Genomic DNA, 111,340 nt, shown 5'->3' with positions numbered 1-111,340 from the left:
TTCCTCAAGCATCTGCGCGACCGCCTGGACGAGAGCGGTTTCCCGTGGCGGGACTACCGCATCCGCGGCATGGTCGGCGGCGAGGGCATGACCGAGGCGCTGCGCGACTACCTGGAGGAGCGCTTCGAGGAGGTCCGCTCCGGTTACGGCGCCAGCGACCTGACGATCGGGATGGGCGCGGAGAGCGGGTTCAGCGTGTGGCTGCGCAAGCGCCTGGCCACCGACCAGCGGCTGCGCGAGCTGTTACTCGGACCGGGGGAGCAGCGGCTGCCGATGATCTTCCACTACAACCCGCTGGAGACGTTCCTGGAGGTCAACGGCGAGGGCGAGCTGCTGTGCACCATCAACACCAAGAGCTGCCTGCAGCCCAAGCTGCGCTACAACGTCGGCGACGAGGCCAGGCTGCACACCCTCGCCGACGTCAGGCGGGCGCTCGGCGCCGACGAGTACGAGCGCGCGTGGACCGACGAGCGGATGAACCTGCCGCTGCTGTTCCTGTTCGGCCGCAAGGACTCGACGATCTCGTACATGGGGGCCAACCTGTATCCCCAGGACGTCGAGTACGGCCTCTACCAGGGCAATCCGTACGCGGCCGCGATCAACCGGTTCTGCCTGTCGCTGGAGGAGCTGCCGGGCCTGGAGTACCGCCCGGTGATCAACATTGAGCTGCGCGGCCCTGACGCCGCCGACCGCGACGAACTCGCCGAGATCTGCCGCAAGGGCGTGGTCGCCCACCTGAGCGCCGTCTCGCGTGACTTCGCCGAGTCGCTCAAGGAGGACCCGACGGCCGCCGACCTGCGCGTCAAGGTCTTCGACCCGGGCGAGGGGCCGTTCGCCGGCCTCACGAAGATGAAGAACGTCTACCTGGTGAAGGACGCATGAGGACCACGGACTTCAGCAAGGCCCCGGCGCAGGGGCGGGCGACGGCGATGTTCGTCGGCGCGACCCGCTACCGGGGGCCGCTGTCGATAGTCACGCTCACCCTGACCTGGTTCCGCATGGTGCGGGACATGAAGCGGATGCGCGGCTACTGCTGGCACAAGGTCTACTGGGAGTTCCCGTTCACGCTGGGCACGCTCGCGTTCTTCGAGGACCGCGACGCGCTGCTGCGCTTCGCCCGCAGCCGCCACCACCGCAAGCTCATGCAGTGGGTGACGGACGGGACCAGGAACGCCACCGGCGGCTACATCCGGCTCTACAACGCCGAGCCGGAGGGCTACAGCAACGGGGTCTGGCGCGCGGAGGGCGGGCCGATGGCGCACATCGAGATGTTCACCCCGCTGTCCGCCGAGGATGGCGAAGGTCCCCGGGTGAGGCGCGGGTGACGCTGCATCCCGTCGAGAGCCGCCGCGACCTGCGCGACTTCCTCGCGCTGACCGACCGCGTCTACGCGGGCGAGCCGCGCTTCATCCCGCCGCTGCACGCGCAGGTACGCACGTGGCACCGGCAGGGGGTACGGCTGTTCCTGCTCAGGCGGCGCGGGCGGGTGGTCGCGCGGACCACCCTGCACACCGACGCCGCGCTGGACGCCAAGCTGGGCCGGGCCACGCAGCTGTTCGGGCTGACCGAGTTCGCGGAGGAGGCGGCGGAGGAGCTGTTCGACGGCATCCTCGCGGCCGGGCGCGACGCCGGGAAGGAGGCGGTGTTCGGGCCGGTGTCGCTGCTGCCCAACCAGGCGGGCGGGGTCATCACCGCCGGTTTCGACGAGCGCGGCTTCATCGACAGCGCCTGGAACCACCCGTACTATCCGGTCGCGTACGAGGCGTGCGGCTTCGCCCGCCGCTTCGAGTCCGACACCTGGATCTGCCCGGTGCCGGAGGAGCCGGTGTTCGCGTTCGACGACGGGCGGATCGCGGCCGAGGGGCTGCGCGTGCACCGGGGCGACCGGCGGCGCGTGGCGGAGCAGCTGCCGATCCTGCGGGAGATGCTGAACGCCAGTTTCGCGCAGCTCGGCTACTACACGGAGATCTCGGCGGAGCAGCTCGCGGCGCAGACGGACGGGCTGGCGTACCTGCTGGACGAGTCGTTGCTGCTGTACCTGACGAAGGAGGAGCGGCCGATCGCGTTCGTGCTGTGCTTGCCCGACATTTCGCGATTTATCGCGAAAATTCGTGGCAATCTCCACCTCCTGAACCAGCTCCGCCTGCTGGCCACCCGGTCCCGCTACCGCAGCGAGGCCGTGCTCATCATCAAGGGCACGGTCCCCGGGGAGCAGGGCCACGGCTACATGCGGTTGCTGGCCCGGGAGTTGCACGACGGGCTGCGCCGGGGCGGCTACCGGGCACTGCGCAGCACGTACGTCGAGCGCACGAACCCCGGCTCCGCCGCCCAGTACACCGCGATGGGCGGCCGACCCCTGCACGGCTACACGTTCTACGAGAAGGGCCTGACGGCGTGAAAGACCGGCTGCGGCCGCTGGAGCCGGACTTCTGGCGTGCCCCCAGCGCCCACAACACCCAGCCCTGGACCCTCACCTACACGGCCGACGGGGCCGAGGTCGGCTGGGACCCGTCACGTGCCCTGCCCATCAGCGACCCCACGGGCCGCGACCTGCGCCTGAGCCTGGGCGCGTTCGTGGAGTGCTGCCTGATCGTCTGCGCCGACGCCGGCCTGCCGGTCGGCTTCCGTCCCGATCCGGGTCCGCACCGGGTGGGCGTCCTGTACGCCGCCGCGCAGCCGTACCGGACGCCCTTCACGACGGCGGACGTCCGGGCGCGCGGCGCCAACCGCGGCGAGTACCACCCGGGACGCCTGCCGGACCCGCTGGTCGCCGAGCTCACCGGGATGCGGCGGCTGGCCTGCCGCGACCTCGCGGACCTGCTGCACGCGGCCGACCTGCACCAGTTCGGCGACCAGGAGGTGACGCGGGAGCTGCGCGCCTGGCTGCGGCTCACCCGCCGCCACCGCCGCTACCTGCTCGACGGCCTCACCGACCGGGCCCTGTCCCTCAGCAGGGCGGAGGCCATCGGCCTGCGCGCCTCGCTGGCCCTCTACCCGGCCCTGCGTCCCCTGGGCCTCCCGAGGGTGCTGGCCGGGGCCTCGCGGGACCTGCTCGACTACGACGGGGACGTCCTGGTGCTGGTGGGGGCGGTCGAGGACGAGCTGGAGCTGGGGCGCGTGCTGATGCGGCACTGGCTCACCCTGTCCGCGCACGGCTATGCCACGCACCCGCTGAGCCAGATCATCGACTGCGAGCCGACCAGGCAGGTCCTCGCGAACCGGCTGGGCGTCGCGGACCCCCGGACCCTCCTCCACGTGGCCCGAGTCGGCCGCCCGACCTCCGCGGCCACCCCCTCCTCCCGCCTCAGACCCTGACCACCCCACCCCTCCGGCCTTCCGCGCCTCTGCCTTCCCCGCCCCTCCGGTCTCCCGGCCCTCCGGCCCTCAGCTGCCTCCTCGGCTGCCTCAGCCGTCTGCGGTTTGCCGCCTGCCCGCCTGTGGTGCGCAAGAGCGGCGGCCGGCCCGCGGGCGGGGCGAGCGGTGGGTCGGGTAGCGGCCCCTCGGATGGGCCGTGCGGTGGCGCTCAGCGGTAGGCGGTCAGGCCGTCCGCCAGTTCTTCGGCGTCGCCGTCCCGGTGGGCGTCGAGCGCCTGCTGCAGGGCGAACGTGCCGCGGATGGCGGCGATGCGGGCCGCCGTCTCGTCGTCGGCCCAGCCGCCCAGCGCGAGCACCCGGTCCAGGAACGCGTCGCCGTGGCCGGCCCCGATGGCGGCGAGGTCCTCGGCGGGGTCGCCGATGGTGGCCTCGTCCCAGTCGATCACGCCGCTGAGCCGGGGCCGCCCGCCGTCGATCTCCCACAGCACGTTCTCGGCGCCGAGGTCACCGTGCGCCACCGCCGTGGCGACGTGGGGGAGACCCGCGGCCGCGGCAAGCTCCCGCTCGGCCCGCCGGCGTCCGCCGTCCGACATGAGCCCGAACAACTCGGCGCGGACATCCGCCTCGAACCGCCGCCACCGATCCTCCGGCGTCCACGGCAGCGCCGCCCGCGCCCGCTCGTCGGCCCCCGCCCGGGCCAGCGCGGCCAGCAGCTCGGCGTACTGCTCCGCCGCCGCCCCGGCCACCGCCGGGTCGTCGAGCGCGCCGTCCTCCAGCGGCGCGCCGGGGACGCGGCTGAGCACCAGGTACGGCGCCTCGCCCGCGCCTTCGGACAGCGGCCGGGGGATGCGGAAGCCGAGACCGAGCCCGGCGAGCACGCGCAGTATGGCCGCCCGCTGGGGCAGCCGGGCAGCCGCCGCCTCGGTGCGGGGCAGGCACACGACCCGGTCCGAGCCCATCACGACCCGATGGAACTGCCCCTCGCGGACGGGGAGAGGTCCTGATCCGGCGTCCTGGGCCAACCAGCTCAGTGGATCATCCATCACCCCAGCATGGCGGCAACGTCCCCGGAACATCGAACCGGCCGGGGGAAGGCACGGCGGCGAGCGCCTGAACGCGCTTGTTCCGGCGGTGATGTCTGAACGGTGCCGGGGTCCTGAACGCGTTCGTCCCGGTGCCTGCGTGGTGGGCACCGGGACGAACGCGTGATGCGGGGCTTGATCAGTCGTCGTGGTGGAAGCCGTGGTCGGGCCAGGAGCCGGCCCAGTTGCCGTTGCCGCTGGTGGGCCAGTTGCGGTGATGCCAGTGGGGGTCCCACGACCAGTCCCAGCCGGCGCCGCCGTCGTCCTTGCAGGCCTTGGTCTTGCGGGTCCCGGCGAACACGCCGTGGTCGGTGACGTGGTGATAGGTAATGTCGTCGCCCACCCCGAGGCCGCAGTGCTTCGAGTTGTGGTGCTTCCCGTCGTCGTCGGCCGTGGCGGGCGTGGCGCTTCCGTACAGTGCGGTCGCGGCGAGTAGCGCACCGCCGACGGCGATGAGGCTATTCCTCATGATCTCCCCCTGTAATCACGAAGTGACATCGGAGATCACTATACGTAGCGATCTTGGGGGGCAGGTGCAGCGCCACACCCCGTTTTCGATCAACAGGCCGCCGTTGATCAGTAACTCGGATGTACAAGTGATCTACATTGTAAAGGCGCCGGCTCAGGAAGATCGCACGGCCGCCAGGTACGCGTGAATCGCGTCGCGGTTGCGGGAAAGGCACTCGATGCGCTGCTGGATGCGGTCGGCCTCGGCCTCCAGGAGGTCGGCCAGCTCCGGGGTGAGGCACTGCGGGTGCAGGTGGATCTCGTCGGGCTTGTTCAGGAACGGCAGGACACGGCGGATGATCTCCGTGGTGAGTCCGGAGTCGAGCAGGCCGCGGATCTGCTGAACCCGGTAGACGGCCGGCTCCGGATAATGGCGGTAGCCGTTGTCGGCGCGCTCCGGGTGGAGGAGGTCCTGCTCCTCGTAGTAGCGGAGCATGCGGGTCGGCACGCCCGTCAGTCGCGACAGTTCACCGATTCTCACGGCGGGGCCTCCCGGCTTGCCTTCACATTGATGTGAACGTTTCAGCATATTCGACATGTCTGGTGCGACGATCGCCGACGCCGTACGCGTCGGGAGAATGCCCTGGTCGGGGCTGCTGGCGCTGTTCTCGGCGGCGTTCACGGCGGTGATGACGGAGCTGCTTCCGGCGGGGCTGCTGCCGCAGCTCGGCGCGGCGCTGGGGGTGCCGGAGGGGCGGGCCGGGTTCCTGGTGACGGCGTACGCGGTGGCCTCGACCCTGTCGGCGATCCCGCTGACGGCGTTGCTGCGCGGGCTGCCGCGGCGGCCCGTACTGGTGGGGACGCTGGTGGGATTCGCCCTGTTCAACACGGTGACCGCGCTCTCGTCGTCCTATGCGGTGACCTTCGGGGCGCGGGTCCTGGCCGGCGTCATGGGCGGGATCCTGTGGGCGATGCTGGTCGGGTACGCGGCCCGGATGGTGCCGGTCGAGCGGCGGGGGCGGGCCATCGCGATCGTCTCGGCGGGGATCACGGTGGCGCTGTGCGCGGGGATTCCGGCGGGCGCGGCGCTGGCCTCGGCGTTCGGGTGGCGGACCGCTTTTCTGGGGCTGGCGGTCGTGGCGGTCGCGCTGGTGGGGTGGGTGCTGTGGAAGGTGCCGGACTTTCCCGGTGAGGCGGCCACGGTGCGGGTTCCGTTGCGGCGGGTGGCGGTGCTGCCCGGCGTCCGGACGATCCTGGGGGTGACGGTGCTGGTGCTGGTCGGGCATCAGGCGATGTACACGTACCTGGCGCCGTTCGTGGCCTTCGCCGGGTTGGGGCGGACGAGTGTCGTGCTGCTCGTGTTCGGGGTCGGGACGGTGGCGGGGATCTGGGTGACCGGGGTGGTGATCGACCGGTTCCCGCGGGTGACGCTCGTGGTGGTGCTGGCCGTGGTGGCGGGGGCCATGGCGGTGCTGGCCGTCTCCGGTGGGCCGGGCTGGGCGCCGCTGGGCGCGGTCGCGCTGTGGGGGGCGGCCTTCGGCGGGGTGCCGACGTTGCTGCAGTCGGCGCTGGTGGACGCCTCCGGGGCGGTGAACGCGGACGCGGCCACGTCCATGCAGACGACCGTGTACAACGCGGGGATCGCCGCGGGGTCGCTGGCCGGTGGGCTGGTGCTGGAGGGCGCCGGGGCGGGTGCGCTGCCGTGGACCTCGTTGCCGCTGGTGGCGGTGGCCCTGGCGGTCGTGGTCGCGGCGCGCCGTCGCGCGTTCCCCGCCCGCCGGGCCTAGAGGCCGTTCCTGGCCAGGGGCTCGACGAGTTCGCGCTCCTCGTACGACAGGTGGGACAGCAGGCTGTCGGTGAGCAGGTCCACGGTCTCGCGCAGGTGGCCGAGGCCGTCCGGGTCGCCGACGAACGAGACGAGGGCGCGGTCGACGCGTTCGATGATCTTGTGGATGGCGTGGTGCTCTTCCTGGAGGCGGTCGAGCACGGGCGCCAGGGCGGGCTCCGTGCGGCGGAGGTGCGGGAAGACCATGGCGTCCTCGGCGGTGTGGTGCATGGTGACGAGGCGGCAGTAGGACTCGCAGTAGGCGCCGAGGGTCCAGTTGTTCTGGCGCATGGTCATGGTGTTGACGTGCGAGCGGGCGGTGCCTGCGTCGATCGCTCCGGAGGCCACCTGGTCGACGAGGTCGCGGAGCTGGGCGAGTTCGGCGCGCAGGTGGTCGTGCACGTCGATGAGGTGCCGGCCGTTGGCCTGTTCGGCGGGGGTGTAGCGCCTGGTGGGGTCGGGGGCGGGGCCGGTGGGGCGGGTGGTCTCGTCCCAGACGCGTACGTCGGTGAGCCGTACACCGTCGTCGGGGGTCGGGGCGGCGCCCAAGGCGGCGGTCGGGCTTGCGGCTTTTGCCGCGGCGGTGGGTGGCGGCGGGGCGGCCTGGGTGCGTTCCGCGGCGACGAGTTCACGTACGGCCGGGGCGGTCTCCTGGGCGAAGCGCTGGAGACGGCCGGGGTCGTTGGCCGCGAGGATGAAGACGCTGACGCCGTACGTGAGGGCGATCTCGGCGAGTTGAGTGGCGGGCAGTTCCTCGCCGAGGTTGAGCAGGCGGCGGATGTCGCGGGGCGAGCGGCCCGCCTCGGCGGCGGCCTCGTCGATGACGGCGTTGCCCTCGCCGATCTTGCCGATGTCCTGGAGGTAGGGGAGGGAGGGGAGCCAGCCGTCCGCGAGGCGGCCGGTCACGCGGAGCATGCGCGGCTTGTACGCGCCGAGCCAGATGCCGATGTCGTGGGCCGGGCGCGGGCCGCGCGGGGCGGTGACCTGGTAGTGCTCGCCGTGGTGGTCGATGGCGCCGGGGGCATCGGTGTCCCAGGCGGCGCGGATGATCGGGATGGCCTCCTCGAGCGCGTCCACGGCCTGGCCGGGGGACAGGCGCGGGGCGCCCATGGAGGCGATGGCGTCCCAGTATCCGCCGGTGCCCAGGGCGAGCTCGAAGCGCCCGTGGCTGAGGATGTCGAGGCTGGCGGCGGCCTGCGCGAGCATGGCGGGCGGCCGGAGCGGCAGCGGATGCACGTTGCCGGCCAGCCGGATGCTCTCGGTGGCGGCCGCGACGTAGCCGAGCAGGGTCCAGGTGTCGAGGAAGGTGGGCTGGTACGGGTGGTCCGAGAAGGTGACGAGGTCGAGTCCGGCGCGCTCGGCGAGCTGGGAGAGGGCGACGACGGTGTCGGCCTGGTGGGCGGAGGGCGCGAAGCTGACGCTGAAGAGCAGCTCGTGGCCGTAGTCGGGCATGGGGGCTCCTTGGATGTGCCGTTCGCCGCCGGACTTTGGTTGGTAGTGCGAACAGTTGGTAATAAGAACTAAATTAGTTCGTATTGTGAACCATTGTCAACTAGACTCGATGCCGTGGTCGCGACGTTCACTACCGCCCTCGTACGTCTGGGGCACCTGGTGCAGCAGGTGTTCGGGGACGTCGGCAGGGACCAGGACCTTACGCCGCAGCAGGCGCAGCTGCTGTGCCTGCTGGTCGGCGGGCCGGTGGGGATGACGGAGCTGACGCGTACGCTGCACCTGGAGAAGTCGAGCCTGACGGGGCTCGTCGACCGGGCGGAGAAGCGGGGGCTCGTGGCCCGCACGCGTGATTCCCGGGATCGGCGGGCCTGGCTCGTCGAGCTGACCCCCGAAGGGGAGCGCGTCGGGGTGCTGGCGCACGACGGGGTCGAGGCGCGGCTGGAGGCGTTGACGGGGGAGCTGCCGGTGGAGCACCGGGAGCTGCTGGCGTCCGCCATCGACGGGATCCTCGCCGAGTACGCCTCCACGACCGGCCGCCCCCGCCCCCAGCCCGACCGCACCCCTGCTACACCGGCCTGACCCCCGCCCCCGCCATCCCCGGCCCGACTCCCGCCGTCACGGCTCTGACCCGCCTCGCCGTCACTGGCCTGGCCCCCGCCCCCCACCGTGACTGGCTGGACCTCCGCCCTCACCGTCACCGGCCTGGCGCCCCGGCTTCGCCCGCCTGACGTGCCCCGCCGGTCGCCGACCCGGTGACGCCCGCGCTCGCGATGCCGCGGTGGTCGAGAGGGGCCCGTTGAAGTGCGGTGGCGTCGATCGGGGCAGGGGAAGTGGCGCCTCTGGAAGGCTGGGGCGAGCTGGAAGCGGGGGCGTCGGGCCGGGGGCGTGGGTCAGGAGGCCAAGACGGTCGCGAGGAATGCCGTCAGGGCCTCGGTCACCTCCGTGGGGCGTTCGAGCGGCGGCAGGTGGCCCGTCTCGGGGAGGTCGATGCGGCGGGCGGCGGGGATGCCGGCGCTGAGCAGGTCGGACATCTGCTGGATGCCGGGCACGTCCGACAGGCCGTTGATCACCAGCGTGGGGGCGGTGATCTCGGGCAGGCGCGTCACGGCGGGCGGAGTCAGGTGGCGTTCCGTGGATCGGGGGCCGCTCCAGGAGCGCTCGAACACCAGGCCGCACATCTCCACCGCCGACTCCCACACCTCGTCGGAGAGCGCGTCGCGGCCACGGTCGGGCCCGGCGGTCTGCCAGAGCGTGTGGGCCTCCGCCATCGCGCGTACGTCGGCGGGATCCACGTGGTCGGCGGTGCCGGCGCGGTAGCGGGCCAGGCGGTCGGCGGGCACCGAGCCGTGGACGCGCTCGCGCGCCTGGTCCAGCATCTCCTGCGGCCATGGGTGGCCGGCCAGACCCGAGCTGATCAGGGCGAGCGCGGCCACCCGGGAAGGGGCGGCCAGGGCGACCTCGGTCGCGTACGCGCCGCCCATCGAGTTGCCGACCAGCGCCGCCCGCTCGACTCCCAGCGCGTCCATGACGGCGAGCAGGTCCTCGTGATGGCACACCTCGCCTTCGGCGTCGCCGGACCGGCCGCAGCCGCGCCAGTCGTAGCGGATCACGCGGTAGCGCTCCGAGAGGGCGCGGAACTGGTGCTCCCAGAGGCGCCTGTCGGTCGTCCCGCCGTGCACGAGCACGACGGTGCCCACGGGGGTCGCGGGGCCGGCCTCCTCGTACGCGATCTTGACGTCGTCGATGATCAGCATGCTCGGCACGCTACCGCCGCGCGGGGCCGGGAATCGGCCTGTTCGCCGGCGGCGCAGCCGCGCGGGCCGGAGGATCGGCCTGTTCGCCAGGGGCGCAGCCACACGGGCCGCATGAGTTCCGAGCACCGTCGAATCGCGAGCATCATTGACGCAGGCAAGCCACGTACGGACCACAGGTGAACCCATCCATGCTTCCAGAAGAACTCAGAGCCGCCCTGGACAAGGCCCTGTCCGGCTACGCGCCGCAGGAGTTGTCCGACTCCGTGGCGCGGCTCACCGAGCGTTACCGTACGAACGCCGCCACCGGCGGAGGCACCCACATCAGGTCCCAGGCCGACGTGGCGGCCTACGCCGCGTACCGGATGCCCGCCACCTACGCCGCCGCGGCCACGGCCATGCGCCAGGCGGCCGCCATGACCCCGGGCTTCCGGCCGGGGAGCCACCTCGACGTCGGCGGCGGCACGGGGGCGGCGATCTGGGCCGCGGGTGAGACCTGGTCGTCCATCGACCGGGTCACGGTCATCGAGCACGACCCGCAGATCATCGACCTGGGCAAACGCCTCGCCCGTACGTCCGGGGCCCTGCGCGGGGCCACCTGGCGGCAGGCGTCGGTGCGACCCGGCCTCGACCGGCCCGCGGCCGACCTGGTGACCATGTCGTACGCCCTGGGCGAGCTCCCCCAGGGCCAGCGCCGGGAGATCGTCCGCTGGCTGGCCGCGGACGCGGCCATGGTGATCGTCATCGAGCCCGGCACCCCGGCGGGTTACGCCACCGTCGCCGAGGCCAGAGAGGTCCTGGTCGACCAGGGGCTGAGCGTCGCAGCCCCCTGCCCCCACGACGGCCGCTGCCCGATCGAGCAGGGACGCGACTGGTGCCACTTCTCCGTCAGGCTGCCCAGGACATCCCTGCACCGCCGGATCAAGGCGGGCACGCTCAGCTTCGAGGACGAGAAGTTCTCCTACGTGGCCGCCACGACGGTCCCGGGGGAGCGGGCCGACGCCCGGATCCTGCGCCACCCGGTCAAACGCAAGGGCGTGGTGTCCCTGCGGCTGTGCGCCGGGGAGGAGGGGATCCGCGACGTGATCGTGTCCAAGCGGCAGGGCGACCTCTACCGCGCGGCCAGGGACGCCGACTGGGGGGACGGCTGGGGCGACGACGGTTTGCGGCTCGGTCACGGAAATGGGTAAGGGGGCGGTTCCGGTTCGGCGGGTGGGCCATCCTTGGAGGATGTGGACGACTGATCTTCTTCATTCCCTCTATGCCCGGCGGCTGCGCCGTCAGGCCACGGCGGGTCCGCTGCCCCGCCACGTCGGTTTGATCATGGACGGCAACCGGCGCTGGGCCAGGCAGCAGGGTCTGGCCAGCCCGAGCATCGGCCACAAGTACGGCGCCGAGCACATCGACCACGTGCTGTCGTGGTGTGAGGGGCTGGGGATCGAGCACGTGACGGTGTTCCTGTGCTCGACGGAGAACCTTCAGCGCCGCGGTGACGAGGAGGTCGCCTACCTGTTGCGGGTGATCGAGGAGATGGTCGCCGAGCGGCTGGACCGGCCTGACGCGCGCTGGCGCGTCCATGTGGCGGGCCTGCTCGACATGTTGCCCGACACCACGGCCCGCGCGCTCAAGAGCGCCGTCGAGGCCACCCGTACATGTGCCACCGGCTTCCACCTCACGCTGGCCATCGGGTACGGCGGCCGCCAGGAGGTGATCGACGCCCTGCGCGAGCTGCTGTACGAGCGGGCCGAGACCGGGCAGTCCATGGTGGAGCTGGCCTCGACGTTGAGCGTGGACGACATCGCGCCCCACCTCTACACGGCCGGTCAGCCCGACCCCGACCTGGTGATCCGCACCAGCGGCGAGCAGCGCCTGTCGAACTTCCTGCTCTGGCAGTCCGCCTACTCCGAGCTGTACTTCTGCGAGGCGTACTGGCCGGCCTTCCGTGAGATCGACTTCCTGCGGGCGCTGCGCAGCTTCGCGGCCCGGCAGCGACGGTTCGGGGGCTGAGATGCTGGAACTCTTCGACCGGCAGCTGCGCCAGGAGGCCCGCGCCGACGGGCCGGACGCCAAAGTGGAGCGGGCCGGCAACGTGGTGCGGCAGGTCGCGCCCGAGCACGGCTGGAACGGTGTGCTCTGGTCCGGCCTCGACGAGCGGAACGCGGACGCGGAGATCGCCGAGCAGGTGCGCTACTTCGGGGAGCTGGGGCGGCCCTTCGAGTGGAAGCTGTACGGCTACGACCGGCCCGGCGACCTCGACCGGCGCCTCCTGGCCGCCGGATTCACCCCGGAGCCCGCCGAGACGCTGATGATCGCCGAGATCCCGCGCCTGCCCCTCGGAGGGGAGCCGCCCGAGGGGGTGCGGCTGGTGCCGGTGACCGGTTCCGGCGGTGTGGAGCTGATGGCCGACGTCCACGAGAGCGCCTTCGGCACCCCTGACGCGCACTTCCGGGAGCGGCTGCTCGACCAGCTCGCCGGGGGCGAGGTCGTCGCCCTCCTCGCGATGGCCGGTGACGTGCCGGTGAGCGCGGCCCGCATGGACCTGCACCCGGGCACCCGGTTCGCGAGCCTGTGGGGCGGCGGCACCGTGCCGGAGTGGCGCGGGCGCGGCATCTACCGGGCGTTGGTCGCCTACCGGGCCCGCGAGGCGGTCGCCCGCGGCTACGACCATCTGCAGGTGGACGCCTCCAGCCAGAGCCGTCCGATCCTGCTGCGGCTGGGGTTCGAGGCGATCACCACGACGACGCCGTACGTCCACGAGTGAGTACCCTTGATGGCCTGACCGTATTCGCCGGAGGAGGCCCGCACGTTGCCTGGAACGAACCCGCGCGAGCTCGGCCTGGTGGCCGACTGTGAGAGCTGCTTCGGGCTCTGCTGCGTCGCGCTGCCGTTCGCGGCGTCGGCCGACTTCGCGGTGGACAAGAAGGCCGGGGAGCCCTGCCGCAACCTGCGTGACGACTTCCGTTGCTCCATTCACGCGGAGCTCAGGGAGCGCGGCTTTCCCGGTTGCACCGTGTACGACTGCTTCGGGGCGGGCCAGAAGGTCTCGCAGGTCACCTTCCAGGGCACGAGCTGGCGGCAGGCGCCGGGCACGGCCGGGGAGATGTTCGCGATCTTCCCCGTCGTGCGGCAGCTGCACGAGCTGCTGTGGTATCTGGCGGAGGCGCTGACGCTGGAGGCCGCCAGGCCCGTCCACGCCGAGCTGCAGGGCGCGTTCGACGCGACGGAGCGGCTCACCCGGGAAAGTCCGGACGCGCTGAAGAAGCTGGACCTGCCGGCGCACCGGGCCGAGGTCAACGTGCTGCTGCTGCGGACGAGTGAGCTGGTCCGGGCCGGGCGCAAGGGCAAGGAGCGCAGGGGAGCGGATCTGATCGGGGCCAAGCTGGCGGGCGCCGACCTGCGGGGTGCCAACCTTCGCGGGGCGTACCTGATCGGCGCCGATCTGCGGGGTGCGGACCTCCGGGAGTCCGATCTGATCGGGGCTGACCTGCGGGGGGCCGACCTGGCGGGCGCGGACCTGTCGGGTGCGCTCTTCCTCACCCAGCCCCAGCTCAACGCCGCCACCGGCGACGCCGCCACCCGCCTTCCGGCCGCGCTCACCCGTCCCGCCCACTGGCCCGCCACCCGCTACGAACGGCCGTCCCGCGGCACGGGCCCCCGCCGCGACCCCGGCTCCGCACGCGGCACGGCCTCCGCACGAGGGACCGGCTCCGATTCCAGCCGCGCTTCCGGCTCGGGGCGGCGTTCGGGCCGCGGCTCCGGCCGCCGGCGCCGCGGCTGAACACCGCGCCCGGCTGAACACCAGGAGCCGTTCCTGGCCGGCTCGGTGGGGCTGGCGCTGGCCGTGGCGCCGGGGTCGCTGAGGCCGGCGGAGCGGCCGGCGCTCGGCTGCACGGCATGCTCAGCGTGCCGTTCGAGGAGATCGGGCCGATCACGGGCCGTTACGCCAGACGCCGCGAAGGCAGCTCGCGCGCGCCGGGCCGCGCTCGGCCACCCCGAGCCCTTCGATCTGCGCCGGGCCGCGCACGAAGCCGGCATCCAGCGCGTGATCCAGGCGGGCAGCATCCCCAACTCCTTCTTCGGCATTCTCGGCGAATGGATCCGAGACTGGTCCGACCTCCGTTCCGACGCCGGGCGCGAGGTCGTGCCCTGGTACTGGGCGGAACTGGCCAAACTCGACCTGGGCTGAACCGGCCACGCGGCACCCGGACCCGGCCGCCGTCTGCCAGGTCCTCGTCGTCGGCTCCGGACGATCTGGACGCGCAGGAGACCGATGCGCCGGCCGGGTCCGTCCTCGCCCGCGCTCAGCCGCCGTGGACCCCTCGCCCCGCCGTCACGCCGCGAGGCGGCGAACGTCAAGGGCGTCAGGGCTTCAGTACGCGGTAGCGCAGGTGAGTCACGGACCCGGTTCCCGTGACGGGCTCCCCCTCCGGGATCAGCTCGGCCCGCTCCCCGGCGAACAGCGGCGTGCCCGCCCCCATCAGCAGGGGGACGAGGTGGAGCCACACCTCGTCGAGCAGGCCCGCCGTGAGCAACTGCCGGGCGACGTCCGCACCCAGCACCAGGACGTCCTTGTCCCCGGCGGCATCCTTGGCACGTCGGACTGCGGCCTCCAGCCCGTCGAAGGCGAACGTCCCGCCGTTGTCGCCGAGGAGGTCCTCCCTGGTCCGGTGGGTGACCACGAAGCTCGGGACGCCGGGCCACGGCGTGCCGCCCCACGGGACCACGCCGAGGTCGAAGGTGCGCCGTCCGATGACGACGGCTCCCACCGCCGCGTCCACCTGCCGGCGGATGCCCAGGTCGACCCCGCCGTCCGGCCCTTCCCCGGCCATCCACTCGTGCAGCCGTTCACCGCCGTCCCCCATGGGCTCCTCCTTCCGGACGTTCGGTCCCGCCGTGAACCCGTCCAGGGACATCGACACATCCAGCACTACCTTGCTCATCGCGCGCCTTCCTCCGATCCGGCGGCGCCGCCACCCGGTGCCGTCACGAGAAGGTCGGAGCCGATCCGGCCGTCTCGACATCACGACGGAAAGATCAGTGGGAAATGAACGTGAACGTGGACGACCAGGGTGGCTCTCGACCGGCAATGGTCATCGTGATCGATGACATCATCCAGCCGCCGAACTCCAGCTGACCGTCGCCCTCACCGAGCGGATCGGCGTTACGCCGCAACAGGCGAGAACGGCAGCACTGCCAGCGATGATTACCTATCAGGCAGGGGAGATTACAGTACGTAGGGATTGGTAGAGAAAAGATGTGATTTCTCCGGGGGAATGCTCACCCGCCAGCATCGCCTGTCCGAGTTCTTCGCGGCCCACAGCCGGGTGCGGCAGCACCGGCTGCGGATGCCCCACACCAGCCGCCGTCGGAATTCGGGGGGATCCGGCCCGCACCGGCAAACCGGCCCAGCAGGACCTTCTCGAACGGAAGATGACCGCACCGGTGATCGCGGCCCTGTCCACGCCCGGACCGCTCGGCCGCCGACTGGCCCACCTGTACGCCGACCCGTACCCCCTGAACGCCGGAGCATCCCTTGGCCGCACCCATCGACGACCCACCGCCCAACTCGTCCGCCGTACCCGCCGACCCCGGCACGGGCCACCCACCGCACGGCGAGATCCGGCCGAGCGGCCCGGCGGCGGCGGTTGACGAGGTCGCTCCTCTTCCCCGCGCGCCGGGAGCCTGGCCACTGCTGGGCCATGCCCCGGCCCTGCTTCGTGATCCGCTGAGGTTCCTCAGCTCGCTGCCCGCCCACGGAGACCTGGTGCGGATCACGCTCGGCCCCGTCGATGCGGTCGTGGTCTGCCGGCTGGATCTGGCCCGGCAGATGATCGGCGACGAACGCGTCTTCGACAAGGACGGCGCCCTGTGGCGGCGCGTACGAGAGGTCGAAGGCGACGGTGGGCTCGTGTGCGCACGCCGTGCCGAACACCGCCCCCTGCGCCGATTGGCCCAGCCCGCCTTTCAACGCACCCGCCTGCCCGGCTACGCGACCATCTTCGGGCGGTATCTGGCCCACGTCGCCGACTCCTGGCGCGACGGCCAGATCCTCGATGTCCCCACGGCAGCCCTTCAGATCAGCTGTGAGGCCATGACGCGAACCTTGTTCCCCGCCTCCACGAGCCGTCGATCCCTGGCTGAGATCCGCCAGGCGCTTCCGGCGATGGTGCGCGGCATCTTCCGCCGCATGATCACCCCGCCCCCGCTGGATCGGCTGCCCACCCCGGCCAATCGCGCCTATCACCGTACTGAGCGGCGGCTGCACGACATCACCACCCAAGCCGTACGTGACTACCGCAGCGCCGGCCTCAACCACGGCGACATGCTCTCGGTGCTGCTGGCCAACAGCCCCACCGTCGACTCGCCCACCCCGTCGGGCACGGGCCGGCCACGCACCGACAGGGAGCTGGGGGAACTCGTCGCCAGCCTGTTCCTCGCCGGCGCCGAGACCACCAGCGCCGCTCTGAGCTGGGCTCTGCACCTGCTGGCCGAGCACCTCGACGTACAGGACCGGGTGGCCGACGAGAGCCGGCGCGTCCTCGGCGGGCGCGCCGCCACCGGCGAGGATCTGCCGCAGTTGCGCTACGCCAGTGCTGTGGTCAGCGAAACCCTGCGGCTGTATCCACCGGCCTGGTTGCTCACCCGCCACACCACCGCCGACACCCACCTCGGCGGCCACCACCTGGCCGCGGGCACCACGATCATCTACAGCCCTTACCTGATCCACCGGCTGCCGGCCCACTATCCCGACCCCGACACCTTCCGCCCGGAACGCTTTCTCACCCCTTCCGGCGCCCCCAAGCCCCCATCGCCGAAGAACTTCCTCGCCTTCGGCGACGGCGCCCGCCGATGCATCGGCGACCAGTTCGCCACCATCGAACTCATCCTCGCCCTGGCCACCATCACCGGCCGCTGGCACCTGCACCCGGTCCCGGGACGGCAGGTCAGACCGCTGGCGCGCACCGCCTTGCATCCCCACCACCTGAGCCTGCGGCTGAGCCGCCGTGACGACCCGCTTCCCGCCCACCCCTGACGCCCACCATCCACCGCGAGGGACCCGCAATGGCCAACGCCGCCGATCCGGCCATCACCGTGCACCTGCCCCCGATGTACTTCCCGGCTCCCCTGCGCCGGCACCCGCAGATCGAGGTGATGCAGCGGCGCGGCCTGGACTGGATGGCCCGCCACGGCTTGTGCGACGACCCGACCCTGGCCCGCCGCATCACCGGCACCCGCACCGCGCACTTCTTCGGCTACCTGTGTCCCCAGGCCGACCCCGACCGCCTCCAGATCGCCGTCGACTGGGGCTATCTCATGTTCGTCTTCGACGACGTCCCCTGGGACGCCACCGCCGGGGCCGACTCTGGCTTCCTTGACATGGCCGTACGCATCATCCGCACCCTGGAAACCCCCGACGCGGGCCTGCTGCCGCCCGGGCACCCCATGACGGCACCCGTCACCGACCTCGCCCGCCGCATCCACCGCACAGCCGGCCCCGAACAGGTGCGCCGCCTCGCCGACAGCCACCTCAAATGGCTGCTCGGCGCCGCCTGCGAGCTCTGCGCCGCAGCCCGCGCCGCCCCGCTGAACGCGAACGAGTACCTCGCCCTGCGGCTGATGTACTCCGCCGCCGAACCCACCCTGCAGTTCTTCCAACTGGCCGAACCGGACACGATCAGCGAAGGCGAGATCACCAGCGCACGCGTACGGGCGCTGACCGAGATGGCCGGCATGGCCGCCGCCCTCGACAACGACCTCTACTCGCACGGCAAGGAGCAGTGGCTCGCCCAGCAGCGGACTCTCTCCAGCCGGCCCGTGATCAGCAACCTCATCGACCTCTACATGCGCGACCACACCCTGCCCCGCGACCGGGCGCTGCATGCCGCCGCCGTCCTCCGAGACCGGATCGTCGCCCGCTTCGTCGAGGTGCGAGACCAGGTCATGCCGTCCGCCTCACCCGCGCTGTACCGGTACCTGGACAACCTCACCTGCCTGTTACGCGGCAACTTCGAATGGGGCCTGATCGCCGAGCGCTACACCGATCCCGACGGCGACCACCCTGGCGCCGTCCGCACCGTGGCCACCGTCTCGGCCATCCCCGCCGCGACCGGCGCTCCCAGCGTTCCAGCGATCGACTGGTGGTGGCGGTGAGCGCTCCGGCCCGCACAGGCTGATGATCTTCGTAGGGGAACGAAAGGTCGGGTGCCTCATGGCGCGCGTGCTGGACGAGAACGATCCGATCGGGAACCAGACGCCATCAAGGCGCACCGGATGGAACCGCCGGCGCGAGTTCACAGAACCTCGCCCTCGAGCAGGGAGCCGACCCATGCGTCCACCCGGATTCCTCGGTGCAGAAGTCGCTTCCGGAGCGTGGCCTCCACGGTGAAGCCTGCCTTCTCCGCAACTCGGCGGGAAGCCCAGTTGCCTACCTCGGCGCGCCACTCGATCAGTTCCAGACCATGGGCGCGGAAGGCCCACCGACACACAGCTCGCACCGCATCGGTCGCAACGCCACGTCCGCGGGCTTTCGGATCAACCCAGTATCCGATCTCGGCCGTACCCGGTGCGCCCAACCACAGACCCACGCGGCCAAGGCGTTCTCTCGTGGACGCTTCCTCGGCGAGGAACTCCAGACGCTGTCCACTCTGCGCGCCGGCGATGGCCAACTGCTCCACGAAGAACGCCGCATCTTCCATGCGGTAGGGCGCCGGCAACTCCACGAAGTGCTGCAAGGCCGGATCCAGGGACACCTCATAGACCCACGGGATGTCCGCCGGTTTGAACGGCCGCAGGGCAAGCCAGCCTGCTTTGATCCCATTTCGTTCCATGGCGCGATCTTCGTCGGCCGGCCCACAGGCGCGCAATGCGATAACAGCCGAGCCCCGGGACAGGTGGGCGAGGCGCCTCACAGGCCGGTTCTGATGACGCCTCTGGTCAGGTGAGCGTGGTGGTGTCCCCGAGGGACTCCAGCAGGTCGCGCAGCGTGTGGGCGAGCTCGTCCCGGCGCTCCTTCGGCAGGGCCGAGAGCACGCGGTCCTCCGTCGCGACATGGTCCGGCAGGGCCCGGTCGATCAGGGCGTACCCCTCGTCGGTGAGCGTCACGTAGACCACCCGCCCGTCGGCCTCGCTGGGCGTGCGGGTCACCAGCCCCCTGGACTCCAGGCGGTCGAGCCGCTGCGTGATCGCCCCCGACGTGACCATGGAGGCCCGCATCAGCTCGGCCGGCGTCAGCCGGTGCGGCGGGTCGCTGCGGCGCAAGGTGGCCAGCACGTCGAAGGAGGCCCGGTCGAGCCCGTGCGCGGCGAACGTACGGCCCAGCTCCGCGTCGATCAGCCGGATCAGCCGCGACAGCCGGCCGATCACCGCCATCGGCGAGACGTCCAGGTCAGGGCGCTGGGCGTCCCATTGCTTGAGTATCAGGTCGACGTGATCAGCCACCACTCCAGCCTAACGATGCCTTAGCGGTGAGGTAAATCACCTCGCCAAGTAACTTAGCGCTGAGATACTTTGTCTTAGTGCTAAGAAATCAATCGGGAACCGTCCTGCTGACCGCGCTGACCCCCGCCATCTGGGGGACCACGTACCTCGTCACGACCGAACTGCTGCCGCCCGGCCGCCCCCTGCTGGCCGCCGTGATCCGCGCGCTGCCCGCCGGTCTCCTCCTGGTCGCCATCACCCGCCGCCTGCCCGCGGGCATCTGGTGGTGGCGCGCGCTGGTGCTCGGCGCGCTGAACATCGGGGTGTTCTTCGCGCTGCTGTTCGTGGGGGCGTACCGGCTGCCCGGAGGGGTGGCCGCCACCGTGGGCGCCATCCAGCCCCTGCTGGTCGCGTTGCTGTCGGCCGGGCTCCTGGGTGAACGCCTGTCCATGCGTACGACGCTGGCCGCCGTGGCGGGCGTGGCCGGGGTGAGCCTGCTCGTGCTGCGGGCCGACGCCCGGCTGGACGCGCTCGGCGTGGCCGCGGCGCTCGGCGGCGCCGTCGTGATGGCCTTGGGCGTGGTGCTGAGCAAGCGGTGGCAGTCGCCCGCGCCGCTGCTGGCCACCACCGGCTGGCAGCTCGTGGCCGGCGGCCTGCTGCTGCTCCCGGTGGCGTTCCTCGTCGAGGGCGCGCCGCCGGCCACCCTGACCAGCGCGAACCTCGCCGGGTACGCCTACCTCACGATCATCGGATCCGCGCTCGCCTACGTCCTGTGGTTCCGTGGCCTGCGGCTGCTGTCGGCGACCAAGGTCACGTTCCTGGGCCTGCTCAGCCCCGTGGTCGCCACCGCGCTCGGCTGGCTCGTCCTCGGCCAGGAGCTCACCGCGGCCCAGGCGCTCGGCGCGCTCGTCGTCCTGGCCGCCCTGGTCGTGGCCCAGCGCCAGCCTGCCCGCACGTTGACCGAGAAGCCCCGCGTCCTGGCCGGAAGGGCCGGAAGGGCCGGAAAGGAGTCCTGACATGCGCATCACCGTCTTCGGAGCCGCCGGAGCCGTGGGCGGCAGGGTCGTGGCCGAGGCGCTGGCGCGCGGCCACGAGGTCACCGCCGTCGTCCGCGACCCCGCCCGCTTCCCCCTGCTGCCTCCCGCCGCGCACGCCCGCACCGGCGACGCCTCGGACGTCGGGGACGTGGCCGCGCTCAGCGCCGGGCAGGACCTCGTCGTCAGCGCCACCCGGCCCGCGCCCGGCCACGAGGCCGACCTGGTCACGACCGCCAAGGCGCTGCTGGCCGGGGTGGCGAGGACCGGCGTACGGCTGCTGCTCGTCGGCGGCGCGGCCGGGCTGACCGTGCCGGGCACCGGCGGCCGCACCGTCGTCGAGACCCCGGACTTCCCGCCCTCGTGGCGGCCCATCGCGCTGGCCTGCAACGCCCAGCTTGAGGTCTGCCGGGCCGAGCCGGGCGTCGACTGGGCGTACCTGAGCCCGCCCGCCCTGCTGGAGCCGGGGGAGCGTACCGGACGCTACCGGCTCGGGGGCGACGAGCTGCTGGTGGACGCCGAGGGCAGGTCGGCGATCTCCATGGAGGACTTCGCCGTCGCGCTGCTCGACGAGGCCGAGCACCCCCGGCATCACCGTGCCAGGTTCACGATCGGCTACTGAACCGCCGTCTCACAGGGTCACGGGCAGCGACGTCAGGCGCCAGGTGCCGGGGTCGGGCATGTGCCGCACCTCGCCGGCGAGCGCCAGGCCGGGGAAGCGGCGCAGCAGGGCCCCGATCGCGATCCCGGCCTGTACGCGGGCCAGCGAGGCCCCGACGCAGAAGTGCGGCCCGTGCGCGAACCCGAGATGCCCCGACTCCTCGCGCCGCAGGTCGAACCGGTCCGGCTCGTCGAAGGCGCGCGGGTCGCGGTTCGCCGAGGCGATCGAGGCCGTGACCGGCACGCCCTTGGGAACGGTCACGCCGCCGAACTCGACGTCCTCCGCGGTGAAGCGGGGGATGGTCAGCAGCTGCGGCCCGCACCAGCGCATCAGCTCCTCCACCGCCCGCGGCATGAGGGCGGGGTCGGCGCGCAGCGCGGCGAGCTGGCCGGGGTGGGACAGCAGGGCGGCGACGGAGTTGGCGATGAGGTTCGTGGGCGTCTGGCCGGCCATGACGAGCGTCCAGACCATGGTGATCAGCTCGGTCTCGGAGAGCCGGTCGCCGTCCTCCTCCATGACGCGGGCCAGGTCGGAGATCAGGTCCTCGCCCGGCTCCGCCCGGCCCCTGGCGACCGCGGCGGTGGCACCCTCGAGGATCCGCGGGATGGCGTCACGGAAGCTCTCGCCGTGCCCGGCCACGATGGCGGCGCCGTACTCGCGCCACCGGGGACGGTCGGCGACGGGGATGCCGACCAGCTCGCAGATCACCTCGATCGGCAGCGGGCCGGCGAAGTGCGCCAGCAGATCCGGCTCCGCGGGCAGCTCGTCGAGCAGCCGCTCCACGATCGACTCGATGCGCGGCCCGAACTCGGCGGCCCTGCGCCGCGTGAACGCGGGCGCGACCAGCCGGCGCAGCCGGGCGTGCTCGGCGCCGTTCATCTCCGACATGGTCCGCAGGTACGGCAGGCAGTGCTCCGGCACGTCGGGCCGCTGGTAGCTGTGCTCGTTGGTCGTCAGCCTGGGGTCGCTCAGCATGGCCCTGGCCTCCTCATGCCGGGTCACCGCCCAGAACGGGCCGAACCCCGGCGCCACCAGCCGCGCCACGGGCGACCGCTCCCTGGCGCTCGTGTACGCGGTGAACGGGTCCGCCAGCACGGCGGGATCGGTCAGATCGACCTCGGGCACATCGGTCATATCGGCTCCCTTGAATGATGACATCATCTGGATGTTCACGGTATCTCGATCTGCGAGCGCCCGGCAACGCGAGGGACGAGGCAGCGACGTAGACTTCATCAAGTACGTGCTTTACGACGCTCACGGAGTTGGCAAGGTGGATCAGAAGGAGACCGAGTTCGTCGACCGGATGGGGCTCGTCATGGAGCGCATCGCCGGGGGCCGGACGATGGGCCGCCTGTACGCGTGGCTGCTGATCTGCGACCCGCCGGACCAGTCGCTCACCGATCTGGCCGCCGAACTCGGCGTCAGCAAGACCATGGTCAGCACGGTCGCCAGGCAGTTGGAGGCCGGCGGGATGGTCGAGCGCGTCCCCACGTCGGCTCGTGAGCACCGCTACCAGGTCGTTCGCGGAGGATGGGCCCAGATCATGCGGGGCCGGCTGGCCGGCGTCGAGCCGATCGCGGAGGCGCTGAGCCTCGGACTGTCGATCATCGGTGACGACCGCGCCGAGCAGCGGGCGCTGTTGCAGGACACCAGGGACTTCTTCGAGTTCCTCATGCGCGACGCGGACGAGTCGCTCCAGCGCTGGGAGGAGTATCGCAAACGGCTGAAAGACGACGATCAGGACTCCGGGTGAACATGATCGTCGAGGAGCACGTGCCGTTCACCGCAGGACCCCGGCACGACGCCACCGCGTCCCCTGCCGGGTCGTGCGATCCGCTCAACCGAACAATCATCCAACGATCAAGGGAGTGACGATGTCTGACATCGTCGAGCGGTACAACATCCCCGAACAGCACTTCTGGTTGCACGGCCCGCGGCCGGGCGGGCCGGTCGAGCACAACGCCGCCGCCGGAATGTGGAACGTCTACGGTTACCCCGAGACGCACGAGATCTTCGGCGACCCCGCGACGTACTCCTCCGACACCCTTCGCCTGGCCCCCGAGGACCAGAAGCCGGAAGGGCTGTCACTGGAGGGCTTCATCACCCAGATCGACCCGCCGGAGCACGGCAAGCTGCGCAAGCTGGTCAGCAGCGCCTTCACCCGCAAGGTCGTCGCGGACCTCGAGCCGAGGATCGCCGCCGTCACCAACGAACTGCTCGACGCGGCGCGCGAGCGCGGCGGGTTCGAGCTGGTGCGCGACCTGGCCTACCCGCTCCCGGTCATCGTCATCGCCGAACTGCTGGGCGTGCCCAGCAGCGATCGCGAGCTGTTCAAGCAGTGGGCCGACACGCTGTTCCGGCAGGACACCAAGGTCTCGTTCGACGACCTCTTCGAACGGCGGGAGCAGGACACGGAGACCACGATGAAGTCGTGGTGGGAGATGTCCGCCTACCTCGCCGGCCACGCCGCCGAACGCCGGCGCCGGCCGCGCGCCGACCTGCTCACGAAGCTGGTCGAGGCCGAGGTGGACGGCGAGCACCTGCCCGACGAGCAGGTGGTCAACTTCGCGATCGTCCTGCTGCTGGCCGGGCACGTCACCACGACGATGCTGCTCGGCAACACGGTGCTGGCCCTGGACGCCTTCCCCGAGCACCAGGACAGGGCGCGGGCCGACCGCGCGGCGATCCCGGCGATCATCGAGGAGTCCCTGCGCTTCTTCACCCCGTTCGCCCTGATCGCCCGCGGCACCACCCGCGAGACCGAGCTCGGCGGCGTGACGATACCGGCCGATCAGACGGTCCTGCTCTGGCTCGGGGCGGCCAACCGGGATGCCCGGCAGTTCGCCGACCCCGACGTCTTCGACCCCGACCGCGACCCCAACCCGCATCTCGCCTTCGGCCGCGGCATCCACTTCTGCCTGGGCGCCCCCCTGGCCCGGCTGGAGGGCCGGGTCGCCCTCAACATCCTGCTCGACCGGTTCGACCACCTGCGCACCGATCCGGAGGACCCCGTGGTGTTCATGCCCATGCCGACCATGACCGGCGTGCGGCGCCTGCCGCTGGTCTGACCCGACATGCGGGAGGCCGTGCGGCCTCCCGCCCTTCATGCGCTACTCGCCGCCTGCTACGTACCTGTCGAAGAAGGCGAACGTGCGCCGCCACGCGTCGTCCGCCGCCGCGCGGACGAGGCCGTGACGCAGCGGGAACAGCGCGAGCTTCGCGACCGGGTGATGGCCGTCGGTCATGAAGGAGTGCCCGGCGTCCGGATAGATCTCGACGTCGTGCTCGAGGCCGAGCGCCCGCATGTGCTCGCGCAGCCGCGTGCCGTGCCGCCCGAAGCCCTGGTCGCGGCCGCCGTAGGAGCCCACGACCGGGCACACCGACCGCAGCCGCTCCTGGTCGCGGGGGACCGCGCCGTAGTTGACCGACGCGGCCCGTACGCCGGGCGGCGCGCTCGCCGCGTACGCGAGGGCGAACCCGCCGCCCATGCAGAAGCCGATCACGCCGAGCCGGCCGCCGTCGACGTCGTCGCGGCCGGCCAGCCACTGCCGGGTGGCGTCGATGTCGGCGGCCGGCTGACCCGGCTTCTCCGTCACGAACTGGTGCATGGCCCGCGTCAGGCACCCGACCCTGGTGCCGTGGCTGTACAGGTCCGGTAAGACGGCCGCGTACCCGTGCTCGGCGAACAGGTCCACCACGTCCAGCATGTCCGGTTCGATGCCGTAGATCTCGTGCAGGACCACCACGCCCGGCCACCCGGCGGCGGGCGCCGTCCCCTGCGGCAGCGCCATCGTCGCCTCCAGCGAACCGCCGTCCGGCAGCGGTACGCGCACGTCCTGTCTCATCAGCAGTCCTCAACCGATCAAAGAGCAAGGAACGTAACGTAACACCTCAGGCGTCCCGCCTGACGAGGGCCGCCCAGCCGGCTCCGACGGACAGGCCGGCCCAGGCGATCAGCGTCAGCAGCCCGCCCGTGCGGTTCAGGGCGGTGGCCGGGTCCGCGGGCAGGCCGAGGAGGCTGAGGGCCGCCTCGTGGGGGAGGAGCCGCACCGCGTCCGGCATGCTGCCGCGCAGCGCCGGCGAGATGAGGACCGGCGTGACGAACAGCACGGCGAGCGGCGCCACGACGCCCCTCGCGACGACGGCGAAGCCGTATCCGATGAGGCTGAGCAGGAGATACACCGTCAGGAGGGCGGCCGGATCGGCGACCGGCTGGACGAGGTGGCCGGGCAGGACCGCGGGGCCCGCCGCGAGCAGGCAGGCCGCCGTGACCGCGGCGAGCTTGGCGGCGGCCAGCCGGTGCCGGCCGGGGACGGCGGCCAGGCTGACGCGCAGCTGCCCGGCGCGGTACTCGCTGCCCGCCGCGAAGACGGCGATCGCGACGAAGACGTAGACCGGCGCGACCATGAGGGTGCCCAGCTGCCCGATCGCGACCGGCCCGTCCGGCCCGGCGAGCCGTACGGAGTCCGTCGCCGCGAGGAGGCCGAGCACGGTGTTCGCGGCGGAGGCGACGCCCAGGGCGACCCAGGTCGCCGGGAGCGTGCGGGTCTTGGTGAGCTCCGCGCGCAGCAGATCCGCGAGCCGGATGGCGCTCATCGCGCATCCCTCCTGCCGAGCGTGATCCCGGCGGCCGCCGTCGTGACCCCCGCCCACGCGATCAGCACGAGGAGGGCGTGCCCGGGGCCGGCGGTGAGCCGGTTGATCCCGGGGTCGAGCAGCAGGTTCCGGGCGGCGCTGACAGGGAGGAGCGCGTCCAGGGCGGGAGCGGCCCCGGCCAGTGCCTGTGTCATGGTGACGGCGATCTGGGCGATGGTGACGATGACGCCGACGAGCGTGCTGCGCGCGATGACGGTGATCCCGAAGCCGGTCAGCCCGGACAGGACCGCGAAGGCCACGAACTTCCCGTGGCCGAGGAACGCGGCGCCCGTCACGAGCAGGCCCGGGTTCCAGTCCTCGACGGCGGCGTACATGAAGGCGGAGCTGATCCCCGCGATCAGGACCGCCACGAGGAGCAGGTACGTGGCGGTCGCCAGGGCCTTGGCCGCGATCAGCCGCCCGCGCCGCGGCATGGCGAGCACCGTCACCCCGAGCTGGTTCGAGCGGAACTCCTGCCCGGCGATCATCGCGGCGAGGACCGGTACGAGCAGGCCCATCTGCAGCGAGGACGCGGCGAGGAGACCGAGGAGCGCCTCGGTCGCCGGTTGCGGCGTCCCGATGAAGATCTCGATGACGCCGTCGGGGGTGATGTCCGCGACCGCCTCGGCGTTCAGCCGGACCGACTGGATCAGGACCAGCGCGTGGAGGCCGAGGACGACGCCCGTGGCGATCCACACGCGCGGCAGGGTGAGGATCTTGGTCAGCTCGGCCCGCACGGCGCTCACCACCCCGGCCTCGCGGGGTCGCCGGTCAGCGCGAAGAACGCCTCCTCCAGCGAGCGGTGCCCGGCGGTGACCTGGGCGAGCGAGCCGTGGGTGACGACGCGCCCGCGGTTGATGACGACCACGTCATCCGCGGTGCCGGACATTTCCGTCATCAGGTGGCTGGAGAGCAGCACGGTACGCCCGCCCGCCGCGTAGTCCCTCAGGAAGCGCCGGATCCAGCGGATGCCCTCCGGGTCCAGCCCGTTCACCGGCTCGTCGAGCACCAGGATCTCGGGCTTGCCGAGCAGCGCCGCGGCCAGGCCGAGCCGCTGCCCCATCCCCAGCGAGTACGTCCTCACCCGCCGCCGCGCCGCCTCGTCCAGCCCCACGAGTTCGAGCACCTCCCGGACCCTGCGCCGCGGGATCCGGTTGGACTGCGCGATCCAGGTGAGGTGGTCGACGCCGCGGCGCTCGGGCACCGGGCCGGCTCCGTCCAGCAGCGCCCCCACCGTGCGCAGGGGATGCCTCAGATCGCGGTACCGCATCCCGTTGACCAACGCGGTGCCCGCGCTCGCCGCGTCCAGGCCCAGCAGGACGCGCAGCGTGCTGGACTTGCCGGCGCCGTTCGGGCCCAGGAAGCCGGTGACCCGGCCGGGACGCGCGGTGAAGCTGACCTCCTCCACGGCCGTCTTGGCCCCGTAACGCTTGCTGAGTTGTGAGATCTCGATCATCGCCTGCCTCGCCTCGGATGGACGTCGCCAGCCTGGGGCGGGAGGGCACCCGCTCGCGTCCCCCGAAAGGAGACACCTACCGGGGTTCGTACAGCAGTCCCGCCTCGTGGGCGAGCACGGCCAGGTGCGTGCGGTCGTTCACGCCGAGCTTGGCGAACATGCGCCGCAGATACGTGCGGACCGTCTCCACGCTCAGGAACAGCTCGTCGGCGATCTGCTGGTTGGAGCGCCCGCGTGCGACGAGCCGCACGACCTGCACCTCGCGCTCGGACAGCACCTGCCCGGCGAACGCGTGCCGCCGCGCGGGCCGCTCGGGCGCGAAGCGGCGGATCAGCCGCGCGGTGACCTCCGGCGCCAGCATGGCGTGGCCGGCGTGGACCGTGCGGACGGCCTGGAGCACCTCCTGCGGGGACGCGTTCTTCAGCAGGAACCCCGACGCGCCGAGGGTCAGCGCCTCATAGACGTACTCGTCCAGGTCGAAGGTCGTCAGCATGATCACCCGGGTGGTGGCGTCCGGGAGGATGCGGCGCGCCGCCTCCAGGCCGCTCATGCCCGGCATCTGAATGTCGAGCAGCGCCACCGCGGGCTTGAGCGCGCCGACGAGCCGCGCGGCCGTCTCCCCGTCGCCCGCCTCTCCGGCGACCCGGAATCCCTCGGTCCGGTCGAACAACTTCCGGTACGCGGCCCGGAAGCGGTCGTCGTCATCGGCCAGGAAGACGCTGACGGCCCCGCTCAAGGCGCGCTCCGGACCGGCAGCCTGGCGCGCACCTCGAACCCGCCCTCCGGATGGTTTCCCCAGGTCACCGTGCCGCCCACCAGCCGGGCCCGCTCACGCATCCCCCGCAGCCCCGACCCGTCCCCGCCGCGCGCCGGCCCGTTTTCGGCGCGCGCCGGCCGGGCCCCGGGGCCGTGGTCGCGCACCCGCACGACGATCTCCCCGCCGTCCTGCCGAAGGTCCACCGAGCAGGCCGCGCCCGCCGCGTACCGCACCACGTTGCTCAGCGACTCCTGGACGATCCGGTACGCCACCGTCCCGGCCACGTCGTCGACCGGGCCGTTCACCTCGATGCGCGCCTCGACGCCCACGCCCGCCGCGCGGGTCGCCGCCACGAGTCCGTCCAGCCGCGCGATCCCCGCGACACCTTCCGGCGCGCCGGGCTCGGACCGTAGCCCGCGTACGAGTGCCTGCATCTCCTCCAGCGCCCTCCTCGCGTGCGACTCGACGCCGGCCAGCGTGTCGCGTAACTCCTGCTCGCTCGCGTCGGCCAGGCTCCGCGTCACCCCCGCCTCCGCGCTGATCACGCCGAGCGCGTGGCCGACGACGTCGTGCACGTCACGCGCCACCGCCAGTTGCACCCGGGCCCGCTCCGCCTCCTGAGCGGCCCCGATCTGCCTGCCGACTGCCGTGCCGAGCAGCCAGGACACGCTCAACGCGGCCACGGCCAGCGTCAGCCGCTGCCCGGCGCCGCTCGCGTCCTCGCCCGGGACCGCCGCCACCGCCGCCAGCGCCGTGAGGAGGCCGGCGAGGACGAGGACGATCGTACGGGTGCGGCCGGCGCGCGCGACCGCGAGCGGATACAGGCACCACGCCGCGGCCAGCATCGGGTCCTGGCACACCCCCAGGACGCTCCCGGCTACGGTCGCGCCCGCGGCGAGCAGCGGCGACACGGTCGGCAGGCGCCGCCGCAGGACCATCACCGCGCCTGTGACGCAGGCCAGCACCAGCCCGGCCACCAGTCGTGACCGGTCCGCGGAGGCGAACGTCGGCGGCAACCAGAACATCCCGACCACGATCGCCGCGGCCGGCCCATCCAGGAACCGCCTCATCCCCCGTACCTTACGCGGCGCTCGCGTCATTGACTCGAACGGGAGTAAGAGATACATTCCGGTAGATTTCACGGTTGTCCAAGGGAAATCCGGTGAGATGCCGGTGCGGACGCGCCACTGTATCCGGGACGTAGATCCCGGGAGCCAGGTCGCTTGGACTTCCGTGACCTCGTTGGTTGGGACGCGTCATCCCTGAGGAGGCATGTATGAGTGGTCTGTCCACTCCTTCGGCAATCCCCTTCCCCCGTCTGCGGCTGTGGCTGCTCGCCGTTCCGGTGCTGCTGCTGGTCGCCTATCTGGTGCTGATGGACAACGGGGCCATCTCGCAAACCGGTGCCTACCTGCACGAACTCATGCACGACGGACGCCACCTGCTCGGCGTTCCCTGCCACTAGGCACGCGCATGGTACGCACCCTGCTGGTCAGGGGCCTGCTTCTGGGCCTGCTGGCCGGATTGATCGCGGGCGCCTTCGCCTTCGCCTTCGGGGAACCGGGGGTGGACAGCGCCATCGCGCTGGAGGAGGCCCATGCCGCCCAGGAAGCGCCCGGCCATGACCACGGCGAGGAGGCACTCGTCGGCAGGCCGGGACAGAAGGCCGGGCTCTTCCTGGCCACGGGCCTGTACGGGCTGGCCGTGGGAGGGATCTTCGCCCTCGTGTACGCGGGCCTGCGCGGACGGGTCGGCCCCCGGTCGGACGGCGGGCTGGCCCTCGCCGCCGCCGGGACGGCGTTCGTGGCGGTGATCCTTGTGCCGTTCGTGAAATATCCGGCCAACCCACCGGCCGTGGGCGACCCGGAGACGATCAACAGCCGCACCCTGCTCTACGTGGTCACGATCCTCGTCGGGCTGGCCGCGACGGCGATCGCGGTGGCCACCGCGCGTCGGGTCACCGCCGGGCCGTGGGCGCGGTGGGGCGCGGCGGTGGCGGCGTTCCTGGTTCCGGTGATCGCGGCGTGGACCCTGCTGCCGACCGTGGACGAGGTGCCCGACGGTTTCCCCGCCACGCTGTTGTGGCAGTTCAGGCTCGCGTCGCTGGGGACGCAGCTCGTCTTCTGGGCGGCCTTCGGCGTGCTGTTCGGGTGGGCCTGCGACCGGGCGTCCCGCCGCCCGGTGACCGCCGCGTCGCCGGGCTGAGCGGGGTGCTGTTCGTACGGCACGCGAGCACGCCGGGGATGCGGGCCGCCTGCTTCCCCGCGTCCGACGCGCACGCCGACACGGCGAGCCTGGCCAGGGCCACCGCCTTGACCCAGACGGTGGCCGGGGCGGCGGCCGGGTCGGCGGTCGTGGCTGCGCTCGGGGTGGTGGCGTGGGCGGCTCCCAGTGTTGCCGCCGGCCAGACCGTCGCCGCGCTCGGGCTGGAGGCGCGGATGGTCCCGGCGCTGGCGGAGGTGGATTGCGGCCGGTGGCAGGGCCTGCCGTACGAGCGGGTCGCGCGGGAGGAGCCGGACGCGCTGGCGAGCTGGCTGACCGACCCGCACGCGGCCCCGCACGGCGGTGAGAGCCTGGCCGCGCACGCCGGGCGGGTCGCCGCCTGGCTCGAGTCCGTACGCGCGGAGCCCGGCGTTGTCGCCGTCTGCGACGCGGGCGCCATCCGGGCGGCGCTCGGCCACGCGCTCGGGCTGGACCCGCTGAGCGCCGCCCGTTTCGATCTCGCGCCGCTGTCCGTCACCGAGCTGACCGTCACGCGCGCCGGCTGGCGGGTCGCCCATGTCAACCGGAAGGTTCTGATTTGATCGTCACATATCCGTTCAGCGCGGTCGTCGGGCTCGACGACCTGAAGCTGGCGCTGGTGCTCAACGCGGTCTCGCCGAGGGCGGGCGGCGTGCTCGTACGCGGGGAGAAGGGCACCGCCAAGTCGACCATCGTGCGCGCGCTGGCCGCCCAGCTGCCCGCCGTGAACGTGGTGCCCGGATGCCGGTTCGCCTGCGACCCGGCCGCGCCCGACGCCGGATGCCCGGACGGGCCGCACGAACCCGGGGGCCAGGGGCTGGAGCGCCCGGCCGCGCTGGTGGAGCTGCCGGTCGGCGCCTCGGAGGACCGGGTGGTCGGCTCCCTGGACGTGGAGCGGGCGCTGACGGAGGGGGTGAAGGCGTTCGAGCCCGGGCTGCTGGCCGCCGCCCACCGCGGCGTCCTCTACGTGGACGAGGTGAACCTGCTCCACGACCACCTTGTCGACCTGCTGCTCGACGCGGCGGCCCTGGGCACGTGCTACGTGGAGCGCGAGTCGGTGTCGGTACGGCATGCCGCCAGGTTCCTGCTGGTCGGGACCATGAACCCGGAGGAGGGAGAGCTCCGGCCGCAGTTGCTGGACAGGTTCGGGCTGACCGTCGAGGTCAAGGCGTCCAGGAATCCGGAGGAGCGCGCCGAGGTGGTGCGCAGGCGGCTCGCCTTCGACGCGGACCCCGGCGCGTTCGCGGCCCGGTGGGCGGTCGAGGAAACGGCGCTGGCGAGCCGGATCGCGCGGGCCCGCGCCCGGGTGCCGGGTGTGCGGCTGCCCGACGCGCGGCTGCGGCAGATCGCGACCGTGTGCGCGGCGTTCGAGGTGGACGGCCTGCGGGCCGACCTGGTGACGGCGAGCACCGCCATCGCCCACGCCGCCTGGCAGGGCAGGGACGTGGTGACCACCGAGGACGTGCGCGCGGCGGCCCGGCTGTCGCTGCCGCACCGGCGGCGGCGCGATCCGTTCGACGCGCCCGGGCTGGACGAGGCCCTGCTGGACGAGCTGCTGGCGAGGACGTCGGGGGATGAGGAGGATCCGGACGATCCCGAAGGCGGTCCTGACGGTGGGGGACCCGAGGGCGGCGGTCCCCAAGGCGGGCCCGGGCTGGATGGCGGGCACCGGCAGGACCGGGCGCTTGACGGGAGGTACCCGACGGCGGCCGACGATGCCGCCCAGGCCTCCGGGAGCAGGGAAATGCCGCCGGGCGTCGAGGGCACAGCGCCCGATGGCGCGGTGCCGGAGCACAGCGGAGGGCCGGGGAAGGAAGCGGCCGGGCGGGTGGCCAAGGTAGCGGCGCCGTACCGGGTGCCGTTGCTGGAGGTGCCCGGGGTCGGCGAGGGCGCGGCGGGGCGGCGGTCGCGCTCGCGCACCCCGCACGGCCGGGCCACCGGCTCGCGCCGCCCCGCCGGACGCGTGCGCGACCTGCACGTGACGGCGACGGTCCTGGCCGCCGCCCCCCACCAGCTGCGGCGCGGGCGCCGCGGCCCCGGGCTGGTGCTGCGCGAGGACGACCTGCGCGAGGTGGTGCGCGAGGGCAGGGAGGGCAACCTCGTGCTGTTCGTGGTGGACGCGAGCGGCTCGATGGCGGCGCGCAGGCGGATGACCGCGGTCAAGACGGCCGTCCTCAGCCTGCTGCTCGACGCCTACCAGCGGCGCGACAAGGTCGGCCTGGTCACCTTCCGCGGCCGGGGCGCGGCGGTCGCGCTGCCGCCGACCTCGTCGGTGGAGGCGGGCGCGGCGCGGTTGCGTTCGCTGCCGACCGGCGGGCGCACCCCGCTGGCGGCCGGGCTGGCGCGGGCCGCCGAGGTGCTGCGCGTGGAACGGCTGCGCGACCCGGCGCGGCGGCCCCTGCTGGTGCTGGTGACGGACGGGCGCGCCACGGCGGGCGGCGACGTGGACCGGGCGGCGGCGCTGCTGGAGGGCACGGCGGCGGTGGTCGTGGACTGCGAGAGCGGCCCCGTACGGCTGGGCCTGGCGGTCCGGCTGGCGGCCCGGTTGCGGGCCCGTCTCGTCTCCCTCGACTCCCTGGCCGATCTCGGCTCGGTCGTGCGCGATCACAGGAAGGCGGTCTGAGCATGCCGCAGGGAAAGCCCGCCGTCGTGCCCGACGACGGCCTCACCACCCGGCAGCGCCGCAACCGGCCGCTGCTGATCGTGCACACCGGTCCCGGCAAGGGCAAGTCGACGGCGGCGTTCGGGATGGCGTTGCGGGCCTGGAACCAGGGCTGGCCGGTCGGGGTGTTCCAGTTCGTGAAGTCGGCCAAGTGGCGCATCGGCGAGGAGCGGGCGCTGAAGGTGCTCGGGGAGACGGGCGAGGGCGGCTCGGTGACCTGGCACAAGATGGGCGAGGGCTGGTCGTGGATCCAGCGGCCGGGCGCCGAGGAGGATCACGCGGCCGACGCCCGTGAAGGGTGGGAGCAGATCAAGCGGGACCTGGCGGCCGAGACGTACCGGTTCTACGTGCTGGACGAGTTCACGTACCCGCTGAAGTGGGGCTGGCTGGAGCTGGAAGACGTGGTGGCCGCGCTCGCCGGACGGCCCGGCAACCAGCACGTGGTGATCACCGGCAGGGACGCGCCCGAGCGGCTGATCGAGGTGGCGGACCTGGTGACGGAGATGGGCAAGGTTCGCCACCCCATGGATGCCGGGCAAAAGGGGCAGAAGGGCATCGAGTGGTAGTTCCCCGGCTCGTCATCGCCGCGCCGTCGTCGGGCAGCGGCAAGACGACGGTGGCCACGGGGCTGATGGCGGCGCTGCGGGCGCGCGGGCTGCGCGTCTCGCCGCACAAGGTGGGCCCCGACTACATCGATCCGGGCTATCACGCCCTGGCCACCGGGCGTCCCGGCCGCAACCTGGATCCGTGGCTGGTGGGTGAGGAGCGCGTACGGCCGCTGTTCCGGCACGGGGCGGCGGGATGCGACGTGGCGGTGGTCGAGGGCGTGATGGGGCTGTTCGACGGCAAGGGGGACACCGACTTCGCCTCGACCGCCCACGTGGCCAGGCTGCTGGACGCTCCCGTCGTGCTGGTGGTGGACGCGGCGCGGCAGAGCAGGTCGGTGGCGGCGGTGGTGCACGGGTTCGCCACGTTCGACCCCCGGGTGCGGGTGGGCGGGGTGGTGCTGAACCGGGTGGGCTCCGACCGGCACGAGGAGCTGTGCCGCTCCGCGCTGGCCGCGGCGGGGATGCCGGTGCTGGGCGCGATCCGCCGCGACGACGCCGTCTCCACGCCGTCGCGGCATCTGGGGCTGGTTCCCGCCGCCGAACGGGAGGCCGAGGCGCTGGCCGCGGTGGACCGGCTGGCCGCGCTGGTGACCCGCTCGTGCGACCTCGACGCGCTGCTCCGGCTGGCGGCATCGGCCCCGCCGCTGGACGCCGTCCCCTGGGAGCCCGCGCGGGGGGAGCGGACGGACCGGCCGGTGGTGGCGGTGGCGGGCGGGGCGGCGTTCACGTTCGGCTACGCCGAGCACGTCGAGCTGCTGCGGGCGGCCGGGGCGGACGTCGCGGTGTTCGACCCGCTGCGGGACGAGCGGCTGCCGGACGGGACCGCGGCGCTCGTCATCGGCGGCGGCTTCCCCGAGGTGTACGCCGCCGAGCTGGCCGCCAACGAGCCGCTGCGCGCGCAGGTGGCGGCCTTCCGCGGCCCGATCGCCGCCGAGTGCGCCGGGCTGCTCTACCTGTGCGAGGAGCTGGACGGGCAGCGGATGTGCGGGCGGGTGCCGGGCCGGGCACGGATGACGCCGAGGCTGACGCTCGGCTACCGGGACGCGGTCGCGCTCAGGCGTTCGCCGCTGACGGAGCCGGGCGAGCGGTTCCGGGGGCACGAGTTCCACCGCACCGCCGTCGAGTACGCAGGCGAGCCGCTGTTCCGCTTTGAGAGCGGCGCCGACGGATTCGGCGACGCCCAGGTGACCGCGTCCTACCTGCACCTGCACTGGGCCGGGCAGCCGATGACGGCTCAGCGGCTGGTGTCGTCCTCCAGGTCGCCCTCGGTCTTGAGGTAGACCTCCTGCAGGCCGCGCAGGACCTCCGGGTCGGGGTGCTGCCACATGCCCCGCTCGGCGGCCTCCAGCAGGCGTTCGGCGATGCCGTGCAGGGCCCAGGGGTTGGACTGCGCCATGAACGCCTGGTTCTCCGGGTCGAGCACGTACGTCTCGGTGAGCTTGTCGTACATCCAGTCGGCGACCACCCCGGTCGTGGCGTCGTAGCCGAACAGGTAGTCGACCGTGGCGGCCAGCTCGAAGGCCCCCTTGTAGCCGTGGCGGCGCATCGCGGCCAGCCAGCGCGGGTTGACGACCCTGGCCCGGAAGATACGCGAGGTCTCCTCCGACAGGGTGCGGGTGCGGACGGCGTCGGGGCGGGTGCTGTCGCCGACGTACGCGGCCGGGGCCCTGCCGGTCAGCGCGCGGACGGTGGCGACCATCCCGCCGTGGTACTGGAAGTAGTCGTCGGAGTCGGCGATGTCGTGCTCGCGGGTGTCGACGTTCTTGGCGGCCACCGCGATCCTGCGGTAGGCGTCCTCCATCTGCGGGCGGGCCGCCACGCCGTCGAGGTCGCGGCCGTAGGCGAAGCCGCCCCACACCGCGTACACCTCGGCCAGGTCGGCGTCGTCGCGCCAGTTGCGGCTGTCGATCAGGGGCAGCAGCCCGGCCCCGTACGCGCCCGGCGCCGACCCGAAGACACGCATGGTCGCCTGGCGCTCGTCGCCCCCGGTCGCGGCGACGTGGGCGCGCACGTAGTTGTCCTCGTACGGCTCGTCCAGCCCGGCGGCCAGCCGTACGGCGTCGTCGAGCATGGCCACCACGTGCGGGAACGCGTCACGGAAGAAACCGCTGATCCGCACCGTCACGTCGATCCTGGGACGGCCCAGCTCGGCGAGCGGGATCGGCTCCAGGGACGTGACCCGGCGCGAGGCCTCGTCCCATTCGGGGCGGATGCCGAGCAGGGCCAGCACCTCGGCCACGTCGTCACCCGCCGTGCGCATGGCGCTGGTGCCCCAGACCGACAGCCCCACCGAACGCGGCCACTCGCCGGTGTCCGACCGGTAGCGCTCCAGCAGCGACTCGGCCATGGCCTGGCCGGTCTCCCAGGCGAGCCGGCTCGGGACCGCGCGGGGATCGACGGAGTAGAAGTTGCGGCCGGTCGGCAGCACGTTGACCAGGCCGCGCAGCGGGGAGCCGCTCGGCCCGGCGGGAACGTAGCCGCCGTCCAGAGCGTGCAGGACGTGGTCGAGCTCGTCGGTGGTGCGGGCCAGGCGCGGCACCACCTCGGTGGCGGCGAACTCGAGGACCCGCGTCACCAGGTCGCGCCGCTCGCCGGGCAGCTCGCGCGTGACCTCCGCCGCAGCCTCCGTCGCCCAGCCGCGTTCCTCCATGGCCTCCACCAGCGCCCGGGCGGCCGCCTCGGCCCGGTCCACGCTGCCGAGCCCCGCCGTGCCGTCCTCGGCCAGGCCGAGCGCCTCGCGCAGGCCGGGCAGCGTCTCGCGGCCCGACCACATCTGCCGGGCGCGCAGCATCGCCAGGACCAGGTCCACGCGCACCTGCCCGGCCGGAGCCTGCCCGAGCACGTGCAGGCCGTCGCGGATCTGCGCGTCCTTGACCTCGCACAGCCAGCCGTCCACGTGCAGGATGAAGTCGTCGAACTCGCTGTCGTGCGGCCGGTTCGCCAGCCCCAGGTCGTGGTCGAGCCGGGCGGCCTGGATGAGCGTCCAGATCTGCGCCCGGATGGCGGGCAGCTTGGCCGGGTCCATGGCCGCGATCGTGGCGTGTTCGTCCAGGAGCTGCTCCAGCCGGGCGATGTCGCCGTACGTCTCCGCCCGCGCCATCGGCGGCACCAGGTGGTCCACCAGCACGGCGTGCGCCCGCCGCTTGGCCTGCGTGCCCTCGCCGGGGTCGTTCACCAGGAACGGGTAGACCAGCGGCAGGTCGCCGATGGCCGCGTCGGTGCCGCACGCGGCGGACATGCCGGCCGACTTGCCGGGCAGCCACTCCAGGTTGCCGTGCTTGCCCACGTGCACCATCGCGTGCGCGCCGGAGCCCGCGAACTCGGCCGACAGCCAGCGGTAGGCGGCCAGGTAGTGGTGGCTGGGCGGCAGGTCGGGGTCGTGGTAGATGGCGATCGGGTTCTCGCCGAAGCCGCGCGGCGGCTGCACCATCACCACCAGGTTCCCGGCCCGCAGCGCCGCGAGGACGATGTCACCCTCGTGCACGAACAGCTCGCCCGGCGGCGGCCCCCAGTGCCGCTCCATCTCCGTCCGCAGCTCCTCGGGCAGAGTGCGGTACCAGCGCTCGTAGGACGCGGCGGAGATGCGTACCGGATTGCCCGCCAGGTGCTCCTCGGTCAGCCAGTCCTGGTCCTGGCCACCGGCGGCGATCAGCGCGTGGATGAGCGCGTCGCCGTCCTGCTCGGCCACGCCCGGGAAGCCCTCGCCGAGGTCGTAGCCGGCCTCGGCGAGCCTGGCCAGCAGCCTGACCGTGCTGGCCGGGGTGTCCAGGCCGACCGCGTTGCCCACCCGGGAGTGCTTGGTCGGGTACGCCGACAACATCACGACCAGGCGGCGCTCGGCGGGCGGGGTGTGCCGGAGCAGCCCGTGCCGTACCGCGATGCCCGCCACCCGGGCGGCCCGCTCGGGGTCGGCGACGTAGACGGTCAGTCCCTCGGGGTCGATCTCCTTGAACGAGAACGGCACCGTGATGATCCGCCCGTCGAACTCCGGGATGGCCACCTGCGAGGCGGCGTCCAGCGGCGACAGCCCGTCGTCGTTCTCCTCCCACGCCTGCCTGCCGGTGGTCAGGCAGAGTCCCTGCAGGATCGGCACGTCGAGCGCGGCCAGCGCGCCCACGTCCCACGCCTCGTCGTCGCCGCCCGCGCCCGCCGTCGCGGGGCGCGAGCCGCCCGCCGCCAGCACGGTCACCACCAGCGCGTCGGCGGCGCGCAGCGTGTCGAGCAGCTCGGGTTCGGCGGTGCGCAGCGAGGAGCAGAACACCGGCAGCGCCTGCCCGCCCGCCTCCTCCACGGCCGCGCAGAGCGTCTCCACGAACGCGGTGTTGCCCGCCAGGTGATGCGCCCGGTAGTAGAGCACCCCGATCACGGGTCCCCGCCCGGGCCGCGCGTCGCGCTCCAGCAGTCCCCAGGAGGGCGTGGCCTCCGGCGGCGCGAACCCGTGCCCGGTCAGCAGCACCGTGTCCGACAGGAACGCGTGCAGCTCGGCCAGGTTCTGCGGCCCGCCGTGGGCCAGGTACGCGTGGGACTCGGCGCAGACGCCGCCGCTGACCGTGGACAGCTCCATCAGCTCGGCGTCCGGCGCCTGCTCGCCGCCCAGCACCACCACCGGCAGAGGGCCGGCCAGCAGTGCGTCCAGGCCCTCCTCCCAGGCGCGCCGCCCGCCGAGCAGGCGCACCACGACCACGTCGGCGCCTTCCAGCAAGGCGGGCAGGTCCTCGGCCGCCAGCCGGGCCGGGTTGCCCAACCGGTAGGCGGCACCGCTCGCGCGAGCGCTGAGCAGGTCGGTGTCGGAGGTCGAGAGCAGCAGGACGGTATGGCTGTCGCCAGGCACGGCACAATCCTCCCTCGGGGTCCTCGCCCCGGTCGCGGGTGTCGCGGCGGCCGGAGTCTCCTGGCTCCCGGATCAGCGCTCACCCCGGCCTTCCCACCCGTCGCCGGGCAGTGGCCTGCGGTGGGGTTCGCTCCCCGGTCACAGTGGCGGGACCGCGCCGGATTCGCACCGGCTTCCTCCCTAGCCATCGCCTACAGGGAGCCTACGACAAGAGCGGCCCCCGCCAGAAGTGGCGTTACCATCCTGATCGTGTCCATAGCCGACTTTTCCGGACGTATGCGCCCCGACGCCTGTCCGGGGGCGCTACAGGTGCACGAGGCGGCCGACGGCCCGCTGGCCCGCGTCCGCCTGCCCGGCGGCGCGATCTCACCCGCCCGGCTGCGCGAGCTGGCCGCCTGCGCGGCCGACCTCGGCTCGGACGTGATCGAGCTGACCTCCCGGGCGAACGTCCAGGTGCGCGGCCTGCGCTCACCCGCCGCCTTCGCCGAGCGGATCGCCGCCGCCGGACTGCTGCCGTCGCAGGCGCACGAGCGCGTACGCAACATCGTGGCCTCGCCGCTCGGCGGTCGCACGGGCCCCGGCCTGCTGGACCCGCAGCCCCTGGTGGCGGCGCTGGACCGGGCCCTGTGTTCGCGGCCCCGGCTGGCCGGGCTACCGGGGCGGTTCCTGTTCGCGGTGGACGAGGGCAGCGGCGACATGCTCGCGCTGGGGGCCGACGTCACGTTCTTCGACGGGCGGCTGCTGCTGGCGGGCGTGGACGCCGGGCTCGCCGTGGGGGCGGACGTGGCCGCCGAACTCATGATCGCCGCCGCCGAGGCGTTCCTCGACGAACGGCCGGAAGGGGATCGGGGCGCGTGGCGGATCGCGGAGCTGGACAACGGCCCCGCCCGCATCGCCACCCGCCTCCGCACCACCACCGCCGCCCGCGACCGCACCGCCCCCCACGATCGCACCACCACCGCTTCCCGCGACTGCACCGGCACTGCCGACCGCGCCGCCGATGCCCGCTCCGGGCACCAGCCGCACGCCAGGCCGGCCCCGGACGCCGAGATGTGGGCACCGCCCGCTCCGGTCGTCCGGGATACGGTCTCGGCGCCGCGTGCCGGGCGAATCGAGCAGCGGGACGGGCGGGTGGCGCTGGAGGTCGTGGTGCCGCTCGGACGGCTGTCCGCCGCCCAGGCAAGCGCCATCGCCGCGGCGGCCGAGGCGAACGGCCCGGCCGGCACCTCCGGCGCGCCTGGTCCGGGAGACGCCACCGGTGTGCCGGTCCGGCTGACGCCGTGGCGGACCGTCGTACTCCTCGACCTCCCGCCCGCCGCCGCCGGCCGGGCGGCGCGAATGCTGGAGGCGGCCGGGCTGGTGACGGACCCGGCGTCGCCGTGGGCCGGGGTGAGCGCCTGCACCGGCCGTCCGGGCTGCGCCAAGTCCCTGGCCGACGTCCAGGAGGACGCGCGGCGCTGGGTGGCGACCCTGGACGGCCCGCCGGCGACGCCCGTGCATTGGGCCGGTTGCGAGCGGCGCTGCGGGCTGCCGCGCGGCCGGGTCGTCCAGATGGTCGCCACCGGCGACGGATACCAGGAAAGGCATCAGTGAGCGACTACATCCGCGACGGGGCCGAGATCTACCGGCGCTCGTTCGCGACCATCCGTGCCGAGACCGACCTCACCGGGATGCCGCCCGAGGTCGCGCAGGTGGCGGTGCGGATGATCCACGCCTGCGGCATGACCGACCTCGTGACCGACCTGGACTGGTCGCCTGCCGTGGTCGTCCGGGCGCGCGCGGCGCTGCGAAGGGGCGCGCCCGTCCTGTGCGACGCGCAGATGGTCGCCTCCGGCGTGACCAGGCGCCGGCTGCCCGCGGACAACGCCGTGGTGTGCACGCTGGGCGACCCCGGCGTTCCGGAGCTGGCCGAACGGCTCGGCACCACGCGCAGCGCCGCCGCGCTGGAGCTGTGGCGCGACCGCCTCGACGGCGCGGTGGTGGCCATCGGCAACGCGCCGACCGCGCTGTTCCGGCTGCTCGAACTGGTCGCCGAGGGCGCGGGCAGGCCCGCCGCCGTGCTCGGCATCCCGGTGGGGTTCATCGGCGCGGCCGAGTCCAAGCGGGCGCTGGCGGACAGCGACCTGGAATATCTGGTGGTGCACGGCCGCCGCGGCGGCAGTGCGATGACGGCGGCGGCGGTCAACGCCATCGCGAACGAGACGGAGTGATGGCGATGACGGGACGGCTGTACGGGGTCGGGCTCGGTCCCGGGGATCCCGAGCTGGTCACGGTCAAGACGGCCCGGCTGATCGGCGAGGCCGACGTGATCGCCTACCACGCCGCCAGGCACGGCCGCAGCATCGCCCGCTCGATCGCGCTGCCGTACATGAAGGAAGGCCAGATCGAGGAGCTGCTGCTCTACCCGCTGACCACGGAGACCACCGACCACCCCGGCGGCTACCAGGGCGCGCTCGACGACTTCTACGCCGACTGCGCCGAGCGGCTGGCCGCCCACCTGGACGCGGGCCGGACCGTGGTCGTGCTGTCCGAGGGCGACCCGCTGTTCTACGGCTCGTACATGCACATGCACAAGCGGCTCGCCCACCGCTACCCGACCGAGGTGGTGCCCGGCGTCACCTCCGTCAGCGCCGCCTCAGCCGTGCTGGGCCGGCCGCTGGTGGAGCGGGACGAGGTGCTGACCGTGCTGCCCGGCACGCTGCCCGCCGAGGTGCTGGCGGACAGGCTCCGCGGCACCGACTCGGCGGCGGTGCTCAAGCTGGGCCGGACGTTCGAGAAGGTCCGCGACGCGCTGGCCGAGGCCGGGCGGCTGGACGACGCCTGGTACGTCGAGCGCGCCACCATGGGAGCCGAACGGGTCGCGCCGCTCAAGGACGTGGACGCCGACGGGGTGCCGTACTTCTCGCTGGCCCTGCTCGCCAGCCCCGCCGAGCGGACCTTCGTCCCCGAACCGCCCACGACCGAGACCCGGGGCGAGACCCGGGGTGAGGTGGTCGTGGTGGGCCTCGGGCCCGCCGGGCGGCCGTGGCTCACGCCCGAAGCCCAGGAGGCGCTGGCGGCGGCGACCGACCTCGTCGGGTACGGCCCGTACGTGGACCGCGTCGCCCCGAACCCGCGCCAGCGCCGCCACCGCACCGACAACCGGGTGGAGGCCGAGCGCGCCCGGCACGCGCTGGAGCTGGCCCGCGACGGCGCGCGGGTGGCTGTGGTGTCCTCCGGAGACCCGGGCGTGTTCGCGATGGCCAGCGCCGTGCTGGAGGCCGCGGCCGGCTTCCCGGACGTGCCGGTGCGGATCGTCCCCGGGCTGACCGCCGCCCAGGCCGTGGCCAGCCGGGTCGGCGCGCCGCTGGGCCACGACTACTGCGTGCTGTCGCTGTCGGACCTGCTCAAGCCGTGGGAGGTGGTGGCCGGCCGGCTGAGCGCCGCCGCGAAGGCGGACCTGGTGCTGGCGATCTACAACCCGGCCTCGCGCAGCCGTACGTGGCAGGTCGCCGCCGCCCGTGACCTGCTGCTGGAGCACCGCGACGCCGCCACCCCGGTGGTGATCGGGCGTGATGTCGGCGGCGAGCGGGAGAGCGTCACCGTCACCACGCTCGGCGAGCTCGACCCCGCGCAGGTGGACATGCGCTGCCTGCTGATCGTCGGCTCCTCGACGACCCGGGTCACCGAGCGCGGCGTCGTCTACACGCCGCGCCGCTATCCCTGAGCCCAGGCGGCCGCCTCCGCGGCGGTCTCCACCAGCCGGACGCCGGCGGGCAGTGGTGGCCGGTCCACCATGATCACCGGCAGTCCGAGCTCGCGGGCCGCGACCAGCTTGGCGGTGGTCATCGGCCCGCCGCTGTCCTTGGTGACCAGCACGTCCAGCCGGTGCTCGCGGATGAGAACGCGTTCGCCCTCGACCGTGTACGGCCCGCGGTCCAGCAGGACGTGCACGTGGTCCGGGACCGGCGGTTCGGGCGGATCGACGGACCTGGCCAGCAGCCACACCCCGGCCAGACCGGTGAAGACCGGCAGGCTCCGCCGGCCGGTGGTGAGGAACACCCGCACCGGGCCGCCCCCCGGCCGTACGGCGGCCTCGGACCGTCGTGCGGCGGCCTCGGACAGTTGTGTGGCCGTCTCGGACAGTCGTGCGGCGGCCGCGTGCAGGGAGGGCACGCGCTGCCAGGTGTCGCCCGGTCCCTCCCGCCAGCCCGGGCGACGCAGGACCAGCAGCGGCACGCCCGTCCGCGCCGACGCCTCGGCCGCCGAGGCCGTCATCCGCGCGGCGAACGGATGCGTGGCGTCCACCAGGGCGTCGATCCGCTCGGCCGCCAGCCAGGCGGCCAGCCCGTCCGGCCCGCCGAACCCGCCCTCGCGCACCTCCCCGACCGGCAAGCGCGGGTTGCTCACCCGCCCGGCCAGCGACGACACCACGTGAACGCCCCGGCCGGACAGCTCGCCGGACAGCTCGCCGGACAGCTCGGCGGCCAGCGCCCGGGCCTCGGCCGTGCCACCCAGGATCAGGACCCGTCGCACGGCCGTTCCCGCTCCGCGCTGTAGAGGTGGCTGTCGGGGAACTGCGTGGCCGACAGCACCCGGCCGACGACGATCACCGCCGTACGCCGGATCCCGGCCGCCTGGACCTGCCCGGCGATGTCCGCCAGCGTGCCGCGCAGGATCACCTCGTCGGGCCTGCTGGCCCGGGCCACCACCGCCACCGGGCAGTCCGGCCCGTACGAGGGCAGCAGCTCCTCCACCACCGCCTCGATCCGCTGCACGGCCAGGTGCAGCACGATCGTGGCGCCGCTCGCGCCCAGGGTCTTCAGGTCCTCCCCTTCGGGCATCGGCGTGGCCCGCGCCGAGGTGCGGGTCAGGATGACGGTCTGCCCGACGCCGGGCACGGTCAGCTCCCTGCCCAGCGCGGCCGCCGCCGCCGCGAACGCCGGCACGCCGGGGACCACCTCGTACGGCACGCCGAGCTCGTCCAGCCTGCGCATCTGCTCGGCCACCGCGCTGAACACCGACGGGTCGCCGGAGTGCAGCCGCGCCACGTCCAGGCCCGCGCGGTGGGCGGCCAGCAGCTCCACCACGATCTCGTCGAGGGTGAGGTTCGCGGTGTCGACGAGCCTGGTTCCCACGAGGCAGGCGTCCAGGAGTTCGCGGGGCACGAGCGAACCCGCGTACAGGCAGACCGGCGACGACTGCAGCCGCCGCAGGCCGCGCAGCGTGATCAGATCGGCGGCGCCGGGGCCCGCCCCGATGAAGTACACGGTCATGGCACGTCCTTCCTGGTGACCGACCACACGGTCACCGGCATCGCGGCCCGCCAGCCCGTGAAGGAGCCGACGGGTGAGGCCCGCTGTACGGCCAGGCGGACCAGATCGCCGCCGAGCCGGGCGTACCACTGGGCCATGACGGACTCGGACTCCAGGGTGACGGCGTTCGCCACCAGCCTGCCGCCGGGCCGCAGCGCCGCCCAGCAGGTCTCCAGCAGCCCGGGCACGGTCAGGCCGCCGCCGACGAACACCGCGTCCGGCGCCGGGAGGCCCTTGAGCGCGGCCGGCGCCCTGCCTTCGACGATCCGCAGCGCCGGCACGCCGAGCCGGTCGGCGTTGCGCGCGATGGCGGCGGCGCGGTCGGCCCTGCTCTCGATCGCCACGGCCGCGCACGCCGGATGGCTGCGCATCCACTCGACGGCGATGCTGCCCGCGCCCGCGCCCACGTCCCAGAGCGTCTCCCCGGGCAGCGGGGCGAGCCGCGACAGGCTGACGGCGCGGACCTCCCGCTTGGTGAGCTGCCCGTCGTGCTCGAACGCGGCATCGGGCAGGCCGGGCACGCGGGGGAGGGGTTCGGCGCCGGGGGCGGGGACGCACTCGAGGGCGATCACGTTCAGCGCGGAGGGGGCGGCTTCCCGTGATTCCCAGGTCTCCGCCGTCCCCGTCAGTACGCTCTCCGAGTCCGCGCCCAGGTCCGACAGGACGGTCATGGGGCTGGGGCCGTACCTGAGCCCGGTCGCGAGCCCTGCCACCAGGGACGGGGAGTCGCGGCCGGCGCCGAGCACGACGAGTCGTCGCCCGGGCAGGATCGCGGCGTTCAGCGCGGCAGGGGGGCGGCCCACGAGGCTGACCACGTCCACCTGCTCCACCGGCCAGCCGAGCCGGGCGCACGCCAGCGACAGCGACGAGACGTGCGGCACCACGCGGATGTTCGCCGAGCCCAGCAAGCGCACCAGCGTGGCGCCGATGCCGTAGAACATGGGGTCGCCGCTGGCCAGCACGCACACCTCGCGCCCGGCGTACGTCTCCATGAGGGAGGGCAGCGCGGGCAGCAGCGGGGAGGGCCAGGCCACGCGCTCGGCGGTCGGGACGGGCACGAGGTCGAGCTGCCTGCGCCCGCCCATGAGCACCTCGGCGGCCTCCAGCGCGCGCCGCGCGTCCGGGGACAACCCGTCCCAGCCGTCCGCGCCGATGCCGACGACCGTGATCACACGTTGCCCAGGACGCGCGTCACCTGGATCTCCACGACCACCCGCGCCGGGTTGGGGCGCGGCGGCTTGTAGCGGGCGGCGTAGCGGTGCTCGGCGTCGGCCACCTGTTCAGGCTCGGTACGCAGCACCGCCCGGCCCTCCAGCGTCGACCAGCGGCGGCCGTCCACCTGGCAGAGCGCCACCGGCGCGCCGTCGGTCCCGATGAGCCCGGCCTTGACCGAGGTGCCCGAGGTGATGACCCGGGCGATGCCGGTGGCCAGGTCCAGCGTCGCGCCCACCGGCACCACGTGCGGCGGGCCGTCGGGGCGCGTGGTGGAGAGCGTGCACAGGTGCCGCTCCTGCCAGAACGCGGCGAAGGCGTCGCCCTGTTCGACGAGATTCACGGCCCTCCTTGGGTGATTTGCGAGGCATATCGTATATCTGCCGTTCTGGCAGAATCTTGCGGGTGAAGCGGCTACTCGTCATCGGGATCGGCGCCGGCGATCCCGACCATCTCACCCTGCAGGCGGTCAAGGCCATCGGCGCCACGGACGTGTTCCTCATCGTGGACAAGGGTGAGGTCAAGCATGAACTGGTCCAGCTCCGGCTGGATCTCATCGCCGAGCATGGCCGCGCGCCGTACCGGATCGCCGAGGCCCGCGACCCCGAGCGCGACCGGACCACCCCGGCGTACACCGCCGCCGTGGAGGACTGGCGCTCGCGCCGCGCGCTCGCCTGCGAGGCGCTCATCCGCGACGAGCTGCGCGAGGGCCAGACCGGGGCGTTCCTGGTGTGGGGCGACCCCGGCGTGTACGACAGCACGCTTGCCATCGTCGAGGAGATCCTCCTGCGAGGCAACGTGACATTCGAGTACGAGGTCATCCCCGGGATCAGCAGCGTGGCCGCGCTCACCGCCCGCCACCGCACCGGCCTCACCCAGGTCGGGCAGCCCGTGCACCTCACCACCGGGCGGCGCCTGGCCGAGCACGGCCCCACCGCCGACGACGTGGTGGTCATGCTCGACGCCCACTGCTCGTTCGCCGGGCTCGACGACTTCCACATCCACTGGGGCGCCTACCTGGGCACGCCCGACGAGATCCTGGTCTCCGGGCCGGTGGCCGAGGTCGGCGACCGCATCCGCGAACTGCGCGCCGAGGCGCGGGCCCGCAAGGGCTGGATCATGGACACGTACCTGCTGCGTCGCCTGGAGCACTGACGGCCCGTCCTCGGTCGCTTAATCGCCTGTTGTTTGCAAGAGCATATTCATTGCAAACTGATCATCTGACGGCGTAACGGGGAGGGGGCGCACATCGGGGCGAGGCGGGTTCGCGACCGTGGCCGGGTGGGCAGGAGCGAGGAAGCGGACCTGGGGGAGACGCTGACCCGGCTCGGCCTGCGTAAGACCGTGCCGAGGCTGACGATCCTGACCGCTCTGCGCGACGCGGCTACCCACCTCAGCGTGCCGCGCCTGCACCGGCTGGTGACCTCCACGTACGAGATGATCAGCGTGTCCACCGTCTACCGCAACGTGACGGTGATGACCGCCCGCGGCGTCCTGCACAGCGTCGACCACGCCGGTGAGACGCTCTTCGGCCTCTCGACGACGCCTCACCACCACCTGATCTGCCGCCGCTGCGACGTACTCGTCGAGCTCCCCGCGGACCACTTCGCCACGGCGGAGGCAACGGTCATGGAGAGCACCGGCTTCGCGATGGACCCTGTCGGCCAGGTGCTGCGCGGCCACTGCCGCCGATGTCGACGTGCACTACTTGCATGATTATTGTTATTGCAAGATAGTTGCAAATAGCCTCTGTTGAGGAGAGACGCCCATGGGCGAATACACCCTTCCGGACATGCCGTACGACTACGCGGCCCTGGAGCCCGCGATCACCGGGGAGATCCTGGAGCTGCATCACGCCAAGCACCACGCCGCCTACGTCAAGGGCGCGAACGACACCCTGGAGCGGCTGGCCGAGGCGCGCGACAAGGGTGAGTTCGGCGGCCTGGTCGGGCTGGAGAAGACGTTCGCGTTCAACCTGTCCGGGCACGTCCTGCACACGATCTTCTGGCAGAACCTGTCCCCCGACGGCGGCGACCGCCCCGACGGCGAGCTGGGCGATGCGATCACCGAGCACTTCGGCTCCTTCGACGCCTTCAAGAAGCAGCTCACCACCGCCACCGCCACCGTGCAGGGGTCGGGCTGGGGCGTGCTGGCCTGGGAGCCGCTCGGTCGTCGCCTGGTGGTCGAGCAGGTCTACGACCACCACGGCAACGTCGGCATGAACACCGTCCCGCTGCTGGTGTTCGACGCCTGGGAGCACGCCTACTACCTGCAGTACCGCAACGTGCGCCCGGACTACGTCGAGAAGCTCTGGGGCCTGATCAACTGGAACGACGTCATCGCCCGCTACGACGCCGCCCGCGGCGCCTGACGTCCCGATGTCGGCGGTGCCCGCCCACCGGTCCGAGCTTGGTCCGCGGGGCCGGTGGGCGGGCGCCGCTCAATCTGTCGATCTGACCGGCGGCCGTTCGTATGGAAGACGACAGAACGACGTCTCATGACGAAGAAGGACGCGGTGCGGATGAGCGGGACAAGGACGCTGCTGACGGGTCGAGGGCTGGTGGAGTCGCCGCGGTGGCACGGTGACCGGGTGTACTTCTCCGACTGGTCGGCGGGTGAGGTCATCGCCGTCGATCTGGGCGGTCACAGCGAGGTCGTGGCACGCGTCGCGTCGTTGCCGCTGTGCACCGCGTGGTCGCCGGAAGGCAGACTCCTGATCGTGTCGTCCCGGGACGGCCGGCTGCTGCGCCTGGAGCCCGATGGGTCGCCGGTCACCCACGCGGATCTCGGCCGGACCGGGTGGAACGACATCGTGGTGGACGGCCGCGGCAACGCCTACGTCAACCGCTGCGGCTTCGACCCGATGGCGGGGGAGTCGTTCAAGCCCGGCTACGTACACCTGGTCACGCCCGACGGGGTGGTGCGGCAGGTGGCCGACGACATCGCGTTCCCGAACGGGATGGCGGTGCTCGCCGACAACTCCACCCTCATCGTCGCCGACTCCTACCGCCACCAGTTGGTGGCCTTCGACATCGCGGCGGACGGCTCGCTGTCCGGCCGCCGGGTCTGGGCCGGGCTCGGCGAGGGCACCCCGGACGGCATCTGCGTCGATGAGGAGAACGCGGTCTGGTACGCCGACGTGCCCAACCGGCGCTGCGTACGCGTGGCCGAAGGCGGCAAGGCGCTGCGGACCGTCGAGCTCGACCGGGGCGGCTTCGCCTGCGTCCTGGGCGGGCCGGACGGGAGGACGCTGTTCGTCGTGGCGGCGGAGTGGCAGGGCATGACGTCGTCCGACCTGGTCGTGCCCGGCTCCGGCCAGGTGCTCACGGTCGAGGTCGAGGTGCCTGGAGCCGGGTGGCCGTGATGTGCGTCCCGGAACGGGCGGTCAGCCGGCGATCGCCGCGATGAGTTCGTCCCGGCTCTGTGCCCGGGTCTTGCGGTACACCGATTTCAAGTGGTCGTTGATGGTGTAGGTGGACAGGTCCAGAATTCGGGCGATCTGTTTCGCCGACGCCCCGGCGTACAGGTATTCGATGACGCGGCGTTCGCCGGTGGTGATGCCGTACCAATCGCAGAATGACGGCAGCAGCAGTTTGCCGCCTGCCGCCTGGATGAGAACGGCCACGTCGCTGTCGCCGTTCTCGTCCAGCGGCTGGCCATGGATCAATATCCAGCGCCCGAAATTCGCCGCCGGCGCGCAGATCAGCGGCGTCCAGGCGCGCGGATCGCGAGTATGCGCCCGTACGTGCAGGGACAGGCCGACCCAGAACGCGTCGGCGATCCAGTCCGGCACCCCGCTCCCGGCGGCGGGCCACATCTGCCGCACCCACGCCCCTGCCTGAGGCGAGATGGAGCGGACCGTGTGGTCAGGGCTGATCGTGATGACCCCCGTCGGCAGCGCCGGGACGGTGGGTGTCAGCGGGCCGGCCGTCACATACCCGCGCAACGCCGCCGGCAGGGCAGGGGCGAGTCGCTGGATCCGGTGGAAGTCCCGCTCGCCGAAGGGCCTGGCGCCCGCGGCGCGAAGCAGGCCGAGCAGGCCCCACACCCCGTGGCGGTCCCGTATCACCAGGCGCAGTTCGCTGCCGGCTCCGTGGGCGGCCAGGACCCGCCGGATCAGAGTGTTGCGCCGGCCGTCGCCGGCGCCCGCTCCGACGACGCACACCGGCATGCTCTGCCGGGCGAGGGCCGGCAGCGGGCACGGGTCGCCGTGCAGATATCCGTTGAGCACCAGGGCGCTGATCAGCGCGGGCTGGTATTCGTGCCAGAAGCTGAACGCGCCCAGGCCCATGCCGATCGCCGGGTTGAGGGCGACCAGCCGGAGCGCGTCGTGCGGCACCTGGCGTCCGACGATCTGCGAGATCGCCGCGCCCACGTCGGCCGGAGTGGCGGGCGGACCGAGCGCCGCGCGCAGCTCACGGGCGATTCGCCCCTCACCGTCCGTCACCTGATGCTGCGAGTGTCGACCATTGCGTTCCGGGCCTTTCTGCGATTTTGCGGCAATGGGGGTGTACTGAGTTGATGGGCGGCGGCATTTGGGCAGCTGCTGTATATGGCCAAATTTGTCGCTATAGAAGTGATTGGTGCGGCTCGTTTACCGTGCGCCGGACTATTTATTTTAGGTCCGTCGGGAAAAAGTGGCTAGATGCGTGTGGCGGGCGGCGAAAACGGCCGGCTCCTGTACGGTCTTGTACGGATAATTCGGAGCGCGTTCCCAACGGCAAGGCCATCTCCGATCGTCGATCTGACGAAAGGAGCGCAACGTGCTGGCACTTGGCCGTACAAGAAGGTGTGCTGCGGGGATCGCCGCGGCACTGGCATTGATCGTGGGGTTGCCCACCAGCGCGCAGGCAGCGGTGGGCGACCTCGTCTTCGTCCGGACGATCGCGCAGAACGTGCCCGGTGCCGTGGACATCGGCCCGGTGAATCCGCTGGACTGGGCGTCGGCGGCGACGCTGTCGGGCAACGGAAGCACCATCTACGTCGTGGCCGGCGGCGATGGCGGGTCGGGCACGGCGCAGCCGGCGATTTCCACGTTCCGCCGGGCCGCGAACGACACGCTGTCCCTCACCGGCTGCATGGGTGGGCTTGCGGGGTGCCGCCCGACGAAGGTGGACAACGTGGAGACCCCGGGCCGCCTGTACGCCGCCGGCTCTGTGGTGACCGCGGGCGTCCACGCGTACGTGTCCACTCCCGCCGCCGTGGTCGGCTTCAGCACGGCGGCCAACGGCGACCTCGTGACGGATTTCTGCGTTTGGGACCCGTCGTGCGGCAGCGTGGCGGCCCTGCCCGGACTCGCTCCCTGGGCGACGTCGCAGAACGCGCTGACGGCGACCGCGGACGGCCGTGACCTGTACCTGTACGCGGCAGGTGGCGGCAAAGGCGCGGTTTACCACCTGCGGCGCGACGGTGTCACCGGTCGCCTCGCTTACAGCGGCTGCATCGGGGAGGCGATGCCGGGCTGCACCTCGATCGGCCGTACCGGCGTCATGACCTCCTCGGGCGACGTCGTCGTCAGCGCCGACGGGCGCAGCCTCTACGTCGTGGCCCAGCGGCCCGGCTCGGTGACGCACTTCCGGCGAGACCTCACCACGGGCTCGCTCACGGAGGCGGGCTGTGTGGGTGAGTCCGGGGTCGGTGGCTGCGCGATCCCCGTCACCGACGGCCTGCTCGGCATCACCCAGGGCGCGATCACCCAGGCCGGCGACAGCCTCTATGTGTCGGGACCGAGTGGCGTCACTCATCTGCACCGCGACACCACCACCGGCGATATCGCCTATTGGGGCTGCATCGGTTACGTCGCAGGGTGCCGTGCCGCCGGTCCCCAGGGCCAGTACGTCGATGTGGCGGTCAGCGCCGACGGCACGAGCGTCTACGGGAGCGTCCAAGGCCAGGCCTTCGCGTGGGGAGCAGTCACCCACCTGCGCCGTTCCGCCCAAGGGGACTTGACGTACGCCGGGTGCATCGGGGAGGGCCTGCCGCAATGGTGCCGCCCGATCGGGCTGACGGGGGTGATGAACCACGCCGGCCCGGTGCTCGCTCCCGCCAGTTCGCAGGTCGTCTACAGCTTGGGTGTTCACGCGCGTGGGGCGATCAGCCAGTTCACCCGGATGACGTCATAGGAGGGGGCCGGTAGGGCGGGCCGGGGAAGCGCATCCTCGGCCCGGTGCTGCAGGCGCTCGACGAGTGCGCGCGGCAGGGCGCGCACCGGGAGGTCTGGCAGATCATGAGCGGCCTGCTGCCCGTCTTCCTGCCGCGGCCCGGGGAGCGGGCCAACGCCGCCCACACCCGGGCGCTGGAGTTCGCCGCCGAAGTGGCCGGCTGGGCCGGGGCGCGCGGCACGATCCCCGAGGTCGCCGGCATCGCCGCGCGTGACGGGTCGAGCGGGCTCATCCGCGCGGCCCGCCGGTTGGACGAGCACCTCGGCCGGGCGTGAAGGCCCCACGATTCGATGGGCCGGCCGCGCCTCGCTGAGATCACAGGCGCGTCAGAGCAGGTGTTGGTGGCGGGTGGCCGCTTCTTGCCGGACCTCGGTGAGGAACAGCTCGGTATGGCGTTCCTGCCGCCGGTCGTCGTCCGGATCGTGCCAGGAGAAGGCGTCCTGCGTGCGCGCATGGCCGGCGTAGTGCAGCCAGCAGCCGTGGATGCCGGCCATGAGGTTGTCGAGCAGGTCGAGGGCCGGCCGGGCGGGGTCGAGCGAGGTGATGGGCAGGCAGACGGAGTCGGAGCCGGAGTGGGGGTGGTCGATCCGGGTCCTGGCCACGAGGCGTTCGGCGGCGGCGATGCGCCGCTTGGCGTCGGTCACGCCGCAGAGGTGGCCCTCGGCGACGTGCAGGGTGTGGCGGATGAGCGGCATGACCGTCTGGCGCGGTGTGGCGCCGAAACTGATGGCGCTCACGATCTCGACGAGGCTTTCGACGGCGAGGGGCCTGAGGTGGTCGCCCTCGGCCACGACCTGCACCGGATGCTGCCGCACGCGGCGGCCCGTTGCGGCGGCCGCCGCGTGCAGCCAGTGCGCGGCGGCGATGGCGGCCGCGGCGGGGTCGATCTGCGTGATCAGCTCCTCGCAGCCGAAGGGCCGGCGGTTGAGGAAGGCGTCCGCCTGGGCGACCTGCAGGGGTGAGGCGTCCTCGCGGCTGAGGGTGACGGCCTGCTGGGCGCGTCCGGACAGGTCGCCGCGTTCGGCCTGTTCGACGGCCGACAGCTCGGCGGCGACGTCGGCGACGACCTGAACGGTGAGCTCCGGGCTGTCGAGGGCGCGCAGCGCGCGGCCGGTGCGCTGGGCGATCTCCCCGATCTTGGCGGGTACGGGGACGTGCGTGGAGGCGGTCAGGATCGGGACGACGCCGATGAAGGCGTCGCGTTCGCGCTGCCGGTGCCAGCCGATGCTGCCCGGTCCATGCTGGTCGGAGATGCTCGCCGGGTGGGTGTAGCAGCGCCAGCAGGCCTGCGACAGCTCGGACAGTCGGGCGGCCAGACGCAGGGCGTCCGAGGCGCGGGCCGGGGGAAGAGTGGCCACGGTGACCGCGACGTCCCCGATGCCGGTGCTCCAGTGGGCGACGAGCGCGTTTCGGGCGTGATCGACGGCATACCGGGTCACGGCAGCTCCTTGAAGGGGGAAAACGCGAATGCATGCCCAGGATGCAGGATGCATCGCTGATCTGGGGGCTGTTTACGGCTGTTGCAGGTCGCTGATCAGCGCTTTTGTGGCGAGATGAGGGGGTAATTTCCTGGTTACGTCGCTGCGTCGAGTCGCATGAAGGTGGCGCCTTGCATGGCCGCGCGGGCGCCGAGGACGTGCCCGTCGCACATCAGCGACTCCGTCCCCACCCGGTCGGTCACCTTCCATGTCACCGGCTCGCCGCACTTCTGGCCGCGCCGGTTGTAGTCCCACGTACGGCGGCACACCCGGCAGGTGGACATGTCGGCCATGGAGGAGAGCGTGTTGCCGTGCTCAGGACAGACGCCCCACGGGAAGGCGCACGTCGACTCGGCCAGGGCCCGATACTGGGCCAGGTCTCCGGCCGCGCGCAGCAGGTCCTCGCCCGCTCGCTTCAGCCATTCGGCGGCGTGGTGCGCCGCCTGGAGATGGGCGCGTTCGGGTGAATCGGCGGGCAGACCGGCGTACAGGGCACGGGCCTCGGCCTGGAGCGCGTCGGCGCGGCCGGCCAGGTCGCGCAACTGGGCGGGAGTAATGTTCATCGCTGAGGATTCTCCCCTGTTTGTTCGGTAAGCGCGCAGACCCCGTCAGGGGCGGCTGGCGATGGTCAGGAGGGTCGCGGCGGGGCCCGTGAGGGAGCGGCCCCGGCGCCAGACCGCGCGCAGGTTCCTGACCAGGTTGAGGCCCGCCATCGGCACCTCGACGAGGCGGCCGGTGGCCAGCTCGGCCTCGACCGCGTATCCGCTGAGCACCGCCGGGGCCGCGCCCGCCTGGGCGGCGCCCTTGACGGCCGAGTTCGACCCGAGCTCCAGGCGCGGGCTGGCCTGGTGGAGCCCGGTGAAGGCGACGTCCAGAGTCTCGCGGGTGCCCGAGCCGCGCTCGCGTACGACCAGCGGGGTAGCGGCCAGCTCGGCGCCCCTGAGCACTGTGCGGCGGCGCGCCCACGGGTGGCCCGGCGCGACCACGACGACCAGCCTGTCGGTGCCGACTACCCGGCTGGCCAGCCCGTCCGGCACGGTCGGCCCCTCCACGAACCCCAGCTCCACGCCCCCGGCCCCCGACAGCACCAGCGCCGCCACGTCGGCGGAGTTCAGCACGTCCAGGCCGATCTGGACCCCGGCCTCCCGGCTCTGGAACTCCCCGAGCCAGCGCGGCACCAGGTATTCGGCGACCGTCATGCTGGAGGCCACCCGCAGGTGCGCCGCCTCGCCGTGCCGGACGGCCTCGGCGGCCCGCATGAGCTCCTGCGCCGCCGCGAGCACCTGCGCGGCCCAGCCCGCCACCATCTTGCCCTCGGCGGTGAGCGTGGAGCCGCGCGGCGTCCGCTCCAGCAGCGGCAGGCCGAGCCGCCGTTCGAGCTGGGCGATGCGCTTGCTCGCCGACGGCTGCGCGATGCCCGCCAGCTTGGCCGCCTGCCCGAGGCTGCCGAGCTCGCCCACGTCCACGAGGAGCTTGAGGGAGTCGAGATCGGGCAGCGCAGTCATAGCCACAGGCTATGACCTCCCAGGCAATGCGCGGCTACCGGGCCTGTCGAAGGCCCCGAAGACTGGGATCATGCTTCCCACCCCCTCCAAGACGTCCTGCCTGCCGGGCATCGTGGCGTGCGCGCTGGCGACGGCGGCCGCCCTGGCCGTCAACCGGTTCGTGCCGGGGCTCAGCCCGGCCACCGCCGCGGTGGTCCTGGGGGCGGCGCTGGCCACCGCCGGGGTGATCCGCGCGCCGCTGCGTCCCGGGCTGATGTTCGTCTCCAGGCGGGTGCTGCGCGCGGCGATCGTGCTGCTCGGGCTGCAGATCGCGGTGCCGCAGGTGCTCGCGCTCGGATGGCAGGCGCTCGCGGTCGTGGCCGCCGCCACGGGGCTCACGTTCGTGCTCACGCCACTGGCCGGCCGCCGCCTCGGCCTTTCCCCCGGTACGTCGCTGCTGGTCGCCACCGGCGTGTCGATCTGCGGGGCGGCGGCGATCGCGGCCATGCACGACAGTGCCGACAGCTCGGACGAGGACGCCGCGGGCGCGCTGAGCGTGGTGGTCCTCTACGGCAGCGCGGCCATCGTGGTACTGCCGCTGCTGGCGTCCTGGCTGGGGCTGTCGTACGAGCAGCTCGGGGTGTGGGCGGGAGCGGCCGTGCACGAGGTCGCCCAGGTGGCGGCGATCGGCGCGGCCACGGGCGTGCTGGCGACGGCGGTGACGGTCAAGCTGGCCCGAGTCGTGCTGCTCGCCCCCATCGTCGCGGTCACCACGTCCCTCCGCTGCCCGCGCAGCGCCTCCGCCCAGCCGACGGTGGCCGTGCCTGCTCAGCCGGCGGCGGCCGTGCCCTCCCGGCCGCTGGTGGCCGCGCCTGCTCGGCCGGGGCCGGCCGTGCCCGCCCACCCGGCGGTGGCCGGGGCCGCTCGGGCGGTGGTGGCCGGGGCCGCTGGGCGCGGTGTCACCCTCACCCGTCCGGTGGCACCGCCTGCCGCCGCTCCCGGGAGGAGGCCGCCGATCGTGCCGCTGTTCGTGGCCGGGTTCCTGGCTATGGTGGCGGTACGGAGCACGGGGCTGCTGCCCCCGGTGGTGACCGGGAACGTCCCGGCGGTCACGAACGCGCTGATGGCCGCCGCCCTGTTCGCCCTCGGCACGGGGATCGACCTGCGGAAGCTGCTCAAGGGCGGCCGGGTCATGCTGCTCGGCGGCATCGCCACCGGGCTCATCGGAACGATCTCGCTGGCGGGGGTGTGGCTGCTCGGGTGACGCGCGGACAGCATGATGGGTGCTGTGCTGACACGAATGTTATTGACGGTCGGTCTGGTCGCGGTCCCGCCCCCGGTGAACCAGCCGGTCTGGGAAGTGATCCGGATGCACAGTTTCGGCGGCTGCGACTCGATGTCGGCGGTCGTTCCGCTGAGCCGGAGCGACGTCTGGGTCTTCGGCCAGAGCGAGCCCATCGACGACGAATGCGCGGGGACCGCCCGTCCGGTGGCGCAGCACTGGGACGGCCGAGCCTGGCGGGCCGCAGAGCTGCCCGGCCGCCACTACGGCGCCATCGGCTCGGCGGGCGCGTCCTCGCCCGACAACGTATGGGCCTTCACCACGAGCGACACCGGCGAGTCCGCCGCCCTCCGCTACGACGGCCGTCGCTGGACGGACGCGGGCAGATCCGCCATGGGACCCCACCCCAACCTCAGCCGCGGCCTGGTGCTCGGCCGCCACCACGTCTGGGCCTTCGGCTCGGACGGCCATTCGGCGTCCTGGTTCTGGAACGGCCGCACCTGGCAGCGTCGAGCGCCGAGGGACGTCGTCCGGACCAGCGCCGTGTCGCAGAAGGACGTCTGGGCGATCGGTTGTTGCAGGGTCGCACACTTCGACGGCAAAGCCTGGAAGAAAGCCGCCTTTCCCGCCGGCCGCGACAAGGAGACCGTCAGCCTGACCGGCATTCTCGCGGTGGCCAAGAATGACGTCTGGGTCTTCGGCGACCGCGACGAGAAGCTGTTCGCCGCGCATTTCGACGGCCGCGCCTGGTCGCCGGTCGACGTCGCTCTCCCGGCCCCGGTGACACCCGCGTGGCGCCTCGGTGACGCGGTCGCGGACGGCCGGGGCGGCATCCGGGTGATCGCGGATCCACCGGATGACACGAGCTCCCGCGTGCTGTCCCGCTCGGCAGCGGGTCAGTGGTCGGTGAGCGCCCCTCAGGTCGCCGGCAAGGTGATCAAGCTGTGGGACCTGGCGCTCGTCCCCGGAACCACGGAGGTCTGGGCCGCGGGCACCGTACGGCAGAGCGAGAGCGACTCCACCTCCGCGGTCTTCGCCCTCAGATAGGTGACGCCAGGGGCCGAGGAGGCCCGGCTCCTGGCCCGCCGGGTCACGAGCAAGCGGGTCTCGTTCCGTGCACGGTGGAGTTCCGCAACGATGGGCTGTTCTCGCGGGATCAGCCGTTCTTCTGGTGGGAGCTGTACGGTTTGCGCCGGTGTGCTCGGCATGCCGAGCACACCCGGTCGCGGTGCGGCGGCACAGCTGGTGTCGTGCCTGCCGCGAGCGATGGGAACGGGCGGAGAAGCCGAGCTGGGCCGGTGCCCGATCGGGGAGAAGGTGATCAATCGCCTCCGAGACCGCCGTTCATTTTCCGGTTGACGGTCTGGGCTGATGCCCAGCCGGCTTCGACCGCACCTGGCGACTGGTCACCGACCCGCAGTGCTTCCAGCAGCGGTACGCATTCGGGGCGCGGACGCCACCTACGGGATATGCGGGAAGATCGGAACATGCCGATATCCATGCCATCCGCGGAACCGTGCCCCTTCTGCGACTACCTCGCCGGGCTGCACCCCGTCACCATCCTGGAACAGGGGGAGCAGGTCGCCATCCTGGTCACCCGTTGGCAGCGCGGGCAGGGGCACGTGTTGGTGATCCCGGTCGCCCACCGCCCGACGATCATGGACGTGGTCCCGGCGGAGGAGCAGCAATTGATGAACGCCGTGCGGCGGGCGGCCCGGGCCATCACAGCCGCCTACGACCCCGGGGGCATCGCCGTCTGGCAGAACAACGGAGCGCCCGCGCACCAGACCGTCCCCCATGTTCACTTCCATGTCGCCGGCACTCTTCCCGACGGCGGCACGCGGTCAGGCGAGGTCCCTCGTCTGGACCTCGATGAGACTGACGGGATCGCCAAGCGCCTGAGCCCTCATCTCTGAACCGGCCCGCCTGGGATAAATTTCCTGTTCTTCAATGCTGACGGCTGGTCATAGGCGGGCGGTCCACGCGTGGCCTGTGAGGACGTCGGCGCCCCTGGCCGGGAAGACGCGGTTGATCAGGAAATCGTGCACGTCCGGTTCCCCGTCGGCGCAGGCGTCGCTGAGCACGGTTACGTGGTAATCGCGGTCGGAGGCGTCGTAGAGGGTAGCGGCGATCATCGCCCCGGTCGCGACGCCGGTCAGCACGATCGAGTCGATGTGCTGGGCCCGCAGGAGCCGATCGAGGTCGGTCGCCGCGAACGCGCTGGCGCGGCGCTTGAGGACGACGGCCTCGCCCGGCAACGGCTCGATGCGTGGGTGCACGAGCGTCTCGGGAGATTCTTCGTGAAACCGCGTCCCCGCCCCGTGCAGGCCGGTGATCAGCTGGTTTCCCGCTGCCACATCAAGGCCTGAGGCCCGGAGCCCGAAACGGATGAAGATCACGGGGATTCCGGCGGCTCTGGCCGCGGGGAGAACCTTTTCCACGACGGGGAGCACGCCGGCGGCGAAGGGGTAGTTGTCCACGATGCCCGCCTGCAGGTCGCCGACGATGAGCGCGGTGCTGGTCATACGCTTTCCTTGTCTGTACGGCGCGCCATCGGCCATCCTCACGGTCGTATCCTTGGCACTGTTGTCGTCGATCTAGTACGACGATAGTGGGACAGATTCGCGTAAGGGCCATCGGCCGCGGCGTAGGCGGCCTGGGTCGTATGCCGGGCTATCAGGCTCCATGTCCACCACAGCCGGCCGCATAGACGGGGCGGATAACCGCAGACCCGAGGCCACATCCGAGTTTCCGCACCCCAAACGCTGCTGAAGGCCCGCTCACTCGACCTCCTCCCATCCGATCTCGCCGACCCGCCGGGTGCCTGATCCATCGCCCTGCCACGAAGCAGCGCGATGTGCCGCATCGCGAAATCGTTTGGGTGAGGAGCCGACTACGCGGCGAAATGCGGTGCTGAACGCGCTCTCGGATTCATAGCCGGTCGCGAATGCGAGTTCGGAGATCGATCGAGTGCCGCGACGCAGGGCATCGCGGGCGAGGCTCATTCGCCACTCGATCAAGTACTCCAGTGGTGCGGTTCCGACCTGCTTCTTGAAGGATGCGGCGAACGCCGAGCAGGGCCGCGTCGAGACGGTGCGCGCGAAGGGCACGTACGTGACCGGCGGCATGACGAGCGCCCCCGTATCGCCGTCGCGGCGCCTGGTTGAGGACCTGCGCGACGCGATCACCTCCGGTCGGCTCAAGCCGAGCGACCCGCTCCCGTCCGAGCAGGAGTTGATGGATACGTACGGGCTGGCCGCCATCACCATCACGCTGCGGAAACTCCGTCAGGAACGGCTCATCCAGCACCACCCCGGCCTGGGATCGCCGCGCCGAGCAGTGACAGCTGGTGCGGCGACCGGAAAGGTTCACCGCATTGCTCGCCAGTCGACGTAGTCAACTGAGCGCAGAGCGATGGCAAGTAAGCCCGGGCAGTCGCGAACCTTGAGGTTGCCGCGAACATCTAAGTGCACATGATGAAGACCTTTGCCTTGGGCCTGGTGGCCGCGGCAGCCACGGGAGCGCTGCTGAGCCACCCCGCCGAGGCGTCCGTCAAGCAGTACACCCACCCCTGCCAGGGCGTCAGCCACTGCACGGACGAGAAGACCGACGGTGAGGAGTGGATGGTCATGACGCCGGAGAAGAACTGGAAGAAGGTCATCTACCGCTTCCACCACCTCACCAAGCAGGCGCGCTCGGTCTGCGGCAGCGGCAGCGGCAGCCACGCGGGCAAGAAGCTGCATATCGCGATGATCCTCACGGCCTCCGGCAGCTCCAAGAGCAAGACCGTCGAGATCGAGGCCTCGGGACGCACGCCCCAAAAAGACTGCTTCTAGCCTTTATGAACGCCAGATTATCTATCGCTCGGGGCGAAAGCCCGACGCTGGTGCTGTGATCGGAAGCCTTCGCCGGGGCGGCCTGCCCTTACGTTGGCCCGCGTGCCAATGAGCAACCCGGCGAACCTTTCCGGTCACTGCGCCGCGAGATTTCCCTTGAATGGCCGCTTTCCCTCTCCATGATGAGTCGTCCTCCAAGTGGTGCACGCAGCCGGACATCCACTATGTAGGGATGACCGGCTGCGGCGAGCGCGAGGCGGCCAACCAACGCATTGAGCAAGCGTTGGGGGAATCATGATCCCCCAACGCTCGCTGCGGAATCCGTGCGGAATGATCAGGCTACTGAACGGCCTGCCTCCTACGCCGAAGCAGGGCAGAGGGCCCCTGGGTCGCCGGTCACGAATACCACTCGTAGTGGACGTTGGTCTTGGTCTCGGTGTTGAAGTCGATCTCGCCGTCGAGGTAGCGGTTCCACATGGTGGACAGTTTCGACGACCGTACGGTGCACCCGGCCCAGCGGACCCCCTTGGGACGGATGCTGCCGACGTAGTCGTAGCAGGATCCGACCTTCTTGCCGTTGACCCAGAGCCGGGCGTTCAGGCTGACGTCGTAGAGCTTCAGGCGAGTGATGCTCTTGATCCGCACCTTGATGCGGCAGGTGTCCTCGCACTTACCGAAGTAGATCTTGTAGTCGAGCAGGTGTGGACGAGCGGTGCTCTGCCCCAGTTCGGATGCCGAGGCCGCCGTCGGCGTCACCGCGATGACCCCGGTCGCGACGGTGGCGGCTAAGAGCATGCCGACAAGACTCCTGGTCATGTTTCCCCCATGGCCATGAAGAGCCGCTTCCCCCGTTGAAAGCGGCGCACTCCCTTCCGATTAACCATCAGGAAAGTGGAATGGTCAACATTTGTCCGCATTTGTACGGAGATTGTGATCTCCGTGGAAAACAAGTGTTTCTTGATCGCGAGTGTGGGACATCCCGACTGTCGCGCTGGTGGCTTTTTGCCCGGTCTGTTGGTGCTGTTGGCGGCTCGGTGAATCAGCCGTTGGTGGAGGACGAGGGTCGTACGAGCCGGAGATCTCCGGGCCGGCCGGCCGGAACGCTGCTTGAACTCGTCACCGCCCAGTCTGTCCAAGAATCCCGCCCAGAGGTCGAGCGCCGACGACCTGGTCGCCCGGCTGGCCTCGCCGACCGCGCTGCCGTCGCCGACCGCGCTGCCCTCGTCCGCGCGCCCTCCGGCGTCCGGGCTCCGCCGGACGACGATCCTGGCGTCGGCCGGTGCCGCGGCGGCGGCGCTGCTCGTCGCGGGCGGCCTGTTGATCAACGAGGGTGGCCGGCCGGTGGGATCGCCCCCGAGCAGAGCGTGACCTCACAGCCTCTCGTGCTCTCCGGCACTGGTCTCCGCAGGCCGCTCCGGGGGATCTTCGGAGGTCGGGCGGGAGGTCGGGCGGGAGGTCGGGCCCACCCCTGAATCGTCGCTCACCGCGGCGCTCGTGGGTTTCTTGGTGCGGGTCGGCTTGGGGGCGGGCGCCGAGGTCTTCGGCGGGGTGTCCGCCTGGGTCCGGGGGTGGCCTCGTCCGCCGTTCCGCCTTCTCGGTCTGCGCCGACGTCGTGGGCTCGGCCGTTGGAGCCGCCCCCGCCCCGACGCAATCGGCGCCCACGCTCCAGAATCCCTTCACCTGCATTCCCTCGATGTGCTGACCGGAGCTCACAGCCGCAGGAGCCGCCGCGCGTTCGTACGGCCGATCTTGACGAGGTCGTTCTCGTTCGGCTCCAGGCGGCGGCCTCGCGCAGTCGGCCGAGAACATGCGCCGACTTGCGAGAACCCGTTGATCAGCGCGCACACCAGCCCCAGCTCGGTCACGGCCGCGTCGGGGCCCCGCATGGGCAGCGCGGCGAAAAAGGCGAGCCGGTCGGGCCGCCGGCGATCTGCTAGGCCGCGTGGTCGTTGAGGCGGCATGCCCAGTCGGCTCGCGGTGCGCGGGCCAGGCGTCGGCCGTGAAGTGCGTGGCCGACTGCTCGACGATGTCCGGGTCGGTGGCCCCGAGGTGCTCTTCGAGCGCGATCTTGTCGACCGCCGGCGTCCTCGATCGAGAGAAGCGGGATGGGTGCGCGGTCCTCACCCCGTGAGAGCGGTCACGGCGGGGATGCGCGCGCCGGCCCTGTGCTCCCGGACCCCCAGCAGGAGGACCAGGCCGAGCAGCGGCCCCGCGGCGAGCGTGGCGAAGGCCCAGAAGAACGAGTGGGTCGCCTGGAACACCGCCCCGAGCACCACCGGCACGATCGTGCTGCCGAGCTGCCAGAACGCGTTCGTCGCCCCTGCCGCCGACCCGGCGAGCCGGACCCCGGCGAGCTCCGGGATCAGCGCGATCATCAGCGGGCTGTACACGTACGCCGCGATCCCCAGGAACGGCGCCACCCACAGGAACCCGGTCAGGCTGTCGCGGGTGCCGAACACGAGCAGCGTCACGACGAAGGCGGCGAGCACGGCGACGGCCGGGAGCTTGCGCCGGCCGCCGAACAGGTCGGACACCATGCCCATGCACGGCTTCGCCGCGATGGCGGCGACGCCGAAGATCGCGACCACGGTGCCGGCCTGCACGGGGGTCAGGTGACCGCCCTTGATCATCAGTGCGTTGGACCAGGTGATGAAGCCGTAGGTGCCCCACAGCGCGCCGAACCCGGCCAGGCCGAGCAGCCACAGGTCCCGGTCGTGGGCCAGCGGGCGCAGGTTCGGCACCGCGCGGGCGGCGGACGTGGCCTTGCCGTCGCGCAGGAGAAGCAGGCACAGCACCGCGACGGCCATCGAGGCGGCGCCGAACACGTGGTAGGAGGTACGCCACCCGGAGGCGGCGATGAGGCTCGGGACGACCGCGTTCGCGATCACCGTACCCAGCGAGGTGGCGGTCATGAACACGCCCATGGCGAACCCGCGGTCCTTGGACGGGAACCACTGGGAGATGAGCTTGACCCCGGCCGAGTAGTCGCACCCGGCGAACACCCCGACCCCGGCCTGGAACGCGATGCCCATCGCCACGGAATCCGTCCCGCCGAACAGGATCATGAACCCGCCGGCGAGGAAGAGCGAGCAGCCGACGACCACCCGGGGGCCCAGCCAGTCGGTCAGCACGCCGCCCGCGGCGTTGGAGACGACGTAGCCGACGTAGTAGCCGGTGGCGAAGACGCCGAGCCCGGCCAGCGACACGCCGAGGTGCTCGCCCACCGCCACCGAGGCGGGACCCCAGGTGGACCGGTCGACGGCGGTCATCGTGAAGGCGGCCCACGCCAGCGCCAGCACGACCCAGCGATACGGGCGGCGGACGGCGACCGGCTCCGCGGTGAGGTTCATGATGAACAAGGAATCACATGGAGCCGATGCGATTCATCGAAATCAAGTGTCCGGCAAATTTGTGGTTCGCATTGGCAAAGATGGTGCGGGACGCCTTTTGCCGGGAAATGAGAATACGCGACTCCGGCGGCTCCGGACGGCTGTGCCGGGAAACGGGCCAGGAATACTCTGGGGTGTGGAGGCTTGGCGCCGTTCGGTGCCTCACGGGAGTGGCAGGGCCCTCATGACATTTTTGTTGGATAAATCCACCTTTATTGGGCGAAGGTGGGAACTGTCGGCGGCGCGCAAGGCGCTGTCGAGGACGCGGCTGCTCACCCTGACCGGCCCCGGCGGGGTCGGCAAGACCCGGCTGGCGCTCAGGCTCGCGGACAACCTGCGGAACAAGTACCGGGACGGCGTCGAGGTGATCGAGCTCGCCACCCTGGAGACCGGCGAGCTGCTGGAGCCGGCGGTGGCCGAGGCCCTGGGGCTGCGCGGAGTTCACCCGGATCCCATGGGGCTGCTGGTGGAGCACCTGTCCAACAGGCGGATGCTGCTGGTCCTGGACAACTGCGAGCACCTGGACATGCTCTGCGCGCACTTCGTGGAACGGCTGCTGCACGCCACACCCCGCCTGCGGGTCCTGGTGACCAGCAGGCACTCGCTGGGCGTGCACGGCGAGCAGGTGCTCCCGGTCCCGCCGCTGTCCGTACCCGGCCCCGTCCCGGTGCTCCACGGGGGCCCGGCGCCCCACGAGGAGGCACCGGCCGGCCCGCAGACGCTCAGCCGCACCGTACGGGAGGCCGCCAGACACGACTCGGTGCGCCTGTTCGTGGAGCGCGCGGCGCACGTCGTGCCGGGCTTCTCCCTGAACGCGGGCAACCTCGCCTGCGTGGTGCGGCTGGTGCGGCGGCTGGAGGGGATCCCGCTGGCGATCGAGCTGGCCGCGGCCCGGCTGCGCACCCTGTCGCTGGAGGAGCTCGCGTACGAGCTGGACCGGCGCTTCGACGTGCTGGCCACCGGTGGCCCCATGGCCCTGCCGCGGCACCAGACGCTGCGGGCGACCATCCAATGGAGCTTCCGGCTGTGTTCGCCCGAGGAGCGGCGGCTGTGGGCCCGGCTGTCGATGTTCGCCGGAGGGGTCGATCTGGACACCGCGGAGACGGTGTGCGCGGGCGAGGGCATCGATCCGGCCGACGTGCTCGACCTCCTGGCCGGGCTGGTGGACAAGTCGGTCCTGTATCGGGGCGGGCTCGGCTTCCGCATGCTGGAGAGCCTGCGCGCGTACGGCTGCGAGCAGCTGACGCCCTCCGAGCGGCAATGGCTGCGCAGGCGCTTCGTCGGCCACTACCGCGAGCTGACGGAGACGCACCGGACCGACCAGTTGGTGTCCGACCAGCTGGATCGGTACCTGGCCCTGCGCCAGGAGCTGCCCAACATCCGCGTCGCGCTCCAGGCGTGCCTGAACGAGCCCGCGCTGGCGCCCCTGGGCCTGGGCACCGCGTCCGCGATGTGGTGCTTCTGGGTGCTCGCCGGCGCGCTCACGGAGGGCCGCTACTGGATCGAGCGCGGCCTGGAGCTGGTGCCGGAGCCCGGCCGGGCCAGGGCGACGGCGCTCTGGGCGGACAGCATGCTCGCCCTGCGCCAGGGAGATCTCGACGCGGCGATGCCGCTGCTGGAGGACTGCCGGGCCCTCGCCGGCAGATCGGGGAACGAGGACCTCGTGCCGTACGCCGTCCGGACCGCGGGCGTGGCCGCCTGCACCGCCGGCGACACCCGGCGCGGGCTCGCGCTGCTGCGCGAGTCGCTTGCCCTCCACCGGTCCCTGAACGACATGGACGGGCTCATGTTCAACCTCTACTTCGCGGCCGCGTATGGATCGACCGAGGATCCCGGTCTGGCCGCGGAGTTCGGCGAGGAGCTGCTGGCCCTGAGCGAGTCCCACCATGCGCTGGTGTCACGCGCGTACGCCCAGTTCGCGCTCGGCGTCGCGCGCTGGAACCTGGGCGACTACGAGCAGGCCGAGGCGCTCCTGACGTCGGCCGCGCGGTTCACCGGAGAGATCGACGACCGGTGGTGCCTGACCCAGTGCCTGGAAGTGCTGGCCTGGATCGCCGGCGCCCGGAAGGAGCACGAGAGAGCCGCCGAACTCCTCGGCGCGGCGCACGCGTTGTGGCAGGCGGCGGGCGCCTCACCCGAACGGCTCTGCTACCACGCGGTCTGGCACGAACGCTGCACGCGGCAGGCCCGCCACGCCCTCGGGAAACCGGCGTTCACGTCCGCCTTCCGCCACGGGACGAAGCTGGGCGTCGACCGCGCCGTCACCTACGCGATCCGGCCTCCCGAGGCCCAACCGGAGTTGCGGCACTTGTCCTGAGCGTTCATCGGGATCTCGAACCAGAAGGCATGGCCCGCGGCGCCCCAGCAGCAGGCCAGCCGCCGGAACACCCGCAGATCATGCGGCATCGGCGCGTCGTCCGCGGCCTCCGCCTCGACCTCGCAGCGCAGCATGCCGTCGGTGGCCCAGACGGTCAGCCGGTACGGCCCGGGCGCGTGCTCCTCGACATCGGCGACCAGCTGTTCCACCAGCAGCTCGGCGGCCTCTGCCAGCCCGTCGAGCCCCCATGAGGCCAGCCGGGCGTGGATGAGAGGCCGCGCCCGCGTGTCCGGTGACAGCGACCAGGTGGCGACCCGCTCACCCGGAACCTCGCTCTCGTCGGCGCCCAGGACCCTGGACTTGATCCAGTCCCAGGCCCGGCTCAGGACGCTCAGGTCGAGATGGTGTCCGGCGCCGTGGTTCATGAAGGCGTGGTCGTTCATGCGGGACTCCCACATGCGAGTCGATGGGTGGCGTATGCGGATGGGCACCGTGGCCGGTGCTTGCACATGGTTGATGTTTTCCTCGTTCCTCGATGGTGTTGTCGATGGATCCAGAGTGCGTACGGCGGCGCCGCGAGCGGCACGGGAGGGATACCCGGATGACTACCTAGCCGTCGAACGTAAGTACGCAGTCCCGGGCGTCTACGTTCTGTCAACGGCCCGCATATCGCCCATGAGTAACGTTTCCCCCCGCCAATTCACTAATCGAAGCAATGGGGGATTGCCTTGTCTGATTCCGCGCCCAGAGAATCCGGGCCGGCGCCGTTCACCGCGATTCGCGGTGACGAGCGGCACCACATTTACGCGGATCTCGCCGCCAGGGGGCCCGTCCACCCGATCACGACGCCGGCAGGCACGCAGGCGTAGCTGGTGACCGGCTACGCCGAGACCAGGGCGCTGCTGTCCGACCCGCGGCTGGTCAAGGGCGGCTGGACATCGGGGGCGTACGCGCACCAACTGCCCCAGGACGTGGCGCGCGGCGACCCGCAGGACGACCTGCTCTCCGACCTGATCGCGGCCCGCGACGACGGCGAGGGGCTCAGCCAGGACGAGCTGACGTCGATGATCTTCCTGCTGGTGATCGCCGGCCACGAGACGACGGTGAACCTCATCGGGAACGGCATGCGCTCCCTGCTCACCCATCCCGACCAGCTCGCCCTGCTCCGCAAGCGTCCCGAGCTCCTCGACCCGGCGATCGAGGAGCTCCTGCGCCATGACGGGCCCGTGCAGACCACCCTGTCGTACCGCACCGTGGAGCCCGTCGAGGCCGGCGGGGTGAGGCTCCCGGCGGGCTCGGTCGTGTACTTCGCGCTGGTCGCCGCCAACCGCGACCCGCGGGTCTTCCCCATGGGGGCCGCGCTGGACGTCACCCGGGAGGCCCCGACGCACGTCGCCTTCGGGCACGGAATCCACTACTGCGTCGGCGCGCCGCTCGCCCGGGTCGAGGCCCGCATCGCCTTCCGCACGCTGCTCGACCGCTTCCCCGACCTTCGCCTGGCGGTGCCCGCGGAGAGCCTGACCAGGACGCCGTCACTGCTCATGAACGGCCTGTCCGCCCTCCCCGTCCACCTGCGGCTCCCGGCGGCCGCTTGATCTAGAGTCGGCTCTAGCCCGTAGGCTCCGACGCGCGCCCAGCACCCCATCCACATCGCTAGGAGTCTGATCATGCGTTACCGCGTCCTCGGCGGCACGGGCATCGAGGTGAGCGTCCACTGTCTCGGCGCCATGATGTTCGGCGCGGTCGGCAACCCCGACCACGACGACTGCGCCCGCATCATCCACCACGCCCTCGACCAGGGCGTCAACTTCATCGACACGGCCGACATGTACTCGGCCGGCGAGTCCGAGGAGATCGTGGGCAAGGCGCTGCGGGGCCGCCGTGACGACGTCGTGCTCGCCACGAAGGTGCACTTCCCGATGGGGGAGGGGCCGAACCGGCGCGGCAACTCGCGGCGCTGGATCCTCAAGGAGGTCGAGGAGAGCCTCAAGCGGCTCCAGACCGACTGGATCGACCTCTACCAGGTGCACCGGCCCGACCACACGACCGACATCGAGGAGACGCTCGACGTGCTGGGCGACCTCGTCGGGCAGGGCAAGATCCGGGCGTTCGGCTGCTCGACGTTCCCCGCGGAGGACATCGTCGAGGCGCACCACGTGTCCGAGCGCCGCGGCCTGCGGCGCTTCAGGACCGAGCAGCCGCCGTACTCGCTGCTCGCCCGCGGCGTCGAGGCCGACGTGCTGCCCGTGTGCCGGCGGTACGGCATGGGCGTGCTGACCTGGAGCCCGCTCGCGTCCGGCTTCCTGACCGGCCGGTTCAGGAAGGGGCAGCCCATCGACCTGACCACCGGCCGCGCCTCGCTCAGCCCGAACCGCTTCGACCCCTCCATCCCCGAGAACGCCACCAAGCTGGAGGTGGTGGAGGAGCTGATCGAGCTCGCGACGGACCTCGGCTGCTCGCTGCCCGAGCTCGCGGTCGCCTTCCCCGCGGCGCACCCGGCCGTCACCTCGGTCATCATCGGCCCGCGCACCATGGAGCAGTTGGAGGCGACGCTCAAGGGAGCCGCGCTCACCCTCGACGACCGGACCCTCGACCGCATCGACGAGATCATCCCGCCGGGCACCGACCTCTACCGCGCCGACGGCGCCTGGCGCCGCCCGGCGCTGACGGACACCGCCCGCCGGCGCCGCCTGCCCGCCGACCGGTCCGCGGGCTGAACTCACGAGCCCAGGAGCCCACAAGCCCTCAGCTCAGGTCCAGCTCCGAGCCGCCGAACTTGTCCCGCAGGAACCGGCCCTGATCGCGCAGCGCCTGCTCGTCCCCCCGGTGGATGGCCTCGGCCACCTTGCGCAGCTGGGCGTCGAGCAGGCCGAGCTGGGCGAGCAGCTCCTCGTGCGCGCTGCGCTCCCGTCCGCCGCGGCGGGTGAGGGCGTAGCCGCGCGGCAGGTTCGCGTACGCCTCCAGGCTGGCGGGCAGGTACAGCCGGATCGTCTGCGACACCACGTGCAGCTGGTCGGGGGAGGCGGTGAGCTGCTCGGCGCGGTCCAGCACGCCCCTCAGGACCTCGGCCAGCGCGTCCACGGCCGCGTGCACGTCGCCGGGGAAGCGCCCGCCGATCCGCCGCAGCAGCCCGTCCAGGTCGGCCCTGAGCGCCCGCGTCTCCACCTCGGCGTGCGAGATCGTCAGCCGGATCCGGTCCGGCGGGGCCAGCAGCGCGCCCACCCCGTACAGCGCCACCACGACCACCGGCCAGAACGCGCCCGCCAGACCCAGGAAGTGGGCCACCAGGCCGAGCAGCGCCAGACAGGAGCCGGCGATGTTCCGGTTCGAGCCCAGGTAGCGCACGACGCGCTCACTGATAGCCACGGATCTCCTTGAACGCGCTGCTCAGCGACGTCTTGCGGGCGTCGAACACGGCGCCGCCGGTCAGCTCGGCGACCTTGCGCATCTCCTCGACGTCGCTCTCGCCGAACAGCACCACGAACGCCGGCGCCCGCCGGTCCTCCGGCAGCGCCCGGTAACGGGCCTCGAAGGCGGCGTAGTCGGAGCCGTCGGTGTTGTCGCCGTCGGTCATGAGCACGACCGAGGTGTAGTGCCCGGGCGTCACCGGGCGCTCGTAGGCGGCGGTCAGGCTGTCGTAGATCGCGGTGCCGCCGCCCGCGGACAGCCCTTCCGCGAACGCCTTGATCTGGGCGAGCACCGGCTGCGGGTCGCGTTCGGGCACGGTGAACGGGACCGGCCGCATCGGCGCGTCGCTGAACGGGATCATCGTGACGGCCTCGCGGTTGCTGAAGCGCGAGAACGCGCCGGAGGCGGAGGTGTCGGCGCCGGTCAGGGCGACCAGCGCCTGCCGCAGCGCGTCGATCCGCTCGCCCGCCATCGAGCCCGAGGTGTCCAGCACGAACCGGGTCTCCGCCGGGACCCGCACCTGGTTGAGGTAGGTGGCGATCAGCTCGTCGGCGGTGCTGCGCCGGTTGGGGAACGGCAGCTCGATCAGCTGCCTGCCGCCGAAGCGCGGGTCCGGGGCCACGCCCGGCGTGATCGGCCGGCGGTGGGTGCCGGTCATGATGTCCTTCTGCACGGCTGGGCTGCGCAGCCAGGCGGTGAGCTTGCCGTACAGGGCCTTCTTGGGCTCGGGGGCCGAGGCGAGCAGCGTGAGCGGGTAGTCGGCGGTCACCACGCCGTCGGACGGGTAGACGAGCGTCAGCGGCTCGCGCATCCCCAGCAGGACCGACTCGTAGTTGACCATGCCGTCCACGCGCCGGTCGCGGGCGTAGGCGTCGGCCAGCCACCCCGACGAGCCGGCCGTCAGGCGCTGCGCCGAGAAGAACTCCTTCAGCCGCGGCGTCACCGACGCGACCTGCTCGGCGCTGAGCGCGCCGTCCGCGTCCGACAGCGCCGCGGCCACCCCGACCAGGGCGGAGAAGCCGGAGTTGGAGGAGGCGGGGTTCGTCATGGCGAAGCCGAACCTGCCCTCCTTGGCCGCCCGCGCGATGTCGGCCCAGGTGACCTGCTTGCCGTCCCAGCCGAGCTCGCGGGCCTTGGCGGGCTTCAGCCCCAGCACGACGGGGGAGATCATGATCTTGGACTGGGTGGACAGCCTGGCCTGCGCGCCGTCGATCAGGGACAGGTAGCGGTTGGAGGAGAACCAGACCGCGTCCAGCCGGCCGTCGGCGCGGCCGCTCGCGACCTGCTCGGCGCCGTCGAGCGTGCCGGTGTAGGTGAGCCGCACCTTGACGCCGGCCTCCGCCTCGGCCCGCCGCAGCAGCGGCTCGAGGTCCTTGATCTCGCTGCCGGCCAGCACGCGGAGCACGTCGGGCGCGTCGACGGGCTCCTCGCCCCCGCCGCAGCCCGCCAGCAGGGCGGCGAGCAGGACGAGAGGCAGGACTCGTCTCATCGCTCGCCCTCCCGGGCCCGCTCCAGGTACGCCTTGGCGTGCCCCAGCTCGGCGGACAGGCTGTCGACGGTGGCCGCCATGTTGTCCACGGCCTTCGACCGGAACGCGTCGATCATGTCCATCGTGGCGTAGACGTTGTCGAACGCCTGCCGCAGCGTGTCCAGATCCACGGTCGTCGAGGCCGCCTGGTTCTGGATCGCGCCCGCCTGGGTGCGCAGCATCTCGCTGGTGGCCAGGATCAGGTCACCGGTCGTGGCGTTCAGCGCGGTGATCTGGTCGAGCACCAGCTTCTGGTTCGCCAGCGCCTGCGCGACCGTGACCGCCGTGCGCAGCGCCGCGACCGTGGTCGTGGTGGCGCGGTCCACGCCCTTGCTCAGCTCCAGGTTGTTCTTGCGTACGAGGTCGAGCGCCAGGTAGCCCTGGGCCGACACGGCGAGCTGAGTGAGCAGGTCCTGGTGGCGCTGGCGCACGGTGAACAGGGCGTCGGACCGCAGCGCCGTGGCCCGCTCCTCGTCGGCCAGCACGATGCGCTCCTCAAGAGCGGCGTCCATGGCCTGGGCCAGGACCGCGTACTCCTGCAGCCGGGTCATCGTCTCCCACAGGTTCGCCTTCTCGCCCTCGATGGCGGCGTTGTCGCGCAGCAGCTCGTCCTGGCCGGACTTCAGCGCGCGGATGATGTCGTCGATGTGCTTCTGCGCGGACTGGTACTTGGCGAAGTAGTCGCGCAGCCGGTCGCCGAACGGGATGAGGCCCAGGAGCTTGCGCGTCCCGCTGGCCGCCTGCTTCGGGTCCAGGTCCACGACGGTACGGCGCAGCGCCACCAGCTCCTTGGCGACCCTGCCCTGGGCGTCGGCGCCCTCGCCCCGGGCCGCGTTCAGGGCGGCGACCGGCCGCTTGAGCATGCGGTTGGCCACCTGGGAGGCCGACTTGATCTCGGTGTCGCCCATCGAGGAGATGTCGTGCACCTTGCGGGAGAACTCGGGGGAGCGGTGGTCGAGCCCGCTCAGCTCGCCGGCGAAGTCGCGGGCCTTGGCGGCCAGCTCGGCGGCGCGCTCGCCGGCGATCGGCAGCATGGTGGCCGCCGTCTCGGCCGGGACCGGGGCGACCGGCTCGGGCGGCGTGAGCACCAGATCGGACACGTGCGGGATCTCCTTGCTAGGGCCGGGCTGAGTCGATGGTGGTGATGAGCTGGTCCAGCCGCTCGTACGTGGGTGGTTCGACGACGTCCACCAGCTCGGCCGCCGCAGGCGCCCCGGTCTTGGCGACCAGGCCGGCGAACGCCTGAGGGTCGGTGGTGCGGAAGCCGTACGCGGCCGCCAGGCCCTGCAGCTCGGCGTCCTTCGTGAGCAGCTGCCCCACCCGGTCGCCCGGCTGGGTCAGCGGGACAAGCGTGTGCTTGCTGAGCACGGTCGGCGAGGGATAGATCAGCCGCATCTCGGGCTTGATCGCGCCGTCGCCGGCGAAGACGTGCGCCAGGTACTGCGCCTCGTAGACGACCAGCAGCGGCGTCTTGCCCGCGCCGAGCGCCAGGTAGTCGTCGAACGACGCCTCGCTGGTGGACTCGGAGAAGCCCTGGTCGAGCACGGCGGGGGCGATCATCGGGGCGATCTTGGCGATCTGGGCGTCGGAGGTGGGCACGTCCTCGCCGTTGGCGACGTAGCCGATGGCCGACAGGTACATGGCGGCCGAGTTGGAGGTACGGATGTCGGTGGTGGTGAGGAGGACCCGCTTACGAGCCGGGTAAGCAGAATTGCCGGGAAGCTGATCCCAGCGAGTGCCTTTGCCTATTAAATCCAGATATTTCCTAATATCGAGGATTTGGTAGCCTTTGCCGGAATCGCGGACCACGCCCGCCCCCGCCAGCAGCTTCGCGATCGGCTCGAACGTGGCCACCGCCATCGGCGAGTAGAACGGCGAATAGGTGGTGACCGCCTTGCGGTCGCGCTTGATCCGCTCGGCGGCGGGAACGCTTGAGGGGAAGGCGAAAGCGTAGCGGCTCAGGTCGACGTCGGTGACGATCTGCCGCGATCCCGCGGTGTCCACCTCGACCCGCAGCCCGTGCTTGGCGAAGGCCGCCTTGACCCGGGGGTCGTCGAAGAACGGCTTCTTCTCCGACCCGATGACCCCCCGCACCACCAGCGCCTCCGGGGCCTCGTCCGCCCGATTCCCCAAGAGGATCGCCACGACCGCCACCCCGGCCAGAACCGCCGCCAGAATGACACCGATCCAGCGCTTCATTGCATCCTGTTTCTAGAAATAACCCCCATGGCTGGAATTATGGGATGGCGATTGCCGGGTCCGCGCGGTCGGAAAGGCGACCGTACGGCAGAATTCATCCCCCGTTCACGGTTGGGGCGCCGGGTGATCCACCGCGCCGGGGGCCTGCTCGGGCGGAGCGGGAACGGGACGGGGCGCGGCACGCTGGGTGAGGGCGATGGCGGCGAGGATGACGACGGCGCCGACCGGCTGGTTCCAGCTGAGGCCCTCGCCCAGGATGGCCACCCCGGAGATCGCGGCGAAGACCGGCAGCAGGTAGGTGACCGTGGAGGTCGTGGTGACCCCGGCGCGGACCTGCACCCAGTAGAGCAGCAGGTACGCCAGCCCGGTGCCCAGCCCGCCGAGCCCGGCCAGGCTCCACCAGACCGCGGTGGGCGCGTGCGGGTCCACCAGCGGCACCCCGGCCAGCAGCGTGATCACGGCCAGCTGCACCGCGCCGCTGAGCAGCTGCCCGGCGGCCAGCACGACCGGCGGCTCGGGGCGCCGGCCGGTGATGAAGCGGCCCATGTAGGCGCCGCCGATCCCGTAGCAGGCCGCGGCGGCGAAGCAGGCCAGGCTGCCGCCGAGCTGCCCGCCGCCCATCGGCTGCCAGATCCCGAGCACGACCATGACGCCCGCGAAGCCGAGGCCGAGGCCCGCCACCCGGCCGGCGGTCGCCTTCTCGGTGCGCAGCAGCAGGGTGAAGGCGAGCGTGCAGAGCGGGGTGGTGGCGTTCCAGATGGCGGCGACCACGGAGGAGACGTACTGCTCGCCGTACGCGAAGAGGGTGAACGGCAGCGTGGTGAGCACGATCGAGGCGACCTGGAAGTGGCCCCACAGGCGCGGGTCGCGCGGCAGTCGCTTCCCGCCGAGCAGCACGGCCAGCAGGAGCACCAGCGCTCCGATGACCATCCGGCCGAAGGAGACCTGGAGCGGGTGGAGGGCCTCCACCGCGACCTTGATGAAGAAGAAGCTGTTGCCCCAGATGGCGGCGAGCAGCAGGAAACCGGGCAACCAAGGTTTGAGCACGGATGGAGCGTAGCGGTTGGCCCTGACGTATAACCATTTGAACGAGTGAGTACTCGCTCATTAGGATTGCCCGCTATGAACAGGAGGAGACGAAGGGTGCCGGCCATGGCGCCGGAAGACCGCCGTGCCGCGCTCATCGCCGCCACGCTCCCGCTGCTGCGCGAGTACGGCGCAGCGGTGAGCACCCGTCAGATCGCCGAGGCCGCGGGCGTGGCCGAGGGCACGATCTTCGGCGTCTTCCCCGACAAGGCCTCGCTGCTGCGGGCGACGCTCATGGTCGCGTTCGACTCGCGGCCGGCGGCGCAGGCGCTGGCGGGCATCGGCACGCGGGCCGAGCTGCGCGCGCGGCTGAGCGAGGCGGTCGCGATGCTGCGGACGGGGATGAGGGCCAACATCAACCTCATGGCCGTGCCCAAGGAGCTGATGGCCGACGACGCCGAGTTCTTCAAGCAGATCATGGAGGGCCGGCGCCTGATCGTGGACGGGCTCGCCGCCCTGATCGAACCCGACCGCGACCGGCTGCGCCGCTCGCCCGAGGCCACGGCGCAACTGCTGCTCGTGCTGATCGCGTCGAGCGAGCACCGCGGCTTCGGCCGGATCGGCGAGTTCGGCGACCTGGACGACGAGGAGATCGTCTCCGTTCTGCTCGACGGGCTGCTCGTGCGGCCCTCCCCCACCCCATCGACAGAAAGCGCCTCTTGATGCTGCTCCGTCTCCTGCGGGTCCAGCTCAGGCCGTACGGGAAAGAGATCACACTCGTGGTCCTCTTCCAGTTCGTGCAGACCCTGGCCACGCTCTATCTCCCCACCCTGAACGCCGACATCATCGACGACGGCGTCGTCAAGGGCGACACCGCAACCATCATGCGCATCGGGCTGGTGATGCTCGGTGTGACCCTCATCCAGATCGTCTGCTCGATCGTGGCCGTCTACTACGGCGCCCGGACCTCGATGGCCCTGGGCCGGGACCTGCGGGCCGCGATCTTCCGCCGGGTGCAGGACTTCTCCGCCCAGGAGGTCAACAGGTTCGGCGCCCCGTCCCTGATCACCCGGACCACCAACGACGTGCAGCAGATCCAGCTGCTCGTGCTGATGACGTTCACGATGATGGTGGCGGCGCCGATCATGTGCGTCGGCGGCATCGTGCTGGCACTGCGCCAGGACGCGGCGCTGTCGTCGCTGCTGCTCGTCGTGCTGCCCGTGATGATCGTCATCGTGGGCGTGATCGTGGTGCTGATGCGCCCGCTCTTCCGCACGATGCAGGAGCGCATCGACCGGATCAACCAGGTGCTGCGCGAGCAGATCACCGGCATCCGGGTCATCAGGGCCTTCGTCCGCGACAAGCATGAGCGCGAGCGCTTCGGCGAGACCAACGACCAGCTGACCGACGTGTCACTGCGGGTCGGGCGGCTGATGGCGCTGATGTTCCCTTCCGTGATGCTGGTGGTGAACGTCTCCAGCGTCGCCGTGGTGTGGTTCGGCGGCCACCGCATCGCCGACGGGAGCATGCAGGTGGGCGCGCTGACCGCGGTCATCTCCTACCTGATGCAGATCCTCATGTCGGTGATGATGGCGATGTTCATGTTCATGATGATCCCGCGGGCGGAGGTCTGCGCCGAGCGCATCGAGGAGGTGCTCGACACCGAGCCGACCGTGCACCCGCCGAAGGCCCCCGTCACCCCGGACAGACATCTCGGCGAGCTGGAGCTGCGGTCGGTGGACTTCCGCTATCCGGGCGCCGAGGAGCCGGTGCTCTGCGGCGTGAGCTTCGAGGCGCGGCCCGGCCGTACCACCGCGATCATCGGCAGCACGGGCAGCGGCAAGACGACGCTCCTCAACCTCATCCCGCGCCTGTTCGACGCGAGCGCCGGCGAGGTGCTGGTGGACGGCGTCGACGTGCGCGACCTCGACGGGGCCGCGCTCTCCCGGGCGGTCGGCCTGGTGCCGCAGTCGCCCTACCTCTTCTCCGGCACCGTCGCCTCCAACCTGAGGTACGGCAAGCCGGACGCGACCGACGAGGAGCTGTGGAAGGCCCTGGAGGTGGCCCAGGCCCGCGAGTTCGTCGAGGCGATGCCCGGCGGCCTCGAGGAGCCGATCTCCCAGGGCGGCACGAACGTCTCCGGCGGCCAGCGCCAGCGCCTGGCCATCGCCAGGACCCTGGTGCACCGGCCCGAGATCTTCCTGTTCGACGACTCCTTCTCCGCCCTCGACTACGCCACCGACGCCCGGCTGCGCGCGGCGCTGGCCGAGGAGATCGCCGACGCCACGATCGTCATCGTGGCCCAGCGGGTGAACACCATCCGCGACGCCGACCGCATCCTCGTCCTCGACGACGGCCGCGTGGTCGGCAGCGGCCCCCACGCCGAACTCATGACGACCTGCCCGACCTATCGGGAGATCGTGCTGTCCCAGCTCACCGAACAGGAGGCCGCGGCATGACGACTCAAGCGCCCGCGCGCCGGCCCCAGCCCGGTTTCGGGCCGGGCAGGATGATGTCCGGGCCCGCCGAGAAGGCCCTCGACTTCGGCGGCACGCTCCGCAGCCTGCTGCGGCTGCTGCGCCCCGAGCGCACGCTGCTGGCCGTCGTCCTGGCCCTCGGCACGGCCAGCGTCGCGCTGACCGTGACGGGCCCCAAGATCCTCGGCTACGCCACGGACCTGATCTTCGCCGGCATCATCGGGGCCCAGCTGCCCGCCGGGGCCACCAAGGAACAGGCCGTGGCGGGGCTGCGTGCCAACGGCCAGGGCACGTTCGCCGACCTGGTGTCGTCGATGAACGTGGTGCCCGGCCAGGGCATCGACTTCACCGCGCTGGCCCAGGTGCTGGCCTGGGTGCTGGCGATCTACGTGCTGGCGGCGCTGCTCGGCATCGTGCAGTTCCGGCTGACCACGACCGTCGTGCAGCGGGCGGCGTTCCGGCTGCGCGAGCGGATCGAGGCCAAGCTGGCGCGGCTGCCGCTGAGCTACTTCGACGGCCAGCCGCGCGGCGAGATCCTCAGCCGCGCCACCAACGACACCGACAACATCGCCCAGACGCTGCAGCAGACGATGAGCCAGCTCATCTCCTCGGTGCTGACGGTCGTGGCGGTGCTCGTGGTGATGTTCTGGATCTCGCCCGTCCTGGCCCTCATCGCGCTGGTCAGCGTGCCGGTGTCGGTCTACGTCACCACCGTCATCGGCAAGCGCTCGCAGCCGCAGTTCATCAAGCAGTGGTCCTCGACGGGCAAGCTCAACGGCCACATCGAGGAGATGTACGGCGGCCACACGCTGGTCAAGGTGTTCGGCAGGCAGAAGGAGGCCGCCGAGATCTTCGAGCAGCACAACGACGCCCTGTTCACCTCCAGCTTCCGCGCCCAGTTCATCTCCGGGATCATCCAGCCGGCGATGATGTTCATCGGCAACCTCAACTACGTGCTGGTCGCTGTGGTGGGCGGGTTCAAGGTGGCCTCGGGCTCGATCTCGCTGGGCGACGTGCAGGCCTTCATCCAGTACTCGCGGCAGTTCAGCCAGCCGCTCACCCAGGTGGCCGGCATGGCGAACCTGGTGCAGTCGGGCGTCGCCTCGGCCGAGCGGGTCTTCGAGCTGCTGGAGGCTCCCGAGCAGTCGCCGGAGCCGGCCAAGCCGGAGCGGCCGGCGCAGGTCAGGGGCCGGGTGGCGTTCGAGAACGTGTCCTTCCGGTACGCGCCGGACCGGCCGCTGATCGAGAACCTGTCGCTGACCGTGGAGCCCGGCCAGACCGTGGCCATCGTCGGCCCCACGGGAGCGGGCAAGACGACGCTGGTCAACCTCATCATGCGCTTCTACGAGGTGACCGGCGGTCGCATCACGCTCGACGGCGTCGACGTCGCCGAGATGTCCAGGGAGGAGCTGCGCGCCAACATCGGCATGGTGCTGCAGGACACCTGGCTGTTCGGCGGCACGATGGCGGAGAACATCGGCTACGGGGCGGAGGGCGCCACCCGCGAGCGGATCGAGGCCGCCGCGGAGGCCGCCCACGTGGACCGCATCGCGCACACGCTGCCCGACGGCTACGACACGGTGATCGACGAGGAGGGCGGGACGGTCAGCGCTGGTGAGAAGCAGCTGATCACGATCGCCCGGGCGTTCCTGTCCGAGCCGGCGATCCTGATCCTGGACGAGGCCACCAGCTCGGTCGACACCCGGACCGAGGTGCTCATCCAGCGGGCGATGAGCTCGCTGCGCGAGGGGCGCACCAGCTTCGTGATCGCCCACCGGCTGTCCACGATCCGCGACGCCAGCCTGATCCTCGTCATGGAGGACGGCCGGATCGTGGAGCAGGGCACGCACGAGTCGCTGCTGGCCGAGGGCGGGGCCTACGCCCGCCTGTACTCGGCCCAGTTCGCCGAGGCCGTCGTGGAGGTGGACTAGACGCGTTCCCCGGCGGCTCGCGGTCCGTACATCGATCCACCCGCCGTGGTCCCCGTGACGGCGGTGGGACATCCTGTCATCTCGTGAGGGAGAACATGGACGGTGTCACGGACGGTGTCACGGACGGTGTCGCGGCAGCGCCGGAGACGATGCTCGACCTTCTGGAGCGCCGGGCGGCCGGCGCTCCGGAGGCGGAGCTCGTACGGTTCGAGGGCGGCGCCTCGCTGCGGGTCGGTGAGTGCCTGGAGCGGGCGACCGCCGTCGCGGGCGGGCTCGCCGGCCTGGTGACGGGCGGCGACCGGGTCCTCACGTGCCTGCCTCCGGGGCCGCGGCTGGTCGAGGTGATGTTCGCCCTGGCCAGGCTCGGCGCCGTGGAGGTGCCGCTGGCCCTGGACGTACGGCTCGACGCGGCGCGGCGGCTGGCCGGGGCCGCCGGGACGCGCGTGCTCATCGCCGGCACGGACGCCGTGCGCGCCAACCCCGGCCTGGTCGAGCTGGCCGCGGGGATGGACCGCGTGGTGCTCGTGACCGGGCGGGAGGAGGCCGAGCTGCCGGGCTCGGCCGATCTGGACGACCTGCTCGCCGCGCCGCACCGCCTTCCGGCGCGGCGGCCGGGACCGGCGGACCCCGCCGTCGTCATGGCCACCTCGGGGACCACGGGCCGGTCCAAGGGAGCGCTGCTGCCGCACTTCGCCGGGGTCCGGCACGCCCGGCGGGTGGCCCGCACCATGGGCTACGAGGCGGGGGACGTGCTGTTCAACGTCTTCCCCTGGAACCACATCAACGTCCGGCACGCGGGCCTGCTGCCCGCGCTGATCTCCGGCGCCACACTGGTGGCCCACCAGCGCTTCTCCGCCTCCCGGTTCTGGGAGATCTGCCGGCGGGAGGGGGTCACCGCGTTCAACTTCATGGGCGCCGTGGCGGCCATCCTGGAACGGGCGCCCGCCACCGGCTCCGACACCCTTCACCAGGTGCGCCGCGCCTACGGGGGACCGGCGCCGGAGGGGCTGTCGAGGCGGTTCCTGGAGCGGTTCGGCGTGCTGCTGCTGGAGGCGTACGCGTGCACCGAACTCGGCGACGTGGCGGCGAGCACGCCCGGCACCCGGCGGCCGGGCGCGGCCGGGCGGCCCGTCCCGGAGTACGAGGTGGTGATCAGGGACGACGACGGCCTGCCGGTGCCGGCGGGCCGGATCGGGCAGATCACCGTCCGGCCCCGAGCGGAGTCGATGATCTTCAGCGGGTACGCGGGCGACCCCGCCGCCACCGGGAAGGCCCTGCGTGACGGCTGGTTCGTGACCGGGGACCGCGGCCGGCTCGACGACGACGGCTTCCTCCATTTCGCCGGCCGCCGCGCCGACGTCATCAGGCGGCGCGGCGAGAACATCCCGACCTGGGACGTCGAGCAGGCGGTGGCCGCGATGCCGGGCGTGCTCGACGTGGCCGCGGTGGGCGTGCCGTCGGAGCTGACCGAGGAGGAGGTGCTGGTGGCGGTGACCGCGGCGCCCGGGGCCACGCTCAGCCCGCCGCAGGTGCACGCCTGGTGCCTGGACCGGCTCCCGCGCCACGCCGTCCCCCGGTACGTGCGCGTGCTCGACGCCCTGCCGAGGAACGCCTCGACGAAGGTGGTCAAGGGCGACCTGCGCGACCAGGGGGTGCCGCCGGACGCGTGGGACGCCCGTACGGCCTGATCGCGCGGACCGCTGGACAGACCGGCAGGGTCGCGCCCCGGCGATCGCGCGCTCTAGCGTCGAGCCTCCGGCACACACGGGAGGAGACGAGGTTGCGGGTTCTCGACCTCACCGACGATCTGGCCTTCAACGGGGCGAGGCTGCTGGTCGGCCTCGGCGCCGACGTCGTACGCGTGGAGCGTCCGCGGAGCCCGGGGCTGTCACGGGCGGAGGCTCTGCACTGGCACGCGGGAAAGCGGGTCGTGAGCGCGCCGGTGAGCCCCGCCGCGCTCGACCGGCTCGCCGGGCAGGCGGACGTGATCATGGAGAGCGGCCCGTTCGGCGAGCTCCGCGGCGTCCGTACGGACTCCGGCACGGTCACGTCGCGCTGGCCGCGGGCCGTCCACGTCGTGGTCACGCCGTTCGGCACGACCGGCCCCCGGCGTGACTGGCGCGCCGACGATCTCGTGGCCGCGGCCGCCGGCGGCATGGCCTGGCTGGGCGGGAAGCCCGGCGGCCCGCCCAAGCCCCCTCCCCGCGAGCAGGCCACGCAGCTCGCGGGGGCGCACGCGGCCATCGCCGCGCTGCTCGGCCTCATCGCCCGCGATCGCATCGGGCAGGGCCAGCTCATCGACGTCTCCGCGCAGGAGGCGGTGGCCGCCACGCTGGAGACGGGCGCCATCGCCTGGATCCACGCGGGACGGTACCCGTCCCGCACCGGCGGCGTGTACGAACACGTGGCCCACCGGGTCTTCCGCGCCGCCGACGGCCACGTCGCGGGTGGATACTCCGGCAGCGACCGGATGTGGACCGACCTGCTCGCCTGGATGGCGGAATCCGGCGAGGCGGAGGACCTGACGGAGGAGAAGTGGGCCGATCCCGTCTTCCGCTGGCGGGGGCGCGAGCACGTGGACGAGGTCGTGGCCAGGTTCGTCGCCGGGCGCTCCGCCGCCTCCCTCGCGGAGCAGGGGCGGGCCCGGGCGCTGCCGTGGGCGGAGGTCTCCACGGCCACGAGCCTGACCGGCAACCCGCAGCTCGCCGAGCGCGGGTTCTTCGCCCGCGTCCTGGGCGCGGGCCTGCCCGAGGACGGCGTCACGGACGTCGGGTTCCCCTTCGCGGCCCTGCCCCGTCCGGTGCGCCTCACCGAGCCGCGGCCCGCCCCCGCCGAGGCGCCCTGGCGGAGCGAACGCCCCCGGGGCCGCTGTGACGGCGTCCGCGGGCCCGGCGCGCGCCCGCTCGAAGGGATCCGCGTCCTGGACCTGACCTGGGTGCTGGCCGGCCCGTACGCCACCAAGACGCTGGCCGAGCACGGCGCGGACATCATCAAGATCGAATCCCGGCACCGGCGCGACCCCACGCGCTTCGCCCCGTCCATGCGGCTGCGTCCCGATGCCGGGATCGACGACGGCGGCTACTTCGTCAACTTCAACCGCGGCAAGCGCAGCGTCGCCCTCAACCTGCGTACCGAGCCCGGCCTCGAGGTGCTGCGGCGCCTGGCCGCTGAGTGCGACGTGGTCATCGAGAACTTCAGCCCCGGCGTCCTGGCCAGGTGGGGGCTGTCCTACGACCGGCTGGCGGAGCTGCGGCCCGGCGTCATCCTGGTGTCGATGGCCGGGGTCGGGCAGAGCGGCCCCTGGCGGAGCGCGGTGACCTTCGCCGACACGCTCGCCGCCATGTCCGGCCTCACCAGCGAGACCGCCGATCCCGGCGAGGCGCCGGAGGGGCTGACGTTCGGGCTCGGCGACATGGTGGCGGCCAACTCGGCCGTGCTCGCCGTCCTGGACCTGGTCGCGGCCGGGCGCGGCGGACACGTGGACCTCTCCCAGCTGGAGGCGATGGCCGCGTCGATGGGACCGGCCGTCCTGGAGGCGGAGCTCGGTGAACGCCGTGCGGTGTCCCGGCCCAACCGGCATCCGCGCATGGTCCCGCACGGCGTCTACCCGGTCAGGGGCGACGACCGCTGGATCGCGCTGGCCGTACAGGGCGACAAGGAGTGGCGGCGGCTGGCCGCGCACGCCGGGCTGCCGCAGCCGGCCTCGGCGGATCTGGAGGAGCGGCGCCGCCACGAGGACGAGATCGACGCCGCGCTCGCGGCCTGGTGCTCGGAGCGCGACGGCGAGGCGCTGGCGGCCGAGCTGCAGGGGCTCGGCGTCGCCGCCGCCGTCGTCGCGACCGGCCGGGACCTGGTGGAGGCGGACGGGCACCTGGCCGCGCGCGGCTTCTACCCGGTGCTGGAGCACCCGCTCATCGGCCCGGTACGGCACGAGGGCATCGTGGTGCGCATGTCCGGCACCCCCGGAGCGCTGACCGCGCCCGCCCCGCTGCTGGGCGAGCACACCGACCGCGTGCTGAAGGACCTGCTCGATCTGGACGACGAAGAGCTCGCCCGGCTGCGGGACGCCGGCGCACTGGAATAGGAGCGCAGATGACGAAATATCTGGATGTGCGGAGGGACGGGGGGACGGCGACGATCGTCATCGACCGGCCGCCCGCCAACGCCGTCGACCCGGCGTTGATCGAGGAGTTCCTGGAGGTGATCCCCCCGCTGGCCGAGGACACCTCGGTCCGCTGCCTCGTCATCCGCGGGACCGGTCGCTTCTTCGTCGCGGGGGCCGACATCGCCGTGATGCGCGACCTGTCCGTGGCCAACCACGTCAAGATGCGCCGCTGGGTCGAGGTTCAGCGCCTGCTCGAACGCGCGCCCAAGCCGGTGATCGCGGCGATGAACGGCCACGCGCTGGGCGGCGGGGCCGAGCTGTCGCTCGCCTGCGACCTGCGCATCCTGGCCTCCTCGGCGACCATCGGCTTCCCCGAGACGAGCCTGGGCCTCTTCCCCGGAGCGGGCGGCAGCCAGCGGCTGCCGCGCCTGCTCGGCCCGCATCGCGCCAAGCGCCTGATGATCGACGGCGCCCGCCTGTCCGCCGCCGAGGCCCTCGGCCTGGGGCTGGTGGACGTGGTGGCGGACGACGACGACTTCGACCGCGTGGTGGCCGGGCACGCCGAGGACCTGGCGGCCCGGCCGACCACGACGATCGGCCTGCTCAAGCGCGTCGTGGAGGCCGGGTACGACCTGCCTCTCGACGACGCGCTGGAGCTGGAGTGGCAGGCGGTCCTGGAGCTGATCCACACCCAGGACGCCGCGGAGGGCCTCCAGGCGTTCCTGGACAAGCGCCCTCCGCGGTTCACCGGCCGCTGATCAGGCGCCGTAGCCGGGCACCAGCCCGGTCACCAGGGCGGTGTCGGCGTTGAGGTCGCCGACCTTGCGGGCGCCTCCCGGGGTGCCGAGGGGCGCGTCGCGGCCGGGCAGCACCTCGGCGAAGAACGCCTTGGCGTCGTCGAGGAAGAGCGTGCGCGTCTCGTCGCCCCGGGCGGCGCGGTCGACGAAGATCGCGTCCACCGGGCACTCCGGCTCGCACGCCCCGCAGTCGATGCACTCGGCGGGGTTGATGTAGCTCTTGCGGTCGCCGACGTAGATGCAGTCGACGGGACACACGTCCACGCACGCGCGGTCGTTGACGTCGACGCACGCGGGGCCGATGACGTAGCTCATGAATCTCTCCTGTGCTCAGACGCTTTCCGTGGAGTGCCCCGGGAAGAGGGACAGCTCGGGGTCCAGTTCGACGGCGGCGTTGTTCACCGCGGTGGCGACCTCGCCGAAGCCCACCGACATGAGGCGGACCTTGCCGTCGTACTCGGCGAGGTCGCCGGCCGCGTACACCCGGGGCAGGCCCGTACGCATGCGCTGGTCGACCAGGACGGACCTGCCGCGCAGCGACAGCCCCCAGCCGGCGAGCGGGCCGAGATCGCTGATGAACCCCAGCGCGGCGATGACCGAGTCGGCGGGCACCGTCCTGTCGGCCTCGCCGCGCGTGCGCAGGTGCGCCCGCTCGACCCGCTCCGCGCCGGACAGGCCGATGACCTGGCTGTCGACGACGATGCGGACCCCCGCCGCGCGGGCGGCCGCGACGCCGCCGGCGTGCGCGCGGAACGCGGCCCGGCGGTGCACCAGCGTGACCGACCTGGCCAGCGGCGCCAGGGTCAGCGACCAGTCGACCGCGCTGTCCCCACCGCCCACGACCACGACATGGTGGCCGGCGTGCGCGGACGGGTCCGGCACGAAGTACGTCAGCCCCCGGCCGAGCCATTCCTCGCCGGCCGGCAGCGGACGCGGGGTGAACGTCCCGATGCCCGAGGTGAGCACGACGGCCCCGGCGCGGACCGCCGTGCCGTCGGACAGCACCACGACCGGCCGCGGGTCCGCGTCGCGGCGCAGCTCCACCGCCTGCCGCCCGAGCAGGTGGACGGGGTCGTACGCGGCCGCCTGGGCCGAGAGCGCCGCCACCAGCGAACGCCCGAGAACGCCGGGGACGCCGGCCACGTCCCGGATCTCCTTCTCCGGGTACAGTGCCGAGATCTGCCCGCCGACCTGGGGCAGCGCGTCGACGAGTACGGTGCGCAGACCGCGGAACCCGGCGCAGTAGGCGCCGTAGAGCCCGGTCGGCCCCGCTCCGATGATCGCGATATCGGTTTCGATCTCCAACGTCGCTCTCCTTTCCGGCCACGGAAGCTACACAGGGCCCGGGCGCCTGCCCGCGGGTCGCGGCCCGCTGACCGGAACACGGCTCGCTCAGCGGGACACGGTCCGCTGGGCGGGATGCCGCACTGGGCCGCTCGGCCCCGCGGGTGGTGAACTGCGTGTCGCGGCGCATCGGGAGCCGCGGACAAGCCATGGAAGCGGAGGCGAGAATGAGTGCGGAGGCGGGTACGCCGGCTGCGATCGGGGGAGACGCCAGGCGCCGGCCATCGCGGCGGGGCCGCCTGCCGGGCCGGCAGGACTGGTCGAGCTGGCCCCATTACCAGGCGGCGGCCAGCGGGTTCCGCGGCTACTGGTATCCGGTGGCGTTCTCCTCGCACATCACCGGGAAGCCGAAGGCGATCACCCTGCTCGGCGAGCGCATCGTCGTCATCCGTGATGACGGGAAGGTCTACGCGCTGAAGGACCGCTGCCCGCACCGGGGCGTGCCGCTGAGCTACGGCAACCAGCAGTTCCCCGGCACGATCTCCTGCCCGTACCACGGCTGGACGTTCGACCTGGAGACCGGCGCGCTCAAGGCGGTGATCACCGACGGGCCACAGTCGCCGATCTGCGGGAAGGTGACCCAGCCCACCTACGAGGTCGAGGAGCGCCTCGGCATGGTGTGGATCTTCGTGGGGGACGGCGAGGACGCCCCGCCCATCGACGACCAGCTCCCCGAGGAACTGCGCGACAACCCCGCCGTGATCGGCGCGCGCATCCAGTCCCGCGTGGGCAACTGGCGCTTCGCCTGCGAGAACGGCTACGACGAGGGACACGCGAAATACCTGCACCGCACGGCGCTGTGGCGGCTGTTCAAGGCCATGCCGGTGTGGAACGAGACCCGGATCGTGCGCCGCGGCCGGTGGATCTACCGGGTGCAGGACGCCCAGCACTGGGACGCCGACTTCCCCGGCCTGGGCAAATGGAACAACCAGGCGTGGTTCAAGCTCAAGCCGCCGAAGCAGGTCGCCAACATCGGCAACACGGGCAGCCACCGCAAGGTGAACCCGGCCATCGCCGCCGAGGAGTTCCCCGGGTTCGCCTCGGTCAGCATGCCGGGGGTCCTGCGCATCGTCTACCCGACCTTCATCCACTACGAGTTCTACGTGCCGGTCGACGCGGACAACCACCTCTACGTCGGCGTGATGGCCAACTTCGAGAAGGGCATCAGGACGCTGCCCTTCTACGCCAAATACCTCGGCGCCGTGCGCTGGCTCTTCCACGGCCAGTTCTCCGGCCAGGACAAGTGGATGGTCGAGGTGACCGACGCGCCGCCGGAGCGGCTCTACCGTCCCGACGACTCGCTCCTGCAGTGGCGCAAGCTGGCCGAGGAGATCACGGAGGAGCGCGCCGAACGCCTCAAGATCTCCGGGGACCTCGGCTGATGGGCCGGATCGTCCTGGGCGTGGGCGCGTCCCACTCGACGCTCATGAACACCCACTGGGACCAGGTCGAGCACAAGGACCGCGCGGAACGCTTCCGCGACGCGCTCGGCACGGCCCGCGACGCCCTCGCCGCGGCCCGTCCCGACGTGGCGGTCATCATCGGGTCGAACCACTTCCGCGGCTTCTGGCTGGACCTGATCCCCGCCTTCACCCTCGGCGTGGACGAGGTCATCGCGTCCGGCGAGTCCGGCACGCCGTCGGGCCCGCAGCGCACCCGCCCCGACCTCGCCCAGAGCATCGCGGAGTCCCTGGTGGCGGCGGGCACCGAGGTGGCGATCTCGGCGAAGCTGCAGATCGACCACGGCCAGAGCCACGCCGTCCAGTACCTGCTGCGCGACCTCGACGTGCCCGTGATCCCGCTGGTGGTGAACGTGTTCGCCACGCCGCTGCCCCTGATGAGGCGCTGCGCCGAGCTGGGGCGCAACCTCGCCGCCGCGGTGGAGTCGCTGCCCGAGGGACTGCGGGTGGCGGTCATCGCCTCGGGCGGGCTCTCGCACCGGCTGCCGTGGCCGAGCCGGTGGCAGGACCCGCACGGGCCGGACGAGGAGTTCCTGGTGGAGGCCTGGCGGGAGGGCCGGGGCGACTGGGAGCGCTACGACGCGCGCCGCCGGCAGATCATCACCGCCGCGCGGCCGGTCATCTTCCCCGAGTTCGACGAGGAGTTCCTGGCTGCGCTGGAGCGGGGCGAGCTGGAGCGTTACGCCAGTCTGTCCACGGCGGAGATCGAGGAGGCGGCCGGCAACGGCGGCCAGGAGCTGCGGTCGTGGCTGGCCATGGCGGCGGCGCTGGGCTTCGCGCCCGGGCGGAGGCTGGCGTACGAGCCGATGCCGGAGTGGCTGACCGGCATGGGAGTCGCCGTCATCGAGCCGGCGTCATGAACCGCGACGAGCTGGTGCGGCAGGCCCTCGCGTCGATCAACGAGGACCGGCTGCGCGCGGCGGCGGTGGACGTCACCTCCATCGCCAGCCCCACGGGCGGCGAGGCGCCGCTGGCCCGGTGGCTGGCCGACCGGCTCGCCGCCGCGGGCCTGGAGGCGCACGCGCAGCGCATCGACGACGGCCAGGCCAACGCGGTCGGCCGGCTGAGGGGCGACGGCACGGGTGCCGACCTCATGCTGTACGCCCCGATCGACACCCTGACCACCGGCGACCCGGACCTGGACGTGCCCTGGATCGGCCCGGAGCTGCGTCCCGACATGCGGGCCGAGGCCCGCTGCGAGGGCCCCTACGTCAGCGGCCTCGGCGCGAGCAACCCCAAGGGCCACGCCGCGTGCGTCCTGGTCGTGGGCGAGGCCCTGGCCGCCCTGCGCCCGCAGCTCGCCGGGGACCTGCTGGTGGCCTTCGGGGCCGGCGGCATGCCCACCAACGCCATCGCCCCGGACGGCCGGGCGAACACGGGCCACGGGGTCGGCTGCTCGTTCCTGCTCGAACGCGGCTGGCAGCCCGACCACGCGGTGATCGCCAAGCCGGGGGACTTCGTCGCGCACGACGAGGTCGGCCTGTGCTGGTTCGAGATCGTCGTCCCGGGGACCCACACGTACGCGGGGAGCCGGCACCGCCTGCCGTACCGGAACCCGATCGTGACCGCCGCCGAGGTCGTGACGCGGCTGGAACGGTGGCTGGCGGACTACCCCGAGCGGCACCGCACCGCGACCGCCGCCCCCCAGGGGATCGTCGGGTCGATCGCGGGCGGCTGGGAGCGCATGCTCGCGGTCACGCCCGCGGCCTGCCGCATCCGCCTCGACCTGCGCATCGCGCCCGGCACGACGCCGCTGGAGGCCAAGCGGGAGCTCGCGGCGTACGTCCGGCAGGTGTCGGCGGAGCTGGGCACGGAGCTCACGGTCGAGATGGTGCTGGCCGTCCCGGGCACACGCACGCCGCCGGAGAGCTGGGTGGTGCGCAGCGCCGTACGCGCCTGGGAGAGCGTGAACGGGCGCCCGCACGAGCCCATCGACGGCAACAGCGGCGCCACCGACGCCAACATCCTGCGGGCGCGCGGGATCCCGACGGCCCGCGTGGGCATGCCGAAGGCCGTATCCGATGACTTCGCCCTCGGCATGAACACCGTCGACGTCAGAGCCATGCGCCGCCTGTGCGAGGTGCTCCTGCGGGTGGCGGCCGACACCGTCACGCGCACGCGCGCCGAGATCGACGAGACCAACGACTGAGGAGGCGCCATGGAACCGCCCAGCGGTTCGTACGCCGACGCCGACGGCGTCAAATATCACTACCTCGACCTGGGGTCGGGACCGGACACGATCTTCCTGCACGGCGGCGGCCCCGGCTGCACCGGATGGAGCGACTTCGGCCCGGTGGCGCCGCTGTTCGCCGCCGAGCGCCGCTGCCTGATCGTGGACATCCTGCAGTACGGCAAGTCGGAGAAGTGCGTCATCACCGGCCCGATGTGGGACTTCCACGCGGCCAGAACCGTCGCGCTCATGGACGCGCTGGGCGTGCAGCGGGCCGACTTCGTCTGCAACTCCTGGGGCGGCACCATCGCGCTGTGCCTGGCCGCCCGCTACCCCGACCGGGTGCGCTCGCTGGTGATCACCGGCAGCATGCCGGTCTTCTACGGCCCGCTCGCGCCCCTGCCCGAGGGCGGCCGGCGCGGCCGCAACGCGCGGGACGTCTACTACGGCGGCGAGGGGCCCACGCGGGAGAAGATGCGCGACCTCATCACCCGGCTGGAGTGGTACGACGGCGACCGGCTGCCGGAGTCCACGCTGGACCTGCGTTACGAGCAGAGCCTGGACCCGGAGGAGCGGGCGCTGGCCGCCATGTCCGACTCGCCGCGCGGCGAATGGCAGGACCTCACCGCCGAGCTGGCCGAGATCCAGGCGCCGGCGCTGTTCATGTGGGGCATGCAGGACGCGTTCCTGACGCCTGACTATCCGCTCATGCTGGCGCGCATGGTGCCCTGGGGCAACCTGTACGTCATGGACCACGCGGGACACCACCTCCAGGAGGAGCGTCCCGAGGCGTACCACGCCGTGGTCACCGGATTCCTCGCGGGGGCGGGCCGATGAAGAGACTGCTGATCGCCGCGCCCGCCGTCGTGCTGGCCGTGCTCCTCGCCCGCCTGCTCGCGGCCCGCAGCAACACCCAGGTGCACCGCATCAACCAGGACAAACCCGCTCTCGACCGTTGAAGGTGACGTGACGATGACCATATGGACCGAGTTGAGCCCGTTGAGCCTGAGCGTCTCGTACGTGGACGCGGGGGGAGTGCCGACCCGCAGCCTGCGGGCCGGATCGGGCGAGCCCGTGGTGTTCCTGCACGGCACCAGCGGGCACCTGGAGGCGTTCACCCGCAACCTGGCGGCGCACGCGGAGCAGTACGAGTGCCACGCCATCGACATGCTGGGCCACGGCTACACCGGCAAGCCGGACTATCCGTATGAGATCCCGCGCTATGTCGAGCACCTGCTGGCGTACTTCGACGCGGTGGGCATCGAGCGCGCGCACATCGTGGGGGAGTCACTGGGCGGCTGGGTCGGCGGTCGCGCCGCGATCGACCACCCCGACCGTGTGGCGAGCCTGCAGCTGCTCTGCGCGGGCGGCACGGTCGCCAACCCGCAGGTCATGGAGCGCATCAGGACGAGCACGCGCGAGGCCGTGCTCAGCGACGACGTGGAGCTCACCCGCAAGCGGCTGCGGCTGCTGATGGCCGACCCGGCCGACGCCACCGAGGAGCTGGTGGAGGTGCGCCACGCGATCTACCACGAGCCCGCGTTCGTGGCAGGCGTCGACAACCTGCTCTGCCTGCAGGACATGGAGACCCGGCAGCGCAACATCCTGCGCCCCGGCGACCTGGCCGGGATCTCCCAGCCGACGCTGATCGTCTGGGGCCGCAAGAACCCGTTCGGCGACGTGCCGGAGGCGACCGCCATGCACGAGGCCATCGCGGGCTCGCAGCTGGAGCTGTTCGAGGAGTGCGGCCACTGGCCGCAGCACGAGCAGGCCGCGCGCTACAACCCGCTCAGCCTGTCCTTCCTGGCCAAGAGCTCGGCGGCGGGCTTCTCGGGCCGGATCTCTGGTGAGGTGTCGGGCCGATGACGCGCGCGGCGCGCTTCCACGCGTGGGGCGCGGCCCCCGTCGTGGAGGACGTCCCCGAGCCCGCGTACGAGCCGGGCCGGGTGCTGGTCGAGGTCAAGGCGGCGGCGCTGGGCCATCTGGACCTGACCGTCGCCACCGGGTCCTTCGCGATGAAGCCGGCCCTCCCGTACGTGGGCGGGGTCGAGGCCAGCGGAGTGGTCCTGGAAGCCGACGAGCTGGCCCCCGGCACGCAGGTGCTCCTGCGCGGGGGCGGGCTGGGCCTGCTGCGCGACGGCTGCTGGACCGAGCGGGTCAGCGTCAGCCCCAAGGCCGTCAGCCCGCTGGCGGAGCCGCTGCCCCATGAGGTCGCCGCGTCGTTCTTCGTCCCGGCCACCACGGCGTACGTCGCCCTGCACGACGTCGCCCGCCTGGAGCCGGGGGAGGAGGTCGTCGTGACCGGCGCCACCGGGGCGGTCGGCGCGATGGTCGCCCAGCAGGCGCGGCTGGCCGGGGCCACGGTGACCGGGCTAGTCGGGCGCTCCGACCAGCTCGATCGGGTGCCCGAGGGGGTGCGCGGCGTGGCGGCCGACGACGCCGCGGCGGTCGCGGAGCTGGCCTCGGCGCGCTCGGCGTCCCTGCTGGTCGACACGCTCGGAGGCGCCGGCCTGGTCGAGCGCACGCGCTGGGTCCGACCCGGCGGCCGGGCCGTCGTCATCGGGTACGTGCTGGGCGCGTCGGTGACGGTCGATCTGCCGTCGTGGCTGCTCGACGACGTGGCGCTGCTGCCCGTGAACATGGTCCGGCACGAGCGCCGGGCGCGCGAGGTGGCCCCGTCGCTGGTCGGCCGCCTGGCCTCCGGCGAGCTCGGCGTGGAGGTCGAGCGGTTCGACCTGGCCGAGATCGCCAAGGCCCTGGAGCTGTTGCGCGAGGGCCGGGTACGCGGGCGTGCGGTCGTCACGTTCGGATAGCCGCCGGGCCCGTTCCGCTCAGCGAGACAGGGCCGTTGTCCGGAACGGACATGGGCCCGATTATCGGGCAATGGCTCTTATGCACTCCCCGTCGTCACCTGACGTCAAGCCCCTGGCCATCGTCCCTTCACCCGAGCACGACGCGGCGGCGAACAGCGTACTGGGCAAGGTGCGGCTGATCCTGGAGGCATTCGGCCCCGACGACGAGAGCCTGGGCCTGTCCGAGATCGTCCGCCGCACCGGCGTGGCCAAGGCGTCGGTCCACCGGCTGGCCCAGGAGCTGCTGCAGTGGGGCCTGCTGGAGCGGCGCGGGTCCGAATACTGGCTGGGCATGCGCCTGTTCGAGATAGGGCAGCGCGTGCCGCGCCAGCGGATCCTGCGGGAGGCGGCGCGGCCCTTCATGGAGGACCTCTACCAGGCGACGGGCGAGACCATCCACCTGGCGGTGCTGGACGGGCTGGAGGTCATCTACCTGGAGAAGGTCTCCGGCCACGGCCAGGTGTCCAGGCCTTCGCGCGTCGCCGGGCGCATGCCGTTGCACTGCACGGCGACCGGCAAGGCGCTGCTGGCGTTCGGCCCGGCGGCCCTCTTCGGCGACGTCGTGGCCACCCCGCTGGCCCGCGTGACGCCGCGCACGGTCACCGCCCCGAAGCTGCTCGCCCAGGAGATCCAGCAGGCCAGGAAGGCCGGGTACGCCGTCGAGCGGGAGCAGACCCGGGTCGGCTACCTCAGCGTGGCGATCCCGCTCACCGGGGCCACCGGCACCATGGTCGCCGCGCTGTCGGTGACGGCGCCGACCTTCCGCGCCGACGTCAACAAGTACGTGGGCCTGCTCAGCATGGTGAGCAGGCGCATCACGAAGTCGATCATGGCCGCCGACGGCGGCCGGACCTGATCAGGCCGTCAGGAACGCCGCCACGGCCGCCGCGACCTCGGCGGGCTTGTGCTCCATGAGCGGGATCGTGCCGCCCTCGACGACGGCCGACGTCACGCTCGCCGCCCCGGTGAGATGCTCCCGGAGCGGGGTCATGTTCGGCAGCGCGAACGGGTCCGCGGCGCCCGCCAGCAGCAGCACGGGCGCCGTCACCAGGCCGATCCTGTCCTCCATGACGTAGCGCGCGCACGCCCGGTGACCTTCCGCCGGATCGACCCCCGGCGCGAGGGCGTCGCGGACGAACCGGTCGAGGAGGCCGGTGACCGGTTCGGGATAGTACGGCTGCCGCAGCCGCCACAACTTGACCAGGTGGTCACCCTCCGGGGACGGCTCGGCCTCGTCCACCCCCGGGCCGTGCGCGTGGGAGGCGCGGTAGCGGGCGTCCGCCCACGGGGCCGACGACAGGACCAACAGGCCCACCCGCTCCGGTGCGGACGCCGCCAGCTCGACGGCCACCGCGCCGCCGGTGTGGTGGCCGAGCACGTCGGCCCGCTCGATGCCGAGGCCGTCCAGCAGCGCCAGCGCACCGGCCGCGAACAGCTCGATCGTGTGGGGCGCCGGGGGCTTCGCGCTGGCGCCGAAGCCGACCATGTCCATGGCCAGGACGCGCCGGTGGGGCGCCAGCAGGGGCATCAGCTCGCGGAACTCGTCCCACGATCGGGGGGTCTGATGCAGGAGCAGCAGGGGCCGGCCCGTGCCCTGCTCGGCGTAGTGGAGCTGACCGAAGGGCGAGTCGGCGTACCCGAAACGCGGCGGCGCCGTGATGTCCAAGGGGTCCTCCCTCATGCCGGGTCGTCACCTGATCTTTACATCGGTCCGCCCGGCGAAACCTATACATTCCAGACGTTCTGCACTATTCATGGGACAAATGGAAAGTGGTCGCGAGGGGAGTTCCGATGTCCTCACAGGTGTTCGTGGCGGCGGCGGCCGGCCCCGACGATGAGGAGGAATACCCCAATTCGGTGCTCGGCAAGGCTCAGTTGATCTTCGGGGCGTTCGAGTCGGGGGCGGTTCAGCTCCGGCTCACCGAGCTCAGCCGGCGCTCGGGGGTGCCGAAGGCGTCGGCGTACCGGCTGGCGCAGGAGCTGGTGCAATGGGGGTTGCTGGAGCGCAAGGGGGACTCCTACCAGCTCGGCATGCGCATGTTCGAGCTGGGCCAGCGGGTGCCGGTCTCCGCCGTGCTGCGCCGCGTGGCCCGGCCCCTCCTCACCGACCTGTTCGCCGCCACCAGGGCGACCATCCACCTGGCGGTCCTCGACCGCGGTCACGTGCTCTACGTGGAGAAGGTGGCCGGGGAGCAGAACGTGAACACCCACTCCCGGGTGGGCGGGCGCCTGCCCGCGGCGTGCACGGCGACGGGGAAGGCCCTGCTCGCGAACCTCCCCGACCTCGAGGAACGGCTGCGCCGCCTTGCCCGGACCGGCCTGCCGCGCCTGACACCGCGCACCGTCGCGTCCGTGGAGGACCTGCGCCGGCAGCTCGCGGTCGTCAGGGAACGGGGTTACGCCATCGAGAGGCAGGAGATCCTGCTGGGCTTCGGCAGCATCGCCGTGCCCGTCGCGGGGGCCGATGGAACGGTCCTCGCGTCCGTGTCGGCCGCCGCGCCGCTGTCGCGCCTGGTGGCGAAGCGGCTGCTGCCGGGGCTGTTCGCGGCGGCCGACGGCATCTCCCGCGCCGTCGAGCGGGAGTGCTGACGATCATCCTCAGAAGGCGGTGCGCATCCAGCCGGCCGACGCCTGCGCGCTCTCGTACGGGTCGGCGATGTCGGGCCGGTCCACCTCCACCATCAGCCACCCGTCGAACGCGTCGGGCAGGTTGCCGATGATGCCGGTCAGGTCGAGCTCACCCCGCCCGGGCTCGACCCAGAGCCCCGCGAGCACGGTCTGCCGGTAGTCCCACCCCTTCTCGCGGCCCTCGGCGGCGACGCTGAGCCGGCAGTCCTTCACGTGCACGAAGGGGATCCGCTCGGCGTAGTCCTTCACGAGCCGGGCGACGTCGGCGCCCGCCCACGCCAGGTGGCCCGTGTCGGGCAGGAAGCCGAGCCGGGACTCCGGCAGGGCCTCGAGCACCGCCCGGCCCTCCTCCTCGGTCTCGACCCACGTGCCGACGTGCGGGTGCAGGCACGGCCGGACGCCCTCGGCCACCATGGCGTCGCAGATCCGCCCGATCAGCTCCGTCACCGCCTCGACGCGCGAGGGGTCTGCGTCGTGCCCCTGCGCGGGGTTCAGGACGCGCGGCGCCTCCTTGCCCATGCCCAGGCCCAGGCCGATCTCGGTCAGGCCGAGCCTGGCCTGCGTGCGGGCGACCTCGGCGGCGGCGGCCACGACGGTGTCCTCGTTGCCGTCCCTGCCGTCCGAGCGGCAGGGGAAGTAGCCGGGCGCGAGCGCCAGGCCGACCTCGTCCAGCAGCGCTTGGTACTGCTCGACGTCGAGGCCGGCGGGCACCTCGGACATGACGTGGTCGAACCCGGCCCGCTTGATCTGGGTCAGCAGCTCCTTCGGCGCGGGGGCCAGCGACGGGTCCAGCCAGCCGTCGGCGCTGGCCATCCACTGGATCGGGTTGAGCGCGATCTTCGCGGTCATTCGGTTTCCTTTCCGTTGTCGGCAAAGTGGCAGGCGGCCCGCTGGCCGGTGGCCGTGAGGGTGAGCTGAGGGTCGATCTCCGTGCAGATTGTCCGTTCCGGGTTGACCAGCGGGCCGATCGGGCACCTGGTGCGGAACCGGCAGCCCGAGGGCGGGTTCGCAGGGCTGGGCAGGTCGCCGGGGAGGACGATGCGCTCGCGCGTGCGCGCGGAGACCGACGGGACGGGTGAGGACGACATCAGGGCGGCGGTGTAGGGGTGCTGCGGGTTGCCGTAGACGTCGGCGGCGTCGCCGTACTCGACGATCCGGCCCAGGTACATGACCGCGACGGTGTCGCTGAGGTGCCGCACCACCGACAGGTCGTGGGCGATGAACAGGTAGCCGAGCCCGAGCTCGTTCTGCAGTTGCTCCAGCAGGTTGATGATCTGCGCCTGGATCGACATGTCCAGGGCGGAGACCGGCTCGTCGAGGATGAGCGCGCGCGGCTGCCTGGCCAGCGCGCGGGCGATGCCGATCCGCTGGCGCTGGCCGCCCGAGAACGCGTGGGGGTAGCGGTCGAGGTGCTCGGCGCGCAGCCCGACCTGCGCCATCAGCGACCGCGCCGCCTCCTCGCGCTCCCGCCGGCCGACGCCTCTGAACGCGAGCGCCTCGGACAGCGACTGCCTGATGGTGCGGCGCGGGTTCAGCGACGCGTACGGGTCCTGGAACAGGTACTGCACCGAGGACCTGACCCGCCCGAGATCCGCCTGCCCCATCGTGCTCACGTCGGCGCCGTCGACGAGGACCGATCCGCCGGAGACCCGGTTGATCCCGACAATGCTCCTGGACAGCGTCGACTTGCCGCAGCCGCTCTCGCCCACCAGCCCGAGCGTGCGGCCGGCGTGCACCGACAGGCTCACGGAGTCGACCGCGTACACGGGCGGGTCGCGGTGGAACAGCCCGCGCCGCCGGGACCCGACGTCGATCCGCAGGTCGCGCACCTCGAGGACGGGCGTCGTGGCGTCCGCCACGGCCGCTTCTGGGGTGTGGACCGAGATGTCGGCGGGGGGCGGCTCGGGGTCGCGGACCGAGACGTCGGTGGTGGCGCGCTGCGCGACGAAGCAGGCGGCCGACTGGCCGTCGGTGCCGATCTGGAGCAGCTCCGGCGGCTCGTGCTCGCAGACGTCCTCGGTGAAGCGGCACCGGGGGGCGAACGGGCAGCCGGGGGGCGGCGCGGCCGGGTCGGGCGGCGCTCCCGGGATCGCGGGCAGCGGCTGTCCGATCCGGTCGTCGTCGAGGCGGGGCATGGCCGCCAGCAGCGCCGCGGTGTAGGGGTGCCGCGGCTGCTCGAAGACCTGCTCGACGGTGCCCTTCTCGACCGTGCGGCCGCCGTACATGACGACGACGTCGGTGCAGAGCTCGGCCACGACCCCCATGTCATGGGTGATGATCGCGATGGCGATGCCGAGCTCGGTGCGCAGCCGGGCGAGCAGGCGCAGGATCTGCGCCTGGATGGTCACGTCGAGGGCGGTCGTGGGCTCGTCCGCGATCAGCAGCGCGGGGTCGTTGGCCAGGGCGATCGCGATGACGACGCGCTGGCGCATGCCTCCGGAGAACTGGTGCGGGTAATGGTCGATCTTCGTCCGGACGTCGGGGATGCCGACCTGGTCGAGCAGCTCGATGGCGCGCCTGCGCGCGGTCTGCCTGTCGACCCCGTGCAGCGTCATGGCCTCGGCGATCTGGTCGCCCACCTTCATGACGGGGTTGAGCGCGGCCTGCGGGTCCTGGAAGACCATCGCGACCTTGCTGCCGCGGCGGCGCCGCATCTCGCGTTCGGGCAGGGCGAGCAGGTCCTCGCCGCCGAGCCGTACGGAGCCGGCCACGACCTCGCCCGGCGGGCGCAGCATGCGCATGATGGAGCGCGCCGTCACGGACTTGCCCGAGCCGGACTCGCCGACGATGCCGAGCACGTCGCCCGGGTAGATGTCGAAGCTGACGTCGTTGACGGCCTTGACGCCGCCGTTCCTCAGTCGGAACTCGGTGCGCAGGCCTTCGACCCGCAGCAACGGCACGTCCTTCGCCGTCACGGGGGCCAGGGATTCGGTGGAGGTCACCGGCGGTTCACCGCCTCGTTGAGCGCGTCGGACACCAGACTGAAGCCCACCGCCACCAGGAGCAGCAGGAGGGCGGGGCCGACGATGTAGGTGGGGGACTGGGTGACGAACCGCAGCCCGTTGTTCAGGAGCACGCCGAGCGAGGGCGTCGGCGGCTGCACGCCGAGGCCGACGATGCTCAGCCCGGCCTCGATGTAGACGCCGACGACCATCCACACGGCCGCGTTGACGACGGCCGAGTCCATGGCGTTCGGCAGGACGTGCCGGACCAGGAGCTGCGGGCGGGAGACGCCGAGCACCCGGGCGGCGAGGACGTACTCCCTGCTCTGCTGGGCCAGCCAGGCGCCGCGGGCCAGCCGACCGGCCGTGGGCAGTCCGCTGATCAGGATGGTCAGGAACAGCGCCGGCCAGCCCGGCCCCAGGATGGCCACCAGGCAGATCCCCAGGATCAGGCCGGGGAAGCCGATGATCACGTCGAGCAGCCGCTGCACCGCCGACCCCAGGTGCTCCGACAGCGCGCCGCTCAGCCCGAGCAGGACCCCGATCGCCATGCTGAGCGGCACCGCGGTGAAGATCAGGCTGAGGTCGATGCGCAGGCCGTAGACGCTGCGGACGAAGATGTCGCGGCCGAACTCGTCCACGCCGAAGATGTGCCCGGCCGAGATCCCGGTCAGCGCCTCGCGGCCCTGCTCGTCGTACCCGCCGGGGAAGAGCACGGGGGCGAGCAGGGCGGCCAGGCTCATGACGGCGAGGATCGACAGCCCGATGACGCCCTTCGGCGTGCGGAACGCCGACAGGTAGCGCGCCAGTGTCGGGTTCAGCCGGCGTGCGCGCGGGATTCCCCCTTCGAGTGGAATATCTGCCATACCTACGCTCCCAACGTGATCCGGGGGTCGAGTGCTGCCAGGATCATCTCGGTGAGGATCTGGCAGATCACCGCCACGAAGACGACGGCCAGGATCAGCACCTGCAGCACGGTGAAGTCGCGGGTCTGCACGCTGGAGACGGCGAGCTGGCCGAGGCCGTTGCGGTTGAAGATCGCCTCGATGATGACGGCGCCGGCGAGCAGGTTCCCGACCTGCAGGCCCACCGCGACCACCGCGGTGCCCACGCTGTTGCGCAGCACGTGCCGGATCGTGATCCGGGCGCCCGAGGCTCCCTTGCTGAGCGCGAGGTCCACGTAGTCCTCGTTCCTGGCGACCAGCATCTCCGCCTGCAGCAGCCGGGCCACGACCGCCGCGGGCGGCAGCGCCAGCGCGATCGCCGGCAGGATCAGGAACTGGAAGCCGATCACCGGGTTGTCGAGGAAGGCGACCTCGCCGCTGACGGGCAGCCAGCGGTTCAGCACGCCGAAGACGAGGATCAGCCCCAGCCCCGTGACGAACGACGGGACGGCCACGAGGACGCTGTTGACCAGGTCGAGGCCGGCCCGGGCCCAGCGGCTGCGGACCGAGCCGACCACGACGCCCAGGGCCGTGCCGATCGCGATGACCAGCAGCGTGGCCAGGGCGGCCAGCTCGACCGTGCTCCCCAGCCGGTCGCCGATGAGGCTCGCGACGCTGCGTCGCAGCAGGTAGGACTGGCCGAGGTCGCCTTGGAGCAGCCCGGCCATCCAGTCCGCGTACTGGATCACCAGGGGGCGGTCCAGGCCGAGCTGCTGCCTGATCGCGGCGATGTTGGCCGCGGTCGGGTCCGCTCCGGCGAGCGTGACCGCCACGTCGCCCGGCGCCAGCCGGGGCAGGGCGAAGGCCACGATCGAGCTGGCCAGCAGCACGAACACCAGCGAAGGGAGCTTGCGTATCAGGAACCGGACCATCGTCCTGCCTCCGGTTACTTGGACAGCCAGGCCTGGCTGAGGTCGAGGAAGCCCATCTGCGTGGACTTGATGCCGTTCACGGAGTTCGCGCGCAGGGTGAGGGTGGGGCGGGTGACCAGCGGGAGCACGAACGCCTGGTCGATGAAGTAGGCGTCGTAGTCGCCCAGGGCCTTCTGCTGGTCCTCCGTGGTGCTGGCGCTGGTGACCGCCTTGACCAGCTTCGTGTACTCGGGGCTCTTGAAGTGCGAGACGTTGCCGTCCGCCAGCAGCTCCGGCCGGCTCACGACGGCGGTCGCGGGGGACAGGCCGTTGCTGTTCTGCATGAGGAAGGCGGGGGCGCCCAGGTCCTTCTTGGCGATCCTGGCGTCGTAGTCGGCCACGGGCACGACGACCGGGTTGGCGTTCAGCCCCACGGCGGCCAGGTTGTTCTTGACGATCTGGAAGACGCCGGTGGCCTCGGGCGAGTTCAGCGTGAGCACGTCGAACGAGACGTTCTTCACCCCCGCCTCGGCCAGCAGCTGCTTGGCCTTGTCCGGCTGGTAGGTGTACTGCTTGGCCTGGGCGGCGTCGTAGCCGACCGTCGAGGCCCGCCACGGCACGTTGGTCGGGTCGGCCTGGCCACCCATGACCTGCTGCACGATGCGGTCGCGGTCGATCGCGTAATGGACCGCCTGGCGCACGGCCTTGTTGTCGAACGGCGGCTTGGTCACGTCGAACGCCAGCGGGATGGCCGCGCCGCCCGAGGTCACGAGGGAGAAGCCCGGCTGCTGGCTCAGGGTCCTGGCGTCCAGGGCCGCCATGCCGACGCCGTACTGGACGCGGCCGCTGCGGATGGCCGCGACCATGGCCGTCGGGTCCTTGATCAGGTTGATCTCGATCGTGTCGAGCTGGGTGCCCGCCGCGTCGCGGTAGCCCGCGTACTTGCCGAGCACCAGCTTGCCGCCGGGAGTCCACGACTTCCACGTGAAGCGCCCGGTGCCGTCGACCTTCGTGCCCGCGGCGTAGTCGCCGTAGGAGTCCTTGTTGAGGATGGGCATCGTCTCGAAGAGGTCGAAGATGTTCGGCAGCGGCTGCTTGAACGTCAGCGTCAGCTCGTGCTCGCCCTTGGTCTTCATGTCGGAGATCTGGGCGGCGATCGACTGGTTGGCCGCGCCGGTGGCCGGGTCCTGGACCTTCTGGATGGCGAAGACGACGTCGTCCGCGGTCAGCTTGCGGCCGCTGTGGAAGGTCACGTCGTCGCGGAGCTTGAGGTCCAGGCTCTTGCCGTCGGGGGCCAGGGTCCACGACTCGGCCAGGACGCCCTTGGGCTGCCCGGTCTTGCCGTCGATGAGGGTCAGCGTCTCGAAGACCGCGTACTCCGCCACGACGTTGCCGAAGGAGGTCTTGAGGAACGAACCCGGGTCGGCGTCGCTCGTCTGGGCGACGATGAGGGTGCCGCCCCCGCGGACCGGGCCTGTACTCGCGCTCGCGGAGTTCCCGATGGCGCCCTGGTTGGCGGCGCTGCACGCGGCGGAGGCGAGCATGGCCGCGCCGGTGGCGCCCGCGGCGAGACGACGGCGCCATACTGACTTCGTCAGTGACATAGGTACTCCTCGAGACAATCTGGGGGCGTGCGGTGTAACGAGGTGTCGGGCATCGTACTAATTGCCCGAATTGTTGCCGGACGCGGAGTCACCGTTCTTCAGGTGGTGGGCTCAAACCCTAGAGCCGGACGATTCGGGCGGCTCCCGCGCCGGTTCGCTGACCGGAACAGGCCTTCACCCCGGTTCGCACCCGGTCGGTAGCGTCCCTGACCATGCCTCTCGCTTACGGGTTCATCGACTACGGCGGTCCGGATGTCCAGCGCTACCTCGACGTTCCCGCGCCCGAGCCGCAACCGGGCGAGGTGCTCGTCGAGGTGCGCGCGGCCGGCGTCAACCCGGTGGACTGGAAGGTCCGCGCCGGCATGCATCGGGCCTTCCTGCCGCTGAGCCTGCCCGCGATCCTCGGGCGCGAGGTGGCCGGGACCGTGGTGCGGACCGGCCCCGGAGTCACCCGGCCGGCCGTCGGGGACGCGGTCTTCGGCAGCACGGCCGGCGGGAGCGGCGGGTACGCCGAGCTGGCGGTGCTGCCGGAGGACCGGGCCGCGCGCATGCCGGACGGGCTGAGCTTCACCGACGCTGCGGCTTTGCCGATCGCGGCGGGGACCGCCTACGAGGGGCTCGCCGCCCTCGCCCCGGCCCCCGGTCAGACGCTGCTGATCCTGGGCGCCGGCGGGGGAGTCGGCACGGTCGCGGCCCAGCTCGCGGTCATGGACGGGGTACGCGTCGTGGGCACGGCGAGCGGGGCGAAGAGCGCGTTCGTCGAATCACTCGGCGCCACGGCGGTCGCCTACGATCGCGAGGACGTCGCGGGCCGGTTGCGGGAGCTCCTTCCCGAGGGCGCCGGCACCGTTCTCGACCTGGTCGGCGGTGAGGCCCTCCATGGTGTCGCGGAGGTCCTCACCGCCGGTACGCGCGTGCTGACCGTGGCCGGCGAGGAGACTGCCGCTCGCTTCGGCGCGCGCCCGCTCTCGCGGACCGGGGACCCGGGGACGCTGTCGGCCCTGGCCGAGCTCGTGGTCGCGGGGAAGCTGGATCCGCGCGTGGGCCGGGTGTTCCCGTTCGCCGCGGCGGCCGACGCGCTCGCGCTCGTGGAGGACGGCCACGCCACCGGCAAGGTGGTGCTCGACGTCACCACGCGATCATCCTGAGCAGGCGTCACCACTCGGCGCACAGTCGCTCGGCCGTCCGGAACGCCAGCGCCATGATCGTCAGCACGGGGTTGACCCCGCCGTTGGTGACGTGCACGGAGGCGTCGGCGACATAGAGGTTGTCGTGCCCGTGGACCCTGCCCCACCGGTCCACGACCGACGTCCGCTCGTCGTCGCCCATCCGGCACGTCCCCGACTGGTGCTGCCCGGCGTGCAGGCCCAGGGGCGCCCGTGCCGCCCACGCCCGGCGCGCGCCCGAGGCGAGCAGCCATTCACGGGCACGGTCGGCGATGAAGTCCCCGGTACGCAGGGTCTCCGGATGGGTCGTGCCGGACAGGCGGGCGACCGGGATGCCCCACCGGTCGCGTACGCGAGGGTCGGGCCGCGTCCTCGCCTCCGGGCTGGGGATCTCCTGGACGGGCCCGCCCACCCGCATGACGCGGCGGTAGTTGTCACGCATGTACTGCTTGTTGCGCGCGCCCCAGCGGGGCAGGTCCGGCGGCAGGTTCCGGGCCCAGAAGGCCAGGGGCAGCACGGTGAACTCGTCCGCCAGCATCGCCCCGCCGACCAGGCCGTCGTTGTGGTGGACGAAGTCGAGCGTCGCGAGCGAGACGCCGGGGCCCAGCCCGTCGTGCACGGGCTCGTCCATCTCGCCCAGGGCCCACGCGTAGGCGTGGCCCTGCAGGTGCCGCCCCACCTGATCGTGGTTGTTGCCCAGCCCGTGCGGCTCGCGCCGGGTCGGGGAGTTCTGCAGCAGCCGGGCCGTCTCGATCGCGCCGGCCGCGCAGATCACGACCTCGGCCTCGACGACGTGGCGGGCCCCCGAGCGATCCACCCAGCGCACGCCGGTGACGCGGCCCGACGGGTCGCATTCGACGCGTTCGGCGACGGCCTCCGGCAGCAGCCGGGCACGGCCGGTGGCGAGCGCGCGGCTCAGCACGGTGTTGTGGGAGCCGTTCTTGGCGTCCGCCGGGCAGGCGAAGCCGACGCAGTGCTGGCAGCGGGTGCAGGCGGCCCGTCCGCCGTACGGCTCCGAGTTGATCAGCAGCGGCACCGGCAGCACGTCCCAGCCGAGGGCGGCCGCGCCCCTGCGCAGGGCGGCGGCCTGCAGGCCCTCCGGGAGCGGGGACATCGGGTACGGCTTGGCGCGCCTCCAGTGGCGGCTGCCGGCCGCGTGGTCGCCGCAGACGCCGATCTCCCACTCGGCGCGCTCGTAGTAGGGCTCCAGGTCGTCGTATCCGATGGGCCAGTCGGCGAGGCTGCTGCCCGCGGGCACGCCGTACGTGCTCGCCATCGTGAAGTCGGCGGGCAGGAACCGCCACGCCTGCGCCCCGTAGAGCCGGGTGCCGCCGCCGACCAGCGTGGCGTTGCCGTGGAAGCCCGGCTCGTGCGGGCGTACCACGTGCTCGCCGCCGGTGGCGTCGACGACGACGCGCGGGCCGTCCTCGTAGTCGGGCCCGGAGCGGTGCGGATAGCGGGTGAGGCGGTGGTTGCGCAGATGGTCGCGGCCGATCTCCGCGAAGGTGAGGTCGCGGCCGCGTTCCAGCACGAGCACGTGCTTGCCCGCCTCGGCCAGGACCGCGGCGGCGACCCCGCCCCCGGCGCCCGACCCGATCACGACCGCGTCCACCCGCATCAGCCCCGTACCTCGCATCGGGTCACGGCCCGCATCAGTCCCGTACCTCGAATCCGATCATCCGCCAGGAGGCGGCGTCGCGGTTGCCGCCGTTGCCGGGGTCGCCGTAGAAGCCCTCCATGACGTGCCCGACCACCGTCTCCACGAACGCCGCCGCGTCGAACGTCCACGGCACGCGGGTGTCGCCCGCCTCCAGCGCCCGCAGCAGCTCCTCGCGCCGTCCGGGCGGCAGCTCGGGGAAGCCGGCGCCGTGCCGCTCGCGCGCCTCGGCCTCGACGGCCTCGAGCCCCGCCTCGTAGTAGGCGCGCAGACCGGCCAGGTCGCGGCCGAACTGCCCCGCGAAGTAGTCCAGGACCCCCGCCTCGGTGCCGCTCGGGTGATCGTCGGCGGGGACGATCGTGTCGACCACCGCGCCCAGCGTCGCGGCCTGCCCCGGGGTCACTCCGCGAAACGGGGGGCCGGGCGCTCGCAGGTGCTCTCCAGGCGGACGACCTGGCCGGGCCCGTCGATCGCGGAAAGGGCCTCGAGCACGTGGAAGGCGAACGTGGCGTTCGCGCGGTGGGGGCCGCCCTCGATCGCGTCGGCCAGATCCCGGACGCCGAGCCCGCGGCGGGCCTGCTCCTTGGTGCCGACCGCGCCGAACAGGCCGACGACGGGCGGCAGGACCGACCAGTCCGCGTCCCCGTGCCGTCGCACCCGTACGTCGCCGTCGAAGTGGTTGGGGTTGGGCAAGGTGAGGGTCCCTTCGGTGCCGTAGACCTCGATGGCGGGCAGATCGCTGTCCCAGACGTCGAAGCTCATCAGCGTGGTGCCGATGACCCCGGAATCGAAGACGAGGACGGCGGAGGCATGGGTCGCCACCTCGACGTCGATCCGGTCCACGACGCGGTCCGGCGCGGTCACCGCGCGCATCGGCGCGCCGACGCGAGCGGCCCCCGCCACGGACCTGACCGGGCCGAGCAGGTTCACCAGTATGGCCAGATAGTACGGCCCCATGTCCAGGACGGGCCCGCCCCCGCGCTGGAAGAGGAACCGCGGGTCCGGATGCCAGGTCTCGGCCTTGCTGTGCCGGATGAACGCCGACACGCCGATGGGCTCGCCGATCAGCCCGTCGTCGAGCGCCTTGCGCGCGGTCTGGGAGGCGCTGCCGAGGAACGTGTCCGGCGCGGAGCCCAGCACACGTCCGCTCGTCCCGGCCGCCGCCAGCACCTCCCGCGCCTCGGCGACGGTCGCGGCGAGCGGCTTCTCGACATAGACGTGCTTGCCGGACTCCAGGGCCCGGATGACGGTGCTCGCGTGGTGGGCCGGCGGGGTCAGGTTCACCAGGATGTCGATCGAGTCGTCGGCGTAGAGCTCGTCGCCGTCCCCCCAGGCGGGGATGCCGTGCTCTTCCGCGGCCCGCTTGGCCCTGTCGACGTCGATGTCGCCGACGCGGACGATCTCCAGCTCCGGGTAGCGGGCCATGCCGGTGACGTAGCGGCCGAAGATGTTGCCGGTGCCGAGGATGCCGATGCGGTGGTGCACGTGTTTTCCGTCCTTCTGGTTGCGTACGGGACCGATGGAAGTCAACGTCCGGCGCGGCCCGCTCACCAAGCTCGCCAGTCCGCTGGCCGAACCGGCGGGATTGCCCCGATCCGGCGGGCTGCGCATAGTACGAGCACGTGGCCTGCGGAGGACGGGAAGATGAGCGGTACTGAATCGGCCCTGGCAGGCCCGGTGGTGCACATCGTCGACGACGACCACGACCTGAGGCGCTCGCTCGTCTTCCTCTTCGAGAGCGTCGGGGTCCAGGCGCTCACCTATCCCGACGCCGCGACGTTCCTGGCCGAGTACGACGCCGCCGAGCCCGCCGTGCTGATCGTGGACGTGCGGATGCCCGGCCTGAGCGGGTTCGAGCTGCAGGAGCGGCTGCTCGGGCTCGGCTATCCCGCCCCGATCATCTTCTGCTCCGCCCATGGTGACATCGCGATGTCGGTACGGGCCCTGCGGCAGGGCGCGGTCAACTTCCTGGAGAAGCCGTACAAGCCGCAGCAGATGCTCGACGTCGTCCAGGAACAGCTGCGGGAGGCCGAGCGACGCTTCCGCGAGCACGCCGACCGGCGGGCCGTCGGCGAGCGGGTCGAGTCGCTCACCACGCGGGAGCGCGAGGTGCTCAGGCTGGTCGTGGACGGCCTGCCCAGCCAGCTCATCGCCCGCCGGCTCGGCACCAGCGTCAAGACCGTCGACGTGCACCGGGCCCGGATCAAGGCCAAGACCGGCGCGGACAGCCTGGGCGCGCTGGTCCGCGACGTCCTCCAGTGCCGGATCGAGCTCTGACGAGCCCGGCGGCGTCAGGCGGTGAGGCTGTGGAAGCGGCGCTGGAAGTAGACCAGGGCACCGCTGTCCAGGCGTGAGGTGACCGCGTCGATCTCGACGAAGGCCACCGTGTGCGAGCCCTGCCGGCGCCTGGTGACGATCCGCCCGACGACCGAGGCGAGCGCGTCGCGCAGCACCGGCACGCCGTAGGTGCCGAAGTCCCAGGAGCCCGCGCCGAACCGTTCGGAGGTCGGCACGTTGGTCGCACCGGCGAAGTGCATCGCCAGCTCCTCCTGGTCGGTGCCGAGCACGTTCACGCAGACGCGCCCGTTGGCCATGACGATGTCGTGCGAGCTGCTGGAGCGGTTGACGCAGACCAGCATGGTCGGCGGGGAGTCGGTGACCGAGCACGCCGCGCTCACGGTCACCCCGGCCCGGCCGTGCTCGCCATCGGTGGTGACGACGTTGACGGCGGCGGACAGGTTCGCCATCGCGGCACGGAAACGGCGCTGCGCCTCGGTCACGGCTGCCTCCTGAAAGTGATCGGCTGCCTCCGAAGCTAGGCCGCGACCGCCGGGGCCGAAATCGAGACTTCATCCACGCCGGCTGAGGATTTCCCCTACGCGCCGGCAGGCTGCTCCGGCTCGGCGAGCGGCAGCGTGAACCCGAACCGCGACCCGCCCTCCGCCCTTCTCTCCGCCCGGATCGTGCCGTGCTGGCGGGTGATGATCCGGTGGCTGAGCGCCAGGCCGATCCCGCTGCCGTGCTCCTTGGACGTGAACGACTCCGCGAACGGGTCGCGCGGCAGTCCCCGGCCCCGGTCGTCGACGGTGAAGGTGCCGTCGGGGGCGGTGGCCACGTCGATCCGCTTCGGAGCCGCAGGCGACTGCCCCATCTCGTCGACGGCGTTGAAGCAGAGGTTGAGCACCACCTGGCCGGTCAGCACCCGTTCGCAGCGCACCAGGACCGGCTCGGGGGCGAGCCGGACCCGGACCTCGACCCCGAGCGGCGCCGCCCGCAGCCGCACGAAGTAGAGGCACTCCTCGACGACGTCGTTGAGGTCGGCCACCTGCTCCACCTGCTCCAGATGGCCGACGAAGGCACGCACCGAGCTGACGATCGCCGCGGCGCGTTCGATCTGGCTGACCGCGCTGGCGACGCCCTGGGCCAGCCCGCCGGCCTCCGGCAGCCGGGCGGCCCGGGTGTGCACGCCGGCCAGGAAGTTGGCGGCGGCGGCCAGCGGCTGCCCGAGCTCGTGGGCGATCGCCATCGCCATGTCGCCCATGGCGTTGTAGCGGGCCAGGTAGTTCTCCCGGTGCAGCTCCCGGGCCCGGCGTACCTGGTCCTGGACCCGGTCGGAGACGTCGTGCAGGATCATCAGCAGCGCGGTGGCGTCCTCCTCCCGCAGCCGTTCCAACGAGCCCTCCAGCCACACGCGGCCCGCCTCCAGCTGGACGGGGGTGACCGGGGTGGCGCGGGCGAGCACGTCCGCCCAGCTCGCGTCGCGGCCGTCGAGCCGCAGCCGCGCGAACGCCGTCAAGGGCCGCATCGGCCCGTCCACCGGAGCGCCGATCGCGGTGAGCGCGGTGTCGGTCGCGAACCTGATCGTGCCGGTCTCGTCCAGCATCAGGGCGAGGGTGGAGGTGTAGTGGGCCAGCGCGTCCACGTACGACGTGGTGAGCCGCAGCTCGCGCTCCACCCGCTGCTCCCGCTCGATGTCGCGGAACTGCACCATCACCGCCGGCCCCTGCGCGAGCTCGACCCGCACCGCGAGCGCGTCCGTCGGGATCACCCGGCCGGACTTGGAGCGGTAGTGCCACTCGATCCGGCTGGCGCCCTTCTCGACGGCGTCCTGCAGCCAGGCGCGGCCGATCACCCGGTCGTACTGCTGCGCCGAGCTGCTCATGTGGTCGGCCTTGAGCGGCCGGATCTCGCTCAGGCCGAACTCCAGCAGCTCGCAGGCGGCCGGGTTGGCCCACAGGATGTTCTTGGTCGCCGCGTCGTGGATGAGGACGCACATCCGGGAGGCGTTCATCATCGCGACGAAGTCCGCGGCGACGAGCTCGGGAGCCCGCGGATCTACTCGCACCGACACAGGGTAGGTCACCCGGTGTGGGGCCGGGGATGAAGATATCCCCTACGTCAAGGTGAGGAAATGACGACTGACGGGCGCAAGCGTTCTTCCTAACCTCGGATCACACCGTCAGACCCATGAGGAGCAAGGATGGCGCAGGACGATCCCGCCGCGTTCGACGCGATGCTGGCCGAGCTGGCCGAGCGTCGCCAGGAGTTCCGCGAGCAGCGCTACGTCCCCAGAGACTTCGTCGAGCGGCTCAAGCGGCTCGGCCTGTACCGTTGCGCGACGCCGGAGCGGTTCGGCGGCGAGACGATGGCGCCCGCCGAGTTCCTGAAGAAGATCGAGCGGATCTCGGCCGTCGACGGCTCCACCGGCTGGGTCGCGAGCTTCGGCTCCCAGCTGGTCTACCTGGGCTCGCTGCCGCTGGAGACCCAGGCCAAGCTGTACGCCGGCGGCCCCGACGTCGTCTTCGCCGGGGCGCTGTTCCCGATCCAGCAGGCCACCCCGACGGAGCGCGGCTTCCTCGTCAACGGCCGGTGGAAGTTCGCCAGCGGCTGCATGGCCGCCGACATCATCTGCGTCGGCATCCCCGGCGACGACCTGACCTCGGGCAAGCCGCGCGGCGCGCTGGTACGTCCGGAACGCCTGGAGATCGTGCAGGACTGGGACGTCGTCGGCATGCGCGGCACCGGCTCCTTCGACCTGATCGCCGAGGACGTCGAGGTCGACCGGGAGTGGACCTTCATCCGCGGCGGGGAGCCGGTGGTCGACGAGCCGCTCTACCGCTACCCCGCGATCACGTACGTCGCCCAGTCGCTCTCCGTGGTCTCCGCCGGCGTCGCCAGGGCCGCCCTCGACTTCGCCGAGGGGGTCGGCAGCGGCCGGGGCAGCATCACCGGCGCACCCAAGCTCGCCGACCGCGCCTACTACCGCGCCGGCATCGCCGAGGCCGAGGCCACGCTGCGCTCCGCCCGCGCCTACTTCTACGAGGCCGCCGACGAGGCCTGGGAGACGCTCGTCGCCGGCGGCCTGGTCAGCGACGAGCAGAACGCGCACCTGCGGCTGTCCGCCGCGCACCTCGCCCGGACCGCGTCGGAGGTGGTCCACAAGGTCGTCTCGCTGTCCGGCACCGCCGCGATCTACCAGGACCACCCGCTGCCCGCCTTGCTCGGCGACGCGCTGGTGCCGCAGGAGCACGCCTTCCTCAGCCCGGCGATGTACGACGCCGCGGGCGCCGTACTCATGGGCCTGCCGCCCACCGTCCCCGCCTTCCGGTGATCAGCCCTGGCGGATCAGCGATTCGAGGAGGTCGATCCCGAGCGGGATCGACTCCTCCGCCACGTCGAAGCCCGCGCTGTGGTGCGGGCCCGGGCTGCCGCCTCCGATCATCACGTACGCGCCCTTGCCGTCGCGCCGCTGGACGTGCCGGATGAGCAGGTTGGCGTCGTCGCTGCCGGCGAACGCCTGGGTCCTGATCACCTCCACGACGCCGGGGTGCGCTCCGGCCACGTCCACGATGCGGTCGACCAGGTCGTCGTCGGGTGTCACGGTGGCGGAGCTGCCCGTCACGACCAGCGCCGCCTCGACGTCCTGCGTGCGGGCGGCGCCGTCCACGATGGACCGGATCCGGTCGACCAGCTCGTCCACGACCTCGTCATCGGTGGCGCGCGCCTCGCAGGTCATCACCGCCGAGGCCGGGACGATGTTCACGCCGTCACCGGCGACGAGCGTGCCGACGTTGAGCCTGGTGTCCGCGGACCCGTAACGGGGGAGCGCCATGATCGCCAGCGTGGCCATGGCCGCGGCGAGCAGCGCGTTGCGCCCCGACTCGGGCGAGCCGGCGGCATGGGAGGCCCGGCCCGTGAAGTCGACCTTCAGCTTGCGGGTGGCCATGCCGCCGGTGAAGCTGCCCACGACGTGGCCGACGCCCAGCTCGCCCGCCATGTGCACGGCGAGCATGATGTCGATGTCGTCGGCCACCCCGGCGTCGATCATCGTCTGCGCTCCGCGTACCCCCTCCTCGGCGGGCTGGAACAGCACCCTCAGCGAGCCCGCGAAGTCGCGGTCGGCGAGGCGGTGCAGCAGGCCCACGCCGATGGTGGCGTTCGCGTCGTGGCCGCAGGCGTGCATCGCGCCGTTCGCCGCCGCGAAGCCGTTCGCGGCCGGGAAATGGGCCGGATCGGCGGACTCCCGGATCGGCAGCGCGTCGATGTCGGCGCGCAGGCCCCATCGCGGCCCCGGCCGGACGCCGGCCAGGTCGACGACCAGCGCGGTGCCGTTCTCCTGGAAATACCGGGCCTTCTCCGGCGGGATGCCGGAATCGACGGCGCGGGCGGCCCATTCGGCGAGCGTGCGCGGCGACGGGTAGTTCACGACGGGGGAGAGGTCGTGGGCGTCCTTTCCGGTCAGGACGGTCACCGGCAGGTCTTCGACGGCCCGCGCTATCCGGGCCGCCGTCCCGATCTCCACGAATGCGGGTTCCGGATTGCGGTGCAGTTCTCGCCGGAATGCCCTGAGCTCCTCGATGTCCACACGACCTCTTTCTCTGCGCACTGATCAACGGCCGGGCGGTCGTTTCGCTCAGGCTAGGAAAGGCGCCGCGAATGGGCGTCGATCGGCGTTGATCCCGCATGAAACATCGGATTTTCGAGCCGAGCCCGCACGAAGCTGGTCGTCGAACACCGGCTGGCCGCCGACAGGCACGTAACGCAGGCGCCGGCTGTCGAGATCGAGAATGTAGCCCGTGCGCTTGGCGATCCTCGGGACGATCCACCTGTCCTTGACCAGCAGCTTCGGGAACATCGACGACAGCCTGCCCTCGATCTCGTCCAGCTCCTGCAGGTTGCGCAGCCACAGGAAGACCGCGAGGTTGGCCTCACCGGTCACCGAGGCGCACAGCCGCACGTGGCAGAGCAGCCGCAGCGAGGCGATGAGGCGTTCCAGGTCGGGGTGTTTGACGTCGAGCCACAGCACCGCCGCCGCCGACCAGCCCAGGAGGGTGTGCGCGAAGTCGACGCGCCATCTGACCCAGTTCGCCGCGAGCAGCGCGTCGATGTCCCGGGAGATGACCGAGATCGAGCGGCCCAGCTGCCGCTGCATGTCGGCGGCGGTGCGGCGGACGTCCGTGCTGAGCGCCGCGATGACGTCGAGGTGGGCGGGCTTGCGGTGCTCGGGCGGCTCGGACGGCCGCAGCAGGTGCAACGCGCGCGCCTGCTCGTCGGAGAGCGCGTTGAGCCGCCAGCCCGACCCTTCCAGGAAGATCCTGCGCAGGTAGTGGGTACGGGTGCCGACGATGCCGGGGACGCCGGAGATGCGCTCGTCGATGTAGCGGTCCATGGAGAGCAGGGTGGGCATCGAGATCATGACATAGAGGTCGCGGGCGCCCGACGTGCAGTGCACGCTGATGATGGGTCCCTGCCGGCTGAGCTCGGCGATCACGTCGCCACGCTGGCCGGGCGCGCATCGGATCTCGACCAGGGCCGAGATCTCCTGCTGGCCGGTGCGCGGCTCGCACTCGAAACAGCTCGTCCACACCTGCCGCTGCTGGGTGAGGGCCGACCATCGGCGCGAGATCGTCGAAGGGTCCACCCGGAGGATCCTCCCGAGTTGGACCCACGGGACCCGGGGATGGATCTGGAGCGCGTTGATGATCTGAAAGTCCAGCCCGTCGACCATGCGCCTCATCCTGCACGGACACGCCTCATCTGCCCATGAGGATGTATCGCCTGCCGGACCGCCGCGTAAGATCAGCTCTGGAACACGGTCACGTGCAGGAAGCCGTAACGCGAGGGAAACCTCCGGCGAAGCCCGCGGGAAAGATCGTGCGCCCGGGCCGCGATATCACTCAATTCCGTGCGCTCTGCGTCACGGAAGACCTGGATTCGGCAGGCGACACCTAGGCTCGGCGCCATTCATTCTCGCGAGTGCGCTGGAGGATCAGTGTTTCGCAATTCCATTCTCGCGATGGCGCTCGTGGCGGGCCTGGCCGGATGCGGTGTCGCCGAAGGGGCGACGGACACCATCAACATGTCGCTGAACACCGATCCGGCGACCTTCGACCCGGCGCTGGCCAAGGGCGGCGACGATTTCGGCATGGCCCGGCTGCTGTTCGACACGCTGGTGCGCAAGGACTCGGGCAACTCCCTCGTCGGCGGCATCGCGTCCGCCTGGCAGGCGGAGGACGCCGCGCATTACACGTTCACCATCCGCGGCGGTCTGACCTGCTCGGACGGCAAGCCGATCACTCCGTCGGTGGTGGCCGCCTCGCTGACGCGGTTCGCGGCCAAGGAGACGGGCTCCTCGGGCCGCACGCTGGCGCTGGGATCGGGCACCGCGACGTTCACCGCCGACGACAAGACGAACACGGTGAAGGCCGCCCTGTCCGTCCCGTGGTCCGACTTCCTCACCGGGCTGACGCTGCCGCAGGCCGGGATCGTGTGCCCGGCCGGCCTGAGCGATCTCAAGGGACTCGCCGCCGGGAAGGTCGCCGGGGCGTTCTCCGGCCCGTACACGCTGACCTCGTCCCAGGCGGCGGTGTCCTACCAGTTGACGCTGCGCGACGGCTACGCGGGCTGGCCGGCGTTCGCCAAGCCCCTGGAAGGCGTGCCCGCCAAGCAGCTGAACCTCACGCCGATCACCGACTACGCGACCATCGCCACCCAGCTGCTGGCCGGCAGCCTGGACGTCGGCGTGGTCTCCGACGAGAACGTGGCCCGGTTCGACGGCAACACCCGGTTCTCCACGTCGAGCGCCTCCAACACCACGACGTACCTGCTGTTCAACGAGCGTCCGGGAACGGGCTTCGCCGACCGGCCCGAGCTGCGCGCCGCGGTGGCCCAGGCCGTCGATCCGCAGGCGTTCAGCGACATCATCAGCGGCAAGCGGGGCAGCACGATCCTGTCCGTCGGCTCGGCCAAGCTCCCCTGCGTGAACACCGACCGGTCGCTGCTGGTCCCGCAGGACTCCGGCGCCGCCGCCAAGACCCTGGCCGGGGTACGCGTCCGCATCGTCGGCACGACCCTGCTGCAGGGCGGCAACGACTACATCGGCGAGGCGCTGCGCAACGCCGGCGCGAACGTCACCGTCAGCTCCCTCGACAACGCCAACTGGGCCACGGTGACCACGGCCGGCGGCTCGGACTGGGACATCAACGTCCAGGGCGACAACAACCAGCTGGGCACCCTCACCTCCTCCCTGCTCCGGGTGATGGGCCCGGTGACCGAGAAGGGCGGCCGCAACAAGACGGGATCGGTCAACGAGAAGGGGTACGGCTTCGTCACCCAGGCCATGAGC

At 72.2% G+C, this 111,340-nt stretch carries 110 protein-coding genes and 1 riboswitch (2 of these 111 running past the window's edge); of the genes, 60 read left to right on the top strand and 50 right to left on the bottom strand.

Annotation, left to right across the window (positions count from 1 at the left end; translation table 11 throughout):
- The 4 genes in view from ACWDRB_RS27255 to ACWDRB_RS27240 are tightly spaced (each overlapping or abutting the next) and all read left to right on the top strand, a layout consistent with a single transcriptional unit that may run on beyond the window.
- Window positions 1–882 carry the 3' portion of a phenylacetate--CoA ligase family protein gene (locus ACWDRB_RS27255; RefSeq protein ID WP_449898150.1) on the top strand. It extends 663 nt beyond the left edge of the window, so the window shows 882 of its 1,545 coding nt (coding positions 664–1,545); the start codon falls outside the window, past its left edge; it ends in the stop codon at window positions 880–882.
- The gene (locus ACWDRB_RS27250) at window positions 879–1,325 is read left to right on the top strand and encodes a DUF4188 domain-containing protein (protein ID WP_449898147.1); all 447 of its coding nucleotides are present in this window, start codon (window positions 879–881) and stop codon (window positions 1,323–1,325) included. Before ACWDRB_RS27255 ends, ACWDRB_RS27250 begins: the two co-directional genes overlap by 4 nt.
- Entirely contained in the window at window positions 1,322–2,398 is a 1,077-nt protein-coding gene (locus ACWDRB_RS27245; RefSeq protein WP_449898145.1) for a hypothetical protein, read from the top strand. Before ACWDRB_RS27250 ends, ACWDRB_RS27245 begins: the two co-directional genes overlap by 4 nt.
- Window positions 2,395–3,315 carry a hypothetical protein gene (locus tag ACWDRB_RS27240; protein WP_449898143.1) on the top strand — a complete coding sequence of 307 codons (921 nt, stop codon included), beginning with the start codon at window positions 2,395–2,397 and terminating at the stop codon, window positions 3,313–3,315. Before ACWDRB_RS27245 ends, ACWDRB_RS27240 begins: the two co-directional genes overlap by 4 nt.
- 208 nt (window positions 3,316–3,523) lie before the next feature.
- Here the strand turns inward: ACWDRB_RS27240 and ACWDRB_RS27235 are convergent, their stop codons facing one another.
- The 3 genes from ACWDRB_RS27235 to ACWDRB_RS27225 all read right to left on the bottom strand — a co-directional run bounded on the left by ACWDRB_RS27235 (window position 3,524) and on the right by ACWDRB_RS27225 (window position 5,384).
- Entirely contained in the window at window positions 3,524–4,357 is an 834-nt protein-coding gene (locus tag ACWDRB_RS27235; RefSeq protein WP_449898141.1) for an aminoglycoside phosphotransferase family protein, read from the bottom strand.
- Between the two features lie 178 nt (window positions 4,358–4,535).
- On the bottom strand, window positions 4,536–4,865 hold the full coding sequence (locus ACWDRB_RS27230) for a hypothetical protein (protein ID WP_364262230.1): 330 nt from the start codon (window positions 4,863–4,865) through the stop codon (window positions 4,536–4,538).
- Window positions 4,866–5,018: 153 nt separating this feature from the next.
- Window positions 5,019–5,384 carry a MerR family transcriptional regulator gene (locus ACWDRB_RS27225; protein ID WP_350727392.1) on the bottom strand — a complete coding sequence of 122 codons (366 nt, stop codon included), beginning with the start codon at window positions 5,382–5,384 and terminating at the stop codon, window positions 5,019–5,021.
- Window positions 5,385–5,439: 55 nt separating this feature from the next.
- Between ACWDRB_RS27225 and ACWDRB_RS27220 the strand changes: the two genes are divergently transcribed.
- On the top strand, window positions 5,440–6,630 hold the full coding sequence (locus ACWDRB_RS27220; RefSeq protein WP_449898137.1) for an MFS transporter: 1,191 nt from the start codon (window positions 5,440–5,442) through the stop codon (window positions 6,628–6,630).
- Here ACWDRB_RS27220 and ACWDRB_RS27215 read toward each other — a convergent pair.
- Window positions 6,627–8,120 carry an LLM class flavin-dependent oxidoreductase gene (locus ACWDRB_RS27215; RefSeq protein WP_449898135.1) on the bottom strand — a complete coding sequence of 498 codons (1,494 nt, stop codon included), beginning with the start codon at window positions 8,118–8,120 and terminating at the stop codon, window positions 6,627–6,629. The two genes, ACWDRB_RS27220 and ACWDRB_RS27215, sit on opposite strands and share 4 nt — an antisense overlap.
- A 114-nt stretch (window positions 8,121–8,234) precedes the next feature.
- Here ACWDRB_RS27215 and ACWDRB_RS27210 point away from each other — a divergent pair, with 114 nt between their 5' ends.
- Window positions 8,235–8,699, top strand: a complete 465-nt coding sequence (locus tag ACWDRB_RS27210) for a MarR family winged helix-turn-helix transcriptional regulator (RefSeq protein WP_449898133.1) — start codon at window positions 8,235–8,237, stop codon at window positions 8,697–8,699.
- A gap of 311 nt (window positions 8,700–9,010) precedes the next feature.
- Here the strand turns inward: ACWDRB_RS27210 and ACWDRB_RS27205 are convergent, their stop codons facing one another.
- On the bottom strand, window positions 9,011–9,874 hold the full coding sequence (locus ACWDRB_RS27205) for an alpha/beta fold hydrolase (RefSeq protein ID WP_449898131.1): 864 nt from the start codon (window positions 9,872–9,874) through the stop codon (window positions 9,011–9,013).
- Window positions 9,875–10,062: 188 nt separating this feature from the next.
- Here ACWDRB_RS27205 and ACWDRB_RS27200 point away from each other — a divergent pair, with 188 nt between their 5' ends.
- The 5 genes from ACWDRB_RS27200 (at window position 10,063) to ACWDRB_RS27180 (ending at window position 14,057) form a co-directional block, all read left to right on the top strand.
- Window positions 10,063–11,061: a small ribosomal subunit Rsm22 family protein gene (locus tag ACWDRB_RS27200; RefSeq protein ID WP_449898129.1), complete on the top strand. Its 999-nt coding sequence runs from the start codon at window positions 10,063–10,065 to the stop codon at window positions 11,059–11,061.
- A gap of 40 nt (window positions 11,062–11,101) precedes the next feature.
- Window positions 11,102–11,878 (top strand): polyprenyl diphosphate synthase, encoded by a 777-nt coding sequence (gene uppS, locus ACWDRB_RS27195; protein WP_350727398.1) that lies wholly within the window; start codon window positions 11,102–11,104, stop codon window positions 11,876–11,878.
- A 1-nt stretch (window position 11,879) separates the two neighbouring features.
- Window positions 11,880–12,632 (top strand): GNAT family N-acetyltransferase, encoded by a 753-nt coding sequence (locus ACWDRB_RS27190; protein WP_449898127.1) that lies wholly within the window; start codon window positions 11,880–11,882, stop codon window positions 12,630–12,632.
- Between the two features lie 45 nt (window positions 12,633–12,677).
- Window positions 12,678–13,649, top strand: a complete 972-nt coding sequence (locus tag ACWDRB_RS27185; protein WP_449898125.1) for a pentapeptide repeat-containing protein — start codon at window positions 12,678–12,680, stop codon at window positions 13,647–13,649.
- Window positions 13,650–13,913: 264 nt separating this feature from the next.
- Window positions 13,914–14,057 carry a hypothetical protein gene (locus ACWDRB_RS27180; RefSeq protein WP_449898123.1) on the top strand — a complete coding sequence of 48 codons (144 nt, stop codon included), beginning with the start codon at window positions 13,914–13,916 and terminating at the stop codon, window positions 14,055–14,057.
- A gap of 175 nt (window positions 14,058–14,232) precedes the next feature.
- On the opposite strand, the gene ACWDRB_RS27175 is transcribed toward ACWDRB_RS27180, so the two are convergent.
- The gene (locus tag ACWDRB_RS27175; RefSeq protein WP_449898120.1) at window positions 14,233–14,811 is read right to left on the bottom strand and encodes a dihydrofolate reductase family protein; all 579 of its coding nucleotides are present in this window, start codon (window positions 14,809–14,811) and stop codon (window positions 14,233–14,235) included.
- Window positions 14,812–15,404: 593 nt separating this feature from the next.
- Between ACWDRB_RS27175 and ACWDRB_RS27170 the strand changes: the two genes are divergently transcribed.
- Window positions 15,405–16,904, top strand: a complete 1,500-nt coding sequence (locus ACWDRB_RS27170) for a cytochrome P450 (RefSeq protein ID WP_449898118.1) — start codon at window positions 15,405–15,407, stop codon at window positions 16,902–16,904.
- 29 nt (window positions 16,905–16,933) lie between these two features.
- Window positions 16,934–18,022: a terpene synthase family protein gene (locus tag ACWDRB_RS27165; RefSeq protein WP_449898115.1), complete on the top strand. Its 1,089-nt coding sequence runs from the start codon at window positions 16,934–16,936 to the stop codon at window positions 18,020–18,022.
- Between the two features lie 140 nt (window positions 18,023–18,162).
- Here ACWDRB_RS27165 and ACWDRB_RS27160 read toward each other — a convergent pair whose 3' ends face one another.
- Together ACWDRB_RS27160 and ACWDRB_RS27155 are read right to left on the bottom strand one after the other, a co-directional pair.
- Window positions 18,163–18,699 carry a GNAT family N-acetyltransferase gene (locus ACWDRB_RS27160; protein ID WP_449898113.1) on the bottom strand — a complete coding sequence of 179 codons (537 nt, stop codon included), beginning with the start codon at window positions 18,697–18,699 and terminating at the stop codon, window positions 18,163–18,165.
- Window positions 18,700–18,805: 106 nt separating this feature from the next.
- Complete coding sequence (locus ACWDRB_RS27155) at window positions 18,806–19,309, bottom strand: MarR family winged helix-turn-helix transcriptional regulator (protein WP_185075997.1); 504 nt, start codon at window positions 19,307–19,309, stop codon at window positions 18,806–18,808.
- A 77-nt stretch (window positions 19,310–19,386) separates the two neighbouring features.
- On the opposite strand from ACWDRB_RS27155, the gene ACWDRB_RS27150 reads away from it, so the two are divergent.
- Window positions 19,387–20,304, top strand: a complete 918-nt coding sequence (locus tag ACWDRB_RS27150; RefSeq protein WP_449898110.1) for an EamA family transporter — start codon at window positions 19,387–19,389, stop codon at window positions 20,302–20,304.
- A 1-nt stretch (window position 20,305) separates the two neighbouring features.
- The gene (locus ACWDRB_RS27145) at window positions 20,306–20,944 is read left to right on the top strand and encodes an NAD(P)-dependent oxidoreductase (RefSeq protein ID WP_449898108.1); all 639 of its coding nucleotides are present in this window, start codon (window positions 20,306–20,308) and stop codon (window positions 20,942–20,944) included.
- A gap of 9 nt (window positions 20,945–20,953) precedes the next feature.
- Here the strand turns inward: ACWDRB_RS27145 and ACWDRB_RS27140 are convergent, their stop codons facing one another.
- Complete coding sequence (locus ACWDRB_RS27140; protein WP_449898105.1) at window positions 20,954–22,117, bottom strand: cytochrome P450 family protein; 1,164 nt, start codon at window positions 22,115–22,117, stop codon at window positions 20,954–20,956.
- 136 nt (window positions 22,118–22,253) lie between these two features.
- Between ACWDRB_RS27140 and ACWDRB_RS27135 the strand changes: the two genes are divergently transcribed.
- Together ACWDRB_RS27135 and ACWDRB_RS27130 are read left to right on the top strand one after the other, a co-directional pair.
- Window positions 22,254–22,736, top strand: a complete 483-nt coding sequence (locus tag ACWDRB_RS27135; protein ID WP_449898103.1) for a GbsR/MarR family transcriptional regulator — start codon at window positions 22,254–22,256, stop codon at window positions 22,734–22,736.
- A gap of 121 nt (window positions 22,737–22,857) precedes the next feature.
- Window positions 22,858–24,051, top strand: coding sequence for a cytochrome P450 (locus tag ACWDRB_RS27130; protein WP_449898101.1), 1,194 nt, complete (start codon window positions 22,858–22,860; stop codon window positions 24,049–24,051).
- A gap of 42 nt (window positions 24,052–24,093) precedes the next feature.
- On the opposite strand, the gene ACWDRB_RS27125 is transcribed toward ACWDRB_RS27130, so the two are convergent.
- From ACWDRB_RS27125 to ACWDRB_RS27100, 6 genes are all read right to left on the bottom strand, one after another.
- Window positions 24,094–24,828, bottom strand: a complete 735-nt coding sequence (locus tag ACWDRB_RS27125; RefSeq protein ID WP_449898098.1) for a dienelactone hydrolase family protein — start codon at window positions 24,826–24,828, stop codon at window positions 24,094–24,096.
- Window positions 24,829–24,874: 46 nt separating this feature from the next.
- The gene (locus ACWDRB_RS27120) at window positions 24,875–25,579 is read right to left on the bottom strand and encodes an ABC transporter (RefSeq protein ID WP_449898096.1); all 705 of its coding nucleotides are present in this window, start codon (window positions 25,577–25,579) and stop codon (window positions 24,875–24,877) included.
- A complete protein-coding gene (locus ACWDRB_RS27115) occupies window positions 25,576–26,364 on the bottom strand; it encodes an ABC transporter permease (RefSeq protein WP_449898094.1) in 789 nt (262 codons plus the stop codon). The genes ACWDRB_RS27120 and ACWDRB_RS27115 overlap by 4 nt, the downstream gene beginning before the upstream one ends.
- Complete coding sequence (locus tag ACWDRB_RS27110; RefSeq protein ID WP_449898092.1) at window positions 26,361–27,074, bottom strand: ABC transporter ATP-binding protein; 714 nt, start codon at window positions 27,072–27,074, stop codon at window positions 26,361–26,363. The genes ACWDRB_RS27115 and ACWDRB_RS27110 overlap by 4 nt, the downstream gene beginning before the upstream one ends.
- Window positions 27,075–27,150: 76 nt before the next feature.
- Window positions 27,151–27,810 (bottom strand): response regulator, encoded by a 660-nt coding sequence (locus ACWDRB_RS27105; protein ID WP_449898090.1) that lies wholly within the window; start codon window positions 27,808–27,810, stop codon window positions 27,151–27,153.
- Entirely contained in the window at window positions 27,807–28,901 is a 1,095-nt protein-coding gene (locus ACWDRB_RS27100; RefSeq protein ID WP_449898088.1) for a sensor histidine kinase, read from the bottom strand. Before ACWDRB_RS27100 ends, ACWDRB_RS27105 begins: the two co-directional genes overlap by 4 nt.
- A 206-nt stretch (window positions 28,902–29,107) precedes the next feature.
- Here ACWDRB_RS27100 and ACWDRB_RS27095 point away from each other — a divergent pair, with 206 nt between their 5' ends.
- Genes ACWDRB_RS27095 through ACWDRB_RS27070 form a run of 6 tightly spaced genes read left to right on the top strand, consistent with a single transcriptional unit; the run spans window position 29,108 to window position 34,622 of the window.
- Entirely contained in the window at window positions 29,108–29,296 is a 189-nt protein-coding gene (locus ACWDRB_RS27095; protein WP_192784851.1) for a CbtB domain-containing protein, read from the top strand.
- Window positions 29,297–29,304: 8 nt separating this feature from the next.
- Complete coding sequence (locus tag ACWDRB_RS27090; protein ID WP_449898083.1) at window positions 29,305–30,036, top strand: CbtA family protein; 732 nt, start codon at window positions 29,305–29,307, stop codon at window positions 30,034–30,036.
- Window positions 29,982–30,635, top strand: coding sequence for a histidine phosphatase family protein (locus tag ACWDRB_RS27085; RefSeq protein WP_449898081.1), 654 nt, complete (start codon window positions 29,982–29,984; stop codon window positions 30,633–30,635). The genes ACWDRB_RS27090 and ACWDRB_RS27085 overlap by 55 nt, the downstream gene beginning before the upstream one ends.
- Window positions 30,632–32,695, top strand: a complete 2,064-nt coding sequence (locus ACWDRB_RS27080) for a magnesium chelatase subunit D family protein (RefSeq protein ID WP_449898079.1) — start codon at window positions 30,632–30,634, stop codon at window positions 32,693–32,695. Before ACWDRB_RS27085 ends, ACWDRB_RS27080 begins: the two co-directional genes overlap by 4 nt.
- 2 nt (window positions 32,696–32,697) lie before the next feature.
- On the top strand, window positions 32,698–33,300 hold the full coding sequence (cobO, locus tag ACWDRB_RS27075; protein WP_449898077.1) for a cob(I)yrinic acid a,c-diamide adenosyltransferase: 603 nt from the start codon (window positions 32,698–32,700) through the stop codon (window positions 33,298–33,300).
- Complete coding sequence (locus ACWDRB_RS27070; protein ID WP_355200313.1) at window positions 33,294–34,622, top strand: cobyrinate a,c-diamide synthase; 1,329 nt, start codon at window positions 33,294–33,296, stop codon at window positions 34,620–34,622. The genes cobO and ACWDRB_RS27070 overlap by 7 nt, the downstream gene beginning before the upstream one ends.
- On the opposite strand, the gene cobN is transcribed toward ACWDRB_RS27070, so the two are convergent.
- Complete coding sequence (gene cobN, locus ACWDRB_RS27065) at window positions 34,577–38,173, bottom strand: cobaltochelatase subunit CobN (RefSeq protein WP_449898074.1); 3,597 nt, start codon at window positions 38,171–38,173, stop codon at window positions 34,577–34,579. The genes ACWDRB_RS27070 and cobN overlap by 46 nt on opposite strands.
- Window positions 38,174–38,209: 36 nt before the next feature.
- Window positions 38,210–38,405: riboswitch (cobalamin riboswitch) on the bottom strand.
- 17 nt (window positions 38,406–38,422) lie between these two features.
- Between cobN and ACWDRB_RS27060 the strand changes: the two genes are divergently transcribed.
- From ACWDRB_RS27060 to cobJ, 3 genes are read left to right on the top strand one after another with little or no spacing between them, the layout of a single operon-like run.
- A complete protein-coding gene (locus tag ACWDRB_RS27060; protein WP_449898071.1) occupies window positions 38,423–39,766 on the top strand; it encodes a precorrin-3B synthase in 1,344 nt (447 codons plus the stop codon).
- The gene (locus ACWDRB_RS27055; RefSeq protein WP_350727429.1) at window positions 39,763–40,383 is read left to right on the top strand and encodes a precorrin-8X methylmutase; all 621 of its coding nucleotides are present in this window, start codon (window positions 39,763–39,765) and stop codon (window positions 40,381–40,383) included. The genes ACWDRB_RS27060 and ACWDRB_RS27055 overlap by 4 nt, the downstream gene beginning before the upstream one ends.
- A gap of 5 nt (window positions 40,384–40,388) precedes the next feature.
- Window positions 40,389–41,879, top strand: coding sequence for a precorrin-3B C(17)-methyltransferase (gene cobJ / locus ACWDRB_RS27050; RefSeq protein ID WP_449898068.1), 1,491 nt, complete (start codon window positions 40,389–40,391; stop codon window positions 41,877–41,879).
- Here cobJ and ACWDRB_RS27045 read toward each other — a convergent pair.
- Genes ACWDRB_RS27045 through ACWDRB_RS27030 form a run of 4 tightly spaced genes read right to left on the bottom strand, consistent with a single transcriptional unit; the run spans window position 41,870 to window position 45,022 of the window.
- Window positions 41,870–42,688 carry a cobalt-precorrin-6A reductase gene (locus ACWDRB_RS27045; RefSeq protein ID WP_449898066.1) on the bottom strand — a complete coding sequence of 273 codons (819 nt, stop codon included), beginning with the start codon at window positions 42,686–42,688 and terminating at the stop codon, window positions 41,870–41,872. The two genes, cobJ and ACWDRB_RS27045, sit on opposite strands and share 10 nt — an antisense overlap.
- Window positions 42,673–43,428, bottom strand: a complete 756-nt coding sequence (cobM, locus tag ACWDRB_RS27040; RefSeq protein ID WP_364262136.1) for a precorrin-4 C(11)-methyltransferase — start codon at window positions 43,426–43,428, stop codon at window positions 42,673–42,675. Before cobM ends, ACWDRB_RS27045 begins: the two co-directional genes overlap by 16 nt.
- Window positions 43,425–44,639, bottom strand: a complete 1,215-nt coding sequence (gene cbiE / locus ACWDRB_RS27035) for a precorrin-6y C5,15-methyltransferase (decarboxylating) subunit CbiE (protein ID WP_449898064.1) — start codon at window positions 44,637–44,639, stop codon at window positions 43,425–43,427. Before cbiE ends, cobM begins: the two co-directional genes overlap by 4 nt.
- A complete protein-coding gene (locus ACWDRB_RS27030) occupies window positions 44,636–45,022 on the bottom strand; it encodes a pyridoxamine 5'-phosphate oxidase family protein (protein WP_350727434.1) in 387 nt (128 codons plus the stop codon). Before ACWDRB_RS27030 ends, cbiE begins: the two co-directional genes overlap by 4 nt.
- Window positions 45,023–45,084: 62 nt before the next feature.
- Between ACWDRB_RS27030 and cobF the strand changes: the two genes are divergently transcribed.
- From cobF to ACWDRB_RS27010, 4 genes are all read left to right on the top strand, one after another.
- Window positions 45,085–45,834, top strand: a complete 750-nt coding sequence (gene cobF, locus ACWDRB_RS27025) for a precorrin-6A synthase (deacetylating) (protein ID WP_449898061.1) — start codon at window positions 45,085–45,087, stop codon at window positions 45,832–45,834.
- A 126-nt stretch (window positions 45,835–45,960) separates the two neighbouring features.
- Window positions 45,961–46,395: a Fur family transcriptional regulator gene (locus ACWDRB_RS27020; protein ID WP_449898059.1), complete on the top strand. Its 435-nt coding sequence runs from the start codon at window positions 45,961–45,963 to the stop codon at window positions 46,393–46,395.
- Window positions 46,396–46,447: 52 nt separating this feature from the next.
- Complete coding sequence (locus ACWDRB_RS27015; RefSeq protein ID WP_355193289.1) at window positions 46,448–47,050, top strand: superoxide dismutase; 603 nt, start codon at window positions 46,448–46,450, stop codon at window positions 47,048–47,050.
- Window positions 47,051–47,176: 126 nt separating this feature from the next.
- Window positions 47,177–48,043, top strand: a complete 867-nt coding sequence (locus ACWDRB_RS27010; protein ID WP_449898056.1) for an SMP-30/gluconolactonase/LRE family protein — start codon at window positions 47,177–47,179, stop codon at window positions 48,041–48,043.
- Between the two features lie 21 nt (window positions 48,044–48,064).
- Here ACWDRB_RS27010 and ACWDRB_RS27005 read toward each other — a convergent pair whose 3' ends face one another.
- Window positions 48,065–49,126 (bottom strand): helix-turn-helix transcriptional regulator, encoded by a 1,062-nt coding sequence (locus ACWDRB_RS27005; RefSeq protein WP_449898054.1) that lies wholly within the window; start codon window positions 49,124–49,126, stop codon window positions 48,065–48,067.
- 316 nt (window positions 49,127–49,442) lie between these two features.
- Between ACWDRB_RS27005 and ACWDRB_RS27000 the strand changes: the two genes are divergently transcribed.
- Both ACWDRB_RS27000 and ACWDRB_RS26995 read left to right on the top strand, forming a co-directional pair.
- Window positions 49,443–50,801: a hypothetical protein gene (locus tag ACWDRB_RS27000; RefSeq protein WP_449898052.1), complete on the top strand. Its 1,359-nt coding sequence runs from the start codon at window positions 49,443–49,445 to the stop codon at window positions 50,799–50,801.
- Between the two features lie 44 nt (window positions 50,802–50,845).
- On the top strand, window positions 50,846–51,115 hold the full coding sequence (locus tag ACWDRB_RS26995) for a hypothetical protein (RefSeq protein WP_449898049.1): 270 nt from the start codon (window positions 50,846–50,848) through the stop codon (window positions 51,113–51,115).
- Window positions 51,116–51,166: 51 nt separating this feature from the next.
- Here the strand turns inward: ACWDRB_RS26995 and ACWDRB_RS26990 are convergent, their stop codons facing one another.
- From ACWDRB_RS26990 to ACWDRB_RS26980, 3 genes are all read right to left on the bottom strand, one after another.
- Window positions 51,167–52,279 (bottom strand): hypothetical protein, encoded by a 1,113-nt coding sequence (locus ACWDRB_RS26990; protein ID WP_449898046.1) that lies wholly within the window; start codon window positions 52,277–52,279, stop codon window positions 51,167–51,169.
- A gap of 134 nt (window positions 52,280–52,413) precedes the next feature.
- A complete protein-coding gene (locus ACWDRB_RS26985) occupies window positions 52,414–52,881 on the bottom strand; it encodes a hypothetical protein (protein ID WP_449898044.1) in 468 nt (155 codons plus the stop codon).
- Between the two features lie 45 nt (window positions 52,882–52,926).
- Window positions 52,927–53,823 (bottom strand): LysR family transcriptional regulator, encoded by an 897-nt coding sequence (locus tag ACWDRB_RS26980; protein ID WP_449898042.1) that lies wholly within the window; start codon window positions 53,821–53,823, stop codon window positions 52,927–52,929.
- A 70-nt stretch (window positions 53,824–53,893) separates the two neighbouring features.
- On the opposite strand from ACWDRB_RS26980, the gene ACWDRB_RS26975 reads away from it, so the two are divergent.
- The 3 genes from ACWDRB_RS26975 (at window position 53,894) to ACWDRB_RS26965 (ending at window position 57,000) form a co-directional block, all read left to right on the top strand.
- Window positions 53,894–55,066: a YeiH family protein gene (locus ACWDRB_RS26975; protein WP_449898040.1), complete on the top strand. Its 1,173-nt coding sequence runs from the start codon at window positions 53,894–53,896 to the stop codon at window positions 55,064–55,066.
- 36 nt (window positions 55,067–55,102) lie between these two features.
- Entirely contained in the window at window positions 55,103–56,131 is a 1,029-nt protein-coding gene (locus ACWDRB_RS26970; protein ID WP_449898038.1) for a hypothetical protein, read from the top strand.
- Window positions 56,132–56,583: 452 nt separating this feature from the next.
- Complete coding sequence (locus ACWDRB_RS26965) at window positions 56,584–57,000, top strand: HIT family protein (protein ID WP_449898035.1); 417 nt, start codon at window positions 56,584–56,586, stop codon at window positions 56,998–57,000.
- 48 nt (window positions 57,001–57,048) lie between these two features.
- Here ACWDRB_RS26965 and ACWDRB_RS26960 read toward each other — a convergent pair whose 3' ends face one another.
- Complete coding sequence (locus tag ACWDRB_RS26960; protein ID WP_449898033.1) at window positions 57,049–57,609, bottom strand: cysteine hydrolase; 561 nt, start codon at window positions 57,607–57,609, stop codon at window positions 57,049–57,051.
- Between the two features lie 255 nt (window positions 57,610–57,864).
- Window positions 57,865–58,212 carry a helix-turn-helix domain-containing protein gene (locus tag ACWDRB_RS26955; protein ID WP_449898031.1) on the bottom strand — a complete coding sequence of 116 codons (348 nt, stop codon included), beginning with the start codon at window positions 58,210–58,212 and terminating at the stop codon, window positions 57,865–57,867.
- Between ACWDRB_RS26955 and ACWDRB_RS26950 the strand changes: the two genes are divergently transcribed.
- Together ACWDRB_RS26950 and ACWDRB_RS26945 are read left to right on the top strand one after the other, a co-directional pair.
- Window positions 58,136–58,480, top strand: coding sequence for a GntR family transcriptional regulator (locus ACWDRB_RS26950; RefSeq protein ID WP_449898029.1), 345 nt, complete (start codon window positions 58,136–58,138; stop codon window positions 58,478–58,480). The two genes, ACWDRB_RS26955 and ACWDRB_RS26950, sit on opposite strands and share 77 nt — an antisense overlap.
- Before the next feature lie 77 nt (window positions 58,481–58,557).
- Complete coding sequence (locus tag ACWDRB_RS26945) at window positions 58,558–58,920, top strand: hypothetical protein (RefSeq protein WP_363971286.1); 363 nt, start codon at window positions 58,558–58,560, stop codon at window positions 58,918–58,920.
- Window positions 58,921–59,316: 396 nt separating this feature from the next.
- Here the strand turns inward: ACWDRB_RS26945 and ACWDRB_RS26940 are convergent, their stop codons facing one another.
- On the bottom strand, window positions 59,317–59,736 hold the full coding sequence (locus ACWDRB_RS26940; protein WP_449898024.1) for a hypothetical protein: 420 nt from the start codon (window positions 59,734–59,736) through the stop codon (window positions 59,317–59,319).
- A gap of 291 nt (window positions 59,737–60,027) precedes the next feature.
- Here ACWDRB_RS26940 and ACWDRB_RS26935 point away from each other — a divergent pair, with 291 nt between their 5' ends.
- The gene (locus tag ACWDRB_RS26935) at window positions 60,028–60,288 is read left to right on the top strand and encodes a hypothetical protein (RefSeq protein ID WP_449898022.1); all 261 of its coding nucleotides are present in this window, start codon (window positions 60,028–60,030) and stop codon (window positions 60,286–60,288) included.
- 341 nt (window positions 60,289–60,629) lie between these two features.
- On the opposite strand, the gene ACWDRB_RS26930 is transcribed toward ACWDRB_RS26935, so the two are convergent.
- Complete coding sequence (locus ACWDRB_RS26930) at window positions 60,630–60,806, bottom strand: hypothetical protein (protein WP_449898387.1); 177 nt, start codon at window positions 60,804–60,806, stop codon at window positions 60,630–60,632.
- Between the two features lie 234 nt (window positions 60,807–61,040).
- Window positions 61,041–62,270, bottom strand: a complete 1,230-nt coding sequence (locus ACWDRB_RS26925) for an MFS transporter (RefSeq protein WP_449898020.1) — start codon at window positions 62,268–62,270, stop codon at window positions 61,041–61,043.
- Between the two features lie 223 nt (window positions 62,271–62,493).
- Here ACWDRB_RS26925 and ACWDRB_RS26920 point away from each other — a divergent pair, with 223 nt between their 5' ends.
- Window positions 62,494–64,626, top strand: coding sequence for an ATP-binding protein (locus tag ACWDRB_RS26920; RefSeq protein WP_449898018.1), 2,133 nt, complete (start codon window positions 62,494–62,496; stop codon window positions 64,624–64,626).
- Here the strand turns inward: ACWDRB_RS26920 and ACWDRB_RS26915 are convergent.
- A complete protein-coding gene (locus tag ACWDRB_RS26915) occupies window positions 64,575–65,069 on the bottom strand; it encodes a hypothetical protein (protein ID WP_449898016.1) in 495 nt (164 codons plus the stop codon). The genes ACWDRB_RS26920 and ACWDRB_RS26915 overlap by 52 nt on opposite strands.
- Window positions 65,070–65,498: 429 nt before the next feature.
- On the opposite strand from ACWDRB_RS26915, the gene ACWDRB_RS26910 reads away from it, so the two are divergent.
- Entirely contained in the window at window positions 65,499–66,221 is a 723-nt protein-coding gene (locus ACWDRB_RS26910; RefSeq protein WP_449898014.1) for a cytochrome P450, read from the top strand.
- A 72-nt stretch (window positions 66,222–66,293) separates the two neighbouring features.
- Entirely contained in the window at window positions 66,294–67,343 is a 1,050-nt protein-coding gene (locus ACWDRB_RS26905; protein ID WP_449898012.1) for an aldo/keto reductase, read from the top strand.
- A gap of 28 nt (window positions 67,344–67,371) precedes the next feature.
- On the opposite strand, the gene ACWDRB_RS26900 is transcribed toward ACWDRB_RS26905, so the two are convergent.
- The 5 genes from ACWDRB_RS26900 to ACWDRB_RS26880 form a co-directional block, all read right to left on the bottom strand.
- Window positions 67,372–67,992: a hypothetical protein gene (locus ACWDRB_RS26900; protein ID WP_449898009.1), complete on the bottom strand. Its 621-nt coding sequence runs from the start codon at window positions 67,990–67,992 to the stop codon at window positions 67,372–67,374.
- A complete protein-coding gene (locus ACWDRB_RS26895; protein WP_449898007.1) occupies window positions 67,979–69,523 on the bottom strand; it encodes a substrate-binding domain-containing protein in 1,545 nt (514 codons plus the stop codon). The genes ACWDRB_RS26900 and ACWDRB_RS26895 overlap by 14 nt, the downstream gene beginning before the upstream one ends.
- On the bottom strand, window positions 69,520–70,662 hold the full coding sequence (locus ACWDRB_RS26890; protein ID WP_449898004.1) for a toxic anion resistance protein: 1,143 nt from the start codon (window positions 70,660–70,662) through the stop codon (window positions 69,520–69,522). Before ACWDRB_RS26890 ends, ACWDRB_RS26895 begins: the two co-directional genes overlap by 4 nt.
- A gap of 16 nt (window positions 70,663–70,678) precedes the next feature.
- Window positions 70,679–71,761, bottom strand: a complete 1,083-nt coding sequence (locus tag ACWDRB_RS26885; protein ID WP_350727463.1) for a hypothetical protein — start codon at window positions 71,759–71,761, stop codon at window positions 70,679–70,681.
- Between the two features lie 105 nt (window positions 71,762–71,866).
- Window positions 71,867–72,808: a DMT family transporter gene (locus ACWDRB_RS26880; RefSeq protein ID WP_449898000.1), complete on the bottom strand. Its 942-nt coding sequence runs from the start codon at window positions 72,806–72,808 to the stop codon at window positions 71,867–71,869.
- 105 nt (window positions 72,809–72,913) lie between these two features.
- Between ACWDRB_RS26880 and ACWDRB_RS26875 the strand changes: the two genes are divergently transcribed.
- The 6 genes from ACWDRB_RS26875 to ACWDRB_RS26850 all read left to right on the top strand — a co-directional run bounded on the left by ACWDRB_RS26875 (window position 72,914) and on the right by ACWDRB_RS26850 (window position 82,058).
- Window positions 72,914–73,510, top strand: coding sequence for a TetR/AcrR family transcriptional regulator (locus ACWDRB_RS26875; protein ID WP_397366395.1), 597 nt, complete (start codon window positions 72,914–72,916; stop codon window positions 73,508–73,510).
- Window positions 73,510–75,246 (top strand): ABC transporter ATP-binding protein, encoded by a 1,737-nt coding sequence (locus ACWDRB_RS26870; protein WP_449897995.1) that lies wholly within the window; start codon window positions 73,510–73,512, stop codon window positions 75,244–75,246. Before ACWDRB_RS26875 ends, ACWDRB_RS26870 begins: the two co-directional genes overlap by 1 nt.
- Entirely contained in the window at window positions 75,243–77,195 is a 1,953-nt protein-coding gene (locus tag ACWDRB_RS26865; protein ID WP_449897990.1) for an ABC transporter ATP-binding protein, read from the top strand. The genes ACWDRB_RS26870 and ACWDRB_RS26865 overlap by 4 nt, the downstream gene beginning before the upstream one ends.
- Before the next feature lie 95 nt (window positions 77,196–77,290).
- Window positions 77,291–78,883, top strand: coding sequence for an AMP-binding protein (locus tag ACWDRB_RS26860; protein WP_449897988.1), 1,593 nt, complete (start codon window positions 77,291–77,293; stop codon window positions 78,881–78,883).
- Between the two features lie 92 nt (window positions 78,884–78,975).
- Window positions 78,976–81,279: a CoA transferase gene (locus tag ACWDRB_RS26855; protein WP_449897986.1), complete on the top strand. Its 2,304-nt coding sequence runs from the start codon at window positions 78,976–78,978 to the stop codon at window positions 81,277–81,279.
- 8 nt (window positions 81,280–81,287) lie between these two features.
- The gene (locus ACWDRB_RS26850) at window positions 81,288–82,058 is read left to right on the top strand and encodes an enoyl-CoA hydratase/isomerase family protein (protein WP_350727470.1); all 771 of its coding nucleotides are present in this window, start codon (window positions 81,288–81,290) and stop codon (window positions 82,056–82,058) included.
- Here ACWDRB_RS26850 and fdxA read toward each other — a convergent pair whose 3' ends face one another.
- Together fdxA and ACWDRB_RS26840 are read right to left on the bottom strand one after the other, a co-directional pair.
- A complete protein-coding gene (fdxA, locus tag ACWDRB_RS26845) occupies window positions 82,059–82,412 on the bottom strand; it encodes a ferredoxin (protein WP_449897984.1) in 354 nt (117 codons plus the stop codon).
- Between the two features lie 15 nt (window positions 82,413–82,427).
- Window positions 82,428–83,402 carry an NAD(P)/FAD-dependent oxidoreductase gene (locus ACWDRB_RS26840; RefSeq protein WP_449897982.1) on the bottom strand — a complete coding sequence of 325 codons (975 nt, stop codon included), beginning with the start codon at window positions 83,400–83,402 and terminating at the stop codon, window positions 82,428–82,430.
- Window positions 83,403–83,608: 206 nt separating this feature from the next.
- Here ACWDRB_RS26840 and ACWDRB_RS26835 point away from each other — a divergent pair, with 206 nt between their 5' ends.
- From ACWDRB_RS26835 to ACWDRB_RS26800, 8 genes are all read left to right on the top strand, one after another.
- Window positions 83,609–84,823 carry an aromatic ring-hydroxylating dioxygenase subunit alpha gene (locus ACWDRB_RS26835; RefSeq protein WP_364248560.1) on the top strand — a complete coding sequence of 405 codons (1,215 nt, stop codon included), beginning with the start codon at window positions 83,609–83,611 and terminating at the stop codon, window positions 84,821–84,823.
- Window positions 84,823–85,761 carry a DODA-type extradiol aromatic ring-opening family dioxygenase gene (locus ACWDRB_RS26830; protein ID WP_449897978.1) on the top strand — a complete coding sequence of 313 codons (939 nt, stop codon included), beginning with the start codon at window positions 84,823–84,825 and terminating at the stop codon, window positions 85,759–85,761. The genes ACWDRB_RS26835 and ACWDRB_RS26830 overlap by 1 nt, the downstream gene beginning before the upstream one ends.
- Window positions 85,758–87,050: a M20 family metallopeptidase gene (locus ACWDRB_RS26825; protein WP_449897976.1), complete on the top strand. Its 1,293-nt coding sequence runs from the start codon at window positions 85,758–85,760 to the stop codon at window positions 87,048–87,050. The genes ACWDRB_RS26830 and ACWDRB_RS26825 overlap by 4 nt, the downstream gene beginning before the upstream one ends.
- Before the next feature lie 9 nt (window positions 87,051–87,059).
- Window positions 87,060–87,908 carry an alpha/beta fold hydrolase gene (locus ACWDRB_RS26820; RefSeq protein WP_449897974.1) on the top strand — a complete coding sequence of 283 codons (849 nt, stop codon included), beginning with the start codon at window positions 87,060–87,062 and terminating at the stop codon, window positions 87,906–87,908.
- A complete protein-coding gene (locus ACWDRB_RS26815) occupies window positions 87,905–88,030 on the top strand; it encodes a hypothetical protein (protein ID WP_355200272.1) in 126 nt (41 codons plus the stop codon). The genes ACWDRB_RS26820 and ACWDRB_RS26815 overlap by 4 nt, the downstream gene beginning before the upstream one ends.
- 13 nt (window positions 88,031–88,043) lie before the next feature.
- On the top strand, window positions 88,044–88,937 hold the full coding sequence (locus tag ACWDRB_RS26810) for an alpha/beta fold hydrolase (protein ID WP_449897971.1): 894 nt from the start codon (window positions 88,044–88,046) through the stop codon (window positions 88,935–88,937).
- Complete coding sequence (locus tag ACWDRB_RS26805; RefSeq protein WP_363971238.1) at window positions 88,934–89,884, top strand: quinone oxidoreductase family protein; 951 nt, start codon at window positions 88,934–88,936, stop codon at window positions 89,882–89,884. Before ACWDRB_RS26810 ends, ACWDRB_RS26805 begins: the two co-directional genes overlap by 4 nt.
- Window positions 89,885–89,954: 70 nt before the next feature.
- A complete protein-coding gene (locus tag ACWDRB_RS26800) occupies window positions 89,955–90,779 on the top strand; it encodes an IclR family transcriptional regulator (RefSeq protein WP_350727480.1) in 825 nt (274 codons plus the stop codon).
- Here ACWDRB_RS26800 and ACWDRB_RS26795 read toward each other — a convergent pair whose 3' ends face one another.
- Window positions 90,780–91,589: an alpha/beta fold hydrolase gene (locus ACWDRB_RS26795; protein WP_449897966.1), complete on the bottom strand. Its 810-nt coding sequence runs from the start codon at window positions 91,587–91,589 to the stop codon at window positions 90,780–90,782.
- A 125-nt stretch (window positions 91,590–91,714) separates the two neighbouring features.
- Here ACWDRB_RS26795 and ACWDRB_RS26790 point away from each other — a divergent pair, with 125 nt between their 5' ends.
- Window positions 91,715–92,512 (top strand): IclR family transcriptional regulator, encoded by a 798-nt coding sequence (locus ACWDRB_RS26790; RefSeq protein WP_449897963.1) that lies wholly within the window; start codon window positions 91,715–91,717, stop codon window positions 92,510–92,512.
- Window positions 92,513–92,521: 9 nt separating this feature from the next.
- Here ACWDRB_RS26790 and ACWDRB_RS26785 read toward each other — a convergent pair whose 3' ends face one another.
- Genes ACWDRB_RS26785 through ACWDRB_RS26765 form a run of 5 tightly spaced genes read right to left on the bottom strand, consistent with a single transcriptional unit; the run spans window position 92,522 to window position 98,892 of the window.
- A complete protein-coding gene (locus ACWDRB_RS26785) occupies window positions 92,522–93,400 on the bottom strand; it encodes a sugar phosphate isomerase/epimerase family protein (protein WP_449897960.1) in 879 nt (292 codons plus the stop codon).
- Window positions 93,397–95,493, bottom strand: coding sequence for an ABC transporter ATP-binding protein (locus tag ACWDRB_RS26780; protein WP_449897958.1), 2,097 nt, complete (start codon window positions 95,491–95,493; stop codon window positions 93,397–93,399). The genes ACWDRB_RS26785 and ACWDRB_RS26780 overlap by 4 nt, the downstream gene beginning before the upstream one ends.
- Complete coding sequence (locus tag ACWDRB_RS26775) at window positions 95,490–96,359, bottom strand: ABC transporter permease (RefSeq protein ID WP_364248579.1); 870 nt, start codon at window positions 96,357–96,359, stop codon at window positions 95,490–95,492. Before ACWDRB_RS26775 ends, ACWDRB_RS26780 begins: the two co-directional genes overlap by 4 nt.
- A gap of 2 nt (window positions 96,360–96,361) precedes the next feature.
- Complete coding sequence (locus ACWDRB_RS26770) at window positions 96,362–97,309, bottom strand: ABC transporter permease (RefSeq protein WP_350727485.1); 948 nt, start codon at window positions 97,307–97,309, stop codon at window positions 96,362–96,364.
- Window positions 97,310–97,323: 14 nt separating this feature from the next.
- Window positions 97,324–98,892, bottom strand: a complete 1,569-nt coding sequence (locus tag ACWDRB_RS26765; protein ID WP_449897955.1) for an ABC transporter substrate-binding protein — start codon at window positions 98,890–98,892, stop codon at window positions 97,324–97,326.
- 212 nt (window positions 98,893–99,104) lie between these two features.
- Here ACWDRB_RS26765 and ACWDRB_RS26760 point away from each other — a divergent pair, with 212 nt between their 5' ends.
- Window positions 99,105–100,040, top strand: coding sequence for an NADP-dependent oxidoreductase (locus ACWDRB_RS26760; protein WP_449897952.1), 936 nt, complete (start codon window positions 99,105–99,107; stop codon window positions 100,038–100,040).
- A 7-nt stretch (window positions 100,041–100,047) separates the two neighbouring features.
- Here ACWDRB_RS26760 and ACWDRB_RS26755 read toward each other — a convergent pair whose 3' ends face one another.
- The 3 genes from ACWDRB_RS26755 to ACWDRB_RS26745 are packed head-to-tail and all read right to left on the bottom strand — an operon-like array spanning window position 100,048 to window position 103,200.
- The gene (locus ACWDRB_RS26755; protein ID WP_449897950.1) at window positions 100,048–101,676 is read right to left on the bottom strand and encodes a GMC family oxidoreductase; all 1,629 of its coding nucleotides are present in this window, start codon (window positions 101,674–101,676) and stop codon (window positions 100,048–100,050) included.
- Window positions 101,677–101,710: 34 nt separating this feature from the next.
- A complete protein-coding gene (locus ACWDRB_RS26750; RefSeq protein WP_449897948.1) occupies window positions 101,711–102,118 on the bottom strand; it encodes a gluconate 2-dehydrogenase subunit 3 family protein in 408 nt (135 codons plus the stop codon).
- A complete protein-coding gene (locus ACWDRB_RS26745) occupies window positions 102,115–103,200 on the bottom strand; it encodes a Gfo/Idh/MocA family protein (protein ID WP_449897945.1) in 1,086 nt (361 codons plus the stop codon). Before ACWDRB_RS26745 ends, ACWDRB_RS26750 begins: the two co-directional genes overlap by 4 nt.
- Window positions 103,201–103,359: 159 nt before the next feature.
- Between ACWDRB_RS26745 and ACWDRB_RS26740 the strand changes: the two genes are divergently transcribed.
- Window positions 103,360–103,992, top strand: a complete 633-nt coding sequence (locus ACWDRB_RS26740; protein WP_355200259.1) for a response regulator transcription factor — start codon at window positions 103,360–103,362, stop codon at window positions 103,990–103,992.
- Between the two features lie 14 nt (window positions 103,993–104,006).
- Here ACWDRB_RS26740 and ACWDRB_RS26735 read toward each other — a convergent pair whose 3' ends face one another.
- Together ACWDRB_RS26735 and ACWDRB_RS26730 are read right to left on the bottom strand one after the other, a co-directional pair.
- Entirely contained in the window at window positions 104,007–104,495 is a 489-nt protein-coding gene (locus ACWDRB_RS26735) for a flavin reductase (protein ID WP_449897941.1), read from the bottom strand.
- Between the two features lie 95 nt (window positions 104,496–104,590).
- The gene (locus ACWDRB_RS26730; RefSeq protein ID WP_449897938.1) at window positions 104,591–106,060 is read right to left on the bottom strand and encodes an ATP-binding protein; all 1,470 of its coding nucleotides are present in this window, start codon (window positions 106,058–106,060) and stop codon (window positions 104,591–104,593) included.
- A gap of 135 nt (window positions 106,061–106,195) precedes the next feature.
- On the opposite strand from ACWDRB_RS26730, the gene ACWDRB_RS26725 reads away from it, so the two are divergent.
- The gene (locus ACWDRB_RS26725) at window positions 106,196–107,326 is read left to right on the top strand and encodes an acyl-CoA dehydrogenase family protein (protein ID WP_350727494.1); all 1,131 of its coding nucleotides are present in this window, start codon (window positions 106,196–106,198) and stop codon (window positions 107,324–107,326) included.
- On the opposite strand, the gene ACWDRB_RS26720 is transcribed toward ACWDRB_RS26725, so the two are convergent.
- A complete protein-coding gene (locus ACWDRB_RS26720) occupies window positions 107,327–108,580 on the bottom strand; it encodes an amidohydrolase (protein WP_449897935.1) in 1,254 nt (417 codons plus the stop codon).
- Between the two features lie 48 nt (window positions 108,581–108,628).
- Window positions 108,629–109,723: an Lrp/AsnC family transcriptional regulator gene (locus ACWDRB_RS26715; RefSeq protein WP_449897933.1), complete on the bottom strand. Its 1,095-nt coding sequence runs from the start codon at window positions 109,721–109,723 to the stop codon at window positions 108,629–108,631.
- Window positions 109,724–110,011: 288 nt separating this feature from the next.
- Here ACWDRB_RS26715 and ACWDRB_RS26710 point away from each other — a divergent pair, with 288 nt between their 5' ends.
- Window positions 110,012–111,340, top strand: the 5' portion of a protein-coding gene (locus tag ACWDRB_RS26710) for an ABC transporter substrate-binding protein (protein ID WP_449897931.1). It continues 177 nt past the right edge of the window; only the first 1,329 of its 1,506 coding nucleotides appear in the window; its start codon is at window positions 110,012–110,014; its stop codon lies beyond the right edge, outside the window.

Source organism: Nonomuraea sp. NPDC003707 (assembly GCF_053587055.1).
Note: the sequence above shows the minus strand (reverse complement) of the source record. Positions and strands in the feature narration are given on the sequence as shown.

Bases quoted from the DNA above. Each gene is read 5' to 3' on its own strand.
- ACWDRB_RS27190 (WP_449898127.1), top strand. From the start codon at position 11,880: ATGCTGGAACTCTTCGACCGGCAGCTGCGCCAGGAGGCCCGCGCCGAC.
- ACWDRB_RS27090 (WP_449898083.1), top strand. From the start codon at position 29,305: ATGGTACGCACCCTGCTGGTCAGGGGCCTGCTTCTGGGCCTGCTGGCC.
- ACWDRB_RS26955 (WP_449898031.1), bottom strand. From the start codon at position 58,212: ATGCCGCCGGTCACGTACGTGCCCTTCGCGCGCACCGTCTCGACGCGG.
- ACWDRB_RS26785 (WP_449897960.1), bottom strand. From the start codon at position 93,400: ATGACCGCGAAGATCGCGCTCAACCCGATCCAGTGGATGGCCAGCGCC.
- cobJ (WP_449898068.1), top strand. From the start codon at position 40,389: ATGACGGGACGGCTGTACGGGGTCGGGCTCGGTCCCGGGGATCCCGAG.
- ACWDRB_RS27235 (WP_449898141.1), bottom strand. From the start codon at position 4,357: ATGGATGATCCACTGAGCTGGTTGGCCCAGGACGCCGGATCAGGACCT.
- ACWDRB_RS27145 (WP_449898108.1), top strand. From the start codon at position 20,306: ATGCGCATCACCGTCTTCGGAGCCGCCGGAGCCGTGGGCGGCAGGGTC.
- ACWDRB_RS26895 (WP_449898007.1), bottom strand. From the start codon at position 69,523: ATGAGACGAGTCCTGCCTCTCGTCCTGCTCGCCGCCCTGCTGGCGGGC.
- ACWDRB_RS26755 (WP_449897950.1), bottom strand. From the start codon at position 101,676: ATGCGGGTGGACGCGGTCGTGATCGGGTCGGGCGCCGGGGGCGGGGTC.
- ACWDRB_RS26835 (WP_364248560.1), top strand. From the start codon at position 83,609: ATGAGTGCGGAGGCGGGTACGCCGGCTGCGATCGGGGGAGACGCCAGG.
- ACWDRB_RS26965 (WP_449898035.1), top strand. From the start codon at position 56,584: ATGCCATCCGCGGAACCGTGCCCCTTCTGCGACTACCTCGCCGGGCTG.
- ACWDRB_RS26885 (WP_350727463.1), bottom strand. From the start codon at position 71,761: ATGAAGCGCTGGATCGGTGTCATTCTGGCGGCGGTTCTGGCCGGGGTG.
- ACWDRB_RS27140 (WP_449898105.1), bottom strand. From the start codon at position 22,117: ATGACCGATGTGCCCGAGGTCGATCTGACCGATCCCGCCGTGCTGGCG.
- ACWDRB_RS26775 (WP_364248579.1), bottom strand. From the start codon at position 96,359: ATGGCAGATATTCCACTCGAAGGGGGAATCCCGCGCGCACGCCGGCTG.
- ACWDRB_RS26870 (WP_449897995.1), top strand. From the start codon at position 73,510: ATGCTGCTCCGTCTCCTGCGGGTCCAGCTCAGGCCGTACGGGAAAGAG.
- ACWDRB_RS26945 (WP_363971286.1), top strand. From the start codon at position 58,558: ATGATGAAGACCTTTGCCTTGGGCCTGGTGGCCGCGGCAGCCACGGGA.
- ACWDRB_RS26975 (WP_449898040.1), top strand. From the start codon at position 53,894: ATGCTTCCCACCCCCTCCAAGACGTCCTGCCTGCCGGGCATCGTGGCG.
- ACWDRB_RS27125 (WP_449898098.1), bottom strand. From the start codon at position 24,828: ATGAGACAGGACGTGCGCGTACCGCTGCCGGACGGCGGTTCGCTGGAG.
- ACWDRB_RS26790 (WP_449897963.1), top strand. From the start codon at position 91,715: ATGTCCTCACAGGTGTTCGTGGCGGCGGCGGCCGGCCCCGACGATGAG.
- uppS (WP_350727398.1), top strand. From the start codon at position 11,102: ATGTGGACGACTGATCTTCTTCATTCCCTCTATGCCCGGCGGCTGCGC.
- ACWDRB_RS27100 (WP_449898088.1), bottom strand. From the start codon at position 28,901: ATGAGGCGGTTCCTGGATGGGCCGGCCGCGGCGATCGTGGTCGGGATG.
- ACWDRB_RS26985 (WP_449898044.1), bottom strand. From the start codon at position 52,881: ATGAACATTACTCCCGCCCAGTTGCGCGACCTGGCCGGCCGCGCCGAC.
- ACWDRB_RS26850 (WP_350727470.1), top strand. From the start codon at position 81,288: ATGACGAAATATCTGGATGTGCGGAGGGACGGGGGGACGGCGACGATC.
- ACWDRB_RS26740 (WP_355200259.1), top strand. From the start codon at position 103,360: ATGAGCGGTACTGAATCGGCCCTGGCAGGCCCGGTGGTGCACATCGTC.
- ACWDRB_RS26970 (WP_449898038.1), top strand. From the start codon at position 55,103: ATGTTATTGACGGTCGGTCTGGTCGCGGTCCCGCCCCCGGTGAACCAG.
- ACWDRB_RS27200 (WP_449898129.1), top strand. From the start codon at position 10,063: ATGCTTCCAGAAGAACTCAGAGCCGCCCTGGACAAGGCCCTGTCCGGC.
- ACWDRB_RS26770 (WP_350727485.1), bottom strand. From the start codon at position 97,309: ATGGTCCGGTTCCTGATACGCAAGCTCCCTTCGCTGGTGTTCGTGCTG.
- ACWDRB_RS26875 (WP_397366395.1), top strand. From the start codon at position 72,914: ATGGCGCCGGAAGACCGCCGTGCCGCGCTCATCGCCGCCACGCTCCCG.
- ACWDRB_RS27110 (WP_449898092.1), bottom strand. From the start codon at position 27,074: ATGATCGAGATCTCACAACTCAGCAAGCGTTACGGGGCCAAGACGGCC.
- ACWDRB_RS26825 (WP_449897976.1), top strand. From the start codon at position 85,758: ATGAACCGCGACGAGCTGGTGCGGCAGGCCCTCGCGTCGATCAACGAG.
- ACWDRB_RS26810 (WP_449897971.1), top strand. From the start codon at position 88,044: ATGACCATATGGACCGAGTTGAGCCCGTTGAGCCTGAGCGTCTCGTAC.
- cobO (WP_449898077.1), top strand. From the start codon at position 32,698: ATGCCGCAGGGAAAGCCCGCCGTCGTGCCCGACGACGGCCTCACCACC.
- ACWDRB_RS27220 (WP_449898137.1), top strand. From the start codon at position 5,440: ATGTCTGGTGCGACGATCGCCGACGCCGTACGCGTCGGGAGAATGCCC.
- ACWDRB_RS26815 (WP_355200272.1), top strand. From the start codon at position 87,905: ATGAAGAGACTGCTGATCGCCGCGCCCGCCGTCGTGCTGGCCGTGCTC.
- ACWDRB_RS27095 (WP_192784851.1), top strand. From the start codon at position 29,108: ATGAGTGGTCTGTCCACTCCTTCGGCAATCCCCTTCCCCCGTCTGCGG.
- ACWDRB_RS27130 (WP_449898101.1), top strand. From the start codon at position 22,858: ATGTCTGACATCGTCGAGCGGTACAACATCCCCGAACAGCACTTCTGG.
- ACWDRB_RS27120 (WP_449898096.1), bottom strand. From the start codon at position 25,579: ATGAGCGCCATCCGGCTCGCGGATCTGCTGCGCGCGGAGCTCACCAAG.
- ACWDRB_RS27010 (WP_449898056.1), top strand. From the start codon at position 47,177: ATGACGAAGAAGGACGCGGTGCGGATGAGCGGGACAAGGACGCTGCTG.
- ACWDRB_RS26760 (WP_449897952.1), top strand. From the start codon at position 99,105: ATGCCTCTCGCTTACGGGTTCATCGACTACGGCGGTCCGGATGTCCAG.
- fdxA (WP_449897984.1), bottom strand. From the start codon at position 82,412: ATGAGCTACGTCATCGGCCCCGCGTGCGTCGACGTCAACGACCGCGCG.
- ACWDRB_RS27215 (WP_449898135.1), bottom strand. From the start codon at position 8,120: ATGCCCGACTACGGCCACGAGCTGCTCTTCAGCGTCAGCTTCGCGCCC.
- ACWDRB_RS26830 (WP_449897978.1), top strand. From the start codon at position 84,823: ATGGGCCGGATCGTCCTGGGCGTGGGCGCGTCCCACTCGACGCTCATG.
- ACWDRB_RS27015 (WP_355193289.1), top strand. From the start codon at position 46,448: ATGGGCGAATACACCCTTCCGGACATGCCGTACGACTACGCGGCCCTG.
- ACWDRB_RS26960 (WP_449898033.1), bottom strand. From the start codon at position 57,609: ATGACCAGCACCGCGCTCATCGTCGGCGACCTGCAGGCGGGCATCGTG.
- ACWDRB_RS26905 (WP_449898012.1), top strand. From the start codon at position 66,294: ATGCGTTACCGCGTCCTCGGCGGCACGGGCATCGAGGTGAGCGTCCAC.
- ACWDRB_RS26800 (WP_350727480.1), top strand. From the start codon at position 89,955: ATGGCTCTTATGCACTCCCCGTCGTCACCTGACGTCAAGCCCCTGGCC.
- ACWDRB_RS26820 (WP_449897974.1), top strand. From the start codon at position 87,060: ATGGAACCGCCCAGCGGTTCGTACGCCGACGCCGACGGCGTCAAATAT.
- ACWDRB_RS26980 (WP_449898042.1), bottom strand. From the start codon at position 53,823: ATGACTGCGCTGCCCGATCTCGACTCCCTCAAGCTCCTCGTGGACGTG.
- ACWDRB_RS27165 (WP_449898115.1), top strand. From the start codon at position 16,934: ATGGCCAACGCCGCCGATCCGGCCATCACCGTGCACCTGCCCCCGATG.
- ACWDRB_RS26920 (WP_449898018.1), top strand. From the start codon at position 62,494: ATGACATTTTTGTTGGATAAATCCACCTTTATTGGGCGAAGGTGGGAA.
- ACWDRB_RS27160 (WP_449898113.1), bottom strand. From the start codon at position 18,699: ATGGAACGAAATGGGATCAAAGCAGGCTGGCTTGCCCTGCGGCCGTTC.
- ACWDRB_RS27250 (WP_449898147.1), top strand. From the start codon at position 879: ATGAGGACCACGGACTTCAGCAAGGCCCCGGCGCAGGGGCGGGCGACG.
- ACWDRB_RS26765 (WP_449897955.1), bottom strand. From the start codon at position 98,892: ATGTCACTGACGAAGTCAGTATGGCGCCGTCGTCTCGCCGCGGGCGCC.
- ACWDRB_RS26930 (WP_449898387.1), bottom strand. From the start codon at position 60,806: ATGCGGGGCCCCGACGCGGCCGTGACCGAGCTGGGGCTGGTGTGCGCG.
- ACWDRB_RS26805 (WP_363971238.1), top strand. From the start codon at position 88,934: ATGACGCGCGCGGCGCGCTTCCACGCGTGGGGCGCGGCCCCCGTCGTG.
- ACWDRB_RS26925 (WP_449898020.1), bottom strand. From the start codon at position 62,270: ATGAACCTCACCGCGGAGCCGGTCGCCGTCCGCCGCCCGTATCGCTGG.
- ACWDRB_RS26940 (WP_449898024.1), bottom strand. From the start codon at position 59,736: ATGACCAGGAGTCTTGTCGGCATGCTCTTAGCCGCCACCGTCGCGACC.
- ACWDRB_RS27205 (WP_449898131.1), bottom strand. From the start codon at position 9,874: ATGCTGATCATCGACGACGTCAAGATCGCGTACGAGGAGGCCGGCCCC.
- ACWDRB_RS27230 (WP_364262230.1), bottom strand. From the start codon at position 4,865: ATGAGGAATAGCCTCATCGCCGTCGGCGGTGCGCTACTCGCCGCGACC.
- ACWDRB_RS26715 (WP_449897933.1), bottom strand. From the start codon at position 109,723: ATGGTCGACGGGCTGGACTTTCAGATCATCAACGCGCTCCAGATCCAT.
- ACWDRB_RS26860 (WP_449897988.1), top strand. From the start codon at position 77,291: ATGGACGGTGTCACGGACGGTGTCACGGACGGTGTCGCGGCAGCGCCG.
- ACWDRB_RS26865 (WP_449897990.1), top strand. From the start codon at position 75,243: ATGACGACTCAAGCGCCCGCGCGCCGGCCCCAGCCCGGTTTCGGGCCG.
- cobM (WP_364262136.1), bottom strand. From the start codon at position 43,428: ATGACCGTGTACTTCATCGGGGCGGGCCCCGGCGCCGCCGATCTGATC.
- ACWDRB_RS27175 (WP_449898120.1), bottom strand. From the start codon at position 14,811: ATGAGCAAGGTAGTGCTGGATGTGTCGATGTCCCTGGACGGGTTCACG.
- ACWDRB_RS26725 (WP_350727494.1), top strand. From the start codon at position 106,196: ATGGCGCAGGACGATCCCGCCGCGTTCGACGCGATGCTGGCCGAGCTG.
- ACWDRB_RS26915 (WP_449898016.1), bottom strand. From the start codon at position 65,069: ATGAACGACCACGCCTTCATGAACCACGGCGCCGGACACCATCTCGAC.